Origin of the sequence: Paenibacillus sp. W2I17 (assembly GCF_030815985.1) — a bacterium.
Lineage (GTDB): Bacteria > Bacillota > Bacilli > Paenibacillales > Paenibacillaceae > Paenibacillus.
Genome location: NZ_JAUSXM010000001.1, coordinates 6,224,361 through 6,339,703 on the forward strand (window position 1 = coordinate 6,224,361; position 115,343 = coordinate 6,339,703).

General features: G+C 44.4%; 89 protein-coding genes and 2 pseudogenes (2 of these 91 cut by a window edge). 78 read left to right on the forward strand and 13 right to left on the reverse strand.

The window, feature by feature from the left end:
- From pulA to QF041_RS27825, 5 genes and pseudogenes are all read left to right on the forward strand, one after another.
- Positions 1–1,897, forward strand: a pseudogene (gene pulA / locus QF041_RS27805) (type I pullulanase) (it extends 981 nt beyond the left edge of the window).
- Between the two features lie 282 nt (positions 1,898–2,179).
- The gene (locus QF041_RS27810) at positions 2,180–2,809 is read left to right on the forward strand and encodes a 50S ribosomal protein L25 (RefSeq protein WP_076212356.1); all 630 of its coding nucleotides are present in this window, start codon (positions 2,180–2,182) and stop codon (positions 2,807–2,809) included.
- Between the two features lie 159 nt (positions 2,810–2,968).
- A complete protein-coding gene (locus QF041_RS27815) occupies positions 2,969–3,487 on the forward strand; it encodes a hypothetical protein (protein WP_307416412.1) in 519 nt (172 codons plus the stop codon).
- A 275-nt stretch (positions 3,488–3,762) separates the two neighbouring features.
- Positions 3,763–4,734 carry a helix-turn-helix transcriptional regulator gene (locus QF041_RS27820; protein ID WP_076212352.1) on the forward strand — a complete coding sequence of 324 codons (972 nt, stop codon included), beginning with the start codon at positions 3,763–3,765 and terminating at the stop codon, positions 4,732–4,734.
- A 42-nt stretch (positions 4,735–4,776) separates the two neighbouring features.
- Complete coding sequence (locus QF041_RS27825; RefSeq protein ID WP_237176987.1) at positions 4,777–5,139, forward strand: HIRAN domain-containing protein; 363 nt, start codon at positions 4,777–4,779, stop codon at positions 5,137–5,139.
- Between the two features lie 21 nt (positions 5,140–5,160).
- Here the strand turns inward: QF041_RS27825 and QF041_RS27830 are convergent, their stop codons facing one another.
- Positions 5,161–6,264, reverse strand: coding sequence for a glycosyltransferase family 4 protein (locus QF041_RS27830; protein ID WP_307416413.1), 1,104 nt, complete (start codon positions 6,262–6,264; stop codon positions 5,161–5,163).
- 215 nt (positions 6,265–6,479) lie between these two features.
- Here QF041_RS27830 and QF041_RS27835 point away from each other — a divergent pair, with 215 nt between their 5' ends.
- From QF041_RS27835 to msrA, 6 genes are all read left to right on the forward strand, one after another.
- Positions 6,480–6,779: a DUF3817 domain-containing protein gene (locus QF041_RS27835; RefSeq protein ID WP_307416414.1), complete on the forward strand. Its 300-nt coding sequence runs from the start codon at positions 6,480–6,482 to the stop codon at positions 6,777–6,779.
- A 284-nt stretch (positions 6,780–7,063) separates the two neighbouring features.
- Positions 7,064–7,882: a TerC family protein gene (locus QF041_RS27840; protein ID WP_076212577.1), complete on the forward strand. Its 819-nt coding sequence runs from the start codon at positions 7,064–7,066 to the stop codon at positions 7,880–7,882.
- Between the two features lie 498 nt (positions 7,883–8,380).
- The gene (locus QF041_RS27845) at positions 8,381–9,844 is read left to right on the forward strand and encodes an RtcB family protein (protein WP_307416415.1); all 1,464 of its coding nucleotides are present in this window, start codon (positions 8,381–8,383) and stop codon (positions 9,842–9,844) included.
- Positions 9,844–11,148, forward strand: a complete 1,305-nt coding sequence (locus QF041_RS27850; protein WP_307416416.1) for an AAA family ATPase — start codon at positions 9,844–9,846, stop codon at positions 11,146–11,148. The genes QF041_RS27845 and QF041_RS27850 overlap by 1 nt, the downstream gene beginning before the upstream one ends.
- Positions 11,149–11,457: 309 nt before the next feature.
- A complete protein-coding gene (locus QF041_RS27855; protein WP_017686880.1) occupies positions 11,458–11,715 on the forward strand; it encodes a GlsB/YeaQ/YmgE family stress response membrane protein in 258 nt (85 codons plus the stop codon).
- A gap of 375 nt (positions 11,716–12,090) precedes the next feature.
- Positions 12,091–12,606 (forward strand): peptide-methionine (S)-S-oxide reductase MsrA, encoded by a 516-nt coding sequence (msrA, locus tag QF041_RS27860; RefSeq protein WP_237176992.1) that lies wholly within the window; start codon positions 12,091–12,093, stop codon positions 12,604–12,606.
- Between the two features lie 89 nt (positions 12,607–12,695).
- Here the strand turns inward: msrA and QF041_RS27865 are convergent, their stop codons facing one another.
- Positions 12,696–13,577, reverse strand: coding sequence for a putative RNA methyltransferase (locus QF041_RS27865; RefSeq protein WP_373461368.1), 882 nt, complete (start codon positions 13,575–13,577; stop codon positions 12,696–12,698).
- 284 nt (positions 13,578–13,861) lie between these two features.
- Complete coding sequence (locus QF041_RS27870) at positions 13,862–15,130, reverse strand: hypothetical protein (RefSeq protein WP_307416418.1); 1,269 nt, start codon at positions 15,128–15,130, stop codon at positions 13,862–13,864.
- A 260-nt stretch (positions 15,131–15,390) separates the two neighbouring features.
- Here QF041_RS27870 and QF041_RS27875 point away from each other — a divergent pair, with 260 nt between their 5' ends.
- Positions 15,391–15,987, forward strand: coding sequence for a restriction endonuclease (locus QF041_RS27875; RefSeq protein ID WP_307416419.1), 597 nt, complete (start codon positions 15,391–15,393; stop codon positions 15,985–15,987).
- Between the two features lie 185 nt (positions 15,988–16,172).
- Here QF041_RS27875 and QF041_RS27880 read toward each other — a convergent pair whose 3' ends face one another.
- Complete coding sequence (locus tag QF041_RS27880; protein WP_307416420.1) at positions 16,173–16,607, reverse strand: MerR family transcriptional regulator; 435 nt, start codon at positions 16,605–16,607, stop codon at positions 16,173–16,175.
- A 225-nt stretch (positions 16,608–16,832) separates the two neighbouring features.
- On the opposite strand from QF041_RS27880, the gene QF041_RS27885 reads away from it, so the two are divergent.
- The 3 genes from QF041_RS27885 to QF041_RS27895 all read left to right on the forward strand — a co-directional run bounded on the left by QF041_RS27885 (position 16,833) and on the right by QF041_RS27895 (position 19,820).
- Positions 16,833–17,951: an NADH-dependent flavin oxidoreductase gene (locus QF041_RS27885; RefSeq protein WP_307416421.1), complete on the forward strand. Its 1,119-nt coding sequence runs from the start codon at positions 16,833–16,835 to the stop codon at positions 17,949–17,951.
- A gap of 272 nt (positions 17,952–18,223) precedes the next feature.
- Complete coding sequence (locus QF041_RS27890) at positions 18,224–18,451, forward strand: hypothetical protein (RefSeq protein ID WP_091027777.1); 228 nt, start codon at positions 18,224–18,226, stop codon at positions 18,449–18,451.
- Between the two features lie 121 nt (positions 18,452–18,572).
- The gene (locus QF041_RS27895) at positions 18,573–19,820 is read left to right on the forward strand and encodes a DNA glycosylase AlkZ-like family protein (RefSeq protein ID WP_307416422.1); all 1,248 of its coding nucleotides are present in this window, start codon (positions 18,573–18,575) and stop codon (positions 19,818–19,820) included.
- Positions 19,821–20,003: 183 nt separating this feature from the next.
- Here QF041_RS27895 and fabV read toward each other — a convergent pair whose 3' ends face one another.
- Entirely contained in the window at positions 20,004–21,197 is a 1,194-nt protein-coding gene (gene fabV / locus QF041_RS27900) for an enoyl-ACP reductase FabV (protein WP_145323875.1), read from the reverse strand.
- Between the two features lie 202 nt (positions 21,198–21,399).
- Between fabV and QF041_RS27905 the strand changes: the two genes are divergently transcribed.
- The 4 genes from QF041_RS27905 to QF041_RS27920 all read left to right on the forward strand — a co-directional run bounded on the left by QF041_RS27905 (position 21,400) and on the right by QF041_RS27920 (position 24,826).
- Positions 21,400–22,680, forward strand: a complete 1,281-nt coding sequence (locus QF041_RS27905; RefSeq protein ID WP_307416424.1) for an XRE family transcriptional regulator — start codon at positions 21,400–21,402, stop codon at positions 22,678–22,680.
- A gap of 99 nt (positions 22,681–22,779) precedes the next feature.
- Complete coding sequence (locus QF041_RS27910; RefSeq protein WP_076329132.1) at positions 22,780–23,013, forward strand: transcriptional regulator; 234 nt, start codon at positions 22,780–22,782, stop codon at positions 23,011–23,013.
- Positions 23,014–23,516: 503 nt separating this feature from the next.
- Positions 23,517–23,933 carry a hypothetical protein gene (locus QF041_RS27915; protein WP_307416426.1) on the forward strand — a complete coding sequence of 139 codons (417 nt, stop codon included), beginning with the start codon at positions 23,517–23,519 and terminating at the stop codon, positions 23,931–23,933.
- 98 nt (positions 23,934–24,031) lie between these two features.
- Entirely contained in the window at positions 24,032–24,826 is a 795-nt protein-coding gene (locus tag QF041_RS27920; RefSeq protein WP_307417064.1) for a hypothetical protein, read from the forward strand.
- Positions 24,827–24,924: 98 nt separating this feature from the next.
- Here QF041_RS27920 and QF041_RS27925 read toward each other — a convergent pair whose 3' ends face one another.
- Entirely contained in the window at positions 24,925–25,740 is an 816-nt protein-coding gene (locus tag QF041_RS27925; RefSeq protein WP_307416427.1) for a class I SAM-dependent methyltransferase, read from the reverse strand.
- Positions 25,741–25,813: 73 nt separating this feature from the next.
- Positions 25,814–26,755: a helix-turn-helix transcriptional regulator gene (locus tag QF041_RS27930; protein ID WP_307416428.1), complete on the reverse strand. Its 942-nt coding sequence runs from the start codon at positions 26,753–26,755 to the stop codon at positions 25,814–25,816.
- A gap of 88 nt (positions 26,756–26,843) precedes the next feature.
- Between QF041_RS27930 and QF041_RS27935 the strand changes: the two genes are divergently transcribed.
- Positions 26,844–28,277, forward strand: a complete 1,434-nt coding sequence (locus QF041_RS27935) for a glycoside hydrolase family 1 protein (protein ID WP_036617092.1) — start codon at positions 26,844–26,846, stop codon at positions 28,275–28,277.
- Positions 28,278–28,441: 164 nt separating this feature from the next.
- Here QF041_RS27935 and QF041_RS27940 read toward each other — a convergent pair whose 3' ends face one another.
- Positions 28,442–29,107: a phosphatase PAP2 family protein gene (locus QF041_RS27940; protein ID WP_074096154.1), complete on the reverse strand. Its 666-nt coding sequence runs from the start codon at positions 29,105–29,107 to the stop codon at positions 28,442–28,444.
- 171 nt (positions 29,108–29,278) lie between these two features.
- Here QF041_RS27940 and QF041_RS27945 point away from each other — a divergent pair, with 171 nt between their 5' ends.
- Complete coding sequence (locus QF041_RS27945; protein WP_307416429.1) at positions 29,279–29,857, forward strand: hypothetical protein; 579 nt, start codon at positions 29,279–29,281, stop codon at positions 29,855–29,857.
- 169 nt (positions 29,858–30,026) lie between these two features.
- Here QF041_RS27945 and QF041_RS27950 read toward each other — a convergent pair whose 3' ends face one another.
- A complete protein-coding gene (locus QF041_RS27950) occupies positions 30,027–30,803 on the reverse strand; it encodes an AraC family transcriptional regulator (RefSeq protein ID WP_307416430.1) in 777 nt (258 codons plus the stop codon).
- 20 nt (positions 30,804–30,823) lie between these two features.
- Positions 30,824–31,405 carry a LysE family translocator gene (locus QF041_RS27955; protein WP_307416431.1) on the reverse strand — a complete coding sequence of 194 codons (582 nt, stop codon included), beginning with the start codon at positions 31,403–31,405 and terminating at the stop codon, positions 30,824–30,826.
- Between the two features lie 206 nt (positions 31,406–31,611).
- Between QF041_RS27955 and QF041_RS27960 the strand changes: the two genes are divergently transcribed.
- The 6 genes from QF041_RS27960 (at position 31,612) to mmsB (ending at position 40,009) form a co-directional block, all read left to right on the forward strand.
- Positions 31,612–32,619, forward strand: a complete 1,008-nt coding sequence (locus tag QF041_RS27960) for a substrate-binding domain-containing protein (protein ID WP_307416432.1) — start codon at positions 31,612–31,614, stop codon at positions 32,617–32,619.
- Between the two features lie 91 nt (positions 32,620–32,710).
- Entirely contained in the window at positions 32,711–34,579 is a 1,869-nt protein-coding gene (locus QF041_RS27965; protein ID WP_307417065.1) for a cache domain-containing sensor histidine kinase, read from the forward strand.
- An 8-nt stretch (positions 34,580–34,587) separates the two neighbouring features.
- Complete coding sequence (locus tag QF041_RS27970; RefSeq protein WP_373461408.1) at positions 34,588–35,886, forward strand: response regulator; 1,299 nt, start codon at positions 34,588–34,590, stop codon at positions 35,884–35,886.
- 318 nt (positions 35,887–36,204) lie between these two features.
- Positions 36,205–37,290 carry a multiple monosaccharide ABC transporter substrate-binding protein gene (gene chvE, locus QF041_RS27975; protein WP_307416433.1) on the forward strand — a complete coding sequence of 362 codons (1,086 nt, stop codon included), beginning with the start codon at positions 36,205–36,207 and terminating at the stop codon, positions 37,288–37,290.
- A 21-nt stretch (positions 37,291–37,311) separates the two neighbouring features.
- Positions 37,312–38,877, forward strand: coding sequence for a multiple monosaccharide ABC transporter ATP-binding protein (gene mmsA, locus QF041_RS27980; RefSeq protein ID WP_307416434.1), 1,566 nt, complete (start codon positions 37,312–37,314; stop codon positions 38,875–38,877).
- Positions 38,846–40,009, forward strand: a complete 1,164-nt coding sequence (gene mmsB, locus QF041_RS27985; protein ID WP_036674453.1) for a multiple monosaccharide ABC transporter permease — start codon at positions 38,846–38,848, stop codon at positions 40,007–40,009. Before mmsA ends, mmsB begins: the two co-directional genes overlap by 32 nt.
- Positions 40,010–40,078: 69 nt before the next feature.
- Here the strand turns inward: mmsB and mgtE are convergent, their stop codons facing one another.
- Positions 40,079–41,449, reverse strand: a complete 1,371-nt coding sequence (gene mgtE / locus QF041_RS27990) for a magnesium transporter (protein ID WP_307416435.1) — start codon at positions 41,447–41,449, stop codon at positions 40,079–40,081.
- A 190-nt stretch (positions 41,450–41,639) separates the two neighbouring features.
- On the opposite strand from mgtE, the gene QF041_RS27995 reads away from it, so the two are divergent.
- The 20 genes and pseudogenes from QF041_RS27995 to QF041_RS28090 all read left to right on the forward strand — a co-directional run bounded on the left by QF041_RS27995 (position 41,640) and on the right by QF041_RS28090 (position 58,348).
- Positions 41,640–42,344 carry a DNA alkylation repair protein gene (locus QF041_RS27995; protein ID WP_307416436.1) on the forward strand — a complete coding sequence of 235 codons (705 nt, stop codon included), beginning with the start codon at positions 41,640–41,642 and terminating at the stop codon, positions 42,342–42,344.
- Positions 42,345–42,386: 42 nt separating this feature from the next.
- Positions 42,387–42,941 (forward strand): methylated-DNA--[protein]-cysteine S-methyltransferase, encoded by a 555-nt coding sequence (locus QF041_RS28000; RefSeq protein ID WP_307416437.1) that lies wholly within the window; start codon positions 42,387–42,389, stop codon positions 42,939–42,941.
- Positions 42,942–43,178: 237 nt separating this feature from the next.
- Positions 43,179–43,484 (forward strand): YfzA family protein, encoded by a 306-nt coding sequence (locus QF041_RS28005; RefSeq protein WP_307416439.1) that lies wholly within the window; start codon positions 43,179–43,181, stop codon positions 43,482–43,484.
- Between the two features lie 453 nt (positions 43,485–43,937).
- Complete coding sequence (gene yfmF, locus QF041_RS28010) at positions 43,938–45,212, forward strand: EF-P 5-aminopentanol modification-associated protein YfmF (protein WP_307416440.1); 1,275 nt, start codon at positions 43,938–43,940, stop codon at positions 45,210–45,212.
- The gene (yfmH, locus tag QF041_RS28015; protein WP_307416441.1) at positions 45,209–46,501 is read left to right on the forward strand and encodes an EF-P 5-aminopentanol modification-associated protein YfmH; all 1,293 of its coding nucleotides are present in this window, start codon (positions 45,209–45,211) and stop codon (positions 46,499–46,501) included. The genes yfmF and yfmH overlap by 4 nt, the downstream gene beginning before the upstream one ends.
- 26 nt (positions 46,502–46,527) lie before the next feature.
- Positions 46,528–47,380: pseudogene (locus QF041_RS28020) on the forward strand (ABC transporter ATP-binding protein).
- Entirely contained in the window at positions 47,381–48,022 is a 642-nt protein-coding gene (locus tag QF041_RS28025; RefSeq protein WP_307416442.1) for an ABC-2 transporter permease, read from the forward strand.
- A 124-nt stretch (positions 48,023–48,146) separates the two neighbouring features.
- On the forward strand, positions 48,147–49,586 hold the full coding sequence (locus QF041_RS28030) for a class III lanthionine synthetase LanKC N-terminal domain-containing protein (protein ID WP_307416443.1): 1,440 nt from the start codon (positions 48,147–48,149) through the stop codon (positions 49,584–49,586).
- Positions 49,546–50,760: a lanthionine synthetase C family protein gene (locus tag QF041_RS28035; RefSeq protein WP_307416444.1), complete on the forward strand. Its 1,215-nt coding sequence runs from the start codon at positions 49,546–49,548 to the stop codon at positions 50,758–50,760. Before QF041_RS28030 ends, QF041_RS28035 begins: the two co-directional genes overlap by 41 nt.
- A 65-nt stretch (positions 50,761–50,825) precedes the next feature.
- On the forward strand, positions 50,826–50,951 hold the full coding sequence (locus QF041_RS28040; RefSeq protein WP_218639197.1) for a class III lanthipeptide: 126 nt from the start codon (positions 50,826–50,828) through the stop codon (positions 50,949–50,951).
- Between the two features lie 36 nt (positions 50,952–50,987).
- Positions 50,988–51,116 carry a class III lanthipeptide gene (locus QF041_RS28045; RefSeq protein WP_218639195.1) on the forward strand — a complete coding sequence of 43 codons (129 nt, stop codon included), beginning with the start codon at positions 50,988–50,990 and terminating at the stop codon, positions 51,114–51,116.
- Positions 51,117–51,152: 36 nt separating this feature from the next.
- Positions 51,153–51,281, forward strand: a complete 129-nt coding sequence (locus QF041_RS28050; protein WP_218639195.1) for a class III lanthipeptide — start codon at positions 51,153–51,155, stop codon at positions 51,279–51,281.
- Positions 51,282–51,427: 146 nt separating this feature from the next.
- The gene (locus QF041_RS28055; protein WP_307416445.1) at positions 51,428–52,261 is read left to right on the forward strand and encodes a class I SAM-dependent methyltransferase; all 834 of its coding nucleotides are present in this window, start codon (positions 51,428–51,430) and stop codon (positions 52,259–52,261) included.
- 618 nt (positions 52,262–52,879) lie between these two features.
- On the forward strand, positions 52,880–54,106 hold the full coding sequence (locus QF041_RS28060) for an amidohydrolase (protein WP_307417067.1): 1,227 nt from the start codon (positions 52,880–52,882) through the stop codon (positions 54,104–54,106).
- Between the two features lie 128 nt (positions 54,107–54,234).
- Positions 54,235–54,639 carry a GNAT family N-acetyltransferase gene (locus QF041_RS28065; protein WP_307416446.1) on the forward strand — a complete coding sequence of 135 codons (405 nt, stop codon included), beginning with the start codon at positions 54,235–54,237 and terminating at the stop codon, positions 54,637–54,639.
- Positions 54,640–54,665: 26 nt separating this feature from the next.
- Positions 54,666–55,121 (forward strand): GNAT family N-acetyltransferase, encoded by a 456-nt coding sequence (locus QF041_RS28070; protein ID WP_307416447.1) that lies wholly within the window; start codon positions 54,666–54,668, stop codon positions 55,119–55,121.
- A gap of 163 nt (positions 55,122–55,284) precedes the next feature.
- The gene (locus QF041_RS28075; protein ID WP_307417068.1) at positions 55,285–55,566 is read left to right on the forward strand and encodes a GNAT family N-acetyltransferase; all 282 of its coding nucleotides are present in this window, start codon (positions 55,285–55,287) and stop codon (positions 55,564–55,566) included.
- A 41-nt stretch (positions 55,567–55,607) separates the two neighbouring features.
- Positions 55,608–56,345 carry a DUF1361 domain-containing protein gene (locus QF041_RS28080; RefSeq protein WP_307416448.1) on the forward strand — a complete coding sequence of 246 codons (738 nt, stop codon included), beginning with the start codon at positions 55,608–55,610 and terminating at the stop codon, positions 56,343–56,345.
- A 320-nt stretch (positions 56,346–56,665) separates the two neighbouring features.
- A complete protein-coding gene (locus QF041_RS28085; protein WP_307416449.1) occupies positions 56,666–57,595 on the forward strand; it encodes a GNAT family N-acetyltransferase in 930 nt (309 codons plus the stop codon).
- 12 nt (positions 57,596–57,607) lie between these two features.
- Entirely contained in the window at positions 57,608–58,348 is a 741-nt protein-coding gene (locus tag QF041_RS28090; protein ID WP_307416450.1) for a metallophosphoesterase family protein, read from the forward strand.
- 288 nt (positions 58,349–58,636) lie between these two features.
- Here QF041_RS28090 and QF041_RS28095 read toward each other — a convergent pair whose 3' ends face one another.
- Positions 58,637–59,539: an ArsR/SmtB family transcription factor gene (locus QF041_RS28095; protein ID WP_307416451.1), complete on the reverse strand. Its 903-nt coding sequence runs from the start codon at positions 59,537–59,539 to the stop codon at positions 58,637–58,639.
- A gap of 180 nt (positions 59,540–59,719) precedes the next feature.
- Between QF041_RS28095 and QF041_RS28100 the strand changes: the two genes are divergently transcribed.
- The 12 genes from QF041_RS28100 (at position 59,720) to QF041_RS28155 (ending at position 69,457) form a co-directional block, all read left to right on the forward strand.
- Positions 59,720–61,210, forward strand: coding sequence for a glycoside hydrolase family 43 protein (locus QF041_RS28100; protein WP_307416452.1), 1,491 nt, complete (start codon positions 59,720–59,722; stop codon positions 61,208–61,210).
- A 206-nt stretch (positions 61,211–61,416) separates the two neighbouring features.
- The gene (locus QF041_RS28105; protein ID WP_307416453.1) at positions 61,417–61,962 is read left to right on the forward strand and encodes a GrpB family protein; all 546 of its coding nucleotides are present in this window, start codon (positions 61,417–61,419) and stop codon (positions 61,960–61,962) included.
- A gap of 41 nt (positions 61,963–62,003) precedes the next feature.
- The gene (locus tag QF041_RS28110; protein WP_307416454.1) at positions 62,004–62,426 is read left to right on the forward strand and encodes a hypothetical protein; all 423 of its coding nucleotides are present in this window, start codon (positions 62,004–62,006) and stop codon (positions 62,424–62,426) included.
- Positions 62,427–62,456: 30 nt separating this feature from the next.
- Positions 62,457–62,978, forward strand: coding sequence for a cysteine hydrolase family protein (locus QF041_RS28115; RefSeq protein WP_307416455.1), 522 nt, complete (start codon positions 62,457–62,459; stop codon positions 62,976–62,978).
- The gene (locus QF041_RS28120; protein ID WP_307416457.1) at positions 62,978–63,460 is read left to right on the forward strand and encodes a hypothetical protein; all 483 of its coding nucleotides are present in this window, start codon (positions 62,978–62,980) and stop codon (positions 63,458–63,460) included. Before QF041_RS28115 ends, QF041_RS28120 begins: the two co-directional genes overlap by 1 nt.
- A 499-nt stretch (positions 63,461–63,959) precedes the next feature.
- The gene (locus QF041_RS28125) at positions 63,960–64,496 is read left to right on the forward strand and encodes a GNAT family N-acetyltransferase (RefSeq protein ID WP_307416458.1); all 537 of its coding nucleotides are present in this window, start codon (positions 63,960–63,962) and stop codon (positions 64,494–64,496) included.
- Positions 64,497–64,523: 27 nt separating this feature from the next.
- The gene (locus QF041_RS28130; protein WP_307416460.1) at positions 64,524–65,003 is read left to right on the forward strand and encodes a DinB family protein; all 480 of its coding nucleotides are present in this window, start codon (positions 64,524–64,526) and stop codon (positions 65,001–65,003) included.
- 42 nt (positions 65,004–65,045) lie between these two features.
- Positions 65,046–65,474: a GNAT family N-acetyltransferase gene (locus tag QF041_RS28135; protein ID WP_307416461.1), complete on the forward strand. Its 429-nt coding sequence runs from the start codon at positions 65,046–65,048 to the stop codon at positions 65,472–65,474.
- A gap of 33 nt (positions 65,475–65,507) precedes the next feature.
- Complete coding sequence (locus tag QF041_RS28140) at positions 65,508–66,380, forward strand: aminoglycoside phosphotransferase family protein (protein WP_307416462.1); 873 nt, start codon at positions 65,508–65,510, stop codon at positions 66,378–66,380.
- Positions 66,381–66,515: 135 nt separating this feature from the next.
- Positions 66,516–66,863, forward strand: a complete 348-nt coding sequence (locus QF041_RS28145) for a hypothetical protein (protein WP_083657139.1) — start codon at positions 66,516–66,518, stop codon at positions 66,861–66,863.
- 239 nt (positions 66,864–67,102) lie between these two features.
- Positions 67,103–68,104 (forward strand): endo-1,4-beta-xylanase, encoded by a 1,002-nt coding sequence (locus QF041_RS28150; protein ID WP_307416463.1) that lies wholly within the window; start codon positions 67,103–67,105, stop codon positions 68,102–68,104.
- A gap of 534 nt (positions 68,105–68,638) precedes the next feature.
- Positions 68,639–69,457, forward strand: a complete 819-nt coding sequence (locus QF041_RS28155; protein WP_307416464.1) for a purine-nucleoside phosphorylase — start codon at positions 68,639–68,641, stop codon at positions 69,455–69,457.
- A 117-nt stretch (positions 69,458–69,574) separates the two neighbouring features.
- Here the strand turns inward: QF041_RS28155 and QF041_RS28160 are convergent, their stop codons facing one another.
- Entirely contained in the window at positions 69,575–70,651 is a 1,077-nt protein-coding gene (locus QF041_RS28160; RefSeq protein ID WP_307416465.1) for a LacI family DNA-binding transcriptional regulator, read from the reverse strand.
- Positions 70,652–71,191: 540 nt separating this feature from the next.
- On the opposite strand from QF041_RS28160, the gene QF041_RS28165 reads away from it, so the two are divergent.
- The 19 genes from QF041_RS28165 to QF041_RS28255 form a co-directional block, all read left to right on the forward strand.
- Entirely contained in the window at positions 71,192–72,052 is an 861-nt protein-coding gene (locus QF041_RS28165) for an ABC transporter permease (RefSeq protein WP_223200008.1), read from the forward strand.
- A 16-nt stretch (positions 72,053–72,068) separates the two neighbouring features.
- Entirely contained in the window at positions 72,069–72,950 is an 882-nt protein-coding gene (locus QF041_RS28170; RefSeq protein WP_036617174.1) for a carbohydrate ABC transporter permease, read from the forward strand.
- Positions 72,951–73,005: 55 nt separating this feature from the next.
- Positions 73,006–74,613, forward strand: a complete 1,608-nt coding sequence (locus QF041_RS28175; RefSeq protein WP_307416466.1) for an ABC transporter substrate-binding protein — start codon at positions 73,006–73,008, stop codon at positions 74,611–74,613.
- Between the two features lie 25 nt (positions 74,614–74,638).
- Complete coding sequence (locus tag QF041_RS28180) at positions 74,639–76,111, forward strand: glycoside hydrolase family 32 protein (protein ID WP_307416467.1); 1,473 nt, start codon at positions 74,639–74,641, stop codon at positions 76,109–76,111.
- Positions 76,112–76,139: 28 nt separating this feature from the next.
- A complete protein-coding gene (locus QF041_RS28185) occupies positions 76,140–77,039 on the forward strand; it encodes an ROK family protein (protein WP_307416468.1) in 900 nt (299 codons plus the stop codon).
- Positions 77,040–77,291: 252 nt separating this feature from the next.
- A complete protein-coding gene (locus QF041_RS28190; RefSeq protein WP_307416470.1) occupies positions 77,292–77,729 on the forward strand; it encodes a GNAT family N-acetyltransferase in 438 nt (145 codons plus the stop codon).
- Between the two features lie 274 nt (positions 77,730–78,003).
- The gene (locus tag QF041_RS28195; RefSeq protein ID WP_076252870.1) at positions 78,004–78,285 is read left to right on the forward strand and encodes an acyl carrier protein; all 282 of its coding nucleotides are present in this window, start codon (positions 78,004–78,006) and stop codon (positions 78,283–78,285) included.
- Positions 78,286–78,377: 92 nt separating this feature from the next.
- Entirely contained in the window at positions 78,378–78,596 is a 219-nt protein-coding gene (locus tag QF041_RS28200) for an acyl-CoA dehydrogenase family protein (RefSeq protein WP_307416471.1), read from the forward strand.
- Positions 78,562–79,575, forward strand: a complete 1,014-nt coding sequence (locus QF041_RS28205) for an acyl-CoA dehydrogenase family protein (protein ID WP_307416472.1) — start codon at positions 78,562–78,564, stop codon at positions 79,573–79,575. The genes QF041_RS28200 and QF041_RS28205 overlap by 35 nt, the downstream gene beginning before the upstream one ends.
- A 144-nt stretch (positions 79,576–79,719) precedes the next feature.
- The gene (locus tag QF041_RS28210; protein ID WP_307416473.1) at positions 79,720–80,526 is read left to right on the forward strand and encodes a phosphotransferase family protein; all 807 of its coding nucleotides are present in this window, start codon (positions 79,720–79,722) and stop codon (positions 80,524–80,526) included.
- A gap of 74 nt (positions 80,527–80,600) precedes the next feature.
- On the forward strand, positions 80,601–81,407 hold the full coding sequence (locus tag QF041_RS28215) for a helix-turn-helix domain-containing protein (RefSeq protein ID WP_307416474.1): 807 nt from the start codon (positions 80,601–80,603) through the stop codon (positions 81,405–81,407).
- Positions 81,408–81,495: 88 nt separating this feature from the next.
- The gene (locus tag QF041_RS28220) at positions 81,496–82,203 is read left to right on the forward strand and encodes a thioesterase II family protein (protein ID WP_307416475.1); all 708 of its coding nucleotides are present in this window, start codon (positions 81,496–81,498) and stop codon (positions 82,201–82,203) included.
- 23 nt (positions 82,204–82,226) lie between these two features.
- Positions 82,227–84,791 (forward strand): non-ribosomal peptide synthetase, encoded by a 2,565-nt coding sequence (locus QF041_RS28225; protein WP_307416476.1) that lies wholly within the window; start codon positions 82,227–82,229, stop codon positions 84,789–84,791.
- 20 nt (positions 84,792–84,811) lie between these two features.
- Positions 84,812–88,087, forward strand: coding sequence for a type I polyketide synthase (locus QF041_RS28230; protein ID WP_307416477.1), 3,276 nt, complete (start codon positions 84,812–84,814; stop codon positions 88,085–88,087).
- Positions 88,066–88,680, forward strand: coding sequence for a phosphopantetheine-binding protein (locus tag QF041_RS28235; RefSeq protein ID WP_307416478.1), 615 nt, complete (start codon positions 88,066–88,068; stop codon positions 88,678–88,680). Before QF041_RS28230 ends, QF041_RS28235 begins: the two co-directional genes overlap by 22 nt.
- Before the next feature lie 3 nt (positions 88,681–88,683).
- Positions 88,684–96,072, forward strand: a complete 7,389-nt coding sequence (locus QF041_RS28240) for a non-ribosomal peptide synthetase (RefSeq protein WP_307416479.1) — start codon at positions 88,684–88,686, stop codon at positions 96,070–96,072.
- The gene (locus QF041_RS28245; protein ID WP_307417069.1) at positions 96,053–100,627 is read left to right on the forward strand and encodes an AMP-binding protein; all 4,575 of its coding nucleotides are present in this window, start codon (positions 96,053–96,055) and stop codon (positions 100,625–100,627) included. Before QF041_RS28240 ends, QF041_RS28245 begins: the two co-directional genes overlap by 20 nt.
- A 28-nt stretch (positions 100,628–100,655) precedes the next feature.
- A complete protein-coding gene (locus QF041_RS28250) occupies positions 100,656–108,401 on the forward strand; it encodes an SDR family NAD(P)-dependent oxidoreductase (protein ID WP_307416480.1) in 7,746 nt (2,581 codons plus the stop codon).
- A 4-nt stretch (positions 108,402–108,405) separates the two neighbouring features.
- Positions 108,406–115,343, forward strand: the 5' portion of a protein-coding gene (locus QF041_RS28255; RefSeq protein WP_307416481.1) for an SDR family NAD(P)-dependent oxidoreductase. The gene runs 2,029 nt beyond the window's last position; the window shows 6,938 of its 8,967 coding nt (coding positions 1–6,938); its start codon is at positions 108,406–108,408; its stop codon lies beyond the right edge, outside the window.

Below are 115,343 nucleotides of genomic sequence, written 5' to 3' on the forward strand. Positions count from 1 at the left end.
GAAGAATATCATGTGGACGGATTTCGATTTGACCTCATGGCCCTGATTGATACGGAAACGATGAATGAATTGACACGCGAATTGAAGGAACAGATCGATCCGGCGTTTCTGATCTATGGGGAACCCTGGATGGGTGGAGATTCACCTTTGGACCGCAAAACATTAAAAGGAACCCAGCGAGGTCAGGGGTTTGCAGTATTTAATGATCATTTTCGCAGTGCAATCAAGGGCGATAGTGATGGCAGTGGCAGAGGTTTTGTTACGGGTGCCGGAGGGCAGGAATATGAGCTTATTAGGGGATTAGCAGGAGCACTGGATGATTTCACATCTTCACCAGTGGAAGTTGTCAATTATGTGACTGCTCATGACAATCTCAATCTGTGGGATAAAATTGCAACAACAATGAACCTTAGACATGAATTAGGATTTCCCGTATGGAAGGACGGACAGCCCGTGGGTGGTGGGAGTGCTGAGTCCGCGGTAAAAGCAGCAGATCCATATCGGTATGTGGATGCAGATGATGTTTTGAATCATGAGATGGTTCGTCGCTCTTTTACTGTCTTCCGGCATTCTGCTTACTTCTCAGGGAATTCCGTTTCTGCATTCAGGGGATGAGATGCTCAGATCCAAAGCCGGTGATCATAACAGTTATCGGAGCGGGGATGCGGTGAACGCCATCACATGGGCCAACAAATCACGCTTCAGACTGGTGTTCGACTACTATCGTGGTCTTATTCATTTGCGGCGAACACATCCCGCTTTTCGTATGATTGATGCTGAACAGGTACGAAATCACCTTCGTGTTATTCGTGCGGATGGCAATGTAGTTGCCTTTATACTTCAGAATGGTGCGAATCAGGACACCTGGAATCAGATTATGGTCATCTATAACGGAACGGAACATGAGCAGCATGTCGACCTGGGGGAAGGGGACTGGCACGTTGTAGTCAATGATCATCAGGCAGGCACAGACGTGATCGAGACTGTTCGTGGTACTGTTCAGGTAGAACGATGGTCTTTGATGGTACTGTATGACACAGAGCATGCTGGAGGCGCTGAACCATCAACAGTGGAGATTAGTTTTCCTCGCCAGGTATATAGTCCGAAGGAGACCACTCAACTGCGAGCGATCGTACGGGACAGTATTGGCAATGTGGTAGAAAAAGCTCCAGTTACCTGGACTTCTTCTGATCCGGATATTATTCAGATCCAGCCTGATGGAACAATCCATGCACTGGAACGGGGGGAAGCTTCGATTACAGTCCACTGTGGGGACATAACGGCAAGCTGTATGTTACAAGTGGATTATCGTCATGCTGAACGAATCGAAATTGTGGGCGAACCTGTCATGTACATGACTCGAATCAGTCGCTTCCGTGCTTTGGTTCTGGATCAATTTGGTCAGCCGCTTCAGGATTCAAATATACGCTGGAGCTCTTCTCATCCAGAAATTGCAGCGGTGAGTGCAGCAGGGATCGTACGTGCGATGACACCTGGAATAACCCATATTATTGCTGAAGCTGGAGGAATCCGGGCAACGCTTGGTGTAACGATTCATAAACAGATTTCGCGAACCGTCACACTTCGATACGAACGGGAAGACCGGTATTATGAAGGTTGGGATGTCTGGGTATGGGGCACAGGTATGGAGGACGGAGCAGTACGGCTGGAACAAGTCGGAAATGCCGCAGAAGCCCGCTTCCGCGTTGCTCCGGGTCTGCATCACCTGGGATTGATCATTCGATTGAACGAATGGGAAGCTAAAGATACGTGCGGAGACCGTTACGTGGACATTGTACCTGAAGATGGGGATGTACACATTATTGTCCGTAGCGGATCAGACGAGATGCAGATCATTCGTGAAAGCGAAAAAACAGAGGATCGTAATAGTGCATAGTTTTCTTTATTTATAACGTCGAATGTAGTTCGTCAAAACCTTGTTAAACCAGCAGTTGGAAGAGATTCCTACTGCTTTTTTGGTCTGATTATAAGCCGCATAACTTGCCAAAAAATAATTAATTGTCCTGTTTCGTGTTTGAGATCCTCTATCATTGGGGTAAATATAGATATGGCCCACGATTCGGCCAAAGGAAAAAAGACCAATTATGGTCTATAAGCGAAGCTTTAGCGCTTTCCAACAAATATAATGTAGTGATCCCTTGAAGGAGGATGTTCAATCATGAAATCCAACGGAAAAATGGCTCAACTTACAGCAACGCCAAGAACGGAAAAGAAAGGTGCAGCACTGCGCCTGTTAAGACAAGGCGGACGAGTTCCCGCAGTCGTTTACGGCCCGGGACTTGAAGGTGCTTCAATACATGTAGATGAAAAAGAAATGCTGAAAGTGGCACGCACAGGCCGCTCCGAAATGTTTAACCTGAATGTGGAGGGCGGTAAAACGGTTCCGGTGCTGATCAAGGATCAGCAAGAGCGTAACGGACGTTTGCTGCACGTAGACTTTTTGCAAATTTCCAAGAACAAACCGATCAGCGTAAGTGTATCGATCGACTTCCAGGGTACAGCGGCCGGCTCGAAAGCTGGCGGTGTATTCCAGACACAGGAGACACAGCTGGAAGTAGAAGGATTGCCTGCGGATCTGCCAACGTCCATTGAGGTGGATGTCAGCGGATTGGATATTGGTGATCGCTTGACTGCTGCGGATATCAAGCTGGATAAAGGTTTGACACTCATAACATCACCTGAGTCCATCATCGCTTCCGTCATGCCGCCACAAGCCGCTGAGGAAGAGCCAACGGCTTCTGCTGAGGAAGCTGAACCGGCAGCTGAAGAAAAAGCTACAGAAGAATAAGCGAAGCTCAGGGATCTCATCAGATCGCATGCTTAGCGGGAAGCCCAGTCCTAGTGACTGGGCTTTTTATATTTCCAAGACAAGAGATTTCGATGTTCGCATGAAAAATGAGAATGTACTACAATACATGTTAAAGGGTAAGAAAGTAGGTTTAATTCAATGTTTGATCCAACGGTGTATGATAATCTGAAAGTCGGGTTTGAGAATTATCTCTATGATATGGATAACCTGGATGAACGTATTCAGATTACAGGGCGTAAAGATCGGCTGGAGATGGCAGTGATGTCCAGAGAGTTCACATTACAATTCTGTCTCAGGGATCGCCCGGAAGTAACAGGGGAAGTTGTATTAAGCAGTTCCCTTGAGGAGCTTGCAGCGGAGATCCTGGAGACGCCTGGTGCGAATCCGGGTTGCCGTTTGGAACTACGGTTTAGTATGGTTGTGAAGGAGCCTGAGAAGCAGTGCCCGGTTATTGGTCCGATATTACAGAAGAGCTGGCCTGAGCAGAGGGTGTGCCAGAACATCCGATATATCTTTGATGAACAGCCAATCATGTATAACGTCACGGCTCACGTTTATTTTGACCGCAGTGTGAATGAAGACCAGATGGGGGACATTCCTGAACTCTGTGAGCATATGGCAAATGTGATGGATCAATTATTACAGTTGCATAACTAGTAATTCCGAGAAAAGCCTTGTCTCTTTGTAGAGATCAGGGCTTTTTTTGTATTATTTTTAGAAAATTGTATAGGCTTTCAGGCTTAGGTTTAAGGTCTTTTGGGTTAATGTTTTACGCAAGCAAGTAAGAGAATGTATATTAAAAGGGGGTAAAAGTGCAATTGGACTATACAAAAATGGTGAAATTGCGAAAATAAAATTGGGACTAAAGATTTAGTCCTGTACTAAAGGAACTAGTTTTCCTTGCCGATAAAATATCGAAGGGGAGAAACTACATGACAGAGAAATTAATTCGTCTGCTGCGTATACTTCAGGCTATACAAGCAAATCCTGGAATTTCGGCCAAGGAATTGGCGCTGAAATGCGGTACGACTGTACGCACGATTTATCGTGATCTCCGGATTTTGGATAGGGTCGCCCCGATTATGAATGAAGGATACGGCAAAGGTTACCGATTTATTGGTGAGTTTGCGATGTATCCATTAGATTTTACTGAACAGGAAGCAATGGTCTTCTCCTTGCTGCCGTCCGTAGTTGACACCTCCAAGTTACCTGCTGAGTTCGATTCAGCTTTTGACAAGGTCATGTCGGCTCATACCAAACTAAAATCAAGAAACAGTGACATTGTAGAGAATATTGCGGGAATTATTCGGATGGGCACGCCTGCTTATCGTGAGGAAGGAAAAGACCCTAATTTGCTGATTCCCATTATCGAATCTATTCTAAGCCAGCAAACCATTCGTACTCAATATCATACGCTGACAAGAAATGAGATCACAGTCCGGGATATCGATCCCTATTATCTCATTCCACGTGATCAACGTTTTTATTTGATCGGATACTGCCATTTGCTGCAAAAAGTTCGATTGTTTCGAATTAGCCGTTTTTTGGATGTGACACGAACAAATGCCGGTTTCGACAAGGGTGATTTCAACATAACACAGTACATGAAGAACACATGGTCTATTGACCGTGGCGACGAAAATATCCATTTCAAGGTAAGATTCTCTGAGAAAGTGGCCCCCTACATAAAAGAAGAAGAGATGTTTGTTCGCCCGCGAATGACGAATATGTCGGATGGGGGATTGTTATTTGAAGTGACACTGAATAGCAGCAGAGAATTTTTGAAATGGTTGTATCAATTTGGGCCCGAGGCAGAGGTACTTGAACCTCGTGAGTTTCGTAGAGAGATACGCAGGCAACTTGTCGAGTGGTTGGAACATTATGAAACCGATGTATCTTTGTGAAAATTTTAATCATGGAGAAATACTGGAAAAGGAGCAGGTAATATGAGCACCAAATTATTCGCAGCTATGTATGGGATGGACCACTACCATGGAGTACAAGCTTTACATGTGGGGGATACGGTGTATCTCGTCAAAGATCCAGATAATCGTTTGGATCATCAAGCGATTAAGGTTGTTATTCCCCCGATTGGAGCCGTAGGTTATATCGTTAATGATCCACTTGTCGTACCTCATGGATGTTGGACCGGGACCGCATTCTACGATGTATTTCATCAACTAACGTGTGCCAAAGTACGATTCATGATGAGAGACATGGTGATTATGGAGTTAATTGAGATGAGTCACATTCCTGTTCCGCAGATGGATTCTTTGATTAAGGGATGGCAATTTCGTGAAAAAGCTTGATCATCCTAACAGAAGAAAGGCTCATTTACGGATGAGCCTGGTATAGGTCGCTTCCAGATGCATGGCTGTTCTTGCCCAACTGAAATGTGCCCTTGCGCTGTCTCGGCCAGCTTTCCCTAACATCTCGGCAAAAGTGGGATTGCTTGCAAGTTTGTACAGGTAAGAGGTGAAACGTTGGGGACGCTTATAAGCGGTGACAAGGTATCCATTGATACCTGATTCAATAATCTCACGAATACCTCCGTTATCCGAAGCAATGACGGGTAATCCTGAAGCCATCGCCTCAACATTAACCAGGCCAAACGCTTCATGTTCTTGAGACGGACAGACCAGACAATCGACTGCCCGATACAACTGATCGATATGCTCATGGTTTATCTGACCACGGAAGGAAACATGGACTTTTTGTTTTTGGGCAAGTTCGCGAAGTTTACGCATGTAATACGGAGGTCCTTTGCCTGCAACAACCAGTTGAACAGGCATCTGTTGCTGAAGGAGGGCAGTCGCACGAATTAATACGTCTACACCTTTTCCAGGGATCAGCCTGCCGACATACAGAATAGAGAATGGTTTAGTTACTCCAAATTGTGTACGCAGATGAATCTGTTCTTCGCTGGATTCAACAGGTCTGAAGCGGCTTAGATCTGCACCCAATGGAACAACACTCATCCGGTGTTTTACCAACGGAAATCTGCGGCCTAACCTTTTTCGCAGGGAATGACTGTTGACGGCAATCCAATCAGCTTTTTTCATTAATGTGAGTTTGGAAGGCCCGGGCTGAGCAAACGTTAACGAGTGAAGATAGAGTACAACGGGAGTACGTGGAAAAGCTCGTTTGATGGTAGCCATACTTCGTGGCCTGTTATCCACTTGAATGACATCGTAGGGTTGTTTGGATAACAGACGTATAACTGCTTTGGTGTACATGACAGGACTCGATGCAGGGACACGTTGGATGGTGATCCCGTCGATCTGTTCTGTGGCGGGTAGACCTTGCATTTGACGACTTATAATGGTCACCTGATGGCGATGGGCTAGTTCACGAGCGATGCCCAGGATACAGATTTCCACGGAACCATTACCGGGCAAAGGCAATTTCTCGGGTGCAACCATAGCTATTTTCATGATCAGGCTCCTCCTTGTCCGACATCTGTAACAATCTTCGTCATATATCTTATGAGAAGTTAAAGGATTTGGCTCCTGCGAAATGATAGGTGAACCACCCATATAAGCGTGCAGGAATAATCTGCTGCATGGCATTAAGCGAGATATTCAGCTTTTGTGATATACTGTACGGGAACAATTGAATTCGTTACATGTATAAAAGCAGGAGGAAAATAATGTTACATTCTACGCTGGGGCGCTTTCGGCTGATGTTGTGGTTGCAGGGCATTTCGTACGTGTTGCTACTGTTTGTTGCTTTTCCGTTGAGAGACGCCGGTGTTATGCCGCAGGCTGTCACATGGTTTGGGAATCTGTACGGTTTTTTGTTTTTAATGTATTTGTTATTTATGGTGACTATGTACACCTCACAGAAATGGCGTCTGCGCCGTCCAATTGCTCTGTTCTTTGTTTCTTTCATTCCACTGGGGAATATGATCTATGATGTTGTCGTATTCCGTAAGTTGTATCGTAAATAAAGCTTGACTTTATTTAACGTTATGAAATATGATGAGTACAGGTTAAACAACCCGTTCCAACTAAAACTACATATTCCTGTTAAAGGGGAGTAGCTTTTACAGTAAAGTCGTCAATTCGGGATTATATCCCCGGCTTTATTGGCAGCAATTTTGTTGTTAGCGAGACCTTTACCAAGTTTTCATGCTCGGTAAAGGTCTCTTTTTGTGGATATAAAAGGACCTTACCAGTGATGGTAAAGGTCCTTTTTTTTGTACATCATAAGAATATTAAGGAGGAGTCAATTTTGGATGTTTCATTATTATTAGAATATGGGTGGGTGCTTGCTGTCTTAGTGGTCCTTGAAGGATTACTCGCAGCAGATAATGCATTGGTACTCGCAATCATGGTTAAACACTTGCCTGAAGATAAGCGCAAAAAAGCGTTGTTCTATGGTTTGATGGGTGCATTTGTTTTCCGTTTAGGTTCGTTGTTCCTGATCTCTTTCCTCGTCGATGTATGGCAGGTACAAGCGATCGGTGCCCTGTATCTCCTGTATATTTCGATTAACCACATCGTTAAAAAGATACTGGGTAGTCGCAACAAGACAGATGAAGCAGCTGATTCAACACCTAAGAAACCGAAAAAACAATCCGGTTTCTGGATGACCGTTTTCAAGGTCGAAGTAGCGGATATCGCATTTGCAGTTGATTCCATTCTGGCTGCTGTTGCTTTGGCCGTGGCGTTGCCACCAAGTGGATTGCCTGCGATTGGCGGACTAGACGGTGGACAGTTTATCGTTATCTTCCTCGGTGGATTCATCGGGCTTGTGATCATGCGTTTTGCAGCCTCATACTTTGTAAAATTGCTTCATTCCCGTCCAGGACTTGAAGTTGCGGCCTTTGTCATCGTGGGTTGGGTAGGGGTTAAGCTGGCAGTTATTACACTCGCACACCCTTCATTGGGTGTTCTGGATGAGCATTTCCCGGAAAATAAAATTTGGAAATTCGGATTCTATATTGTACTGATCACCATTGCAGTATGTGGTTGGTTCCTGTCTTCCAAAGTTCCTGAAAAAGAAGACGAAAATCCGGTTGAAGAGTTGGAAAAACAAGCAGGACTGTAATAATCATGTTACGCTAACAACATCATTATTATTTGGAAAACAGGAGATTGTCCTAGGACAATCTCCTGTTTTTGTTTGCATATGAAAAATGTAACATGGTCCAATTTCCAAGAAAAGGGTTGACACATGAATTCTAGTCACCTTAATATAAGACTAACATTAACGAAGGGAGGCCGAGAGACATGATGCTTGGTTATGATTTGATTCAAACAGGGCGCAACGTAGACACAATAGCATATCCGGCTCATCGTTTCATTGGCACTCATACGGTCGACATAGGGGATAGGCATATCGTTTAGCGTTTTTATAATCGATATGCGTTCTTCGCTTATATTATAGCGATGGATGACAGACAGCATGTTTATGCTGCTCTGTTCTCCGTTATTGTCATTCAGTAGAAGTCATGGGCGATTAGCCTATGACTTTTTTTAGTTTTATTTTACAGAAGAATCAGCAAACCGAATTTGCTGAACGTACAGGAAGGAATAATACACTTTTATGAATACAGAATTTAATTTATTTACTAATCCAAATGAAATCGCAGGTGGCTACCGGCATGAAGTAAAATTGCCTGCAGGCGACCTAACCGTATATGCGGCGCAACAGCTCTTCTCCTCGCTCGATTACAAGGTATTCGAGATGGCAAACAATAATCTGCAGATTCCGGGAATCTCTTATATGAGTTACACTCCAGACGTACACGTCGGTGTAGGTACATGCATTGGAACGACAGCCGTGTGGGATGCGCAGAGCGGATACGTTTCTCCCTCCATCGTGGGCAGTGACATTGGCTGTGGCATGCGAGTGCATATGACAAACTTGCACAAGGACGAATTGAAAGACATCAAGCTCCGTCGCAAACTCGTTAAGGCCATTGAGAAAGTATTGCCGATGGAGGCGAACCAGCGAGGTCATTACTCGGATATAAGACTGGAGCATATTGTTCGTAAAGGACTGCATGGTTTACCCAAAAAGTATATTCCGGACAGCTATACACCGAAAAAATCAACCGCGTTGACACATGTGGAAAGCAGTAAGTTCAGTTACGATGAAGACGTGTTAAACCACGTTCCTGATATGACATGGCATCGTTCGCATCGTCAGCTCGGAACACTGGGTGGGGGAAATCATTTTGCCGAGATCCAGGCGATTGAGATCGCTGAAGAGAATCGTGAAATCGCTGAAGCTTGGGGATTGTATGATGGACAGGTCGTGGTCATGATTCATTCCGGCTCTCGTACATGGGGTGGTTATGTAAGTCAGACGAGTTCGTCAGCGATTGCCAAAGTTATGCAGCGGCTTAACCTGGGTACATCCGATCCCAGACTGGTATTTGCTCCACTTGAGCATGCGGAAGGTCGTCATTATGTGAATATGATGTATTCTGCGTTGAATTACGCTGTTGTCAATCGGCACCTGATTGCGTATGCTATTCGCGAAGCATTCCGGGATGTGTTTGGCTCCAAATGTGAATTTCGTACGTTATACGATCTGATGCACAACTATGCCTGGGAGGAATCTCACGCAGATCAAGGTTCCGTTTTTGTACATCGCAAAGGGGCGACACGTGCGTTGCCAGCAGGTCACCCGGACAATCCAAAGCCTTATCTGGCAACTGGACATCCGGCGCTTATTCCCGGTTCCATGGGAACTGCTTCATATATCATGGTAGGTCAGCCGCAGGGTGCTGATAATTATTATTCAATATGTCACGGTGCGGGTCGCATCCGTTCACGGACGGCAACAAAACGATTGATTAGCGTGGAAGATTTTGCTACGGCACTGGGTGTGGGTACAGAAGATGAGATTGTGGTAAATCAACGCTCACTTGAATCCATTATTGATGAATCACCTCAGGCTTATAAAAATGTAGATGAAATTATAGACAGTGTTACCGGCGCAGGCCTGGCTCAAGTTGTAGCCAAATGCAAACCGCTTGTAGCGGTAAAGGGAGCGAAATAATGACAATAAACGAAAAACAAACAGATCCAACCCAGGCGATCTATACCTATGACGAACAACATGATACCCGAATTCGAGTGGAAGGGTACGCCATCTATTCAAGGCTGATTCGTGGAATCAGTGAGGCGCTTCTTCAGCGCTATGGAGTTGAGTACAAGCTTTATGCCAGTTCTGACCCGAACAATGAATACTGGGAGTTACTCCGGGAAGACTTGCAAAATGGCAGTGACGAAGTGGAATTGGTAGCCCGTATATTCGAAGATCTGGAGCTTCAGACCTTGCATTACGACGATGATGGAGATATACCCACTTATGGTGTGCATTACTCCATTCGCAATAACGTATTCGCTTATCCGAAATGGGGCGTAGCACTTGTGAGGGTTCCATTTTTCCGAGATAACGGGATCTACAGTGAAGACTTTGTCTTTGCCATCGGTGATGAGGAGATGAAGCAATTTCTGGGAAGTGTCCGGGAACGGGAACGTCAGCAAAATATGAAAAAAGTAACGGTCTACACCGATGCCCGGAATGGCAGCGATCGTCATGTTGAATCCATCACTCGCTCCGTGGGAAGAGAGGATGTTGTTCTTTCGGCACAGATCAAGCAGGATATTTTCCGCTCGCTGGATCAGTTCTTCGAAGCAGATCGTTCCTTTTACAGAGATTATGATATCCCGTATAAACGGGGAATTCTATTGTATGGACACCCCGGAAACGGCAAGACCACATTGGTAAAATCCATTGCGGGAAGTATCCCGGGCCCGGCCGCGTATTGGCAGATTACGGAGTATACCAACAGTGAATCGGTGCGTGAAGTGTTCGAGGCTGCCAAGCGGTTGGCACCGATGGTACTGATCATTGAGGACATCGATTCGATGCCGGATGAAGTCCGTTCCTTTTTCCTGAATACACTGGATGGAGCTACGTCAAAAGAAGGCATTTTCCTGATCGGGACAACGAATTATCCGGAGAAAATAGATCCTGGCCTCATGAACCGTGCTGGACGGTTCGACCGGGCTTATGAAATCCCTTTGCCAGATGAAGAGCTTCGCCTGCAATATTTGCGGCAACGAGGCTTCACCATATTCGCGGGTGAAGAAGGCACGGTAGAGGCAGCTCGCCTGACTGACACCTTCTCTCTTGCGCAGCTGGGTGAGTTGTATGTCAGCGCTGCGCTGGAATGGCATCAGAATGGACAGACAGACATTGTGAAAGTCATTCAGTCGATGCGTGGCGAGCTGGACAAGAGCCATAAACATACTTGGCTGGCGCAGCCAGGTAAGGGCCGTGCAGGCTTTTATTGATCAGACCTAACCCATCCATTCTATAATATGACGCAATTTTATAAATAATCCTACCTCAATTGGTGATACTAACCTTGTCTGCTCTAACATACAATGACTTTCGGGAGGTACATAACGCAGCCCTGAGCTGGTGAGATGCCGGAAAGTAACGCGATCTGTTTCCATACCTGACTAAGGCTTGTTTTGCAGAGAAAGATGCATGGGGACAAAAGGTAATATGCAAAAATTTTTATGCCAATTGTTTAAATGCTTCTGTAGCGGTTAATAGTAGACAGACAACAACAAAAACTTTAATTAGAGGTGAATGATATGGGTTGGTTATGGTCATTAATTATCGGTGGTATCATTGGTTGGTTGGCAGGTTTGATCGTTGGTCGTGACATTCCAGGTGGTGTTATTGGTAACATCATTGCTGGTTTCATCGGTGGATGGTTAGGTGGAGTAATCTTGGGCGATATGGGTCCTGAGATGGGCGGATTCTACATTGTACCTGCATTGATCGGTGCGATCGTTCTTGTAGCCATCGTAAGCTTGATCTTCCGTTCGATGGGACGTAGTCGCGGGTAACTTAATCAAGATAATTTCTTGAATTAGTTGTCAGCTAAATGTTTTACCAATGAAGAGGTTGATTGAGAGCCATAACCATGGCTTTCAATCAACCTCTTGTTGTTTTAAAATATATAAAGATATGCGTAATAGCTATCTATATAAATTGGACTAAACATTTACACGAGAACGTAGAGGACAGAAATAACCTGAAGAAGCGGAGCTAAAAGCTTTCTGTAAGAAAGCTGCTTCGAAAGCATACACTCGCCTTTATCACCAGATTTTCTCCTTGTAAAGCCAAATATAAAAAATCTGGGGATAACAGCGATCAGAAGGTTGTTCTGTCATCGGAGTGGTAAGTGTAAAAGGTAGTTTAGATAAGAGGGGATGAACGGAATGGAAAAAGCTACATTCGCCGGCGGATGTTTCTGGTGTATGGTTACACCGTTTGAAGAACAACCGGGCATTCATGGCATTATATCGGGTTATGCCGGCGGTCACGTCGAGAATCCAACATATGAGCAGGTCAAAACCGGGGAGACCGGTCATGTCGAAGTGGTTGAAATTACATTTGATCCAGATGTATTTCCTTATGAACGACTGCTGGAGCTATACTGGCCACAGATTGATCCAACGGATGACGGAGGTCAGTTCCAGGATCGGGGGACACAGTACCGTACGGCAATCTTTGTGCATAATGAACGTCAACGTGAGCTTGCTGAACAGTCCAAACAGGAACTGGCAGCCAGCGGACGATTCACTCAACCGATTGTTACGGAAATTCGGGATGCAGCTATATTCTATCCGGCTGAAGACTATCATCAGGATTACCACAAGAAAAACGAGAAACATTATAAGGAAGACCGTGCGTTATCCGGACGGGACGAATTTATCGAGCAGAACTGGAAATAATGCATCAGATCACATGAAAAGCCGGGAAAGTTCCAGTTGGAACTTTCCCGGCTTTTTGGCTGTATGGCGGCTGAAATCAGCCCTAATGGTTATCTGATTGTTCCCACCAGTATTTCTACGTCAATGGTAATCTTCGACAAGGAAGCTTGAATGCTCACCAGGGATGATCCAGACCGATGCCAGGAAAGTGGTGTCATATGAACGAGTGAATTCAGCATGTTTTCGGTGACGGGCAGCGTGTAGGTCAGCGGAATGCTGGCGACGAGATGATGATGTTTGCGGAATCGGTCCAGCGTAAGTTCCCGGCTGTCTGCTCGATCAGGTCGATTCAGGAACAGCATTTCTCTCAGTTCAATTAAATATCGTTCACGGGGGATGACTTTGATGATCCATCCCCCCTCCTTCAGAATTCGTCCAAACTCTTCATAGTTGGAAGGAGAAAATATATTCAGGATGATGTCCAGCTGACCTTCTGCAAACGGACTGCATGCCAGATCGCCGACAAACCAAATTTGCTGGTTGTAGGCAGAGGAAGCCATGGCAATGCCTTCTTTGGCAATGTCGATGCCCCAGCCAACGGCTGGAGTATTCTGCGTAATCTGCTGTAGAAATGTTCCCTCTCCTGTGCCTGCATCCAGAATATGCACGGGATAGCTGATGTCAACGGAATAACGTGCGATCCAACTGCGTAGTACTTCGGTCAAAGGAGCATAAATACCGGTTTCCGATAAGATATTCCTTTTGGCTGTAAATAAACGTTTGTCATAGTTGCCCTTGAAAAAACGTGTCATGAAATTGATATAGCCTTGTCTTGCAAAATCAAAGCTATGCCTGGACACACATTGAATGCTCCCTGAGTTAATGGTTGCCATAGGGCTATGACAGATGGGACAGTTCAACATATGGATGTATGGATTAATAAGCGCAGCGCTACGTTCTCTGCGATGGACTGACATGGAATAACACCCCATTCATTCAGATTTGGATAACTGAAGAAAAGGGCATAACAAATAAACCTCTGCACGAAATTCAAAAAAAGAGGTTTATGGCTATGCCCCAAGTTATCTGTATCGAATGAACTGAATAATCATAGGAAGGTTAAGCTCCTTTTGCCTATCAAGATTAGGGTGAAGCAAGAGAACGTTACTAGTATAACAGGATGAGAAGAAATGACAAGTAAGGGGAGCCAGGCGAATTTGAAATAAAAGAGCGCCCTGTCAACCGTTTAGACGGTCATACAGAAGCGCTCCGTTCATTATTTTGCAGCAGCCTTTAATACATATTTGGACAATTTCTCATTATTCATGGAATAGATGACATCATCGACATAGGTTGAAACACCTTCTAATGAAGGAACCGAGGCACTGGTAGTGTAGATATGCACGTCTTCCAGCGTCTGTGGATCAAGAATGTATCCTGTTTTGGCAAAATCAAGCTGATACTGACCATCCTGTGTCTGGTCGACATGCATCAACGCAGGCTGTGCGTCCTTGAATGTACGCTCGGTCACTTTGCCTTTCATCGTGTACAGTTCCAGCTTCTGCCCTGTAAAGACTGTATAACCGTTGCCAGCCGTCTGAATGTAGGCATCACCAGCAATGGCACGTCCCCAAGCAAGCTTGCCATCGATGCCAAAGCCCATCAGTCGGTTACCGGTATTCTCAAAATTGGCACGCATAATGATGGAACCATCGTCGAGAATGGCCAGGGATTCACCGCCGCCATCTCCTAATGTATTTGCATTGGCAGGGAATTGGTAGAAGGACAGACGATTCAACGTACGATCATAGATCTCCACTTTGGGATTCGCGGCTTGCTGCCAGAAGTTGCCTACCTTAGTTTGTTTACTGGCATCCACCACAATTCGACCATGATCAGCCTTAAGCACGTTACCGTTAATGGTCTTTTCGGTAATCAGCTTGCCCTTTTTGTCATATAACGAGATGGCAGAGCGAACGGAACCGTTTGACTGCACACCCTGACTTGAAGCAACCATCAGCGTATCGTTATCCAATAGGGATATGCTTGCAGGTGAATTCACCGTTTTGATCCAGTTGGTTTTACCGGATGTATTGAATGAGTACAATTTTTTGGTTTTGTCCGAATATTCCATATACACATAAGCCGTACCGTTGCTAGCATATACTGAATCAGAGTAGGTGGTATAAGGACCACCTTTCTCATGGAATAGCGTATTCCACTTCAATTGTCCAGTTGTAACATCGAATGCTTGGAGAGAGTCCAGTTGCCAATCGAGTGTTGTTTTGCTGCTTGTTTTGGTCACGGGCTGCGAGGCGTGTACATATACAAGATTTTTGGATGGCACGGCATGGATTCCCTTGATCATGACATCTTTCTCTGTATTAGCCTCAGATAACATCAGTGAAGATGACGTCCACGCCGGTTTGGGCATGGATTCGGTTGAAGCAGCAGCGTAACCTGTTGTATTCATGGTGAAGAGGAGCATGCCGCTCAAAATGAGGGCAGCCCATGTTTTGGACTTGTGTTTGGTCAATGTATGCAAGTGATAAACCACCTTTCTTCTTCGGTTCAATAGAACCGATTGTTGAATTTTACCATTAAAGTCAAGCTGAATTCAACCGAACATACTGTAACCTTTTATCATTGGTTTGTCGAAATGACTATGTTTGGTGAAGTATAAGGGTTACAGGGAATTCATCTTCTTTCGATGAAGGTGGAAGTCTGATATATTTAGTGCGGTGACAAGCCATATCTGCGTAAGACGCTGGATAGAACATAGGAAATGACACAAGGAGAATAGCTATGAACTGGAGTGAAAATGTGACCCTATGGGTCATTGGATGTATCATCATATTGTTGCTGCTGGCCTGGATTATTCGGCGTGTTATCAGGCGCGGGCAGCGGATCCGAAGTGAAGCCAATCCTCGTAAGATCACAATAAAGGACATCGACAAGATGGAGGATGGTTCGGAATTTGAATTATATCTCTATCATTTATTCGAAGAGCTCGGGTACGATGAGGTACATAAGACAACGAGCAGCCGGGATTTTGGGGCAGATCTGGTGTTTGTTGATAGACTCGGCAGACGAAGTGTTATACAAGCGAAGCGATATGGTGCGAACCATCCTGTAGGATTGAGTGCAGTGCAGGAGATATATACATCCATGCGTTATTATGAAGCCGACCGATCAATTGTATTAACGTCCGCCCGTTACACTGAAGCCTGTCGGACGCTTGCAGCCGTTAATGGAGTGAAGCTGCTGGACCGGGAAGACCTGATGGAGTTAATTCTTTTATTTAAAGCGAGAAGAGTAGAAGAAGCATTGGAACTGATCGAAGAAGATGATCACGAACCAATCGAGACGTGGCAGTCCCGGCGAAAGCGGCAATCCCGCTAGGTTGCATTGTGTTACTGTGCTAGATTTTTTAAATATAATCGAAAGTAGTAATGTAGTCAGGATTAACGTTTTAAAAACAATTATAACCAATCGCTAGGTAAATATAGGCGACTGGTTATTTTTCTGGATAGATATTTAGAGCTCCGTTTGTTCATCTGTGTGTTGTAGCATTCCGAATATTTGATTCACCCCCCCCTGGTATCGACAATGTTCACCTCAAGACCGTGACATTTAAAATTGTGGTTAGGATTTTTCCTAACCTCATCTTTTTGAAGCTCATACATAGCTAATTTATAATTTATTTCTTCCATATGTTTCAGACTTTCTTCGATTTTCTTTTGTAATTCAATTTTATGTTTCTTTAACATTTCCTCTCTTTCTGAATAGGTGGAGTTCCCCATCTCATAAGATTCCTTGTAGTCTTTAATTTTAGAAAGTGGCATTCCTGTTTCTTTGAGACAAAGAATAAAAGAAATCCAATCGATTTGTTGTTCGGTATAAACTCTATTCCCTTTTTCGTCGCGCGAAATATTCGGTAATATCCCTTGCTCTTCATAAAATCGAAGTGTCTTTGCAGTTATATTATAATTCTCCACCACATATTTCATTGAAAAAAACATCTGATCGCCTCCATAGTTACAGTTACTGTAACTGTTATTTTATCACATAGAAGATTATTTAAAATTAAATCGTTTTAAATTACGTGTCAAATTCCTACTTTACTTCCCCTTAGGTTAAGCTGATATTCTTGAGTAGAACTTGTGGTTGGGATGAATGAGGTAGGGTTACCTTCACCTGTTCCATAAATAAACACTTAGAAATCAAAATATAAAGGAGAACGTACAATGAGTAAATTTAATAACTTGTTTGAACCCTTTACATTCAATAAAGGGGTTACCTTAAAGAATAGAGTGGTTATGTCTCCGATGACGACATGGTCAAGTAATGATGATTACACGATTTCCGATGAGGAAGTTGCATATTATAAAAAAAGAGTGAATGGTGTAGGTTTAGTTATCACGGGCTGTACTCATGTCCTACCCAATGGTATTGGATTTACACATGAATTCGCCGCATATAATGATTCATTTATCCCTAGTCTAAAAAAATTGGCAGATGCTGCTAAGAGTGGAGGAGCTCCAGCAATTCTTCAATTGTTCCATGCTGGAGATAAAGCGATTGCTGAATTAGTTCCTAATGGTGACGTGGTAAGTCCGAGCGGTGATGCTCTGACTGAAGCAGTATCCCCTAGAGAACTCACACATGAAGAAATTCTGGAAATTATACATGCGTTCGGTGAAGCTACAAGACGTGCAATTGAAGCTGGTTTTGACGGTGTTGAACTCCATGGAGCCCACGGTTTTTTACTTCAAAGCTTTTTATCTCCATTCTTTAACAAACGTCAAGACCAATGGGGGGGATCACTGGAAAAACGTCTGAGTTTTCCAATAGCTGTTATTCGAGAGGTGAAAAAAGCTATTGAGAGATATTCGACAAAACCATTTATTTTAGGTTACCGCATTTCCCCAGAGGAACATCAACAAGATGCCCTTAGAATGAAAGATACTTACGCACTGATTGATAAACTGATTGAAGAAAATGTTGATTATGTTCATGGTTCCTTGGTACAAGCCCTTACGTCCAAACCAAAATATAACCAAGATAACAAAAAAACGTATCTTGAGCTGATTGTTGAACATGCCAACAATCGGATTTTTGTAATTGCAGCGGGTTCCTTGGAAAGCCCAGAGGATGTCTCTGAAAGCATGGAGAAAGGACTCTCTTTAGCGGTAATTGGACGTGTATTAATCTCCGATCCAGAGTGGGTTGAAAAAGTTCAACAAGGAAGGCAGGCGGAAATCCAAAACGTGATTAAATCATCTAACGTTAGAGATCTTGTGTTGCCAGCGAAACTATGGGGTGTCATACAAAATGCAGGTCCATGGTTTAAAGTTGAACAATAAAGAAGATGAAAGATCAAAAAAGGACGCTAATAATAGCGGCCTTTTTTGATTTCAAGAACTTTTGTATTAATTTATATATTGCAACAGGTTTTGTTCACTCTTCTTGAGGAAAATGGGCAATTTACGTTGCAGTTTCCCTCTGCCATAGCTTAAATAATTATAATTTGGAAGATATATTTACTTATCCGCTTCAACAAAAAAGCTTCACCTTCACTTGCGTAGCTGCACATGATATATTGAGTGTATATCAACCAAAGGAGTGTGTGATCCATATGGCACGTACACAAACACAAAAAGCATTACGTAAAGCAGAGCGGTCAGGTCAATGGTGCTCGGAACAGAGCCGAAGAGTTAACGGGGATTATGGTGCGTTATCCCAGCATGTACGGCTCATGCCTACGAAGCAGGAAAAATTGCAAAAGGTCAAACACAAGAAGCAGATCATCCAGGATGGTGGTGCTTCTTTTTATTTTGTCTATGAGGCGCCGATTGCTGGATAAGTAAGACGATAGAATTCTTTCTTTGGTTGGAAAGTAATCATGTGGACTGTTAAAATCAATGTATCTTAATAAATTGGACTATAAATCCTTGTACACTAAATGAAGGGAAGAACCTATACATATGACAACAGCGCTGCACATGAATAAAAAAATCGTTCGGCGTTTTTTGCTGCAAACGCAAGCTTTACTGGGACGTTGGCCCGCAGTTTCCTTACCTTCGGGACCCAGCCAAGTTTTGAGTTTGATTCGCTCCCTTGGTTGCGTGCAGATTGATCCTGTGGCTGCTGTAACTGGAAACCAGCATTTGGTGCTGGGGGCCCGTGACCCTGGTTATACTGCTGACAGCTTAAATACGTTGCTGAGTGATCACAAGGTGTTTGAATATTTTGCAAATGCTGCCTGTGTCATTCCAATGGAAGACTATGCTCTCTTTGAACCTGTGCGTGCTCGATTAAGGGAGCGTCTGGCTCCGTCCTTGCAAGGTTTAGAGAAAACAGTGCAGCATGTGTTACAGCGTTTGAAGGAAGAAGGACCTTTACCTTCAAGAGCCTTTCGTTCTGTTGAGCGGGTAAGTGGTTATTGGGACAGTGCGGATGTGCCAAAGACCAAGGATACCACACTTGCTCTGAATCTACTGTTGGACTCCGCTGTGATTCGTGTGGTGGCGAGGCAGGGGAATGAACGTTATTTCCATATCACCGAATCCGGATTGCAGCAACAGGGACTTCCGATGAAAGAAGACATGGATTTGTTGGCCCAGAGACAGGCTCTGCTGGATAAATACATTTATGCGTATCGTGTCGTAGATGCCCGTGATCCCCGTCTGGGTTGGTTGAAATCTACAGCGGCTGAACGTCGCGCCGATATTGCTGCACGTGTGTCAGATGGGCGAATGATCCCGCTTAAGGTTGAGGACGTGGCCACGCCTTATTATATTCGTGCTGAAGATGAGGAATTGCTGCTGCACATGGAAAAGGAAGAGTCACACTATGATCCGTCTGGCCCGGTCCGTTTCCTGCCACCGCTGGACAACCTGTTATGGAGAAGAGAACGTATTGTGGATTTATTCGATTTTCATTATAAATGGGAGATTTATACGCCAGAGGTGAAAAGAACCTACGGTTATTATGCGATGCCTATTCTTCACGGTGATCGGTTGATTGGACGTATGGACCCACGACTTGATCGCAAAACTGGAGTACTTACCGTTCGTTTGTTATCTATGGAAGAGACTGCTCCACCTGTGGAGGAATGGATCACGGATTTTCGGGAGGGACTTCAATTCTTTGCGTCCATGCATGGAGCACGTTCCATTACTATCGAGAAGACGGTACCAAAAGAGCTGAAAAAACTGCTTAAATCGATTTGATTAGGGGATACATGAAAGAATGTATGGATACGGAAAATTGGAATTGTTGAGGGGATTTTAAAAAGGACAAAAAATGAGGAGCCAATTGGCTCCTCATTCATTGATTTTAAAATCATATCCTTAGCATGATATCCGCAGTTAGCTCTAACGAAAACCTAAGCTCACGTCCACGCAAAAACTTCTTTAGTTCACCAGATGAGGCACTTCAACGTTTGGATCAACGTCTGCTTCATAATCCACACCATCGGTCTCAAAACCAAACAGTTGGAAGAACTCGCGACGATAACCTTCCAGATCGGACAGATCGTAGATGTTCTCTGTGGTCAACTCATTCCAGAGCTTCGCCACTTCTTCCTGAACGTCAGCTCTCATCTCCCAATCGTCAATGCGAATGCGACCTTCGGCATCCGTTGGAACTTCTCCCCCCGCATACAGGCGATCAGCGAACAGACGTTGCAATTGCTCGATGCATCCTTCATGCAAGCCTTTTTCTTTCATGACTTTGTACAATGCTGAGATGTACAGCGGCACGACTGGAATCGCAGAACTGGATTGAGTCACCAGCGCTTTGGCTACAGTTACGTACGCACGTCCACCTTTGGCACTCAGACGATCATTCAGCTTATGTGCAGTCGCTTCCAAATGATTCTTGGCTTGACCGATGGAACCATCACGATAAATGGCATGCGTAAGTTCAGGACCGATGTAGGAGAAAGCGATTGTTGTTGCATCGTCAGCTAGCACGCCGCCTTGTTGCAGGGCATCCATCCATAGTTCCCAATCGTCTCCACCCATTACGGTTACCGTCTGACGAATTTCTTCTTCGTTTGCCGGTTCAAGGGTAACGGAGCTGATTTCGCCTGTGTGGAAGTTTACCGTTTTGTTCGTGTAGGATTGTCCGATTGGCTTCAGCACAGAGTTGAATACTTCACCCGTGTTCGGATCGGTACGGCGTGCCGAGGCTACGCTGTATACAACCAAATCCACTTGACCGAGTTCACTGCGAATCAGTTCAACGGCTTTGTCTCGTGTTTCGTTTGCAAATGCATCACCTGTAATGCTGTACGATTTCAGGCCTGCTTCTTCAGCGGCTTTTTCGAATGCAGCGGAGTTGTACCAGCCTGCAGAAGCTGTACGTTTCTCTGTGGAACTGCTTGGACGATAAATGCCGACTGTATTCGCTCCAGCTCCAAAAGCAGAAACAACGCGTGACGCCAGACCGTATCCGGTGGAAGCACCGATGACGAGCACATTACGAGGGCCTTTCAGCTCAGGCTGGGATTTCACATAATCAATCTGTTCCTGCACTTGCGCAGCGCAACCTACAGGATGGGAAGTGGTACAAATAAAACCACGTGTTCTTGGTTTAATAATCATTTATTTGCATCCTTTCATATTCAGCTCATGTTCAGCATTTCGATAAAATGCTCTTACACATACTTTCTTATTGTAAAACAATTACCTCGGAAACGGAAACCGTTTCGTTTGATTTCGCCGGAAGGGTGGCGTTATATCTCTAATTTTGCGATGATGTGAATAGAATGTACTCGCTTGTTAGGATAGAAAGGACAGGGATACCATGCTGAAGGAACGCATTGAACTGCTAAGCAAAAGAAAACAAATCTCCCGTAAAGACCTTGTGGAAGGTCTGGTCACGCAGGCCCACTTTGCCAATATCCTGGCGGATCGTTATCCGCTCCCTGAAGACTTGGCAGAAGCCATCGCCGGGCGTCTTGGGGTATCCCCTTCCTATATTCTAAAGGCTGCGGCTCAGGACAAGGAAACACTCGAACGGGCAGAGGTTGTTTTCGAACAAATGTCTGTTCCAGCGTCGGCGATATCCGAAGATACGGTGCATGCTCTGGCAGATCGGGATGACACGTTGACCGTTGAGCTGACAACGGCCTTGATGAAGGCGGTCTATTATCAGCAATTAAACGATGCAACGGCTCATGAGTATATACATACGTCCTACCTCAATTTTTACCTGGAGAAATACGGTCGTCCAGACGATATCGATTTGCCGCGTCCGTTAGTCAAAGCACTTTTATTCTATAAAATACAATATTATCGCTCCAAAATGGCTTTTGTGGATGTACTAACTCATGCAACCAGACTCAGTGAGCTGGCGCTTCCTGGCAGTGAATTCTGGTTGTCTGTGCAAAATATCAAGATGGAAGCCTACATTCAGGTCAAACAGTATGAAGAGGCAAAACAGGTATTCGAGCTTACAATGCGTCATGTCTATGATCAACGGATGTTCCATCGATTGTCTGGGTTATATGTGGCATATAGTGGTTATTGTTTCGCGATGGGGCTGGTTCAGGAGGCACTCTCGGCATTAACTATGGCGGAGGCAAACCTCGTGTATGCAAGCAATCAGGGAGATCTGGTGACGGCGATTGCCAACAATCGGATTGTCATGCTGACGATGACAGGTGAACTGGATCAGGCACAGGCAGAGATTGAACGATTTGAATCGTTATTGCAGCAGGAAACGGAAGAAACTCAGCTCGCGATGCAGCCGCTCGTCAGTGTGTATCGATGCGAAGTAGCTCTGGCAAGGAAGAACTGGGGCGTGCTCGCGCAGAGTGTAGATCAACTCTTGAAATGTGCAACAACACAGGACCAGCAGATGAGCGCAACCTTCTACCAGAGCCATCTGGCTCTTGCGCATGGAGATCGGGATGTTTTCATGGAGCGGGCGCTTGCCTGTCTGCCTTATTTTGAATCCGCGCAGCATGTCATGCGGCTTGAACCGTTATATGAAGGGATGGCAGTAGTGTCCGAGGATCAGCGAAAATACAAGGAAGCGGCGATGTATTATCGGAAGCTTGTCTATCTGTTACGCAAAAAATAGAGCGGAAATCAGCTTGGATTTACCCATAAGAGTATATTCATGCTGGCAATGGACCACGCTTAAGGTTAAATATTATCTTATGCGGGAGGTCATCGCTTCTTGAAATTTGAACTAGGACGTTGTTTACTGAGTGAACGATTGATGGAATCCGGAAAGTCAGCAGAATGGTTGGCAAAAGACTTACTTTTTAAACCGGAACGAGTTTACGACTTTATTGAAAACAAAAGAGTGATGCCACTCAAAATTGCCATATCGATCGCCGATTCCATCGGTTGTGATGTTCGTACCTTGTATGAATTAATACCGAACGACAATGAAATAAAAGGAGATTAATGGAGTAAGTGGCAGGTTGCATTAAGGCTATCACTAGTCCATCTGGAGGTTCGGGAAAGCTTAAAGTTATGTTTTTGGCATGATTTTGTGCATTGCCGATGGATTTGGCACAAAATATTTCTGCCAATCGTGAAATGAAGATCGTATTAGCAGATCTTTTTTTGCGGAATTAGCATCATTCTTTACCAAAGGAACGATTATCCCGTAATTCAATTGCCGGATTTTTCGTTTTTTTTGTATGCCGCCAGAAGGGTATTCAAGGACAAGTCACGGTGTTTATAATTTAACTATAAATACGTGTTCAAAAAGTCTGGTTTTCAGTACCGAGAAGATGGAATGAAGATAGAAATGGAGTAGCGGAGTGTAGGAGACCTACGTGAGCAACGGACATTTCGGCTGAATTTCATATTCGATGCTGATGATGCCGCTAGGCATGATTCGTAATCAAAAGTGGACTTTTTGAACAACTTCTAAAAACAAATAAAACAAATGAGGTGTTTGATATGGGATGGTTCGGTAAAAAGAACAAACAGGAAGATGTGATTGCCAAAGCGGATAAAATGATGAATAAAGGACTCACTGGCATGATGATGAAAGGTTTTGTAACAAAGGAACATCGGGAGGCGATCAACCAAAGTCTGGATTCGGCAAAGCAGGCACATTTGGCGGCGAGTGGTTCTCTGCCTTTAACAGCTACGGCTACGGTGGTGACGATCACTGATACGGGGAAACTGATCAACTTTGATCCGATTGTTGTGCTTGTATTAGATGTGACAGAAACGAATGGCAACCAGTATCAGCGTACATTGGAGACACTGGTGTCCAAAATGCAGATTCCACGAGTAGGCGATCGGGTGGGATTAGGTCAGAATCCAGCAAATCCGTCCGAGTTGATCTACATGGGGCTATTGTCCATCTAGAAGGTATTTGGTTATAAGACAGTGATAATCAATTCATTAATGCGTATAACAACGGTAAATAGACATATTAAGAGAAGGGTTAAGAGAGGGTGGATCATATGGTAGGTTTCCTGAGATTCATTGGCGTATTAACGGTGTTCGGAGTCGGTTTCTTCCCATTTCTTGCAGAGCAGCTGTGGAATGATCCGTTTATGATTATGCAGGCATGGTGGTACACTCCGGCGATCTTTGCCGGGTTTGCACTGATCTTTGTTCCTTCGATTTTGAGCAATATTTTTGGCGTAGGTCGAGTGAAGACAGGTTTACCCGCAGTTGGGGTCATTAAGACTATACAACAGACGGGGACGTATATTAATGAACAGCCTGAGATTCGACTGGGTCTGACGGTGTCGCGTAAGGGGCGCGAGAAATACGATACCGAGATGAAAGCCGTCATTCCGCTGACCTCCATGGCACAGTTTCAGCCGGGCAGTTTTATTCCGTTAGTTGTCTCTGTAAAGGATGAGCGCAAGGTAGGGCTCGATCTTAATGGGCAATTATCACAGGAGGATATGCAGCAATTGTTGGATGAAAAGATGGTACAGCAAGGGGTATCACCTGAAATGATGGACATTGCAAGAACAGGGGAAAAAGCGATGGCCAAGATCCTTGATGTCACTCCACTTGGGAGTGGAGGCAGCAATAAGATCAAGCTTCAGCTCAAACTCAGCATAACAAAGACGAACGGTGAAACCTTCAATGTGACAACGCAAAAAGAAATTTTGTCATCTGCGCTGCCGCAGGTGCAGCAAGGTCATATCATTAACGTCATTTATTCAAGACAAGACCCAACAAAATTGGTGTTGGCATTGAATGTACAGGAACGACAATTAAGTGACTTATTCTCCTCCTGAAGATGTAGACAAAAGGAGGTCCTACAGATCATGTTTATGACGTGCAGGACCTCCTTTTCCATTTGGTATGTACGAGAGGTGCAAGCAACGGACGGTTATCAAACAATACCAAGGCGCATGCGATAAGAAAAGAGTACTTTTCTGGATTCTCCGTCAAATACACGATTAGCCAGCGCTCTGAACTCGTCAGCAGCTGTTAATAGATCATCCGCTCCGAGCTTCAACGCCGTTTGCAGGCCGCCTTGGCTCAGGGCGAGATTGACATATCGATCGGCTGTGAATGTCTCGTGGTGATGAAATACGATTTCCCGAACATATCGGAACAGCCCAGACTGCTGAATCTGCTGCAAATGCCCATCCTTGCTCCATTTGTGTGCCTGACTATCTTGGGGAGCCAGACTGGCTGCTCGTTGATCTGCTTCCTTATTCAGCTGCAGATAAGCTTGTTCTAACTGCCAGGCTAACATTGGCGGCCAGTCGCAATCGTAGGCTGCAAATATGCCCCCTGTACGAAGTACACGTGCAAACTCGCGTAGTGTGGGTTGCGGCTCCATCCAGTGAAACGATTGCGAGCAGGTCAGCACATCCACACTGCCATCTGGTAGTCCGAGGTCGTGAGACAAGCCGGACACAAACCGCAGGTTATCCGGCTTCCCGGCAGATTCCCACTTGGATTCAGCTACAGACCTCATGTCATCGCTGGGTTCAAAGCCGATGATACGTTCAGCTTCATTAAGCCAGATCCACGAGGATAAGCCGGTGCCACAACCAATATCTGCGACCATACGCGGTGTGCTGCCAAGATATGTCGTTAGAATATCCACCACTTCAGTGGGAGCAGCTGGTCGATTCTGATCGTATAACGTACCAAAACCTTTGAAACGTTCCACATTGTTGCGTCTAATGTCTTGCATGGATAAACCTCCTTCGGTCAGATGGATGACGGAGAGTCAGCTGTGATCAAAAGTTGTATAGGCCTATATTATATCATTCATTGTTGGGAAGTTTGTTCATGACGTTCTGCAAATGTTCAACAGCTTTGATATGACGTCTGAGCAATTCCTGTCCAACATGAACAGGCTCGATTACGGTCAGCTCGGAACCAAACGACAGCAGGAAGGAGTAGAGCCATTCCCCTACATTCAGTTCGAGAGACACACGGAGCCTGCCATCAGGCTCTTTTTTTATGAGGGAAGGTTCGAAAAAATCATACACTCGGTATGCAATATTGCTGGAGAACGAGAGTGTAAGAGGAGTCAGGACAGGAGCTGCTTCTGATTCAGGGTCGTTTGATCCGGCAGTAACAGAGTGATCGTGTTTTCTCGCCAGAAAAGTCAACTGGGTGATCCGTTTCATCTTAAATGTCTCGAATTCTTTACGATCAGGATCATCATGAATGTACCCTTTGAAGTACCATGTACTGTTTTTGAATATAAGTTTCTGTGGCTCCACGGTTGGAATGCTCTTCTCACCATCCGAATTAACATAATGAAACGTAATCAGTTGATTCGTTAATATGGCTTGTTTCACCTGATTGAACAGTTCTCTCTCTTGCAGGGGGATGCTGCCCCATGGTGAGAAATTGAATTCGATCCAATCCAGCTTGTGATCAAACAGAGCGGTCAGCCGTTGCAGCATATGAGCACTATTAAGGTGTGGGATCGCACTGATGCTGTATAGCCCCATCAAAATTTCGTTCTGATCTTCTTCCGACAACAGGGACTTGTCCATGACATAGTTGTCCATCAGATGGATACCGCCATGCTTGCCGGTCGTGGTATAGACGGGGATACCCGCAGCGCTCAGCCGGTCGATATCGCGGTACACCGTGCGTACAGAAATCTCGAACATACGGGCGAGTTCTGGTGCGGTGGTTTTCTTTTTCTCCAATAACAAAAGCAACATTCGAAATAGTCGGTTATTTTCCATGCTCTGATTATACCATGACAATAGGTGTCAGGGTATGGATGGTACACTGGTTATATAGTCTTTTTGAGATATGAAGGAGGAACTGGTAATGACAATGAAAGAAGGATTTTACTGGGGTGGCGCTACGGCTGCCAATCAATTCGAGGGTGGATGGAACCAGGGTGGCAAGGGGCCAAGCACGTCTGACATGATGACAGGAGGAACACACACGATTCCACGCCGGATTACGCCAGTACTGGAAGAGGGCACGTATTATCCGAGCCATGAAGCGGTTGATTTTTACGGACATTACAAAGAAGATATTGCCATGATGGCAGAGATGGGCTTCAAAATGTTCCGCATGTCCATCAACTGGTCCCGGATCTATCCAAACGGTTATGATCTGGAGCCAAACGAAGAGGGATTGCAGTTCTACGATAATGTTTTTGCCGAGTTGAAAAAATACAATATTGAGCCGCTCGTAACGATCTCCCATTATGAAACGCCATTCGGTCTGACACAGAAGTATAACGGCTGGGCTTCCCGTGAAGTTATCGATTGTTATATCCGTTATTGTACAACCCTGTTCAACCGTTACAAGGATCAGGTCAAATACTGGCTGACGTTCAACGAAATCAACTGTCTGACGATGCCGATGGGTGCTTATATGGCTGCAGGTATTCTGTTTGAAGGTAAAGAGACACTGGTCGACGGAGTGGATGATCCTCAGACTCGTTTCCAGGCATTACATCACCAATTCGTTGCGAGTGCCAAAGCGGTGAAGCTGGGACATGAGATTAACCCTGATTTCCAGATCGGCTGTATGGTCGCTTTCATGACCACCTATCCAAACACATGTAACCCGGACGACATGTTGCTTGCACAGAAGAAAGACCAAATCTCCAATATGATCTGCGGTGATGTACAGGTTCGTGGAGCGTATCCTGGATTCGCCAAACGTTTCTTCGCCGAAGAAGGTATCCAGATCGAGATGCAACCGGGAGACGAGCAGACTTTGCGTGAAGGCTGCGTAGACTTCTATTCCTTCAGTTATTATATGTCTTTGGTTGAAAGTGCGGATGAGTCCCTCGAGAGAGCAGAAGGTAATCTGCTGGGCGGTATCAAAAATCCATATCTCGAAGCTTCCGACTGGGGTTGGCAGATCGATCCAAAAGGACTGCGTTACACGTTGAATCATCTGTATGATCGTTATCAGATTCCACTGATGGTGGTTGAGAACGGTCTGGGTGCTGTTGATGTGGTAGAGGAAGACGGCTCCATTCAAGATGACTATCGCATTGATTATCTGAAAGGTCACATTGAACAGATGAAAGAAGCGGTAGCTGACGGCGTAGATCTGATTGCCTACACCATGTGGGGATGTATCGACCTGGTTAGTGCATCCACTGGAGAGATGAAGAAGCGTTATGGCTTCATTCATGTCAATAAAGACAACGACGGTAACGGAGACTTGAGCAGAACACCCAAGAAGAGTTTCCACTGGTACAAAAAAGTCATTGAATCCAATGGTGAAGAGTTATAATTTGGTGTAAAAAAAATTAGATCGGTCTGTTCCCTTAAATGGGACAAGCGGTCCATGTGGTCCTGAACGAGTCAGGACTACTACATATGAATATAAAAAATACCCGGTTATCCTTCAGTTAAGGAAAGCCGGGTATTTTTTTGTGTAGTTCAATAGCGGGCCGCCTAGGCCAGCCTTCTGCTTTGCAGTTGGGACATGCGCTCCAAATGCCGCCGATAAAACCATATACATGTGGAGAGCCAGCAACCACTCAAGAAGTATCCGCCTACGATATCACTTGGATAATGCACCCCCAAGTAGATACGACTTATACCAATGGTCAGTATAAATACGGCGCTGGCAACAATCATCAGCACACGTCCTGTGACGGTGGGTACATGTTTCCAGATTAGAAAGGCCAGTCCACCGTACAGGCTAAATGCTGCCATAGAATGCCCACTGGGGAAGCTATAGCCGCTCACTTCAATGATCCGGTTAATGGTAGGTCTGGCACGCTGGAATACCAGCTTGAGCAATGCATTTAACAGGGTTGAACCTGCGAGCACACAAGCCAGGAAGAGCAGTTCGCGTTTGTGTCGCAGGAAAATGTATAACACAATCATGGCGATGATGGTAATGAAGACCACTGGCATTTCGCTGCCGATCCAGGTGAAAAGGTGCATGAATTGTGTCATACCAGGGGATTCCAACCCCTGAATCCATCCGATTAAGGTATCATCAAATCGATGAATTTGGTTGTCGCTGATGGACAGGGCGATGCTTATAAAGGCGATCATGCATAACGCTGCAACGAGCAGCGGGAAGGAGATATTCTTTTTCCAGTTGTGCATCAAATGTTGAGTTCCTCCGTGATGGTTGATTTCGTATGTTGTGTCCTTGTGTATCTCGGACATAACGATATTTGTATTGTGCTATAATTTTACAATAAATATAGCAGCAATAAAAATATGTAACCTTAACAACGCTTATTCAAGCAGAGAATGTAGGAGGGAGCGGTCGGAATGAAACGACGTTTGGTGATGTGCTTGTTAATCTTACTGTTGGTTACGTCTGGGTTAGCTCTATTTCCCGGAGAGAAAGTGTATGCTTGCAGTTGTGTCGAGAGTGATGCTCAAGAGAGATTGAAGGCAAACACAACTGTATTTACAGGAGAAGTGGTGAAGAAGGGACGTTCTCAACAGTCGAAGCATGATGGCTTATTAAGAGAGTATACCTTTGATGTAGATACTGCATGGAAGGGGGTTAATGCCAAAAAGATGAAAATTCTCGCGAGTGACGGTGGTTCTGAGTCCTGTGGCATTCAATTTGAAAAGAATCAGTCCTACCTGATCTATGCTTATCAATATGAAGTGGATCATAAGCTTCATACGAATCTGTGCAGTCGCAATGTTCCAATTGAACAAGCCGGAGACGATCTGAAATTGCTGGGTGCGGGAAAGCTTGTAAGTAAAGAAGATTTTGGAGAAACCAATGATGGTGGTGGGCGAAGTGGGCCTTTCTATCTCATATTATATGGTGGAGTCATTTTATTGGCAGCGTTGGCAATCGTGTGGATATGGAAACGAAAGAAAAGAATCTGATCAGGTCTAATGTAAATTGAAAGTTGGATTGTATAACATAAGGTTTGTATGATGGAAAAAACTAATCCCCGTACAGAACGTTAAGAAACTTTGACGTTCTATACGGGGATTTTCAGGAGTGGCGTCAAAATTGTATCCAATTGGAGCTGGGACTATCGATCCGATGGAACTAGTTCAGCTGCAACATGTATTCATAAGCTGTGACACCAAATACCCGTTTGAAATGACGATTCAGATGGGTCAGATCAACAAATCCGCAATCGGCAACAGCAGTATAGACGTCCTTCTGCTTTTCGATGGATTGACGGGCACGCTCCACCTTGCAGTTTAAGAAAAACTGGTAGGGGGATATACCTGCATGTGCCTTGAATTCACGGATAAATTGAAACTTGGACATGCCAAATTCGGAACTCAGGTTGTCCAGCTTGAGCACATCTTCAGTGCTGCAAAACATGATTTCCTTGGCTTTGCGGACCATATTGTCCTGAGGCAACCAGAGCTTGGTGTCCATTTCCTTCTGAGCCAGAAGGTGAACCAGATCGAAGACCCGTTCGCTGCACTCGGCTTCGTCCTGTCTGAGTTGAACGGCATCGTTCAGCATCAGGATCTTACGTGCAAGCTCGGGATCATAGACGATGGGACTTCCAAAACGCAATTCCTTTTTGCCTATAATCTCCTCAACCAAATCCGGCTTCAAATACAGCATCACATAATCAATGCCAGCCTTATCGTAGGAGCTTCCATCATGGGACTGTTCACGGTTAAACAACATGACACCATTTTGGTGAGACGCCTGATATTGTCCGTCCAGGTTGTATTGTTGAATGCCACGCAAGGTTACGCCGACCGCATACTCTTCATGGCAATGTTTTTTGTATGCAAAATCAGTAAAGCTGGCGGATAGTGCCAGCACGTCTTGCGACTTTTTATAGTTAAACCGTTCCATGCAGCACACCTCCCCAAGCTTTAGATTAATCCGGATACTATAATGGCTGAGTATAACAAAAAAAGTGCCATGAGAATACTCAGTAATTTTTGGTGCCGATTCAGCAACGTTTTGAAAACCGTGCCAAAAACAACCCAACTGGAATAGGCCAGAAAACCAATGAATGTAATGAGCAGCACGAACAGGAACGATGAGAATGAACTTTTATAAAAGGGCAATACATAACTTGGAATGACAGTGAAAGTAAACAAGACCACCTTTGGATTCACAAATTGCATGATGAAACCGTTCCAAAATCCGGTAACTTGTTTCGGTGCATCCTCGGTCGTACCCATCTTGTAGATCTGGTACGCCAGATACACCATGTACAGGCCGCCGACAATCTGCATCACCTTCAGAATTCCAGGCAACACTCCCGCAAGAAGATGATTAAGAAAAGCTGAAGCGGTAAGCAGCAGACCAAATGCCAACGTAGCTCCCCAGACATAGCGCATTGTTTTTCGTGCGCCAACTATCTGTGTAGAAGAAAGAATTACGATATTGCTGGGGCCAGGGGTGAATGTAACGACGATGCAGTAGATTAAAAAAGATGCAAGATTCATAATGATGATGCTCTCCTCTGGTTGTAGTTTAGTTCCATGATCATACGTCTAGCGGGAGAAACCATATAGTACATTATTGCAGCAGGTACACCGTTAGCAACAGGAGCTTCCTTTTAAAAGATAAGGGGGAGTTTTCTTTTTGAATGATTGCGTTTACAATTTAAACGAAGTATAAGGTGATCAGACGACTTGAGGAAGTGAACGGAATGAAAAAAATGCTGCTTGTTTACATTTTGCTAATCTCAGCCTTTGCGTTGTATGTATTGAGATTCGAATACACCAGTCAGGTAAACAGTTCATGGGAGGACCGTGGGCTGCGCGGTGATATCGGAGAGACGTATATCATGATTACATTCCAGTCCGGGCTAGAGTATTGGAAGAGCCCGCTCAAAGGATTCGAGGATGCCGCGGATGCACTTGGTGTGACCGTAGAATATCGCGGAGCTACCCGGTATGATGCGAAGGAGCAGACCATGGTGATTGAGCAGGCTATCGCTCGTAAGCCCGCAGGCATTGCCATATCTGCAATCGATCCACAATCGTTAGTTCCAGCGATTAACAAGGCAATCGACGCAGATATCCCTGTTGTATTATTTGACGCGGATGCACCTGATAGCCAGGCCTATTCTTTTCTTGGGACAGATAATTACAAGTCGGGTGTAATGGCTGCCGATAAAATGGCTGAACTGCTGGGTCGTGAGGGAGAGGTCGCGGTATTAAACTTGCCCGGACAACAAAATCATGAAGAGCGGACGAAGGGCTTCCGCGATACGATCAAGGAGAGATACCCTTCCATGCAGATCGTTGAAGTTGCAGACGGACACGGTGATGCGATGGTATCCAGAGACGAAACACAGAGAATGATGAAGGAACATCCCGAGCTGGCGGGGATTTTTGTGACTGAAGCCACCGGAGGAGCAGGAGCGGGGGAAGCCGTTCAAACTGCCGGGGACAGACATCCGTTGCAGATTATTTCGTTTGATACAAATAAGGCTACATTGGATATGATCAAGAACGGTACAATCTCAGCTACGATTGCACAGGGAACCTGGAATATGGGATATTGGTCACTCCAATATTTGTTCCATCTGCATCACCAGTTAACGGTTCCTGCCCCATCCTCATCCGGTGAAAATGCACCGCTTCCCGTGATGGTGGACACAGGGATCTCTGTGGTGACACGCTCGGATGTGGATGATTACTATGCCAAATAACAAGGAGGATTTCAAGAGTCCAGGGCATTGGAGCAGGAGAGCGATTCTCTCCACTTTCAGGAACGGGATTCGGCGTTTACGCTTGCGTAATATGCCCCTTCGCTACCAGCTGATGCTGCTTTTTCTGTTATTCGCCATTGTACCTTCCGTAGGACTTGGGTTGCTTGTGAACTGGACGGTGGAGCGGGTTGTTGAACGACAGGTTGAAGGGCATACCATGCAACTGATTGGCAAAGTGAATGAAGCTCTTAACAGCAAAATGGAGAATTTGCAAAACATGACCTATCTGATTGCATTTGACCCGGATATTGATGCTTTTATGAACGACAAAATGCCACAGAATGATGATGCAGGCATCGAACCGATGAACATGGACACCAATGCCGAAACGGAGCAAAATCGGTTATATGGCATCAAACAAACCTTGCAGGGGTTCACAACGTTGTATCCTGAAATCGCCGGGATTGTTCTCGTCAATGCAAATGGTGACTATATTAGCAACGAGATGTATCCCCGAGCGGAACAGAGCCTGATCCAGGAAAATTGGTACCAAAAAGCTTCGGCCAATCCGGGCATCTTCATGGTATTGGGTCAGCCGAAAGAGCGTAATCTCACGACACATGTACGTTACAAGGATGATGAGATTGTATCAGTTGCACGTTCCATAACGGATGAAGCGTCAGGGCGAGTGCGAGGCGTTATTATGATTGATCTTAAACTAAGGTCCGTCTCTCAGGCTGCCCGTAATGTAACCTTGGGGAAATCCGGTTATGTGATGGTGACGGATGAAGAAGGTCAAAGTGTATACAAGCCGGAGCACCCGCTAATAGAACACATTCCCACAGACTGGTTCCCCTCTGGTGAGAGTGGAACATTTACCGCCGATACAGAAGGTGGACGGTTATTATTCATGTATCAGTCGTCTACCTTTACGGGTTGGAGAACGGTAGGGGTATTTCCTACAAGAGACTCGATATCCGAAGTACGCCAAATCCAGTTTTACGTGGTTAGCTTTGTATTTGTGGTGTGTTTGTTTGGCCTGAGCGCCTCTTTATGGTTCTCCCGTTCCATTGCTCAGCCCATTTTCCGGCTCATGTCCTACATGCGCAGGGCGGAGACTGGCAATCTCAGACCAGGCCGCTGGAGTAATCGCGCTGACGAGATTGGCATGCTTGGCAACAGTTATAACCGAATGCTGGCACAGATTCGACAACTGATATCACTAAATGAATTGCGGGAGCGGCAGAAACGCGACGCTGAAATGCGAAGTTTGCAGGAGCATATCAAACCACACTTTTTGTACAATACCTTGGATACGATTCATTGGATGGCACGCAAAGAGGGTGCAGAAGATGTATCCGGCATGGTTGGCGCGTTATCTCGATTATTTCGCATAGGGCTTAGTAAAGGACAGGATTACATTCCACTGCACTCCGAGATTGAGCATATGACCAGCTATATGCAAATTCAGCAGACACGATACCGCGATCGTCTTCAGTATACATTGAATATTCCAGAGGAACTGCGGGATCTTTTTGTGTTAAAGCTGCTGCTTCAGCCCCTGATAGAGAATGCAATCTATCATGGAATTAAGGGCAGGCGTGGGCCGGGACACATTCGGGTGGAGGCCAGATTGGAACATAACAGACTGCTGCTGACCGTTCAGGATAATGGAGCAGGCATGTCCAACGAACGGCTTGCCGAGATGCAGCAGCTGCTCGAAGCTCCTTTGGCAAGTTTGGAAGCGTCTTCGCCTGGGATGACAGGCAAAAGTTATGGAATGTTGAATGTGCAGGCCCGTCTCCGGCTGTCCTTTGGCGATGAATACGGTATTGTGCTGGAGAGCCAGGAAGGTGAAGGAACTAGTGTGACCATCATTCATCCGTTGATGCGGGAGGTCCCACCAACCAAGCAAATCAATAACGAAGAGAGGCAGGAGAGTGAATGGGAAAATTCATGAAGTCGACCGTGACAACTTCCACTGAAACAGATGAGACATCCGCATTGACTACAGTAATGGAGATTACGCCGGATAGCCATGTGGCGAAGAAATACCGCGTGCTCATCGCTGATGATGAACCGATCATTCGTGAGGGGATTCGGGATGCCATTGACTGGACAACTCTCGGGATGGAGGTTGTAGGTGAAGCGGAAGATGGCGAGGAAGCGCTGGAACGGGCGGCTGATTTGGGTGTGGATATTGTTCTCGTTGATATGAATATGCCATTCCTGAACGGAATCGAACTAATCCGTGCCCTTCAGCAGAAGTGCCCGGGCTGTCGTTACCTGATCATCTCGGGACATGATGAATTTGCATATGCGCAGGAGGCGGTTCGTCTTGGCGTAGAGGATTACATCTTAAAACCTGTGCAAGCAGAACAATTATATGCTGCACTTGAGCGATTACATCAGCGACTTACTGAAGAGCACCAGAGGACGGCATATGTACAACAGGCAGCTCATCAGATTGAACGTAATATCCCGTTGCTTCGCCAGCGATTTATGCTGGAGTGGCTGGAGGGGCAGGCTGAAGGGAGGGATCTGACGGAGCAGCTTGTGTTTTTGCGGTTACCCGCCGTCTCACCTGTGCAGATTGGGGTCGTACGCTGGCCTGCCGCTGAAGCGCGTCAGACGATACTGAGAGAGAATGATCGTCAGTTGTTTCTGTATGCAGTGGAAAATATAATTAGTGAACTGCTGGGGGACCTGCCGCATGTCCTGTTTCGGGACGTAAGCGGCTTGATCGGCATGTGTCTGTGGCAGGAAGCCCCCGAAGAAATAGAGTCTCTTCTGGAACAGCAGATCAGTTCTTGCCTGAATATTGCCATTCATGCTCATGTGGAGACACATGCAGGTACACTGGAAGAAACGCCGGATACGTACCGTCATTGCCGTGAACGGGTATACGGGGAAGTGCAGTTGTCCCCTCTGGTTCGCCGGGCAAGACAACTTATTCACGAAGAATATGCCGAGCGGGAACTGACCCTGGAATCGCTCGCTTCCCGTCTACAAGTATCTGCCGTATATCTTAGTCGTGTGCTGAAGAAAGAGCTGAATGATTCCTTTGTCACGCTTGTCACGCATGCTCGCATTCGCAAGGCTATACAGTTATTAGACTCAACAACATTGCCGATCCACACCATAGCTGAGCGTGTAGGTTATGATACCCAGCATTATTTCAGCACTGCATTTAAAAAAACAATGGGCATTTCGCCAGTGCAGTATCGAAAGAACGGGGGGACGGCTTATCATCCTTCCGCGAATTAAATATCGTATTACAGTTGTTCATTCAGACGTGTGATAAATGAGTTGGATATGTTCTACTTCGTGTGAAGCGAAGTGGAGCATGTCCTTTTTTTTGACTCTGGTATGGTATCTCATGGATCACACTTGTACTTTAAGCGTTCCCATCAAAAGTTAAATTTTTATAAAAAAGGTTCAAAACGTGCAAAGACCTTACGGCTGCTCCAATGCTACCATTGGTCTCAGACAGGAACACCAAGCAACAGAATGTACCACATGCATTGTAAGCGTTATCTTATAACTCATTCAGAACCGTATGACGTGAGGAAAGGGGAACTTCATATGAAAAAAGGAGCAATGCTCATCTGGCTTCTGGTGATGACCTTGATGCTCTCGGCCTGCAATCTGGCAGAGAGTGGCCCAGGCAGCAAAGAAAAGGGATATGTCGGTATATCGATGCCAACCAAATCATCAGAACGATGGGTGGGAGACGGGGAGAACATGGTCCGTCTGTTTCAGGAGCAGGGGTACAAAACCGATCTTCAGTATGCTGAGGACGTGGTTGAAAATCAGATTTCACAGATTGAAAACATGATCACCAAAGGTGTGGATGTGATGGTCATCGCGTCCGTGGATGGCAACACATTAACGGATGTAATCAAGAAAGCGCATGACGAAGGGATACAAGTGATCTCGTATGATCGGCTCATTCGCAATACACCATATTTAACCTATTACGCCACGTTCGACAATTTTAAGGTGGGTGTGCTTCAAGCCTCCTACATCGAACAAAAACTTGGGCTCAAGGATGGAAAAGGACCGTATAACATTGAGCTGTTTGGTGGCTCTCCTGATGATAATAACGCCTATTTCTTCTTCGACGGTGCGATGTCTGTGCTGAAGCCGTACATCGATTCCGGAAAACTGGTGGTACGTAGCACGCAGATGACGATGGCTCAGATTGCGACCTTGCGCTGGGACGGTGCACTGGCCCAGTCACGGATGGATAACCTGCTGAGTGCGTATTACTCGAGTGATAATCTGGATGCAGTATTATCTCCTTATGATGGAATCAGTATTGGTATCATCTCATCCTTGAAAGGGATTGGTTACGGTACTTCGAACAAACCGCTGCCCGTTATTACAGGACAGGATGCCGAACTTGCCTCGATCAAGTCAATTGTGGCCGGGGAACAGACGCAGACGGTGTTCAAGGATACACGGAAGCTAGCCGAGAAGACGGTAGAGATGGCCAATAGTATTTTGCAAGGAAAACAGGCGGAAGTTAATGATACAACATCATATAACAACGGAATTGAGGTTGTTCCGGCGTATCTCTTGGATCCCATCTCGGTGGATCGTACAAATGTGGAGCAGGATATCGTTGGTACACAGTATTACACGAAGGAAGAAATCGGACTGAAATAATAAATGAAAGGAGCACATCCCATGGCCGGAATCATTCTGGAAATGAAAAACATCACCAAAACCTTTCCTGGCGTCAAAGCGCTGGAAAATGTCAATCTGAAAGTCCGTGAAGGCGAAATTCATTCCATATGCGGTGAAAATGGCGCAGGTAAATCTACGTTGATGAAGGTACTGAGTGGTGTATATCCACATGGCACGTATGAAGGCGACATTTTATTTCAGGGCAAAAATTGTGAGTTCAAGGATATTAAGCAGAGCGAGGATCTGGGAATCGTCATTATTCATCAGGAGTTGGCCCTGATCCCCTACCTTTCAATCGCGGAAAATATATATCTGGGCAATGAGCGTGCCAGCAAAGGAATTGTCAACTGGAAGGAAACTTTTGTGGGTACACGGGAGCTGCTCTCGAAGGTGGGACTGAGCGAAAATCCAAACACGCTGGTATCCAGCATCGGGGTAGGCAAGCAGCAACTGGTCGAAATTGCGAAAGCGCTCTCCAAAAAGGTGCGACTGCTAATTTTGGATGAGCCGACCGCTGCATTGAACGAGGACGACAGTGAAAATCTGCTGCAATTGATGCTGGAATTCAAGAAACAGGGCATCGCCTGTATCCTGATCTCACACAAGCTGAATGAGGTATCCAAGGTATCCGATTCCGTGACCATTTTACGGGACGGTAAGACAATTGAGACGTTGGATATGAAGAACGAAAAAGTGACGGAGGACCGGATTATTAGCGGAATGGTAGGACGTGATCTCACTAGCCGTTATCCGGAGCGTCATGCCACCATTGGTGAAGTTATCCTTGAGGTAAAGGACTGGACGGTATATCACGAACATCATGCCGAGCGGAAAGTACTGGATCAGATCGATATGAATATCAGACGTGGTGAAATTGTAGGGATTGCCGGGCTGATGGGCGCTGGGCGTACTGAGCTTGCCATGAGTATCTTTGGCAAATCCTATGGCCGGAATATTTCGGGACAGCTCATCAAGAATGGTAAACCGATCCACAACAATACTGTCACGGAGGCTATTCAGAACGGGTTTGCTTATGTGACAGAAGACCGCAAGGAATACGGACTCATTCTGATGGATGACATCAAGCGCAATATTTCTTTAACGGGTCTGAGCAAGCTGACGCGAAACGCAGTAGTGAACGAGCGTGAAGAAGTACTGGTGGCGGAAAAGATGAAGAAAAGCATGAACATCAAAGCACCAAGCATTTTGCAGAAGACCGGTAATCTGAGTGGAGGCAACCAGCAAAAAGTGGTGCTCAGCAAATGGATTTTTGCCGGACCAGATATTCTTATACTGGATGAACCTACCCGCGGTATTGATGTGGGAGCGAAATTCGAAATCTATACGATCATTCATCGGCTTGCTGCTGAAGGCAAGGGCGTACTGGTAATCTCATCCGAGCTTCCGGAGGTTCTTGGCCTGTGTGACCGGATCTATGTGATGAATGCCGGGCGAATCACCGGTGAAGTCAGCCGGGAGCAAGCATCCCAGGAAACATTGATGAGATATATGACCAAGTCTGGAGGCGGCAAGCATGGAAATGATAACAAAACTGTTCAAAAATAATATCCGTCAATACGGCATGATTATTGCCTTGGTAGTGATTATGCTCTTGTTCGAGGTACTTACAGGCGGGCTGTTACTCAAGCCGATTAATATTACAAATTTGATTTTGCAGAACAGCTACATTTTGGTGCTGGCGATCGGAATGGTGCTGGTCATCATTACCGGGCATATTGACCTGTCTGTTGGTTCCATTGCAGCCTTTGTTGGTGCCGTTGCCGCGATTATGATGGTTGATTGGCAGCTTCCGGCTTGGCTTGCAGTCATCGCTTCTTTGCTGGTTGGCGCTTTGATCGGTGCATGGCAGGGCTTCTGGATCGCCTATGTGCGGATTCCGGCATTTATCGTGACGCTGGCAGGCATGCTGCTATTCCGCGGCTTAACGATGATTGTGCTGGAGGGGCAATCGATCTCTCCTTTTCCGGGTGGTTTCCAGAAAATAAGCTCTGGCTTCCTGGCGGACATTCAATTCTCAGGTTTCGGTCTGGTATCCATCATAGTGGGTCTTGTGCTCACCGTCTGGTACATTGTCAATGAACTGCGGGAACGCCGTTCCCAGCGAAAATATGGATTTGAGGTCGTGTCACAGGGACTGTTCTTGCTCAAGTTGATTGTGGTGGCTGTTGTGACAAATCTGTTTACGTTTGTACTCGCAAGTTATGCAGGTATTCCGAATATCCTGGTCCTGCTGTTTGTCTTGATCGTTGTGTACTCCTTCGTTATGAATCGTACTGTCATGGGACGGCATGTGTATGCGCTTGGAGGTAATGAGAAGGCCGCAGGTCTGTCCGGAGTCAAAACAAAAAAGGTAACCTTCTGGGTTTTCGTGAACATGGGTACACTTGCCGCGGTATCCGGGTTGATCTTCGCCGCACGTCTGAATGCAGCTACGCCAAGAGCGGGTACCAACTTCGAGCTGGATGCCATTGCGGCCTGCTTCATCGGTGGTGCTTCCGCTTCAGGGGGCATAGGTACGGTATTTGGTGCCATCATCGGTGGTTTGGTTATGGGTGTGCTGAATAACGGGATGTCCCTGATTGGTCTCGGTATTGACTGGCAACAGGGGATTAAGGGATTGGTACTGCTGCTCGCTGTAGCGTTTGATATCTATAATAAAAATAAAAGATCAGCGTAACACTTGATAAAATGAAAAAACAGACCTTGATCTCAGGATCAGGTCTGTTTTGCTGTATGCACAACTTATTTACATCAAGGCATCGAGGAAACGTGTGGCGATCCCAAAATAGATAAACAGGGACAAGATATCATTCAATGTGGTGATTAACGGGCCAGAGGCAACAGCCGGGTCAACTTTGAAACGACTAAGTAGAAGCGGGATGCATGTACCGGTCAGTGTACCAATGACAAGAGTGAGGAACAGAGATACCCCAATAATGGCGCCCAGCAGCCAGTCCCCTTGCCAGAAATAAGCGATGACAGTAATCAGCAATCCACATACCAAGCCAATCATTATGCCTACCTTGATCTCCCGACCAATCAGTGCGAGTACGGTGGCTTTGTCGAGTTTGCGTCCGATCAGTCCGCGTACCACAACAGCCAGAGACTGCGTTCCTGTGTTACCGGTCATACCTGCGATCATCGGCATGAAGAATGCCAGTGCTACAACTTGATTCAATGTATCCTCGAAGAAATCCACAATACTTCCCGAGATTAGACCAATCAGCAGCAATAGAATGAGCCAGGGAAGCCTGCGTCTGACGGCAACGAGTGGTTTGGTATCAAAGTCGATATCTTTACCGCCGCCCCCCATCTTGGCCAAATCTTCACTGGCTTCATCCATAATAATATCGATGACATCATCCATCTGAATGATACCGCATAACCTGTGATTTTCATCCACCACCGGAAGTGCAATAAACTCATAACGCTGTAGAAGCTGTGCTGCTTCTTCCTGGTCCATATCTACCGTTGCATGGATCACCCGCTGGGTCATCAGTTCTTCAACCTGGGTCTTATCGTCAGCCAAGGCAAGGGATCGATAACTCACGACACCGACCAGTTTGCCTTCATTATCGGTTACATAGAGATAACTGGAGGCTGAGATATGCATGGTACCTTGCGATTGTCGTAAGGCTTCCTTGGCTGTCTCATGAGCGAGCAAGGTCCGATATTGATCTGTCATGATGCGTCCTGCCGTCTCCGGCGGGTAATTAAGCACGGATCGGATAATGGCAGAGTGATCCAGGTTCATATTGGTCAGCAATTCTTCTCTGCGTTTGGAGGGTAAATCGTGCATGAACCGAATCAGATCACTTTTGTCCATCTGCTGCATGACTTCAAGTGTTCGTTCCGGCCCAAGTCGTTCAAACAGTTGAATCTGTTCGTGCAGCTTCAAGGTCTCGGCGAGATCCGCCAGAGCATCGGGTTTGAACAGGAGCAAAAACCGATTAGTTTCTTCTTCAGGGAACTTTTTATATACAAGTGAGAGGTCGTAGGGATGCAGTTCTTTCACCAATTTATAGAAATCGGGAAGGTTCCGGGATTGTACATGTTGCACGAGTTGTTCGGTGATCTCCTCCACGGAGAAATCTTTTTTGGTATGAGGTCCGTTCATATCGACACTCCTTTCTAAACGGTCAGCTTCATATTTTTAAACGAAATGGGTTGGCGGTTAAACAAAATCGAGAAAAAGAGAATATCCAAAATGATATTGTAATCTTGCTCAAACATTCGATATGGGCTTACAAACAGCCGCTGCAAGGATATACTTGTTGTACAGCAACAGACGAGGAGGACATGCGCTAGTGGAAGTAGATATCAGAACACAATTGCTCAGCATGGTTGAGCCGGAGTATCAGAAATTCTCGGCTGCACTTATTCCCAACATCACGAATGTACTAGGTGTCAGGTTGCCAACCTTACGAAAAATTGCCAAGCAACTTGCCGCCGGGGACTGGCGCACGTATCTGGAAACGGCAGAGGATGAATATTTTGAAGAAGTGATGTTGCAAGCGATGGTCATTGGACATGTACAGGCTGATCTGGACGAACTGTTAAAGGCTATTGAAACATTTGTACCCAAGATTGACAACTGGTCGGTGTGTGACAGCTTCTGTGCGGGACTGAAATATACGAAGGTTCATTCGGAGCCCATGTGGGCGTTCTTGCAGCCCTATCTGAGATCAGATCAGGAATATGAAATCCGGTTTGGTGTGGTAATGCTGTTGAATTTTTATCTGAATGAGCGATATATCGATCAGGTTCTATCCGCATTGGATCAGATTAGGCACGAGGCGTATTATGTGAAAATGGCAGTTGCTTGGGCCATCTCAATGGCTTATGTGAAACAACCTGAGGTGACTATGTGTTATCTGAACCATAATACCCTGGACGATTTTACGTATAATAAGGCACTTCAGAAAATCACGGAATCTTATCGCGTGGATCAGGAGAGCAAGCAAATCATCCGCAATATGAAACGTAAGGTGAAGAAGCAGGTTACCTCCTAGTTCTAGCATTAAGCATTCCACCAGGGAGAGGGCGGTAAACGAATGAGAAAAAAGTTGATGTACACCACGATGCAGTTGGACGGTCGTCCATGGGTACTGCTCGCTACGGAACAGGGATTGTGCCGAGTGGTCATGCCAAACGAAACATTGGAAGATTGGAACGGCTGGATACAGAAAGTTGCACCTGGCGTGGAACTGGAAGAGAACGAGCATGCTCTGAAACAAACAGGTATGATGGACTGGCTACAGTCCTATTTTGCAGGAGAATCCATGGCTTATACAGATGCGATCCCACTGGACTTGATCGGAACGAACTTCCAACAGGAGGTATGGAGAGAGCTAGGGCATGTGCCTTACGGTGAAATTCGGACCTATGGTGATATAGCTGCTGCAATTGGAAGACCTTCGGCTGTGCGAGCAGTTGGGGCTGCCAATGGGGCCAATCCAATTCCGGTTCTGCTACCATGCCACCGCATTATCGGGGCTAATCGCAAGCTGACCGGGTTCCGTGGAGGCCTGGAGATGAAGCGCAGACTGCTGGATATCGAACAGATTGAAGGTGTGACCGATGGAGGGCATGCGCGGTTTCATTTTTAAGCCTGATAATAGTTAGAAAGTGAAAGTCCAATATGAATTAAAGCATATTTATTATTTAGAGAGCATCATAAACAATTTTGATTATCCTTGTTTTTCTTTATTTGGAATAAAATAAGTGATTTGTAATATGAAAGTGGTATATAATCTATGTGTGGTATATATATATCTTAAATACAACTACTAGGAATATGCATATTCAATGAGGATTCAAATTTAATTCAGAAAGGAGGAACTACGATGTCGTATGCTCCTCAAAAGCGTCATTCTAATCGAGCAAAGCGCTGGATCATTACGATTGGAATATTCATAGTTGTTCAAATAATTTTTATCGCCATTGATGGCACTTTCTTGGAACCCAGTATAAACGATAGTGACAACGTATTGGCCAAAACGGTAAGAGGGATTTTGGAATCAAAATTACTCACCGAACGGATTGCCCCGTATTCTTTTCCATTTTTTAATTTGTTTTTGATAGTTCACGTTGTTGCAATATTGATTCAAGCATTGGGAGATAGTATATCAGCTATATTTGCAAAAAGATAAGCAAACAAATGGCATGATACTAAAAGATTTATAGAAATCCAATTTGCAAGCTGGTTATGGTAAACACCAGGAGCCAGCTTGTTATTTTTTCTGATGACGTTCTCTTAAGATCACCTTATCTATAATTCCTCTTTTTCAGCTTTCTCTCCACATCAGTCACTTCTAAATATCAAATGTGCAGTTTCAGAACATTTTAATAATTCAAACGCATAAACAAGAGTGAGTTCTCAAAGAGTCGATGTTACGTGAGGAACGTCCGTTTGCAGCAAAGTGGAATTTTGAATTATTTTGGCAATTATGGTAGAACTATATGATAGGTTATGATACAATAGTGGAAAAAATATGTAAATGTAGATTATTTAGTTTACTATCTTGGTGATCATCAATTAATATATTTATGGATTTGGACATAAAAAGAATTCTTACATAGATATATGAGGGGGGAAATCACAGTTGGAAGATATACATATAAGTTCCGAGGAGTTAAACGGCGTACATCTTCACCTGTACAACACGAATAAATTTAAGACAGTAAGCATTATGTTAACGATGAAGTCGCCTCTCCAAGAGAGTTTGATCACTGCAAGAGCACTCATTCCCCATATCCTGAACGGAGGGTCAATACATTACCCGAATCGTAAGTTGATACAACAAAAACTTGATAAATTGTACGGAGCAACTCTCCTTCTAGATGTACAAAAAAAAGGTGAAGATCATAGCATTGTTTTTAGGATGGAGATACCTGCGGACAAATTTCTTGATGATTCTGCTTCATTACTGAAGTCGTCTCTTGAGTTATTGCATGAGATCGTTTACAATCCCTTAATTGAAAATGGAGGGTTTCATTCTATAATTGTTGAACAAGAGAAACGTTCCTTAAAACAACGGATTGATTCAATACATAATGAAAAAATGCTATACGCGAATGTTCGCTTGCTAGAAGAGATGTATAAAGGTGAGCCTTACCAAATTCCAGCATTCGGAAGAAAAGAAGATATTAATTCACTGGATGCAATATCAATTTATCAAGCCTACGAAAATATGCTTCAAACGGATCGTTTTGACTTATTTATTGTGGGTGCGTTTAACGAAGATCAGGTCAAATTAATGGTGCAGAACATCTTTTGTGAACAACATAACAATGAATTTATGAAAGGGTTTTCTTCTGCAGGTGTAACTGTAAATGATATTAAAGTTATTGAAGATAAAATGGACGTAAAGCAAGGTATCCTTCTGTTAGGGTACAGAATTTCTTCGACAATACAAGATGAGGATTACGAGGCTGCAAGAGTGGCGAATGCTATTTTTGGCAGGTTCCCATCTTCCAAGATATTTCGTAATATACGTGAAAAGGAAAGTCTTGCTTACTTCTCTCATTCCCAAATGGAAAGCAATAAAGGATTATTGATCGCTATGGCAGGGATTGATTTCATTCATTATGAACGTGTAGTTGAAATGATTAGAGAACAAGAGCGTGCCATGAAACAAGGAGAATTTACAGATGCGGAAGTTGAACAAGGTAAAGGAATGTTGATTAATCTATTACTGGAAGCGCATGATTCTCCTGTAGGAATTATGGACATATTCATTCAATCTGTGGATAGTGGATTATCTATTGATATACATGATCAAATTCAAAGAATTAGTAAAATATCAAAAGCTGATGTTATTTGCGCCGCTAAAAAGTGGGAACTGGATACGATCTACTTCTTGAATAGAGAGGAGTGAATGAATTGCACACCATTATTTACGAGGGATTAGAAGAAACCATATATTATGAAAAGCTCGCCAATGGCCTTGAAGTGTACATACATCCCAAGAAAGACTTCCATAAAACAGTTGCTACATTCACAACTAAGTACGGTTCGGTAGATAACAAATTTTCACCTGAAGGAAAAGATTATTTTGTTCAATTCCCGGATGGAATAGCCCATTTTTTAGAACATAAGATGTTTGAATGTGAAAAATGGGATGCATTTCATAAATTTGCAGAGCAAGGAGCCTTTGTTAATGCATTCACCGGTTTCACTCGTACGGCATATACATTATCGGCTACATCTCGCATAAAAGAGAATCTCACAACTCTTCTTGATTTTGTTCAGGAACCCTATTTTACAGATGAAACGGTAGAAAAGGAAAAAGGTATCATTGAACAGGAAATAAAAATGTATGACGATAATCCAGATTGGCGTGCACGATTTGGTGTTCTGGATAATCTGTATAAGAGTCATCCAGTTAAAATCGATCTTGCAGGAACAATTCCTTCTATTCAACAAATTACAAAAGAGGATTTGTACACTTGCTATAATACATTTTATCACCCGAGCAACATGTTGCTTTTCGTTATTGGACCTGTAGTTCCTGAAGAAATTTTAAGGCTTGTTCGAAGCAACCAGGAGCAAAAAGAATTTCCGGAAACTAAAAAGATTCGCCGTTTTTTTCCTGAAGAAGGTGCTGCAGTGAACAAAAGCTCAAGTGTTATAAAATTGCCAGTTCCGATTCCTAAAGTTTTTATTGGATACAAAGAATCATTTCCGATAAAACAAGGACAAGAGATACTTAAATATGAGTTGTCATTAAATGTTTTGCTTGAGTTGATGTTCGGAAGCGGTTCAGAAACTTATGAGAAAATGTATGAGAATGGTTATGTGGACAAATCATTTAATTTCGAATATACACATGAAAAGAATTTTGGGTTTTCGATCATAGGTGGAAACAGTCATTCGCCTGAAGACGTAATTAAAATTATAAGTGAAACCATCGAGAAATTTAAAAAGGACTCCATCAATCAAGACGATGCAGAACGTGTTATTAACAAAGAGATTGGTGCATTTTTAAGTGCCATTAACTCGCCTCAATTTATCGCTAATCAATTTACACGTTATCGTTTTAATGACTTGGACTTATTTGACGTATTGTCAACACTTGAGAGCTTAACAGCATCTGATCTTGAAGATGTACTGCATGTACACTTTTCGGATGATTCAAGAACAACATTAATTGTAAAGGACAAATAGAAGACAGAAAATCAGGAGGTGAGAGAATGTCAAATCTTTTAGAAATTAAAAATGTTAGAAAATCCTATGGAAACAAGGTTGTCTTAAAGGGGATTTCATTTAATGTCCCATCCGGATCAATTGTTGGTTTTATTGGCGATAACGGTGCGGGGAAATCAACAACATTCAAAATTGTATTAGGGTTAATTTCCAATGACGATGGCATGGTGAACATATTTGGAGAAGAAAATATAAATAAAAACCCTAAAATCAAAGAGAAGATTGGCGTCGTATTTGATGCAGCTAATCTGCCGGCTCATCTTACAATAAAGCAACTGAATAAAGTTTTTGGCAAATTGTTTGATTCTTGGGATCAGGATAACTTTCATCGTTTAGTTAGTTCTTTTTCTCTTCCTGTAGATAAAAAGGTAAATGAATTTTCACGTGGGATGTCAATGAAACTGTCAGTTGCTGTTGCATTATCGCATAATGCACAATTATTGCTTCTTGACGAAGCGACGGGAGGGCTTGACTCCTCATCAAGAGAAGAGATGTTAAATGAGTTAAAAAGTTTTTGCCAGCAAAGAAAACGGAGGTATATTACTTTCCTCTCATATAATGAGTGATATTGAGAAAATAGCTACTCATCTTGTCATTATAAAGGAAGGTGAAATTTTGCTGAATGCAGAGAAAGATGAAGTTTTTGAAAACTATACAATTGTAGATATGGACATGGAAAAACTTAATTCACTTAACCAAGATATCGTGGTTGCCAAAAGAAACCTTGATACGTATTACAGTGTACTTGTATCCGATAAAAAGCAATTACCGCATGATCTGGTGACAAAGCCCATCTCAATGGATGACATCAGCTTATTATTAACAAGGAGTAATGAATAAATGAACGGTTTATTATTGACAAGTTATTATTTAGTTTATCGGAGTTCCTTTTTATATACGGGACTGGCCATACTGTTATCGGTCATCATTTTAACATTTGCAGATGCCTCTATGCACCGGTTAGTTGCACTGTTAAATATCTTGCTTATGGTGATGTCTGCCCTTGACGTAATCAAATTCGAGGGTAAGTCGGGTTATGATAAATATGTTCTTACTCTACCTGTCAGTAGAAGTACTATTGTACAAAGTCACTACCTCTTCTATTTTTTGGTGGTAATTTACGGAGTTATACTATCGTATAGCATCTTTTATATATATGATCTGGTGTCAGGCAAGCCGATCAATGAGATGTCCAATTCTATCTTTTTTGGGATTTTCGCAGTTCTTCTCACTGGTGCAATAAATTTTCCACTGTACTACATCTTTGGTCCAGAAAAATCGGATTCCATTACATTGGGGAGTGTAGGTGGGGCGATATTGATTACGATTGTTTCACAAAGCTTGGTTGGTTATGTGGCATCATTCTTTAACCCGAACAATCCAGATCTACTTGCCCCGTTTATTTACTTAATATTTGGTGTTATTGTCTATATTGTATCTTTATGGTCTGCTATTCTAATATACCGAAGGAAAGAATTTTAAGAATGACAAGTTTATAAAACAGGCTCAAAAATTTTTTTGAAGGCTGTTTTAATATGTAATTCGTCTAACAACGTTAATTATTTCGATAATAGAGTACGTTAAAGCTAAATCGGAGGGGTTATGTATGGAAGGAAATATGCTATACAATCTATATTTAAAACCAAACTCGGAATATTACGGTAAATTGGAGAATGATGCAAAAAAGCAGAATAGGTATGAACTTGGTGACATTCCTGATACATATGCGGTTATCTCAGATCGTGAATCGGTTTGGAAGCACTATCATGTTAAAGGTTCACGACTTCCTGATCAGGGATGGAAAATTCATGTTACAGCGTTATTCGAAGAATCACAGAACCTGTTAGATCGGGTTTCTAAATTATGTATAGATGAGCGGATTGAGTTCAAGCACCTCAAGGATAGACAAAGTTTTATCAAAACGAATTCGAAGAATGCCAATCGTGCTTCTTCGGGGAAGTTTATAACAATATACCCTGTGAATAACAATGTCTTTGTAAAATTGTTAGACATGTTATGTCTGGCAACCCAAGGGTTTAAGAAAGGCGCGTATATACTTAGTGATAAGAGATGGAAAAATAGTAATGTATTTTACAGATATGGTGGATTCAGGAGTATATATAATGAATATGGAGAACATTGTATTAAGGATGGACAAGGTAATCTAGTTAAAGATGAGAGAACGCCTTTTTATCAGGTTCCTGATTTTGTGAAAGATTTTGATGATTATCTGAATTCACTAAATTATTCTGATGATCTGGAAACTAAAGGGGATGGCAATTTAGAGCGATATGAGATTGAAAGTGCACTTAGCTATAGTAATGCGGGTGGGGTATACCGTGCGACTCGAAAGAAAGATAACCTGAATGTGATTATCAAGGAAGCCAGGCCAAATGCTGGTTTGGACGGTTCAGCTCATGACTCCTTATCGAGACAGATAAAGGAATATGATGCTTTAGCGAAGCTTAAAGATGTAACGGGCGTTGTAAGTTTAATAGAGTATTTTCAAGAATGGGAGCACTACTTTTTGGTGGAGGAATTCATTGAAGGGGGAGACTTAAGGCAGTGGCTCGCTCAACACTTTCCATTCTTTAGAGACGATGAGCGTATGCGTAATCATGCCGCAAATGTTAAAAAGGTATTGTTGCAACTTTTTACACTGATAGATCAGATGCATAAGAAAGGAATAGCCATGGGTGATTTTCAGCCAGCGAATATAATGGTGGCTGATGACTTAACCGTGAGGCTAATTGATTTTGAAACAGCTATGCATGTAACCTCCAAAGACAAACCCACTATGATGACCATCGGATTCGCATCCCAGGAAATGAAGATCAGTGGAGCGAGAGATTGGTTTGGATTAAAGAAATTAACAAAGTATCTGGCTCTTCCAGTGTTATCTTCGGAAGTTTTAGATGAGTACCTACAATACAATCATTTCAGATGGATAAAAGAGATTTATGAAGACTCATTTTACCAATTTATTGTAGATTTACAGGAGAAATGTGACCGAAAAAATAAGAAATTACCAAGAGTATTTTCCTAAAGAAATGGTCCTTTCTGATAAAACAAGTGACTTTAACATCTCCTCAATCACGAAGAAATTAATAGAGGGCATGCAGGATAATTTAACAAATGATGAAAGATTTGTTCATGGAGATATCCGCCAGTTTGAGATGAATGGGGGTAAATTCAACTTTTTAACTGGTGGGACTGGTGCTGCTTTTACACTTATCAAAAATAATACGAACTCTCTAGAAGTCGATAAGTGGATCCAAGACTTTTTGTTAGGAAATTTAAATACTATTGAAGCCAATGGTATGTTTGATGGGAAAACAGGGATATTGGCTTTATTGTATGAAACAGGTTATGAGGCAGTTGTCTTAAATGAATTGAAGAACATAAGAGCTAATATGAACGAATCCAATATTTCTTTGCGCTCAGGTCTTTCAGGAATAGGACTGTTCGTCATCAGTTTATATATCGAGACAGAAAACGATGAATATTTACAGTTTGCGAAGGAAATTGAAGAGTCAATTGAAAGAAATCGAAATAACGATGCGCGGTTTAGCACGAATGATTGGATGGCAGTAGGGATAGGAGTAATTGATGGGTTATCAGGTGTCTCTCTCTTTTATTCCGCCATGTATTCCATCACGGATGATAAACAGTATTTGGAGAGAGCTAGACAATTAATAAAGGAGGATCTAGAAAAAACAATATTTGATGAGGTAACCGGCTCCCTACAAACATTGGATAATCGAAATCGTCAATTGCCCTATCTTTCAGGAGGGTCGATTGGAATTGGAATTGCAATATGGTTTCTAAATCATGTAAGTGGAGAAGAGGCTTATCAAGAAGAAATCAATGCGATTACAAAGTTGTCACAGATCTGTTCCACTATTAGTGGTGGGTTGTTCGATGGGGCAGGAAGCTTCCTTTTAATTCCTTCTTTGATGAAAAATAACGGGGATCGTGAAGTAATTATTAAAGAGGTATTGAGCCTGCTTAATTTATTCTTAATTGATAAAAATGGATATTATGTATACCCGGGTCAATTCTCATATAGGCTAGCGGATGATGTGTATACAGGTAGCTCGGGAATAATACTGGCATTGATGGGGATCGTCAAAGATAACCCGCTCTATTGGTTGCCACTAGTCAATTCAGATGAATTTCTGACAAGAACTAAAGCTCACGATGTTTCAGTAACGAGTTAATAAAAATTAGTTGAGAAATATATGGGTATATTGTTGAACATAAATTTTAGGAGGAGGTGAAAACAATGAATGCAGTGTTGGAATTGCAGAAATTATCCAATAACAAAGAGGGCAAAGGTCATGCCGTGGAAGCAACAGTAACAACAATTACAGTAACCATTTTTCTTTCAACATTAAGTAATCATTGCTAAAAAGTGAGTATCATTCCGGAAAAGGAGGTGAAAACAATGAATGCAGTATTGGAATTGCAAAAATTAGCAAAAGACAAAGAAGGTAAAGGCCAAGCTGTGGATGGAACAATTACAACCACATGGACTGTAACTACGTTCCTTTCAACAATCAGTAACAGCTGTTAAAAGTATGATTTCCACTTAGAAAAGGAGGTGAAAGCAATGAATGCAGTATTGGAATTGCAAAAATTAGCAAAAGACAAAGAAGGTAAAGGCCAAGCCGTGGATGGAACAATTACAACCACATGGACTGTAACTACGTTCCTTTCAACAATCAGTAACAGCTGTTAAAAAATCTATGAAATAGAACTGCAAAAAACGCGCCATTTTACTAACTTCAATAACTGGTTGCTTAGCTGATTTTAGCTGATCTTCAGCTAAGCAACGCATTATTTTAGATACAAACCAACCAATAAAAATTCAATAGAGGTGAAAAAATGGAGAAATTACTGGATATAGCTAAAATTCCCGAGCCATTTGAGGAAGGATCAGTACAAATCTGGCTTGACTCAAACCGTGCTGACTTTGTTTTGAAAGCTCATTTTGATGAAAATATTCCTGGTGGAAGCAAGGGGAACGATTTTATTGATGAAACTGTTAATTTTATTAGCGAAATTGCACCGTTGACGAAGTATAAAAAGATCATTGATTTAGGTTGTGGCCCAGGCCTGTATTCCCAAAGTTTAGCTGCTAGGGGATATGAGGTTGTTGGTGTGGATTTTAATGAAAAATCAATTGAATACGCAGTTCACGAAGCCCAAAAAAAGGGTTTAATAATAGATTACAGAATCGAAGATATGACTAACATTGAGATTGAACAGGAGTTTGATCTTGCTCTACTAATCTATGAAATCTATAGTGTCTTTAATCCGGAAAACAGAAGAAAAATACTTAGCAATATCCATCGTGGTTTAAAGTCCGGAGGATTAGTTCTATTAGATGTGTTATCGGAGAATAGTTACGAAAAATTTGAGCAAAATTTTATGTGGGGTTTAACTAGAAAAGATAATCCATTTTCGGATAAAAAACATTTATCTTTATTTGCTTCAATAAAATACCCTGATCATGTGACTTTGTCAAAAAATGTTCTCGTTTTTGGAGATGGTGAGCTAGTTAATTATCATTACTGGAATCAACATTTTACGATTGAAAGTCTGGAAAAAGAAGTGAATGATGCCGGATTTACTCTCGAAAAAATATACGCAGATGTGAATGGCGGAGAGTATCAAGCGGAGGGTGAGTCTTTCGCGGCGGTTTTAAAGAAGAAATAAGGATTATGACCCGCCACCGACAGTTTTCACATTAAATGCTTTGTCTCGAACGTCCTCTCTCTCCAGTCATGCATGGAATTACCCCGGTTCTTTACTTTTCGGTTCATGCTGCGGATCCTCTGCTTACTCTCTCGATCAACGCGAGAGGATTCCGTTATTTTCTGGAGAGACTTATGATGTGAAAAATCATTCGGAGCAGTATACTTCAGATTATCCATATCACTTCATGTTTATCATCATAAAGCCTGGAGATAGTCCAAGCAAGCGTCATATTTACATAATAAATTTTGTATGCTATTAGAGCGTTTACTTAAGCGACCAGCACATTGAAGGCATGACGGATGAAAGGCATGCGCGGTTTGGTTTTTAATGAGATTGGATGAATGTATAGACAGATGGATGGAAAATAAATCTCTGATAGGAGATTGAACGCGTAGGACAGGCACTGGATTGTGTCTGTTTTTTGGCATTCTTTGATCCGTAGCGAGCCAAACGTTCCGCATATGGAACACCAACCTTTTACGTATTTTTGCCCGGTGAAACCGTATGGTACCATGGATCATAGATCAATCGGTATCCGGGGGGCGTAATGCCGGGTAAGAAAAGAGGGATGACATGATGAAACAGGCTTATTGGTTAACAAACGTGACTGTGGAGCGGGGTTATGTTCGGGAGGGGGAACAGGTGACGGGGACACGGACAAGCCCCGCTCATCTGCGGATTAAAGATGGAGTGATCGCGGAGATTGTGGAAGGAAACAACCCGCTGTCTAGCGATCTACCACAAGTAGATAGCAAGGGACTTCTGCTGTTACCTTCGTTCGAGGAGGCACATATTCATCTGGATAAAACCTACTACGATGGGCCGTGGACAGCCGTTAAACGTATCTCCAGTATTTTCGAACGTATTGAAGAAGAGAAGGTTCTGTTGCCCAAGCTGCTACCAGATGCCAAGCGTCAAGCGGAGAGTATTCTGACCTTGATTCAGGGGTACGGCTCCACTCATGTACGTAGTCATTGCAATATTGAACCCGTCAGTGGCTTGAAAAGACTGGAAGCGACGCGGCAGGCTCTGGAATCATTTTCGGGCAAAATCTCTTCGGAGATCGTGGCTTTCCCGCAGCATGGACTGCTTCGCTCCCATTCAGTGGAGCTTATGGGCCAAGCGATGAAGGAAGGTGCAACGCATGTGGGCGGACTTGATCCTCATACGGTGGACGAACAGATTGAGAAATCACTGAACGCCATGGTTGAACTGGCTGTTCAGCACCAGGCGGGCATCGATATTCATCTGCATGATGGCGGGCAGGCCGGCAAACAAACGCTGCTGGAACTCGCAAATCTGACCGAAGCAGCAGGGCTTCAGGGTAAAGTTACGGTAAGTCATGCGTTCTGGTTCGCCCGCGCAGAGCACCAGGAAGCAGAAGACATGGCGCAGCGAATGGCCTCGCTTGGGATGAGCATTGCTTCCACGGTGCCTATTGGCAGAACTATGATGCCTCTTCCCATGCTCCACCGTATGGGTGTGAACGTGAAGCTGGCCACAGACAGCCTGACGGATCATTGGTCTCCTTTTGGCAATGGGGATCTGCTTGAGAAAGCGGGGCGCTTTGCAGAACTGTATGGATACAGTGACGAACTGTCCTTGTCTCAATCTTTGGCATGGGTAACAGGCGGTATTACACCGCTGGATTCACAAGGGGAACAAGTCTGGCCGAAGGTAGGCGACACCGCGAGTTTTGTATTGGTGCATGCGAGTTGTTCGGCGGAAGCCGTTGCGCGGCGATCTGCGCGGCAGGCCGTATGGTACAAGGGGCAATTGGTCAGCGGATCAACAGCGGATTGAGGAAAATAGAGCGGGTGCAGCCACGGGAAACCGTGGTTTTTTGGCATGGGAGAAAAAGAGGAAAGAACTGTTCGCATATACCACATTTTGGGTTATGATGGACGTAGTTAATGAAGGGAGTAATTCAAATGAAGATTGAGTATGCAACGGAAGCTGACTATGACTATATCATTGAAAGAGATCGGCATATCCATCAGCCACTTGTGAAAACGAAGATTAGTGAGAAAGAAATATTCATCCTATGGGACGAGGGAACAAGAGTTGGATGGATGAGGTACGGGTACTTTTGGGACAACCTTCCCTTCATGAATATGATCTGGATTGATGAACCCTATCGAAACGGCGGACATGGCAAAAAAGTGGTGCATCACTGGGAAAATCTAATGAAGCAACAAGGCTTTGATACGGTGATGACTTCAACGCAATCAGACGAACATGCCCAACATTTCTATCGAAAGCTGGGGTATGTTGATGCAGGGGCTCTGTTGCTGGATACACAACCTTTGGAGATTATATTGATCAAGAAAATTTAGTGAGTTAGCTGCAAGGAGAGATGATTGTGGATATAGAGCAAGTGACGTTACAACCCATAACCAAAGAAAATGAACTCGAGTGCATCCACCTTAAACCACGGGAAGATCAGATAGATCTGGTCGCAAGCAATGCGGATTCATTGATTCATGCAACGAAGGAGATTACGTCCAAGCCATACGGTATTTTGGCAGATGATCAAATGGTCGGTTTTATTTTATTTGATAACGAGATCTACAATGATGGGTATTACTGGATTCTGCGCTTCATGATTGATGAGAAGTACCAGGGGAAGGGTTACGGCAAACTTGCTATTCAAGAAGTGGTTCGTATGTTGCAAGAGAGAAGTGACTGCCAGCAAATCAGGGTATCCCATGTTCCACATAACATTGCGGCAAATGTGCTGTACAAGCGTTGCGGGTTTCAAGAAACGGGAGAGTTTGAAGACAATGGTGATATCATTTTAAGTTATCAAGTGAGGTAACAGGGAGGGGGAGCTTGATGATAAGAGAGGCAGAAGCTAGAGATGCAGCGGTTATCGAAAGGTTATATAAAGAATTATTGCCGAACAACTTAAACACGAAGGTACTGGCAGAACGGATTGAAGAGGTTCGGAATAACCCAACAGTTTCTTGTTTGTGTATGAAATGTGTGATCAGGTGATCGGCACGGCTCATTTACATATTTGTCTGGATGCTTTGGTGGAAAATAGACCATTCGGCGTAGTTGAGCGGGTTATCATTACGGAACATGTGCAGAGCAAGGGATATGGATCTGAATTGATGAAACATTTAGAGCATGTATGTGAGCAGAAAAATTGTGTGAAGGTGTTTCTTACGAGCGGATCATCCAGAAACGAAGCACATCACTTTTATACGAAATTGGGGTACAACGGAGAATCCAGCAAGGCATTTAAAAAGTATTTATAACTTATAACATTTATCAAGGAAAAGGAAGTAGAAGCAAAGAAATGAAAGATAACAAACATCCGGTTCAAGATGTCCGACTCATCGTTACCTTGCTCGTGGCTACTTTATGTTGTCTAGGTGTTGTGATGTATTTACGTGCTCAAACAGATACGAATATGTATCGATTTTTAAGTTGGGACATGTTCCTGGCATGGGTACCATTCATCATCTCATCCTGCATTAGATACATATTCAATAAGAAATTAACCACAACGAGCATGATATGTATGGGGCTGATGTGTGGAGTATGGCTCTTTTTTCTGCCCAATGCGGCCTACCTTTTTACGGAGATTCTGCATTCATTCAGATATTTTGATGCTCAAGGGGAGGTTAGATTTTGGGTTAATATTGATTTTTGGTATGGACTCACCCTGACGTTTGCCGTAGCGATCATCGGATTGCTGCTCTCGACTTGTTCGATCATTCATATCCATGGAATGTTAAACAAATTAATAAATAGGTACATTAGTATGATGGTTGTCGGTGTTATTTTGCTATTGAGCAGTGTAGGAGTCTACATTGGTAGATTTAATCGGTGGAATTCGTGGGATATATTAACCCGACCTGGGAAGATTTTCGTGGATCTAATGAATGATTTTAATGCAGCGAACAGCATAATGGTTGAGTTTGTCGCCATTGTATTTACGGTTCAACTTTTTGGATACGTTATTTTATCTTTGCTAACAGCAGGGTCTAGCAGTTCATCTTCATTGGAAAGGGCAAAGGATCTGAAATTATGAAGGCGATAACGCAGAAAATTACGGAAGAATTGTTGGCTGTGATGTATGTTCAAGAATACAGAAACAGGGCAGACATTAGAGGTTTTCCTTGGTCATCCAGCGGATGTGGGCAACATGGATCCCTACTTTTTTTACAATTTTATAAAAACAACGCCAGAGCTTGCATACCTGACTTCGTATTTCGAGAATCCGTTTAAGGATATGTTGGATTTCTTCGAACGTATGGAGGAACAGCATGTGTTAATTCATGTTTACGGGGTGGCGTATAGAAAAATGATTTGATTGCTTTCCATTTAATTAGAATTGAGGAGGAATTACGTATGAGTTTAACTAAGTGGTCTACAGATATTCTTCAATATGATCTGTCGGATGAATATTCGATTCGCAAAGCTGATTTTGCCGAATGGGGATTATATTGCACGGTTTATTATGATATGCGTTATGTCGGATTTTTCAGGGAAGAAGAGTTCAGTTCTCCCAAGATCAGTGCGTACTGGATTTACAAGGGGGAAAGCAAAATAGGTGGCGTGAGAATGGAGCCTAATCAGATGTATCATTTGTTTTTTGTCCCGCCATTCCAGCAGTGTTTTGAGGTATTGAAACTTCTGAAGCATAAATTATTACAGTGGTCGGATCGCACCAAACGTATTCTGACCTTTGAGATTCTTCCAGACCAAGTCGATCTATATGCAAGAGCTGGATTCTGGCCAGTGGAGTTCAGATGTCGCTGGATGCAGCGGCCTACGGATCATTTTGAAATCGAATGGGACAGCAGGGTAACCGTGAAGAGTCCAGAGATTATTGAAAGTGAAACCGGCAATAGAAAATATGTGAATGAAGATGAAATTGCTCAATGTGACCTGGAGAGTTTTGCAGGAAGTCTTGAAGCTACACGAAGAAATAAAACCTCCCTTGCAGATTTTATACCAAGCGATGATCCTAATTATACCAATGAAATTCTGACTCAAGCCTCCACGCTTGTATATGACAAGGAAACGGGACAGCTTATTGCAAATTGTCGCTTGTGCTTGCAAGATAATCAGGCTGCTGTGTATAGCATAGGTGTTCGTCCGGCCTATAGAGGAAGAGGGCTTGCTACACTGATGTTACAGAGAGCATTAAATGAACTTAAAGGTAAGTATCCCGTGCTGCGATTGTATGTGATGCAAGGAAATGATGCGGAGTCCGTGTATCTGAATCTGGGCTTTAATTCCGGGTGTGCAGGAGATTCAGACGATGTATATTCCTGAGGATGAATCACAATGAAGGTTGCCATCTTAACCGATATTCATGGGAATGTTCCTGCGCTTCAAGCGGTATTGGTTGATATCGATTCCAGAGGAGACATTGAGCATACATTTTGTTTGGGAGATATGATCGGTATTGGCCCGTACTCCAATGAAGTGATCGAGATGTTGTACAGCCGTGAAAATATGATAGCGATTTCGGGGAATCACGAAGAGGCCGTATTGAGTTTGCTTCAAAATAAGGGTCCATTAAAAGGGCACAAAGGCATGGCGGAGCATCACGAATGGATTGGTCGGCATTTGAGTGCAGAATCGATCAAGAAAATTCAAGCTCTACCGAAATTCGTTGAAAAAGAGGTAGAAGGACATCGGTTCCTTTTGACTCACTATCATATGAACAACGACAAGTTGGATGTCATTGATAAAGAACCATCCGGGACCAAATTGGATGCAAGATATCAGGGGACGGCCCATGATTTGGTTTGTTTTGGTCATTACCATATTCTTCATTATTATAAGACAGATCAAAGAGTATATATGAATCCGGGCGCTCTAGGCTGTAACGATCTTGCCATAGCTAGATATGGCATCGTGGATCTCCAAGAGGGCAAAGTGGACGTGAAATTCATTGGCGTTCCATATGACAACATGGAGTATCTGAAATCGTATGAACGGTTGAACGTTCCGGATCGGGCTTTTATTTTGAAGGCATTCCATGGGAATCAGTTGGAGAGAGAGGATAGTGAACGTTCGTAGCAATGTGCTGCTACTTTGGAAAGGAGAGATGTACTTGGGAATGATCATTATGTTGGTGGTGTATCTGTTCCTCGGTATTTATGTTGTGAAAGTTGGAATAGATAACTCAAAAAATAGCCAGCACACCAAAGAGATATTATCAGAGTTAAGGGAAATTAAGGACCTGTTGAAAGAGCAAAGGTAAAGATTGATTAGGCTTGTGCTTCAAAATTAGCTGAGGAGCAGCATTTTCCGATGACTCCCTCTCCTGTAGGTCAGGAAAGGGAGATTCTTGTGCAGCTAGCCACTTTAACCCAATACACGAATAACAATATCCTGATCATGGTTACCAAAACCGGCACCATAGATCGTTAATCCTCCTACGTTGGGGCTTTCCTCGTCAACTGTGAAGCGAAGCGTCCAGAACGGTTCGCTAAGCTTAATATCCGCGAGAGTAACGTCTGACATCCGCTCACCATCCATATAGGTACCGTAGGCATCAATACGAATAGTCTTCAACAATCCATACTGATTCACATTGCGATGCCACCATTCTGGCGTATATTTGCCGCGTGCTGCTCTGCCAAAGTCGGCAGGGCTTGTCCACGTTCCAAGTGAAATGCCATTGAAGGTGAAACGAATATCCGAAGGCCAATGATCTCGCAATCCCGGAGCTTCAGACGCCAGTTCCATCGAAATTTCAATAGCATCGGTTGTCTGATCCGGTAGTACAAAGTTAGGTGTTTTATATTCAACATAGCCCTTCCCAAACCACAGGATAGCGGCGTGTACCCGCTCGGGATCAAGGAAGTAACGTGGATCATCCCATACGCCGATTTCTTTCTCAAGTGTTCCTAGCCCACAGGTAGGGTGGATATCAAAAGCAGTGTAGTGTCCAACGGCTATCGTCTGTTCTCTGGTTCGTGAAGTTTGGCTTGCGGATGGCAGCTCGATCTCAATCTGATTTTGCTTGAGGTAACATAATTTGTGCGTCCCTCCGTTGATCCGAACTCGTCTGCTCCCAATTAGACCCGCATCCTCCAGTTTGCGAATATGCATCGTGACAATAGAGGGGCTAAGCTCTAAGGCTGCGGCAATATCCTTCACATTCATTTCGCGATCTGCAATCATATCCATGATTCTCCATCTGACTTCGCTTGCAAGCGCCTCATATAAAGGAAGGAACTGGGGCTCTCCATTTGCTTTGATCATCTGTACAACTCCCTACCCTCAATCTTCTAAAATCACATATATATTAATTTAATAAAATTAGCTCCAAGATGCAATCCATATTCATTGCATGTTTATGCCCGATGGTGTTTAATTTTTGTAGTTGTTACGAAATTGAATTCTTATATATATGAATTTTATAATAAGAGATGGAGTGGAGTAATGAAATACAATAACCCTGTTGTAAAAGGTTTTTATCCAGACCCTAGTGTGATTAAGGTGCACGATACCTACTATATGGTGTGTAGTTCTTTTCAATATTTTCCGTGCGTACCGCTCTTTGAAAGCAAGGATCTGCTGAATTGGAAGCAGATTGGTCACTGCCTGACTCGTAAAAGCCAGATTCAGCTCGAGACGGTGAACAGCTCCGGGGGTGTATTTGCCCCAACCATCAGGCATAATGACGGGCGTTTTTATATGGTCACAACGAATGATACGACGCATCAAAATTTCTATGTCTGGACGGATAATATCTACGGAGAATGGTCTGAGCCTATCTATGTGGATCAAGGCGGAATTGATCCCGATTTGTATTTTGAAGATGGAAAGACCTTGTTTATGAGTAACGGGGTGGATGATAATGGCGTTGGTGGAATTGTCCAGTGCGAGCTTGAAATTGAAACTGGCCGCAAACTGACCCCAAGTTGTTCGATATGGAACGGAACAGGTGGACGATATCTGGAAAGTCCGCATCTCTATAAAATGAACGGTTATTATTACCTGCTTGCAGCTGAAGGCGGCACCGAATATGGTCATATGGTTACGTATGCTCGGGGCACTTCTACTTGGGGACCGTTCGAAGCCTATGCGCACAATCCAGTTCTGACCAACCGCAATCTGGGAGGTTATGAGTTGCAGGGAGTAGGGCATGGTGATCTGGTTCAGGATGATCGGGGGAACTGGTGGCTCTTTCACCTGGGATTCCGACAGATTGGCAGATGGGCTACGTACCATCATTTGGGCCGAGAAGTATTTCTGACTCCAATTACGTTTGGTGAAGATGGATGGTTTACAGCTGGGCATGAAGGCACAACACTGACGAGTTTTGAGACCAATCGTATCCCGGATACGGTGGTCCAGCAGGATAAGAAGAATTATACGTTTGAAAATACAGACTGGAACCTCGACTGGTGTTACCTTCGTCATCCAAATAAAGAGCATTATCAGCTTGAATCAGATAAGCTTACGCTAACAGGAACCGATGTAACGCTGGACGTTCCGGCATCCCCAACGTTCATCGGGTTACGTCAAAAAGACTTTAATGCAACAATTACAGTTGATGTCAGTGTAACGAATGGAGAAGCCGGTATCACGATCTACATGGATGAGAATCATCATTATGAATTGGCTATTGGTGGACAGCAGGACGGTTATAAGGTGATCGAGCGTCTAAATATCGGTGATATCAAATCAATAGAACATGAAGTGGATCTGGGAAATAAACAGCATGCAACGCTGTTGATCCGCTCAAGCCAAGAACGCTACAGTTTCCTGTTTCAAGCAGATGGTGAAGAGATTCTGCTGGGCACGGCACAGACGAGATACCTATCCTCGGAGGTGGCAGGAGGTTTTACAGGCGTACTTATTGGGTTATACGCGAGCGGGCAAGATACTTCAGCTGAGTTCACAAATTTCAAGTGTGAATATCAATGAGAAGTTAAGGGGAGGGCCTAAGGGTCCTTCTCTTTTTTTAAATTTGTGTCAAAATATAGATATATTAATAGAGGCCAGTAGAGATTTAACTTGGAAAAAGCTCCTGTTATCTATATGGCATCACTAAATAATCTACATGTAACAAAAGGGTAAAAGAACGTGTTATTTAATTATATAGCTTGATTGGATAACCAAGGAGGAGTTGTATGGAGGATCAATGGAGTATTGCAAAGTATGATCCGAAATGGCGTGATTTGTTTCTCGAAACGGGTTCGAAATTAAGAGAAGCGTTAGGAGAAAAGGCCGTACGGATTGATCATGTTGGGTCCACTTCAATTGTGGGAATAGACGCCAAACCCATCATAGATATACAAATATCAGTTTCTAATCATGAGAATCTGTTGGACTACAAACGTGAGATCGAAACAGTCGGATTTGTATTCAGAGCAGAAAATCCGGATAAGACTAAACGTTACTTTCGTGAAGAACCCGGAAGCAGAAGGATACATATACACGTTAGACAGGCAGGCAGTTTCTCCGAACAGATGACCTTGCTGTTCAGAGACTATTTAAGGGAGCACCCAGAAGATTGTTTGAACTATGCGGAAGAAAAGCACAGACTCATGTCATTGTATAAAGATCAGCGTCCCAAATATGTTGAAGGAAAAGGACCAATGGTGTGGAGCATATTACAGAGAGCACATCGTTGGTCTCAAGAAATCGGATGGCAGCCGGCAAAATCTGACGCATGAGCACATCCAATGAATAGAGATAACTGTATTGGAGTGATGAGATGAACATGGGAAGAAAGCTGATGACAACCGTTCTAACCATCATTTGTTTTACTTTGGCTGCAAGTCTCATATCGATGAATGAAACCTACAGTTTTGATTTTTACATTCTTATTTATCCGATATACGCGACTCCCTTGATCCTGTTGATCGGGCTACCTTTATCGATATTGCTAGACTATCTGCTCAGCCGAATACAATTCCCTAATCATGTGTTGTATCTAAGTACGAGGATATTAGGCTATGCATGTGCTGGAGTTTTGGGCATGTACATCTATTATCTGGTCATGGGCGCAGGAGAAGCAATCTTGAATTTCAAAGAGACGTTAGTTCTGACCTTATTTGGCGTTCTTGCCGCTATCCTATTTGTACTGATCGATATGGGATTGGAAGTTTTGTTAAAGGTACGAAGAAGAAAGAGTTGAATTAAATTGATTTGTTAGGAGGAAAGCAAGATGACAACGCATTGTGCACTTCTAATTATTGACGTACAGGTAGCGATGTTTGATGAAGCAGATCCCGTATATCAAGGGGAACGATTGCTTCAAAAGATCCAGGTGTTAATTGCCAGGGCCCGTGAAGCAGAGCATTCCATCATATATATCCAACACTGCGAAGGGCCAGGCAGTCCACTGGAACGAGGAACACTGGGGTGGGCCATTCATCCGTCCATCACACCGATTGCTGGTGACCTCGTTATCGAAAAAGAGACACCGGATTCGTTTCACAAAACCAATCTGCATCTGAAATTGCAAGAAGATGGCGTGACGGAGTTGATTCTCGCGGGTATGCAGACTGAGGTATGTGTAGACACGACTTGCCGCAGAGCGTTCAGTCTGGGATACACGGTCAATCTGGTCCAAGATGCGCACAGCACATGGAATTCAAAGACACTTAAAGCGGAGCAGATTATTGCACATCATAATACGGTACTGAGATTGTTTGCCAACGTGGTGGATACGGAGAATGCGCTGTAATGCTAGGAAAACGTAGGCGATTCTGGTTTTTCATAGGTGCGGCAATCATGTTTTTGTATTTTCTAATCACGAGTAACTCAGATCCAAATAAGCCGATTTCAAGAAATCAAGTGATAAGCACAGAGATGAGCATAGTCGTGTACACCAGGACAGGCGACGGTGGAGCACACGTTAGCATTGACAATGTTACGTTAAGTAAAGAAGACATTAGCCGTATAGTCGGCTGGCTGAATGCAGCCCCGGAATCAGCCAAAATACCAGTAGATGATGTCACAGGAAGCATTAGTGCAGGAATTGCTTTGAGATTAAAGCATAACGCTGAAATTACAATTCAATACAATCGGAAACAGATTATTGTATCCAGAAAAAGCAGATTTAATAGAGATTCGAAATATATACTTGATCAAAAGGACTTAAGAGACTTTATGGATCAAAAGTTGGAAGGGACATATTTTGGTGAAGATACCGTTAGTGTTGAATAAGGGGGAAATGTATTGACAATTAACAAAAGAATAATGAATCTATCAGCCTGGCTTGCTGTATTAGCCATCCTATGTATTCCTGGAACTTTACATACTGAAGATGGACCGCTCCGAACAGAGTATGGTTTCCCGCTCCGATTTTTTACGGATTATCATTATGCTAATTCTGAGGGAACTATCTGGTTTATATCTGGTATCTATTTAAATGTACTTCTATATTTGTTCAATGTCCTGTTTATTTATGCAGGAATTCATGTAATCTTCTATATAAAAAAGAAATTAACTAAATAAATTGAACTGAATATTTACACGAAACGGAGAGGACAGAAAAAACCTGAAGAAGCGAAGTGTTCGCCTTTATCCCCGGAGTTTCCCATTATAAAATGAATCAAAAAAATCTGGGGATAACAGCGATCGGAAGGTTGTTCTGTCATCGGAGTGGTAAGTGTAAATATTCAATAGTTTAATTTATTTAGAATATAAAGATGGAGTGATTACGATGAAACAACTTCCAGTAGAATGGAAGTCAGACCGACTTATTGTCTCGAATGTGGAAGAATCCGATATTCCTGAACTCGAGTCCATATATGAGACCAGTCGGTACTTGCATCAATGGGATGGACAAGAGCATGATCGGAACTATGTGAAAGAATGTTTTGAAGAAGGCCACCTTCCGCCGGGAGGCAGGCTGGAGAATTATCGAATTCAATCCATTCGCACGAATGAAGATGACCGCTATATTGGTTTGTTAAGTGTATACCATGGGTATCCCTCCGAGGATTCGATCTATCTCGAATTCCTATATATCCAGAGCGAGATCCAGAAGCAGGGATATGGACAAGAATTAATTCAGGCACTGACTCTTCACTTTTCTGAGCTTGGTTACAAGGGAATTCGAATTAACGTGGCACTCAAAAATTGGCCTGCTTTACGCTTCTGGATCAAATCCGGATTCAATCAGATTAGCGGAATTTATGGTGATCTTGAACATTCGGAGGATACCTTTGCCAATACAGAATTGATCAAATCTCTATGAAAAACATCGATAAAGGGGAATATACCAATGGAAACATTCTTTCGTTATAACTGGATGGTGCGTGAGCAATGGTATGTATGGTGTGAAGATGTACCGCTTGAAGAATTGCTTCGGCCTCGCACGGGCGGAGTAGGCAACATATTACAAACATTATTTCATATCATTGATGTAGAGTGGAGCTGGCTTCAGTTGCTTCAGGGCAAACCGGATGATGCGGAAGATTTTGCAAACTACCAGAATCTTGAAGCGGTGAGGCGACTCGATCGCAAGTTACGACCTGATGTGGAGGCATTTGTTACAGCATGGGACTCGAGTATGGAAAAAAGAGCTTTTATTGATCATCGCTCAGCTGGCAAGGCCAGTACAGATTCATGGGGAGAAGTTATGCGACATATGATCGCCCATGAGATTCACCATATGGGACAGCTGTCGGTATGGGCCAGAGAATTGGGCAAACAGCCAGTATCCGCCAATGTCATTGGCAAAGGCCTGATTATACCTGACTAACAGGGAGAGAGCGGCATGACATGAATGAACGGAGGAGAAGTGATGATTCATTGCAGGAGAGCTACGATTCAGGATGGCGAAGTGATGAGCCAATTATCCCATCAACTGGGTTATGTCAGCACAACTGAAGAAATCAAGGAGAGACTAACTCGCCTCTCTTCCTTACCAGACCATTATGTATGTGTGGCTGAGATTGATTCGAGGGTCGTAGGCTGGGGCCATGTACAGGGAAGACATGTCATTGAGAGTCCATCTTTTGCCGAGATTGGTGGACTAGTTGTGGATGGGAATCATCAAGGGATGGGGATTGGTAAGATAATCATGAGCGAATGCGAGGAATGGGCTCGGGTTAACGGCTTTGATAACATTCGGGTACGTTGTAACGGAAAAAGGGAATCTGCACATCGGTTTTATATAGCTATCGGATATGAAGAGAAGAAATGGCAGAAGGTATTTGATAAACGATTATAATCTAATCTTGTGTATCATGGAAGGAGGAGAACGATGACGATTCAACTTAGCCAGATGAATTGGATAGAACTGGATGAACGTATCCAGCAGGTGATTGAACAGGAGTATCAGATCATTCCCTTGCCACCTGGACTGGAAGCAAGTGTGATGAGAATCGAAATGGATGATCAGCGGTATGTATTGAAAGTTTGGGACAAGGATTCTAAACCGGATATCGCCAAACAATATCGACTATTGTCCAAGCTTTATCAAAGTGGAATTCGTGTTTCCAAACCCTACGGTTGGGGATTAGACGAGCAAGAGAATCAAGTGCTGTTAACGAGCTATGATGGAGAGCGGATTACCCAATTAACACAAACCAAACTGACACATTTGGCTGAGCGATTAATGGAGGTCCATCGTTATCCGGTGAATGAAGTGGGTACTGGAGAAGATGAAGAATACATATTCAGGTACGATTTTGTTCAATACTTTTTTCCTCAAATTGAGTTGCATGACGATATAAATGATCTTCTGGCAAACTTGATCCAGCAGGTCCAGATCAGACAGGATCGCTTGATTCATGGCGATTATAATCTGGGAAACATTCTTGAAATGGACGACCATTACACCATGATCGATTGGACTAATGGGCAATATGGTGATCCAAGGTACGATATGGCATGGTCTGTGTTTCTGATCACCATCTATAATGGGGAAAGTTACGGTGAGATGTATCACGCTCAATTTGCACGTTCTGCAAGTTATACGTACACGCTGGAAGAGGAGCAGGTTTTTGAAGCTGTAGCTTGTCTTCGCTGGATTCTGTTAAAGCGCGTTGGGGATGTACCCATGGGGCCAGATGTAATGGAAAGGGTTCACAGCATGGCTGTCCATAATCCGTATTTGAATGAACACCTGCTGTAATCGTAATACGGGGATACACAATGACGACAGTATACAATTGAGTAATAGAAAGACCACTTTTTTCAAATAAAATAAACAGCCAGTCCTAAACTAGCGATCCTCGCATACCTATGATAGTAGAGGAGCGTGATCGATATGGAGCAGAAAGTGCAAACCTACTTTGACCTGAAGCAGCAGCAAAAAGATATTGAGCAGCAGTTGTCTGTACTACGAGATGAGATTGTCGCGTATTGTGCGGAACAAGGGGTGTATGAGACGCAGGTTGGTGGTTACACCGTGAAAACAGTGCTTCAGAACCGTAAGGAATACGATGATCAGAAGCTGTATGCTTCTCTTCCAGACCCGGACATCTGGCGATTGTTGTCCAAGGTAGACAGCCATAAGCTGAAAAGCCTCATCAAGCTGAACATTCTGTCCGAGGAGCAAATTAACCCGGCATGCACAGTGAAACAGGTGACCTTGTTACAGGTGGACAAGCTGTAACGCTTCATACCCTCTTTGTATATGAGTTGAATTTAATTGAACATCCCGATCACAAAACACCTTCCGAGAAATGTTCTGTTGCGATGAGCAGTGGAACAAACATGGAGGTGTTTTTGTTGCGCGAGCAGGGCCGAGGATCATAAATAGTTAAATATGAGGGGGAAGAAGTATAATTTGTTCATTGTAAGCGTATTCAACAAACGATATGATGGATAGAAAATGGCAGGGAGGAATTGTAAATGTCAACCGAAATTCCATCACTACATGCTGCGTACACTAATACGTTTAAAATAGGTGCTGCTGTACATACCAGAATGTTGCAGTCCGAAGGGGATTTCATCGCCAAACACTTCAATAGCATCACGGCTGAAAATCAGATGAAATTTGAAGAAATTCACCCGGAAGAGGATCGTTATACATTTGAGGCGGCCGATAAAATTGTTGATTTTGCTGTTGCCCAAGGTATTGGGGTTCGCGGACATACTTTGGTCTGGCATAATCAAACATCGAAATGGGTCTTTGAGGATACCTCAGGTGCTCCCGCTTCCAGAGAGCTGTTATTATCTCGCTTGAAGCAACATATTGATACGGTAGTAGGTCGGTATAAGGGGCAAATATATGCGTGGGATGTCGTCAATGAAGCTGTTGAAGATAAGACTGACCTGTTCATGCGGGACACGAAGTGGTTAGAGCTGGTGGGGGAAGATTATTTGCTGCAAGCGTTCAGAATGGCTCATGAAGCTGATCCAAATGCCCTTCTTTTCTATAATGACTACAATGAGACGGATCCGGTCAAACGGGAGAAGATCTACAATCTGGTTCGTTCTTTGCTGGACAAGGGAGCGCCTGTACACGGGATTGGGTTGCAGGGGCATTGGAATATTCATGGTCCTTCGATTGAGGAGATCCGAATGGCTATCGAGCGTTATGCTTCACTGGATGTACAGTTGCATGTTACGGAGCTGGATATGTCCGTGTTTCGTTATGAGGATCGTCGAACGGACCTCACCGCGCCAACTTCGGAGATGGCTGAGTTACAGGAGCGTCGATATGAAGAAATCTTTAATTTGTTCCGTGAGTATAAATCATCCATTACCTCTGTGACGTTCTGGGGAGTAGCGGACAATTACACCTGGCTGGACCATTTCCCGGTTCGTGGGCGCAAAAATTGGCCTTTTGTTTTTGATCAGCAGTTGCAGCCTAAGGAATCATTTTGGCGTATCATTAACCCTATGTCCTAAACATCAGGGAAGTGGAGAGAATCGGTCACGATGTGGCCGGTTTTTTGTTGTAGTCAATATAGATTATACAGTGCGGCTATCTCGTTCGTGATAGAGGTGTTGATTTGTGTGGATAATAAAAATATGGTATTAAATGGGATTTTGTGATAAGGTTGAAGAAATGGTGAACCAAATTCTTTCCTGAAATGAGATGAGAAGATGGATTACATCCGAAACTATATAATTACTTTTGCCGGAAATTTTACATTTAGTTATTATATCTTTGAAGAAGGTACTTTTGCCAAACCGCTGGTGTTTGCTACATTCATGCTGTTGCTGATTATGACTATCGATTACATGAAAAGTAGAAACAAATATACATTGGATTAGGGTATGTCCATGTTTTTAAACGATTCTGGAGCATAGGGTCGTTTTTTTATTGTATATAGAACAGCTTCCATTTACATCAAGACCATTGTTCATTACACTTGATGAGTAGTACCTCATTAACTCAGTTTTTGTTAACTCAATTCAGATCATCAGGAGGATATCATTATGCATCAATCCGCACATATTCAGGAAGCAAGAGATTACATATTAAACCGAATCCATACCAAACCAGCCGTAGGCATGATTCTGGGTTCGGGACTGGGAGCGCTCGCGGACGAAATTGAAGATGCGACCGTTATCCCGTATACAGATATTCCGTATTTCGCTCAATCGGAGGCTATCGGTCATGCCAATGAATTGGTTATTGGTGAACTGATGGGCAAAACGGTTGTAGCGATGAAAGGCCGCCTTCATTATTATGAAGGTTTTACATTGGACGAAGTGACTTTCCCCGTTCGGATCATGAAGGCGCTGGGTGTCGAGCAATTGCTTATCACCAATGCCTGCGGAGCCATCAACACAAGCTTTGAGCCGGGTCAACTGATGCTCATTACAGATCATATTAACCTGGTAGGCAATAACCCTTTGATGGGGCCTAATAATGCTGAATTGGGTGTGCGCTTCCCAGACGTATCACAGGTATACAATCGCGAACTGCGCAGCATCGCCCTTAAGGTTGCAGAAGAGCAGAATGTTGGCCTGCAGCAAGGTGTCTATGCATGGTGGAGTGGCCCGGCATATGAGACACCAGCGGAGATTCGCATGATTCGTACGATGGGTGCGGATGCAGTGGGGATGTCGACGGTACCTGAAGCTATTGTTGCCATTCATGGCGGTATGAAGGTACTAGGCATTTCCTGTCTGACCAACATGGCCTGTGGTATTCTGGATCAGCCGTTAAGTCATGATGAAGTTATTGAAGTGGCTGCGCAAGTGAAAACAACCTTTATCGGACTTGTAAAAGGCATCCTGAAAGAAATCTAATCGCGAGATGATTTTTATCTAGGCCGCGATGGATAGGATAGAGTTTTCATCCAACCCAATCAAAACCACAAAAAAACGTATGCTTCACGAGCTGTTACTCGTGAAACATACGTTTTTTTATTTTGCAGAACTATGAACCATCTGAGAATGATCGGCCATAATTGCTGGTGTGGACTCCCTGATGATGGGTTTGGTCACAATGTGTGAGACCTGATACGGCTGTGTCGGGCTATTAATCCGGGATAACAGCATCTCCGCAGTCTTAATGCCCATCTCATTACTATAAATATGAACCGTCGTTAATGCAGGCTCAATAATTCGAGATTGGGGTGCATTATCGAATCCACATATCGCAATATCCTGTGGCACAGCGACATTTCTGTCTTTTAACGCCCTGATCAGATCAACTGCAATGAAGTCATTCGCGCATACGTAAGCGGAAGGTAGGGATGCCAGCTCTGCCACTCGCTGGTTCAACCATCCTGGCTTGGAGAAACACAGGCGATCATTATCTAGGATGCAATGGGACAGGTCGACCTGCAACCCCGCTTCCAGCATAGCACGGTGATATCCAACCCATCGTTCATTAAAGCTCTTGCAGTGATTGTAATCTCCGACGAATCCGATACTTGTGTAGCCGCTCTCAATTAATTTTGTGGTTAGCTGGTAGATGCTATGTTCATTCTCCATGAGTAGCAAATCTGCTTGGAATTCGGGATAACATATGTTGGAAGCGCAATCGATAAAGATGGTGGGAATGCCCAAATCGATAATCAGTTTTGTATATTCCAGATCAAATAATTCAATGCAAATAATGCCGTCTACTTTGGCTATATCAAAATTGTTGGGAAGTGTAAGTGTATCTTGATCGTCTTCACGCACGATATGAATCGAGAGATTGTATCCCTCCGCACTGATTCTTTTCTCCAAACCGCTGATTAACAATGAACCAAAGTGAGATGTATTAGGCAAGTTTTCAGTTAACAGGGCGATATTGCCCGGAGGCTTGGTTAGAACATGCTCATTGTCCATATAGGCAAACTGTTTATATTTAAGTTCAATTGCTTTTTTAATTACACGATTTCGGGTCTCATCCGGGATGTTTCCGCTATCATTTAATGCTTTGGAAGCCGTATTCCTGGAGATCCCCAAAGCATCAGCGATGTCTTGTATCGTGACTTTTTCCTTTGCCATCTAATGCTTCACCTCTAATCATAAATAGTCATCCATATTCTTCTCTAAGTCAAATGTATAATAGAACGGGACAAATAGCAATCTCTGTTTTACAAATGCACAATTACATTTACATTTAGATAGGCGAATTCTAGTTTCATAATTTTTCCAGAAGTTTCGTTAACTAGTGTAACAATGATGATCTATTACAGTCATGATATAGAAATATCTAGGCTGGCATTAACGATTCAGTGCTGTATATATGCAAATTTAATCCTCTTTAGTTACATTAATGCAAAGATAAAATGATCAAATGCACAAATAATTTTTTACAAAACGTATTGACTAAATCTGTTGAAACCTGATAAATTGTAAATTATCAAATAGGCAATTGTAAATATTGAAAGCCCTTACTGAAAACAATTGTCAACTTCTAGAATGAACGGGGGTATCGTGTTGGATAACATAGCCGACAGCAAAAAGGGCGAAGGAAGGTTACTGAAAGTGAGGACGACAAGCAGTCATAGGTTGCAGCAGCTCAAAAAAAATTACTTTTTATATATGTTGCTTGCACCAGCCTTAATTTTGACTCTTATCTTCAAGTACATTCCGATGTACGGAGCCATCATTGCGTTTAAGGATTTCAGTCCGATCAAAGGCATCATGGGAAGTGATTGGGTAGGACTGAAGCATTTCGAGAAATTTATAGCTTCACCCAATTTCGATATCATATTAATGAATACGCTTAAACTCAGCTTTTTGGGATTGATATTCAGTTTCCCGGTGCCCATTTTACTGGCACTCATGCTGAATCAGGTACGCAAAGCTGGCATCAAGAAAAATATTCAATTGTTTCTGTACGCACCCAATTTCATCTCGGTTGTTGTTGTTGTGGGTATGCTGTTCATCTTCCTCTCACCGACAGGCCCGATTAATCAATTAGCCACATGGATTACAGGTCAGCCAATCATGTTCATGTCTGAACCGGAATATTTCCGCTGGATCTACATTTTGTCCGATATCTGGACCGGAGCGGGCTGGGCTTCCATCATATACGTCGCGGCTTTGGCCAATGTTGATCCGGAGCTTCACAATGCGGCTAATCTGGATGGAGCCAATCTCCTTCAGCGTATTCGCCACATTGACCTTCCAACGATTCGTCCGATTATGGCTATCGTCTTTATCCTTGCAGCTGGCGGGATTATGTCCATTGGATTTGAGAAGGCCTATCTGATGCAGACGTCCATGAACCTGCCTTCCTCCGAGATTATTGCCACGTATGTCTACAAGGTGGGGTTACAGTCTGGAGATTACGCTTATTCTGCGGCAGTTGGATTGTTCAACTCGGTTATCAATGTGATTTTGCTGGTGACGGTGAATCTGATTGTGAAGAAATTGAATGAAGGCGAAGGCCTCTATTAGGAAAGGAGTATTATCCATGGTTGTTAAACACACGGGAATGGATCGATTGATCCTCACACTCAATGCCATCTTTCTCACCTGTGCTGTACTGGTTGTGGTTGTTCCCCTGATTTATATTGTTATCGCCTCATTCATGGACCCCACGGTGCTACTGAATCGTGGACTGTCCTTTAATGTATCGGACTGGAGTCTGGACGGATATCAGATGATTTTGTCCAATCCAGCCATGATCCGGGGGTTTGCAAATGCGGTATTGTACTCGGTTTCCTTTGCACTGATCACCGTGACCGTATCCATATTTGCAGGTTATGCATTGTCGGATGATAGGCTCGCGGGACGTGGATTTTTCATGATTATCTTTATCATTACAATGTTCTTCGGCGGGGGATTAATCCCTACTTATCTACTCATACGTAATCTCGGCATGCTTGATACGGTGTGGGCGATCATCATCCCTGGAGCCGTTAACGTCTGGAACATCATTCTCTCCAGAACCTTTTTCAAAGGAGTCCCTCGAGAACTGAAAGAAGCTGCAAACGTGGATGGCGCCTCTGAGATGAAGATTTTCTTCCAGATCGTCATTCCGTTGTCGAAACCGATCATTTTTGTACTCGCACTTTATGCGTTCGTTGGGCAATGGAATTCCTATTTTGATGCAATGATCTATCTTGATAATCCGAACCTGCATCCGTTACAGCTCGTTCTGCGTTCCATTCTGATTCAGAATCAGGCTGCACCGGGCATGATCAGTGATCAGCTCGCGATGGCAGAACTGAAACGGCTCTCCGAGATGATTAAATACTCAGCGATTGTCATTTCGAGTCTGCCACTCATCATCATGTACCCGTTCTTCCAGAAGTATTTCGAAAAAGGTGTCATGGTCGGTTCCCTCAAATAGTGAACAGCCTGCGATACAGTAAGTTGATCCAATCCAACTCATGGAGGTCATTATTATGAAAAAAGTGAACAAGTCCAGAAAAGCCGTTACAACGGCGTCCATTTCCATGTTATCTGCAATGCTCTTTCTAACCGCCTGTGGCGGGGGTGGAGGCGGCGCGGCAAGTGAGGCGCAATCCCCTGATGGCAAGGTGACATTGAATTTTATAACACAGAGCTCTCCGCTGGCTCCAGCTGATCCAAACGACAAGCTGATTAACAAGCGACTCGAAGAGAAAACCAATGTGCATATCAACTGGAAGAACTATACGAGTGATGTGTTTGCAGAAAAAAGAAATCTGGCGGTTGCCAGCGGTGATTTGCCGGATGCCATTTTTGATGCAGGTTACGGGGATTATGATCTCCTGAAACTGGCGAAGGACGGGGCGATCATTCCACTTGAGGACATGATTGAACAACACATGCCCAATCTGAAAAAGGTGCTGGAGGAAGCTCCCGAATACAAGAGCATGATCACGGCCCCAGACGGACATATCTATTCATTCCCATGGATTGAAGAACTCGGAAGTGGCAAACAACGGATTCAGTCAGTGGATAACTTGCCCTGGATTAATGTGGAATGGTTGAACAAACTTGGACTGAAGATGCCAACGACAACCGAAGAACTGAAAGAAGTATTGATCGCGTTCAAAACTCAAGATCCAAACGGCAACGGTAAAGCCGACGAAATTCCGTTATCTTTCATTAACAAACCGGGCGGAGAAGACCTGACATTTCTCTTTGCGGCATTTGGACTCGGAGAGAACTGGGATCATACCGTAGTAACCAATGATGGGAAAGTGGTCTTCACGGCAGCTGATGAAGGCTACAAGGAAGCGGTTAAATACATTCATGAGTTGGTTCAGGAAGGTCTCGTGGATGTCGAATCGTACCAGCAGGATTGGAACACGTACCTGGCGAAAGGCAAGGATAATAAGTACGGCATGTACTTCACATGGGATAAGGCTAACATTACAGGCATGAATGATACGTATGATGTTCTGCCTCCGGTTGCCGGGCCTAACGGAGAGGTCAATGTCACAAGAACAAACGGAATAGGACTTGATCGTGGTCGCATGGTCATTACCAGCAGCAATAAAAACCTGGAATCCACAGCGAAGTGGGTAGACCAACTGTACGATCCGCTCCAATCTGTGCAGAACAACTGGGGTACCTATGGAGATGAGAGTCAGCAAAATATTTTTGAATTCGATGAAGCCAAAGGGATGCTGAAGCATCTTCCACTGGAAGGATCTGCACCTGTGGAACTCAGACAAAAAACCAGTATCGCAGGACCATTGGCCATTCTCGACAGTTATTATGACAAATACACAACCAAACCGGAAGATGCGGCTTGGCGGATGGAACTTCTCGACAAGGTTATGGTTCCGCATATGAAAGCGGAGAACGTATATCCAAGTGTGTTCTTCTCCATTGATGAACTGGATCGATTGTCCACGATTGAGACCGATCTCTTCGCCTACGTGTTACGTCTGCGTACAGAATGGTATCAGAACGGGAAAATAGATCAGGAATGGGATGCTTACTTGAAAGAGCTGGATCGCCTTGGATTGCAAGAATGGCTACAGATTAAACAAGCGGGATATGACCGTAATAACAAATAAAGAGAAGTACGGAGGAGAAACCATAATGTCGACAATTCTTAAACAAGATTACAGAAATCAATACCATTTTTCACCGAAAGAGAAGTGGATGAACGACCCAAACGGCATGGTGTTTTTCAATGGGGAGTATCACTTGTTCTATCAGCATCACCCACATGGAACTACATGGGGCCCCATGCATTGGGGCCATGCAGTGAGCAGGGACCTGATCTCCTGGGAGGAACTTCCGATAGCCTTACTCCCCGATGAGAATGGCACTATATTCTCGGGAAGCGCCGTAGTGGATTGGAATAATACGAGCGGATTCTTTGAGGGTGAGCCAGGATTGGTTGCTATTTTCACCCATCATCTTGAAGTTAAAAACCAAGATGCCATACAAACCCAGAGTCTGGCGTATAGCAAAGACAGCGGCAGAACCTGGACTAAGTACGAGGGTAATCCGGTATTGAAGCATGAGTCCTTTGTTGATTTCCGTGATCCCAAAGTGTTCTGGCATGAGCAATCCGAAGAGTGGATTATGATTATCGCTTGTGGTCAAACGGTATGTCTGTATCGTTCTCCCAATCTGAAGGATTGGACCCTAGGAAGTGAATTTGGCGCCGGGATTGGTTCACACGATGGCGTGTGGGAATGCCCCGACCTGTTCCCGCTCGCAGTGGATGGAGATTCAGGGCAGGAGAAATGGGTGATGCTCGTTAGCATCGGTGCAGATCCTGCTTTTATTGAAGGCTCCAGAACACAATATTTTACCGGAGATTTTGATGGAACTACATTTGTCCCAGACGAGGCATCCCATACGGTTCGCTGGATTGATTATGGTCGGGATAACTACGCAGGAGTTAGTTGGTCTGACGTTCCTGAGGAAGATGGAAGACGCCTCATTATCGGCTGGATGAGCAACTGGATGTATGCCAACCAGACGCCAACCAATGATTACCGTGGAGCAATGACGATTGCCCGGGAGTTGACACTGGAGACAAGAGCGGGAGAAGTTATATTGATTCAACGTCCTGCACGTGAACTTGAGCAAGCCCGTACGCCAGTACTGTCCCTACAGGATGTTTCGATTCAGCAAGTGAGTGAGCAGTTGAACACTTTGCAACTCGTGAACTATGAGATCCATGCAGAGTGGACTCAGGATCAGTCGTTACATTTTGCACTAAGAAGCGGCGCAGATCACGAGACGGTCGTTGGTGTAGACTCGATCCGAAGTGAAGTGTACGTTGATCGTAGTCGATCGGGCATCGGCAATTTTCATGAACTTTTCCTGAGCCGTCATACAGCTGAGTTAAAAGAAGTAACCGGAAATCAAAGTTTGCGTATCTTTGTAGATCATTCATCTGTGGAGGTATTTGCAAAAGATGGTCAGGCGGTTATTACGGATCTGATCTATCCGGATGCGGATTGCCAAGGCATCTCTGCTCATGCAGAAAATACAGATCTGGTCTTCTCTTCACTTCATATCTATGAGATATCACCGACCAAGGCTAAGGGTTAATTGTAATGAAGGAAAGGAGCCCAGAACGATGCGTATTGGAGCCATAGAAGCGGGCGGAACAAAGTTTGTATGTGGTGTAGGGAATGAGCATGGACAGATTGAAGATCGGATCAGCTTTCCAACAGAACATCCGGAGACCACTCTTGCCAAGGTGATCGACTATTTCAAGGATAAAGACGTGGAAGCAATCGGGATAGGCTCTTTTGGTCCGATTGATCTGCAACCGGATAGTCCCACCTATGGTTATATTACGACCACACCTAAGCCTGGGTGGGGGAACTGTAATGTGATTGGAACCTTGAAGCAGGAATTTCCGGTTCCTTTTGGATGGGATACGGATGTGAATGCTGCCGCGCTCGGTGAAGTGACGTGGGGAGCGGCTCAAGGACTGGACAACTGTGTATATTACACGATTGGTACAGGCGTTGGTGTCGGACTTGTGGCAGGGGGCAAACGAGTACACGGATTGTTACATCCCGAGGGTGGACATATTCGGACAAGACGCCATCCGGACGATCACTTTGCCGGATTATGCCCGTATCATGGCGATTGCCTGGAGGGAATGGCAGCGGGTCCAGCCATTGAAGCTCGCTGGCAGATCCCTGGCAGTGAACTGCCGGCAGAACATCCGGCGTGGGAGATCGAATCCTTTTACATTGCGGAGTCGATTACTACGGCCATCTTGCTTCATTCGCCGCAGAAGATCATCCTGGGCGGTGGTGTGATGCAGCAAGATCATCTGTTTCCTATGATTCGGGAGCAGGTAGTGCGGAATCTCAATGGTTATGTAAATGCAGCCCCAATCACGCAACATATCGACCAATATATTGTGCAGCCCGGATTGGGCCAGCATGCAGGCCTATGTGGTGCGCTAGCATTGGGTCTGGAAGCATTCCAACATGCAGCACAAGCTTCACATGTTTCATAGTTTTCTATAATAATCTACAATCTACATCCCAGAAAGGGATGGCTGCGGGTTCGCTTATTGGTATAAGCAAGACTGCACCGTCCTTTTTGGGCTTTTTTATTTTTTTGAGGAGTTCAATATGTTTGAAAAAAATGGTGCGTTCTAAAATCCGATGTTGCTCAAGTGAGCTGCCAAAGGTATGATTTTTAGTGTTCTATAGTGCGATAAGACATTCAAAAATTAAAGTGTCTCCACTGGAAAGGAATTCAACAAATGAACCCAATAACAATGCGTCAAGCTGTACAAGAAGATCAAGAGCAACTCGCTGATTTGCGAGCCTTGGTATTATACGATGATCTAACCAGGCTGGTAAGGTACGATGATGTGAAGGTGCGTGAACGTTTCCGGAATACATTCGACCCTGCCCAGACACAGATCATTGAACTTGAAGGATCAATGGTGGGTTGTGTAGCATTGAAGCCCAAGTCTGAGGCATATCTATTGGAACATTTCTACATACATCCCGATTATCAAGGCCAGAGAATAGGAACTCAGGTACTGAACATGCTGCTGGAACAGGATGAAGTTCAGGGGAAACGGGTTATTTTAAATGTTTTGCAGGGAAGCCCTGCTCGGCGATTGTATGAACGATTTGGATTTATATTGGACAGTGAAGATGAGGTCGATGTATTTATGTCAAAGCACCTTTGAGAGAATGAATCCTTATCGCAAGATAGGGATATCATCGTGAAGGTGGAAACCTATTAAATATTTGTGAATACATGGCAATAGTGATTGCTTGACTCAGGAAGATTATGATAGTATCGAAGTCAGAGAATATATGGAATATTTACAAAATGTAGGACTTTTTTGTTCCGATTCCTATACTCTTAGGCAAACGTTCGAACAGATTCTGATCACAGAAATGGTGTCACAAAAATGGATTTTCAAAGATTACATGTCTCACATGGAGGAGGAATCTTTTTTGCAAGAATATCCTGTGGCTTATGATCAGTTTGATATTCACTTCTATCAGGTCGTGGAAATGTTTTCTGAACAAAAGCTGGATGTAAGTGCGTTGGATGAGGATTTAAGAGTTCTTGGATTAAACTCCATTTCATTTATCAAACTGATCATTGCCTTGGAGAACGAATTCAATATTGAGATGGACGATGAGTATCTTGAATTGGAGAACTTCACAACATTGCAACATCTGAAAGACAGTTTGCGTAAGTGCATCAATTATGAGATTCCCAATGAGTCATAAAGGGAAAATGACGAAACAAGCTCATATCAGACAATCACAGCATCGAGTTCCATTTATTGGACTTATAACCTCAAAATCAGGAGTGATATGTGATGAAAGTTGAACTGAATGCGGAGCAATTGATGTGGCAGGAACAATTCAAGGATTTTGTAGACAGTGAGATTATTCCATATGCTAGTGTAAATGACAGCGAAGAACGAATTCACCCGGAACTCCTTGCGAAAATAACTGAGGCTGGTTATCTGGGCTCCATGTTGCCAAAAGAATATGGGTGGGATGGAACTGGACAATATCACTATCGGGATTCTTAACGAAGAGGTTGGACGTGGCTGCTCCTCTGTTAGAAGTTTGTTAACCGTTCAGGGGATGGTGGGTTTAGCGATCTTGCGTTGGGGAACGGAGCAACAAAGACAGTACTGGTTACCTGCATTAGCTACGGGAACAACTTTGGGTTCATTCGGATTGACAGAACCGAGTGTTGGAAGCGATGCCAAAAGCATTGAAACAACGGCCGTATTAGACGGAGACGAATACATACTTAACGGTCATAAAAAATGGATAACCATGGGACAGCTTGCAGACGTATTTTTGATTCTTGCCCAATGTGAAAACAAGCCGACAGCGTTTATCGTGGAGAGAGATTCCATTGGGTTCAGCGTTGAACCTATGAGCGGGTTGCTTGGAGCGAGAGCATCGATGATTGCTGAACTTAAAATGGATTCTTGTCGAATTCCGAAGGAAAACCTCCTGGGTCAAGTCGGTACAGGGTTATCACATGTTGCTTTACCTTGTCTGGATTATGGAAGATACACGATCGCTTGTGGCTGTGTCGGTTTAGCCAAGGCATGTCTGGATGCATCGGTACATTATGCTAATTCCAGAATCCAATTCGGAAGAGCTATACGCGAGAATCAAATGATACAAAAAATGATCACTGAAATGTCAGTGAATATGAAAGCGGCACGGATGCTGTGTTACAGAGCAGGATATTTAAGAGATGTGGGTGATCCAGAGAGCATTATGGAAACTTGGACTGCCAAATACTTTGCTTCAACCATGGTGAATAAAGTTGCCAGTGATGCTGTTCAGATTCATGGTGCCAATGGTTGCCATCGAGACTATCCCGTAGAGAGATATTATCGGGATGCCCGGATCAATGAAATTATCGAAGGCACGACTCAAATGCATGAGATTTTAATCGCAACACAGGAGGTTGTAACACACCGCCGAGAAATGAGACGTTCAAATAAAGCAGAAAAAGTTAAGGATGGCGCGAATCGAAACGTTTAGATTTTGCATTGCAGGACCTAAGGAAGAGCCCTTTTTTTTGCATTAGGCAGGATCATTCATTATGCTATGAAAAAAGGGCTTGATCATTAGGTTCTTTGATGTTTTACCATAATTGATTTAGGAAAGATACGGAGTTGATTAGGATTGAAACGGATTGGGCAGGGACAGACAGCGGAAATATTCAGACATGGTGAAACTTCAATTTTGAAACTCTTCAGAGAAGATTTCTCTGAGGAAGCGATTCAGCATGAGTTTGATAATACTCGAATCGTTTTGGAACTTGGAGTTAAATGCCCACAAACAATTGATATGGTGACGATCAATAATCGTAAAGGTATCATATTTGAGTTGGCCAGTGGAAGGACACTTTTGGAAGAGATGATTATTAAACCATGGTCCATTGAGCGCAGAGCAAGGCAGATGGCAGCACTTCATCATCAAATACACCAGCAATCAGGTGAACAGATTCAACAAAAGCATAAGACTGTATTAGAGAAGAATATATCAAACGCAAGCGATCTATCGGACATGGAGAAGCAACAGATTATGGACTATGTACATAGTTTGCCGGAAGGCAGATCTCTATGTCATGGGGATTTCCATCCCAATAATGTGATTACAGGCAAAGAATCCTGGATCATAGACTGGATGACAGGCGCATCGGGCTGTCCAGCAGCAGATGTGGCAAGGACGCTGGTATTATTAAAATACGGAAATTTGCCAAAAGGCACTCCAATGATGATGAAAGTTCTGCTGAAGATAATCAAAAGCAGGATGAGTAAAGCGTATATCGAGTATTACTTGTCCCTCTCGGGCATGGACATTCGCGAGATACATCGATGGGTTCTTCCCATTGCTGCAGCCAGACTAACGGAGTGGATACCACCTGAGGAAAAAAAAGATTTATTGGATTACATTCGTAATCAGCTTAAAAAATTCAACACAACTTAGATCAAGATTTGGAATGAATGTATAGCACCGTACTTGTCAAAACCGTCCGAAAAACAATCAGGAGGTTAACGATAATGGATTTCCAACTACGTTCTGTTGTTTCTTATGATATGGTCGTCCGTGAAAAAAAACATCTATTTGACTTGTCTCTCAGAAGACAGATTGCCATATTTGAGGTTATGGATGCATTGGAAATCAGTGTGTTTAGCAAAACGGTGCAGGTTAAGGCAGGGGCTGTGCTGCTGGCAAATAAAATAAGACTGCAAAACTATGATAAACCTGTTCTGAAAATGAGAGGTATTATTTTTGGATCGGATCTGCTTGAGCGACTGCCAAGCTGTCACATATTAAGTGAGAATGGTAGCAAACACTATGATCTTGCTTTAAGTCTGTTGAACCGAACGGTAGAGAGTAGAGAAGACATCGAAATAGCTGAAAGAGATTTTCTTGAAGTATACTCCAGTTACTATCAAACGAATCTGGCTAATTTGATGCGACCGGAAACGGATCGGGAGGACTCGGTCAAACGGAACTTGATCATGATATGCAAGTATATCCAAAACAATTATGAGCAGCCAATTACTCTGCAATTTCTGGCGGATATGGTTGGTTATAATCCAGTGTATCTGTGTAATCTGTTTTCTAAGGTTTTCAATGTTTCGCCACTGAAGTACCTACAGCAGATTCGGGTGGATAAGGCACAGGAGTACGTAACCAAGACGGATCTTCCAATCTCTGAAATTACAACGAAGTTAGGGTACAGTTCTAGTACACAATTTAGTGCAATGTACAAGAAAAAAGTGGGCAAAACTCCGACCGAACATCGCAATCAATTCAGAAGCAACAAGGGAAATTTGCCCCTATCTATTCAATCTACATAATGTATTCAATAACACAGAAAATATTGTATTTTTTTACGTAAAATGATAAATTACGATAAAAATAAGAATACGAGGAATGATAGGGCTAATGAAGAAAATTCAACTTTTTTGTTTGCCTCATGCAGGTGGGTCAGCCATGATTTTTCATCGCTGGAAATCATCTTTAAGCCCTTTTATTGACGTAATACCGATCGAATTAAAAGGAAGAGGCGCTCGGGTGGGGGAACCATTCTATGAAAGCTTTGAAGAAGCGATTGAAGATATCTACCCCACGGTTTCCTCACTAATTCATGGGCCTTATGCTATTTTCGGACATAGCATGGGAAGCTGGATGGCGCTCGAACTATATTACCGACTTGCACAGTCAACGAAACAATTGCCTGAACATATGATGCTTTCAGGCAATCGTGCACCACATATTTTCAAGGATGAGAATATTCACGCATTGCCAGACGAAGAGTTCAGAGAGACGATTCAGAACATGGGTGGAACGTCGGATGAGGTCTTTACCAATAAAGAGCTCTTTTCGTTATTTGCACCTGTACTTAGAGCCGATTTCAGGATTGTCGAACTCTATCGTTTTCAGCCTAAGCCTTTCAAGGTTCAGAGTGATATTACCGTGTTAACTGGCAGAAGCGATACCCGAGTGAAATCTAGTGATCTGATCGGATGGAAAAAGTACGCTGGTTCACAATGTGACATTGTCAAATTGGATGGAGGACACTTCTATATCCAGGAAAATATTCAGGAAACAACGAGAATTATAAATGAAAAGCTGCAACCTTATGTAATCTAGTTGACAAGGAGTGTGTTCCAGTTATGAGCATGGATAACTTGGCTCAATTATTTAACTCCCTTGGTTCAGTCACAGACAGAGGTATTACTTTTCTGAATGGCAGCAAAGAAGAAAAGGTTGTATCGTACCAGTCCCTTGTGCAATCAGCCAAAATCCGATTAGGAGAGCTTCAAGCATTCGGGATGCAGCCGGGTAATGAATTGATCTTCCAACTGAACTCTGAAGAAGAGTTTATTGTCACCTTTTGGGCGTGCACGCTTGGAAAAATCATACCGGTTCCGATAACCGTAGGTGGAAATCAGGAGCAAAGAATGAAGCTTTACAATGTGTGGAAAACGTTGAACCATCCGTTTATTGCTGCTGATCAGGATCTCACGGAAAGTTTGGACAAGTTTGCCCGGAAGAATGGACTGGAAGAGGTTGTCCGCGAAATGCATGCCCGAATCTTTATAGTAGAGGACATCTCGAACTTGCGAGAAGAACCTATTGTTGAGGGAATTGAAGCTAGCATCCAGCCGGATGACATAGCCTTTATCCAATTTTCTTCAGGTTCTACAGGACAAACCAAGGGTGTAGTAATTAGACACCGCAATGTCATGATAAATATACAAGCTATGAATATAGCAACCCAAATCTCCTCTAATGACCGTTCTTTGAGTTGGTTACCCCTGACCCATGATATGGGTCTGATTGCGTTTCATCTTACAAGTACCTTCCAAGGTCTGCAACAGTTTATTATGCCGACTTCCTTATTCATCCGTCACCCTACATTATGGTTAACCAAAACTTCTGAACACCGTGTCACCCAACTATATGCTCCAAATTTTGCTTATAAATATTTCCTGGATTCATATAATCCACTAACCTTTGCATCAACCGATTTGTCTTCGGTACGTTTTATTATGAACGGTGCTGAGCCGATATCTCCGGCACTTTGTTTCAATTTTTTGGAGGCGATGAGTCCTTATGGACTGGCTTCCAATACAATGCTGACGGCGTACGGCTTGGCCGAAGCAACCGTTGGTGTTTCCTTTGGTAACGTCGGTGATTTGACTTGTTATGTACTGGACAGAAGATATTTGGAGAACGGGAAACCATTCATAGAAGCTGAACCGGGCTCAGAACATGCTGTTTCTTTTGTAGAAGTAGGCAAGCCGGTTCAAAATTGTGATGTACGAATATGTGATGATTATGATAAGCCGGTCGAGGAATTGGTGCTAGGCAGTATTCAAATTAAAGGATTGAGTGTAACAAGCGGTTATTACAACAATGCGGCAGCTACGGAAAAAGCTAGTACAGCCGATGGATGGATTCGTACTGGAGATATTGGATTTATGAATGATGGCGCAATAGTCATTACGGGCAGAACCAAGGACATTATATTCATCAATGGTCAAAACGTATATCCGCATGATATTGAACGTGTAACGGAGGAACTGGAGCAATTTGATCTGGGGAAAGTCGCTGTATGTGGTGTCTCCAATCCACTTACAGGTTCGGAAAGCGTTGTAATGTTTGTACTGTATAAAAAGGACTTGCCATCTTTTATTCCAAGAGTTGGAGAAGCCAAAGCACATATTCAGCAGCGGATGGGAATTGAAATCAAGTCCGTACTACCCATTAAGCAAATTCCTAAAACGACGAGTGGAAAATTTCAACGTTACAGGCTTCAGGAGCGGTACGAAACAGGAGAATTTAGTGAAATCGAACAATCCATTCAGAGCATGTTAAGCCATATGCAGGAGATCAAAGAAGTACAACCAGCTCGTGATCATATTGAACAAAAGCTGATTGAGATTGTTGAGTCCGTAGCGGGACTTAGGAATGTCGGAGTAACGGACAATCTGGCTGAAGCTGGATTCGATTCGCTAAAAGTAACGCAGATTCATCAGGCAATCGATGATGCATTTCCAGCCAAAATGGCAATTTCCAGCTTGTATTCACATACCTCTATTGTCTCATGGGCGAATCTGATCAGACAAGACAGAGTGGAACTGGAGCCTGTACGGATGGATCGGAGCTTTTTCCATACGGATCGAGGTTACGAAGCCTTGTCGTATCAATTCACTCTCCCAGCTTCATTGGTACAGGATATGCGACTGATTGCACAATCCGAAGCGATCAGTATTCATGTATTGGCATCAGCTATGTATGCTTACTTGTTACACACTTTGTCAGAACAACCCTCTATTGATATGCACGTATCCTATGGTACAGCGAGAATGATTACACCTGTACGATTGAATTTCGATCAATACAAGACAATGAAAGAGCTCTTTCAAAATGTTCATCAACAGATCATAACCATGCCTTCGGATCGAGCGTTTACCGTCGAGCAGATGAGCCAGATCAGAACAAGCAGCACGGAGTGGGCAGTTATTCCTTTATATGGTGAACAGCATCTGTTCAAGGCATCGGACGATGTACTGAACTATTACGATCTGATTATCCTAGTGTCGGACGAAGGTGATACTCTGCAGTGCAATTGTCGTTTTAATGGACGCAAATTAAAACAGAGCCGTGTGAAGCGTCTTATTGCCAATTATGTGAGAGGACTTCAACTATTGGTACAACCGGAATTGAAATGAAATTTCATAGGGGGACGGCCATGCTTGATCAATTGTTCGACAGAGAGCAATGGGAAGAAGAAGATGACCAGGACACTTCTATTGAACTGGATATAACAACGGATAATAGACATGATATAGCTGTTATAGGTATCGGTGCGAAGTTGCCGACCGGAGAGTCGCTGGATGAATTTTGGAAGATGCTTGATTATGGAATTGATTGCATACGTGAATTGCCCAATCGTCGAAAGGGCCAGTTGGATCAATACTTGCTTCATAAGCAAGGTTCATTGGAGCATGTACGTTATTTGAACGGAGCTTATCTGGACGAAATCGATGAATTTGATTATTCCTTCTTCCGTATGAGTGCACAGGAAGCCAAGCTGATGAGTCCGGTTCAACGATTGTTTTTGCAAACGGTATGGCGTGCGGTTGAGGATGCAGGTTATGGTGGTGACCGTTTGGCCGGAAGTTCAACAGGGGTGTACGTGGGTGTAATCGGAGATCAAGAAGGTTACAAGTACAAACAGATGGTCGAGGAGTTAAGTCCGGACATGTTACCAATTGCCACCGTAGGTAATCTTTCGTCCATCATTCCTGCAAGAATTGCTTATCTACTTAATCTGACGGGGCCGGCTATGGTTGTAGACACAGCATGTTCCTCTTCGCTGGTTGCTCTGGATATGGCAGTACGTGCGTTACGTGAAGGAAGTTGTGATATGGCTATCGCTGGAGGGATCAGGCTGAATATGATTCCACTGGATAAAGAGTATTACAAAATCGGTATTGAATCCAGTGATGGAACAACAAGAACCTTTGATGAAGATGCGGATGGATCAGGAACGGGTGAGGGTGTAGTAAGTGTTGTACTTAAACCTGTGGAACAGGCATTGCGGGATCATGATCATGTGTATGCAGTCATAAAAGGCACAGCTGTGAATCAGAATGGGTATTCGGCAGGGATCACAACTCCCAATGCGGTAGCTCATGAAAAAGTACTGACGCATGCTTGGCGTGATGCTGGAATTCATCCTGAGAGTCTTTCCTATCTGGAAGCACATGGAACAGGTACGCTCATTGGGGACCCGATTGAACTGGAAGGAATCCAATCGGCTTTTCGCAGATTTACGGACAAAAAACAATTCTGTGCGATAGGATCGGTTAAGTCCAATGTTGGCCATTTGTACGACAGTGCAGGATTAGCGGGTCTGCTGAAGGCGATAATGGCACTCAGATCCAAACGTATTCCCTCTACACTTCATTTTAATAAGCCCAACCCAAAATTTGAATTTGATAAATCACCAGTCTATGTCAATGTCATTTCAAGAGAGTGGGAAGGAGCGGCCACTCCTCGAAGATGTGGAGTCAGTTCATTTGGGTTAAGCGGCACCAATTGCCATGTCGTACTGGAAGAAGCTCCGAACATATCAGTGGAATTGGGGCGCGATGACCATTATCCCTTTTTGATCTCCAGCGTATCATCCGGAAATCTCTCCCGTCAGGTGCAATCATATGTGAAGTGGATCAATGAGAACCCGAAGGCCGATGTGAGGGATGTATGCTGCACAGCAGCTACTGGAAGACAGCATCATGCACACCGAGCGGTGTGGGTGGTCAGTTCGTTGGATCAATTGCTGCAGCATTTAAACGACTTTCTTGCTGAACCCAAGACCGGTAAATATGAACAAGATACATTCAGGAAAAGTAATCAGTTATTCACTACAGAAGAACTTATCTCGAACTGGCATATCGAAGGATACGATAGATCAACCGTGCTAGAGGAGTTGTGCACACATTATCAAGGCGGTGCTCAGATCAATTGGTCAAGAATCTATCCAGATGTGACCTATAACAAGTTGAGCTTGCCCACATATTCATTTGAGGAGAGTAAGTGCTGGATTGATACTAACCCCGATAATTCGGTACAGACTGAGGAAGAAGCGATGTATTATTCATTGTCATGGAAGCCTTGGAGCGAGATCGGCAAGACTAACTCATCCAGCATCCATAATGTTGAACGTGTTTTATTAATGCGAGATGATACACAGCTACATGCAAGCCAGTTGGTGAACCAAATTCGTGAAGCTGGAGTAGCAGTTATCGAAGTGATATTGGGAACATCCTACCTTCAACAGGATGCACAGACATATGTAATTCGAAATAACGAGAGTGATTACATCAAACTTTTGCAGGAAGTGTCCTTTGGAGGGCCCTATCGGATCGTGCATATAGCATCACTTGACCATACAGAAATTAAGGAGAACAGGCTGGACAAAGGTCTTATGTCTGTATGGAGACTTACCAAGGCATGCTCACACGTCATTGCAGAGCCGGTTGAGATGATTTTGGTGACAAGCTTTGCTAATGATGTGACGGGTGACGAGAAAGTTCTGTATCCGGAGAATTCGGCGATGCTGGCTTTCGGACAGACGGTACAGCGTGAGATTCAGAATCTCGAATGCTTCTGTTTAGATGTTGACCAAGATTGGGATACCTCTCAGTATATGCGTTACATTTTGGGGCCGTTGGAGAAGAAGTTTTTGGCGATTAGAAAAGGACAAGCATATCAAGCTGAATTTGCACCTGCTGATATCTGTTCCATGCCTGATGCTGAGATGAACTGGAAAGAAGACGGCGTATACATTATTACAGGTGGACTTGGTGGTCTGGGGATGGAGATTGCTGAACGCTTACTGTCATTAGGACGTATGAATCTGGCTTTGATTGCAAGAACGCCACTGCCCAAACGTCACAATTGGGACATCATTCTAAATGCAAAAAATACTTCACCAGTTCTAAAAAGCAAGCTTCTCCGGTTGCTTGATTTGGAGAAACGGGCCGGACAGATGACGTATCTTGGAGCTGATGTTGCCGATGCGGATCAGTTAAGTCATGCCATTGAACAATTGAGAAATCGATTTGGTTGTATACGTGGCATCATCCATGCAGCAGGCGTTGGGAGTACACAACATGCTGACCAGATGACCGAGGAAGAATTTACAGCAATGCTGGCTCCGAAAGTGAAGGGGACTCATCTACTGGATCAGCTAACAGCCGAAGATCAGCCAGATTTTCTAGTCATGTTCTCGTCCGTCGCTACGTTATTTGGATCTACTGGACAGGCTGCTTATGCCGCCGCAAATGCATATCAGGATGCCTATGCCCCGATGCGGAACCGCAAAGGGATGCGTACGATAACGCTGAATTGGACTACCTGGAAAGAGGTAGGCATGGCTTCCAGAGCCGGATTTGATTTTGACACCTTATTCAAAGCGATGCCCAAAGAGAGTGGGCATTGGATCGATTGTTCGAAATAATGGGAAAACAGACCGACCGTCTGCTGGTGGGGGAAATGAACTGGAATTCACCCTATTTAAACATTTTGAATAACTACCACTTTCATCTTGCTGCCAACATCGGACAAAGGTTACAAACATTGATGAAAATACCGGAGAGGTCAAAGCAAATATCAATGAAGAAGGAATCCGCTTCTACTGTTCAGATCCCAACGGAAGAGTATGAACTTGAATTGGAATCTTCCGTGGAGATGGACCGGACTATTGCGAATATAGTTGGACCATATTTAGGCATTAAAGAGATGAATGTGCATGACAGCTTTTTCGAACTTGGTGCAGACTCCATTGTGATTAAGCAGATTTTCTTGAAATTGGACAAAACTTACCCTGGAAAACTCATACTGACCGATCTGTTTGAATATCCAAGTATTTCCCGACTGACTACTTATATGAGCACCACAGAAAAGCAGAAGCCTCACCAGTCTCCTCAAAAAAGGAAACTTTCGAAGAGAAAAGGGATACAGATCTTGAGAATCTGTTCGATGAGATCGAACGTGGAGCAATGGATCTGGATGAAGCAATCATCAACCTTCAAAAGATGTAGGGGGACGTGAAGCGTGGAGAAAATTCTGAAGCTCCTGGTAGAGAGTGTCAAGGACCAGAAGATGAACAAAACAACGGCGGCTCAGATCGTGAAAATGCTAAAAGAAGGGGAAAAGAAACCCGTCAAGGATATCGCCATCATCGGTATTTCAGCCAAGTTGCCCAATATGGAAACACTGGATGACTACTGGGATAATATCCAGAGCGGTGTAGATTGCATACGTCCCATTCCCAAGACACGAAAATCGGATATGGACGCTATTCTCTCTTATATGGATATACCTGAGGGAGATATTCAATATTACGAGGCGGCGTACCTGGACAATATCGACCAATTCGATCATGAATTCTTTCGTTTGCCTCCCAAAGAAGCCAGCTTAACGGATGTTAATCAGCGTTTGTTTATGGAGACGGCATGGGATGCCATGGAGGATGCAGGATACGGTAACGATAAATTATCGGGCACCAATACAGGTGTCTATGTAGGCTTTTCCAACAATATCAAAGATATGTATATGCGATATATTACCGAAACGATGCAGACAAGCGCACTGTCCATTGTTGGAAATTTGGCTTCCATATTATCCAATCGAATCTCGTATCTTCTGAATCTGAAGGGACCCAGTATTGTTGTTGATACAGCGTGTTCCTCTTCACTCGTAGCTGTCGCCATGGCATGTCAGGCCATTCGGAACAAGGAATGTGAAATGGCAATTGCGGGCGGTGTGAAACTTCATCTCATGACACGCGAGAATCAGAATGAGAAAATCGGGATGGAATCTCCAGACTACCGGACCAAAACATTTGATGATTCTGCAAATGGGGCTGGAATGGGCGAAGGAGTCACGGCTTTATTGCTGAAACCACTAGACGCTGCAATGCGTGATGGGGATCAGATCTATGCGGTAATTAAAGGTTTGGCCGTCAATCAGGATGGAAGTTCTGGCGGATTGACTGTACCAAACCCATCCACTCAGGCTGAGTTGATTGTAAAAGCGTGGGAGGACGGTAACATTGATCCCGAAACGATCTCGTACTTCGAACCGCACGGTACGGGGACGGAATTAGGCGATCCCATTGAGATTAAGGGAATTCAGAACGCGTTTAAGAAATATACTTCCAAGAAACAATTTTGTGCGATCGGTTCGGTTAAAACCAATATCGGTCATCTGTACGAAGCGGCTGGAACTGCTGGCTTAATTAAAGCAATTCTGGCACTGAAAAATAAAAAACTCCCTCCAACCTTGAACTTTGAAAAGCCAAATAGAGCCATTGACTTCAGTGGATCGCCGGTTTACGTGAATACTACACTGCGAGAGTGGACCACGGATGGAACAACTCCAAGACGGTGCGGTATCAGCTCTTTTGGTATTGGGGGAACCAACTGTCATCTAGTGCTTGAGGAAGCACCTGATCGGGCAACTGCCGGGCATAAAGCGAACACTTCTGTAACAGGTCCATCCATTCTGACGTTGTCCGCCAAGTCTGAGGAATCGCTACGTCAGATGATCAGTAAGTATATCTATTTTCTTGAAAAAAATGAACTGCCGACATTACAAGATATATGTTATACCGCGAACACGGGAAGAGGGAAATTTCCATATCGGGTAGCAATCATAATGAACAGCAACATCGATTTGCATCAGAAACTTACCCAGTTGGAGCGTTCAAAACAGCTATTTGGTACTTCACATGGTTCGCACATCTATACCGGTTTTCACAAGCTGGTTCAAGATGAGGAGGCAGCGGATCAGGAATTCAGAATGTCGCTCTCATCCAGGCATGAGCTGAGCGTATCGCTGGGACAAGCTCTTGGAGAATTCATGAACAGTGGGCAGCAAGACATCAATGCGTTACATCAGGCTGCTTCATTCTATGTCTCTGGGGGCGATGCTGACTGGGAAGCGCTTTATGCGAACCAGAGTGTATTCAAGGTCAGTTTGCCATCCTACGCATTTCAGACGCACAGATGTTGGATCGACATTCCAAAACGTAACAGAAGATCGGAAAAGGTACAGGCAGAGGGCATGTTTTATCAAGCTGTATGGCAACGATACACGCCCGTATCTCGAGATTCTGTCGTCTCAAAAATGAAAGGCACCGTACTTCTCTTCCGCGGAAACGATCAAGTCAGTGCTGCCTTGACGGTCCGATTGGAGCGTGAGCCCGAAGCACGAGTCATTCAGGTAGCCTGGGGGGATCGTTACGAGAAGTATGATGATGCGCACTATGTGATTCGTGGTGATGAAAGTGACTACATTCAGTTATTGGATGATATCAAGGGTCAGGGGCTAACCCGTATTATTCACGGGTTTACTCTGGCAGAGAATGATTCAGATGATTATTTACAAAGCGAGGAACAATTAAAGTTAAGCCAGGACCGTGGAATTCAGAGTGCATTCTACTTGACCCGTGCGATTCTACATCATCATATGACAGAGGGACTTCAGCTTCAATTCATATCCTCTCTAGCGAATGCAGTTACGGGTTATGAAAGTCAGGTAAGACCGGAAAATGCAACGCTTAACGGATTCGCAAAAGTCATTGAACAGGAGTATCCGGAGATATCCTGCCGATTCATTGATGTGGATTCAGATACCGATGCGGATACGATCTATGCAGAATTGAATGGCTCCCATGACCGTTTCCAAGTGGCGTATCGACATAATCAGTCATACGTTGAAGAATTGGATATTGCCAACATTCTGGAAGCCAGTCATGAGGAAGTGACTATTCGTGAGAACGGTTTATATCTTATTGCTGGTGGAACAGGCGGAATTGGTTTGCAATTCGCGAAGCATCTGGCTGATGAACGCTGCATTCGTCTGGCGCTAATCAGTCGTACGGCGATGCCTGATCGCACTGTGTGGGACAAGCTTATTCAAGAAGAAGATCCAAAGATAATATCCATTGAAATGATTGAACGAATGAAAACCATTATGGAGCTTGAAGCCGGAGGATCAAGTGTTGAATTAATCAGTGCAGACATCTCCGATCTGGAGCAGATGACTCAGGTTGTGCAGAGGTTGAGAACAAAATATGGACAAATCCATGGGGTAATTAATAGCGCTGGTGTTGCCAATGATGGCTTGATTATCCGTAAGGAAGAGGCTGCATTCCAAGAGGTTCTGAGACCGAAGGTTCAGGGAACCTGGGTTCTGAATCAAGTAACAGCGCAGGAACCACTGGATTTCTTCGTTATGTTTTCTTCTGGCATATCCATGTTAGGCGAACCGGGACAGAGCGATTATGTTGCTGCAAACTGTTTTCTGGATAGCTTTGCGTCTTACCGTGCAAATGGGTCGGGCCGAACGCTAACCATTAACTGGCCTGCCTGGAAGGAAACCGGGATGGCTGCCAGATTTGGTCTGAATGTGGATACAGCATTCAAGACATTAGCAACTCATCAAGCGATCAGTGCTTTTGACATGGTATTGAGCCGTCGTATACGCCGAGTGTTGATCGGTGAGCCCAATTATGCGAGTGAACTCCTACCGTTGTTAGAGTCGTCAAGGGTTATCCGATTCTCGGAAGCCATGACAGTTCGAATTCAACAGGAACGTAATCATTTGAATTATCATAACAACCAGCTGACGATAACTGAATATGAACAAAAGGTTGAACTGCACGGACGAGATAACGGTATATATACAACTACGGAGAAGGAACTTGCCCAACTGGTTGGACACGTTCTCGGGTTTACCGGGTTAGATGTATACGACAACTTGTTTGAACTCGGCGTTGATTCAATATCAATGATGCGCATTATTACTGAAATACGGGTACGCTACCATGTTCACCTAAACTACCACACGTTCTTTGAAGGTATGAATCTGGCGAAGCTTGCCATTCATCTGATTGGTGCACTCAAGGAAACTGGAGCGATATCCGAGTATCCCCAGCAAGAGCCGGAACCGGCGACCCTGTATGAGGACTTCCCTTTGACAGAAGTACAGATGGCTTATCTGTTAGGTCGAGACGAGCGGTTTGAAATGGGGGGAACATCCACTCACTATTATCTGGAATTGGAAACCAAATTGAACATGACGCATTTCCAGACTGCATTGCAAAAAGTGATTCAGCGCCATCCAATGCTGCGAGCGGTCATATTGCCTGAGGGCATGCAACGAATATTGCCACAGGTACCAGAATATCAACTGGAAATCGTTGACGTGTGCCATCTGAATGAGCAGGAAAAGTGGAAACACATTGAGGTGGAACGGGATCGAATGTCCCATCATGTGTTTGAGCCGAGCCAATGGCCGCTGTTTGAATTCAAAGCTTTTAAAATAGATGATACACGGCATTACCTGTTATTCGGCTATGATCTGCTGATTTGTGATAGTGCGAGTATCCAGATCCTTGGAGAGGACCTGGTGCATTATTGCCGTGAGCCAGAAACGGAACTTCCTGCACTGAAGTTTTCGTTCAAGGATTATATGATGGCATACGGAGAACTGAAAAATGGTGAGATGTACGCACGTGACAGGAAGTACTGGATGGATCAGTTGGACACATTCCCTTCCGCTCCAGCACTTCCGCTGAAGCAGGAACCTAGACATATCAAGAAACCACAATTTTCAAGGCTAAGCTGGATATTGGAACAAGATCCGTGGGAGCAATTAAAGCATAAGGCGCAGCAAAAAAATGTAACACCTTCCGCGCTTCTGTGTACTGCCTTTGCTCGAGTTTTGGCCCGTTGGAGCAATCAGGATCGACTTGCCATCAATCTGGCGGCATTCAACCGCTTTCCATTTCATGAAGAAACCAATCAAATTATCGGTGATTTTACATCCATCATGTTGCTCGAAATTAACGAACAAAAAAACAAACCTTTTTGGGAACAAGCAAGAGACGTGCAGAGTGGCATGCTCAATATGTTGGAACATCGACATTATGACGGCGTGGAGTTCATTCGAGAACTGGCCCGTCATCGAGAAGCGGGTACTTCCGCCATTATGCCGATTGTATATACCAGCACATTATTTGTGGATGCCATTGGAAGCTGGCAGCATATCGGAGATCTGAAAATGGGTATCAGTCAGACCTCCCAAGTCTACCTTGATAATCAGGTAATGGAGACTGACGGGAGACTGACCATTAACTGGGACTATATTCAGGATCTTTTTCATTACGATACACTTTCCGCCATGTTCGATGATTATACAGCGATAATTACTCATCTGTGTGAGCAAGAGAATATCGAGTTTTTACCAGATTTGCCTGAACAGGATAAGGCCATCTGGAATGCATTTAATGCAACAGCACAATCATTTCCAATATCTACACTGCATGGGTCTTTTATGGAGCAGGCGACCAAGACTCCTTATCAGACAGCATTGATTTACGGTAATCAGCAAATGACTTACCAACAGCTGGATGAACGTTCCAATCAGCTCGCTCATTTTTTGACGCAACAAGGAATAACACGGGGAGACCGGGTGGGGTTGTTAGCCAAACGTGGTATGGAGACAATTGTGAATACCATCGGCATTCTCAAAGCAGGAGCGGTATACGTGCCTGTTGATCCCGATTATCCTGAAGATCGTCAGCAATACATTTTACAAAATAGTAACTGCAAAATGCTGTTATTACCCGAACTTTATACGTTTGAGGGACTGGCTGAATTGCCGGTAGAGCCACTGGAAAATAACGCAGCACCTGACGATCTTGCCTACATTATTTATACGTCTGGCAGCACGGGAACTCCAAAAGGGGTAGCTACTGCCCATGGCCCGGCAATGAATACCATTCGGGATATCAATATGAAGTTTGAAGTGACGGATCAAGATCGGATGCTTGGTATCTCTTCAATGTGCTTTGATCTGTCAGTCTATGATATTTTCGGTGCACTTGCGACGGGTGCAGCACTTGTGATCATTGCTGACCAGCGTGATATTCATGACATGTACGACGCAATACAACAGCATAAAGTAACCATCTGGAATTCAGTTCCAGCCATTATGCAACTGATGGCAGATTACGTAACCGATCAAACCAATGAACAATTAAGACTCATCTTGCTCAGTGGGGACTGGATACCAAAGAAATTGCCAGAGCAAGTACATGGGCGTTTTCCTTCGGCACAGGTTATCAGCTTGGGAGGTGCGACAGAGGCATCCATTTGGTCTATCTATTATCCCATTGATACTGTCAAGTCTGATTGGAAGAGCATTCCTTATGGAAGACCACTTGCGAATCAGACATTCTATACGCTTGATTACACGGGGTGCCTGAGCCCAGTCGATGTCATTGGTGAGCTCTGCATCGGTGGAGCAGGATTGGCTCAAGGGTACTTTAATGATCCGGTGAGGACCGACAATGCATTTTTTAATCATCCGGAATTGGGACGCTTATACCGCACAGGCGATTTTGGAGTCTTGCGAAGAGAAGGGTACATTGAATTCCTTGGCAGACGGGATTCCCAAGTGAAAATCAGGGGTTACCGGGTTGAACTTGGAGAAATTGAAAGCCGATTATCTACAGTTCCTAGCGTGAAGCAGGCTGTCGTTATAGATAAAGTGGACATGCAAGGAACAAAGGTACTGGTAGCCTATTACTCAGCGGAGCGCAGCTATGACGAATTGGAGATGAAGCGTCTTTTGGCAAAAGCACTTCCGGATTACATGGTTCCTCAGCATTTAATCCAGTTGCCTGAATTTCCACTTACACCCAATGGAAAGATTGATCGGAAAGCGTTACCGGAACCAACCTTTGGACAACAGTCCAGTGCACTTGCAGGAACAGAAAGCCAAACGGAGCAAAAGCTGATTGAACTCTGTGAATCCGTATTCGGTATGAATGGAATAGGAACTCACGACAGCTTTTTCCAGATGGGGATCAATTCAATTCTAATGGTGCAGCTGGTGAATCGGATTGGGCAGGAATTCAATCAACGTCTCAGCTTCAAGGAATTTATGGCCCTGAGAGATATTTATGAACTGGCGGCTCTGCTTGAGAGCTCTGTGGAAAATGAAGATTCAGTGGGAACAATTCATTATCCGCAGCATGATCCATGCCCTGATCCTGAAGGCCGGCCATTCCCGCTGACCGAGGTACAGATGGCTTATGTCGCAGGAAGAAGTCAGGCTTTTGAAATGGGGGGCACTTCGACACACGGGTACCTCGAATTCGAAACACAACTGGAGATGACGCGCTTTAATGAAGCACTAATCAAGCTGATTGAACATCATCCTATGCTGCGGGCAATTATCCTGCCTACCGGAGAGCAACGAATCCTGCCACATGTACCAGTATACCGGATGGATATTGAAGATATCAGTGGTTTGAGTCCTGACGAGATGGAACGGGTGATCATAGCCGAAAGAGAACGCATGTCTCATCATATTTTTGAATTGGAGCAATGGCCATTATTTGAAATACGTGCGAAAAAAAATATCTAAGGATACACATCTGCTGTTGTTTGGATATGATCTGCTTATTGCTGATGGGGCAAGCATACAGATCTTCAATAATGATCTACTGAAATTCTATCATCATCCCGAGATTGATCCGGAGCCTAATCCATTTACATTCCGCGATTATATTCTTGCTTACAATGAATTCCGTAAATCGAATACGTACCTGGCTGACAAACAATACTGGCTTACCCGAGTAGAGGAGTTCCCAGCAGCACCTGCACTCCCATTGAAGACAGATCCTGCACAGATCAGCGAGCCAAAATTCAAGCGACTTAATGAAGTGTTTGAACCACAGCGTTGGGAGATATTGAAAAAGATTGCTAATGGACACGGGCTAACACCTTCAGCGCTTCTCTGTGCAGCCTATGCCCAGATCTTATCGTACTGGAGCAATCAACAGAAGATTGCACTGAACCTGACAGTCTTCAATCGTTATCCATTCCACCCAAGCATACAGGATATCATTGGGGACTTTACTTCCATGATTTTAATTGATGTGGATATGGCTTCGGGGAATGATTTTATGGGTCATGTGCGTCATGTTCAGGACAGTATACTGGAGGCGCTGGAGCACAGGCATTATGAAGGTATCGAATTCATACGTGATCTCTCCAAGCATCATCAAATGGGGAACAAGACCGTAATGCCAATTGTCTTCACAAGTATGATCTTTAATGAACGTGAGACAACTGAAGCAACTCAGGGACTGATTGGAAAGGTTCGAACTGGGGTCAGTCAAACATCGCAGGTATATCTGGATCATCAGGCTTCGGATGCGGGAGGTCAGCTAACGCTCACCTGGGATTACGTGGATGACTTGTTTGACCAACAGGTGGTCGAAACGATGTTTGCGCAATATATTGCGCTGTTGGATGGCCTAATTGTGGGAGAAACGATTACGGGGCCTGACATTCCTTCAGTCGATCGCAGCATTTTGGAAAGGTATAACCAATCAGAAGAAAATATCATGCCAACAACATTGCAACATTTGTTTGATCGTATGGCTAAACATTATCCAGATCAGGATGCATTGTTGTTTGAGGATGAGCGGATGACCTATTCGGAGCTGGACCGAAGATCCGGTCAACTGGCAGGATATTTACTTGAACAGGAGATCGGGCGAGGGGATCGAGTTGGCGTTGTAGCAAGGCGCCGCATGGAGACCATTGTAAATGTAATGGCTATACTTCGCACTGGTGCGGCATATGTACCACTTGATCCGGATTATCCTGAAGATCGGCAAGCTTACATGCTTAAGAATAGTGATTGCCGAATTGTATTGGACGTGGATGCCTATGATCAGGTCTCGGCTTCAGGTTATCCTCTACTCGAAGGTGAGCCATCTGGAACACCTGATGACATTGCATATGTAATCTATACCTCGGGAAGTACGGGTAGACCGAAGGGCGTTGCCATTACTCATGGGGCTGTAACGAATACGATTCAGGATATGAACAGAAAGTTCGGTGTTCATGAGAAGGATCGCATGCTTGGCGTATCTTCCATGTGTTTCGATTTATCCGTATATGACGTGTTCGGTGCACTTTCCTCGGGTGCAGCTCTCGTAATTGTATCCGACCAAAGAGATATCCGAATGATGAAAGAGGCCGTTGATCGCCATCAGGTTACAATCTGGAATTCGGTTCCAGCGATTATGGATATGTTCATGGATCGCCTGGAATCCGATGCTGGACGAAGCTACCGTTGGGCAAGTGATGAAGAGATTCAGGCGTCAACCCAACTGGCTGTGGAGAAAGAGTCAGTTGAATCGGTGTACCACTGGTCGTTCTCCACGCTGTGGCGAATGGATGGAAAGCATATCTACGTGGATGAGTTCAAATGCCCTGAATATGCAACAGGTATGTTCCCTGAACTGTATTTCTTGGCACAAAAGGGGATTCGGCAATCCGAGATTGCTTCTTTCTTCCCGAATGTACCTGCTAGTGAAGTGAATTCGCTCATGGAACTGCTCATTCGCAAACGTGCTTTGGTCAGCGGACTTATGGAGCCAGCGGAAATTTTCAAGAAGCAGACGCAGTTATTCCGCAATCCGTATGACGAAAAGGTAGCATACGATGCACAGGCATACGAGGAATTCAAAAAAATACAGTTGCATCGTAATTTCGGTGAGAACACCACACTTGAGGTCTCACTGGAGCGTGGTGTTGAATATCCTGATTTCATCTCCAAGCGACGTTCTCATCGTTCCTTTAAGGAGGATCAGCCTGTCACCATGAAACAGTTCTCCGATCTGATGGGAATACTGGGTCAGTATGATCAAGGACAGGAAATTCGGTATTACTATCCTTCTGCGGGAGGACTATACCCGATAGATGTGTTTGTGTATGTGAAGGAAGGAAGAGTTGCGGGAATGGAGGCGGGCTTGTACTACTTTAGTCCAGTGGATCACACGGTACGCCTTATTCATGGGAATCAGTCATTCACTGATGAAATGCACTATTACACAAACAGGTCCATTTATCAGTCTTCAGCGTTTACTGTTTTCTTCATTTACAACGCGGAAGCAACCATGCCGAAATATGGCGCGCAAGGTTACTTATACTCCCTTATTGATACCGGAATTATGGTATCCACACTAAATAGTGTTGGAGAGATGTTGGGCATTGGGATGTGTTCGATCGGAGATATGCCTTTTGAGAAAATAAAACCGTTATTCAATTTAAATGAAAATCAGATCTGGCTTCACACGGTGGAAGCAGGATTGAAGCCAGACGATGAAATGGCTTCTACGGAAGAATGGAGCAGCAGAAATTATATCAGACAAAATCCAAGCGTATCGGTATCCTATGGCGAAAACCCAATGGCTGCTGACCCAACCCTATTATCGGAACGTTCCGTAGCAGTCCTGGGTGCACAGACCGCTCCGCTGGCTAATTTAAATATCCAAAGTTCTGATATAGAAAGAGCAGTAAACATCACCAACGAGGGTAACCATCCAAGCAGTCTTCGTCTTATACTACTCAGCGGTGACTGGATACCTCTATCGTTACCGGGTAAAGTCAGAAATCTGTGTCCTGATGCAAGCATTGTGAGTCTCGGTGGTGCAACAGAGGCTAGTATTTGGTCCATTTATTATCCTATTAATTCAATATCTGATGCGTGGAACAGTATCCCTTACGGGTATCCGTTGGCGAATCAAACATTCCATGTGCTCGATTATAAACTGCGTCCATGTCCGGTTGATGTTCCAGGTGAGATGTTTATCGGCGGAGTAGGTCTTGCACATCAATATGTGAATGACTTGGATAAAACGGAGAAAGCATTTATTCAGCATCCGCTTCTTGGTCGATTGTATAGAACGGGAGACCATGGCGTCATGCGCAAAGAGGGATACATTGAATTTTTGGGCAGAAAGGACAACCAGATCAAAATCAGGGGGCATCGCGTGGAACTTGGTGAAATTGAAGCGATATTCATTCAGCACCACGCCTTGAAGCGTGTGTATGTAATGGACAGGCAGAACGAGCAAAAGAAAAAATATCTGTGTGCCTATTATGTCTCTGATCAAGAAGTTTCCATTGCTGAATTGCGAGAGTTTCTGATATCCAGATTGCCGGAGTACATGGTGCCTTCATTCTTTATCCGGTTGGAAGCTATCCCTCTAACAGCGAATGGAAAAATCAATCGTAATGCATTACCTGAACCAACAGCTCTACACACCGCTCAGGTCCAGTACAAGGCTCCCGCCAATGATATTGAGAAACAATTGGTACAGATATGGAGCGAAGTACTTGGCAATGCTCACATTGGTGTGAATCAGCATTTCTTTGAGATCGGCGGCGATTCTGTTCTGATGATCAAGGCACATGCCAGACTTGATGACCAATATCCGGGAATTGTGAAAATAACCGACATGTTTAATTTGCCAACTATTTCGGATATTACCGCATTTATCGAGAATCAGTTGGAAGAGATGGATGTAATCCATGTATCCCGCTCCCGCATTCCCTTGTCCATGGATTATTTCGTGGAAGGAGATTCAACATCAAACGAAACAGAAGAGTTGCAGTTTGCCATATCAGCAGAACTCTATGATCGTGTGGTGAATGCTGCCAGCAGGTGGGACGTCGAGGTGGATGATATTTTATTTGCCGGCTTTGCGTACCTTCTCGCACAGACCTCCAACAGTGATCGGATGAGTATGCATGCAGCCATTGGGCAGTCCGATTATATTCAAGTATTTGATCTGGACTTTGGCTCGTTGGAACAATTTAATGAATTATTCCAGCTTATCCATCAATCCAAGGATCAAGATGGCAGGGAGACATTCCACACCAAGCATGTTAGTACCCTTTTACAGGAACCCGGTACTGGAACATTACCTTTGTTCTATAACGCTGGTGCAGTTGCTTCGGGAGTGCCGGTGTCTGAACTGTACGACTTAACGTTACAAGTGGTTCATCAGGAGGACAGCCTGCACTTTGTATGTGGATTCCGTTCAATGAAATGGCGGAAGAGCAAGGTCGAGTCACTCTTGCAACTCTACTTTAAACTACTGAACCCGATACTCGAATGATCTCAAGCCGACTGTAAAGGAGAGCAAAATGAGAAAAGGATTAATGGGAAGTATTAAACTGGATGATCTCCTGGAATCCGGGGCAGAATCGGTCGATATCGAAAGTGTTTCGACTAAGGACATTGCCATTATTGGAATGTCCGGCAGATTCCCGGGTGCAGAGGAACTCGAGGCATATTGGAGCAATCTGGTTAACGGTGTGGACAGTATCAGCGATTTTCCCGCAGAACGACAATCTTTCACAGATTATTATATGAAGACACGGGGAGAGTCGGTCGCGTATACCAAAGCAGGTTTTTTGAAACATATTGACCGATTCGATTATCGTTTCTTCAACCTGTCTCCCCGTGAAGCTTCTCTCATGGACCCCAATCAGCGGTTGTTTCTTGAAACGGCTTGGCACGCCATTGAGAATTCGGGATATGGAGGCGGGAAACTTAAAGGAAGCAACACAGGTGTGTACGTTGGGTTTCGTAACGATGAAGTATATGACTACAAAAGATTAATCACTGACTTGGAACCGCAGGCAGATCCCAGTGCAGTTCCAGGTAATCTGGCCTCCATTCTGGCTAGCCGGATTTCTTACTTGCTGGATCTGAAGGGGCCGAGCCTTTGTCTTGATACAGCATGTTCATCTTCTCTCGTAGCCATCCATCTCGCGTCCCAGGCCATTCGAAACGGGGATTGTGATCTGGCTGTCGCTGGTGGCGTCAAGATACGTTTGTTTCCCCTGGATGAAGGGAACAAGCTTGGTGTGGAAGCGCCAGATGGCAAAGTGAAGGCGTTCGATGCAGATTCGGATGGGACGGTGTGGGGTGAAGGCGCTGCCGCTATTATCCTCAAACCTTTGAACAAAGCACTCAGGGATCGAGACCATATTTACGCAGTCATCAAAGGAAGTGCTGTGAATCAGGATGGAACTTCCGTAGGCATCACAGCGCCCAATACCGCTTCACAGACAGATTTGCTGGTGAAAGCATGGAAAAATGCGGGGATTAACCCGGAGACGCTAAATTATATTGAAACACATGGTACAGGAACAGATATGGGAGATCCCATTGAGTTTGAGGCCATTCGCAGAGCGTTCCAAAAGTTTACAAACAAGAAACAATTCTGTGCTATTGGTTCAGTGAAGACAAATGTGGGCCACTTGGATTGTGTAGCTGGCATGGCTTCGCTTTTCAAGGTCATTATGGGGATGCGTGAAGGCATGATGCCACCCACACTTCATTTTCAGCGTCAAAACTCAAAAATCAACTTTGAAGATTCTCCAGTCTATCTCAACACACGCCCTAGAATATGGCATGCCGAAGGAGCTCCACGCAGATGTGGTGTCAGCGCGTTTGGTCTAAGTGGAACCAATAGTCACATTGTAGTTGAAGAGCCGCCACGTTATCACAGGGCAGATACCGCAACGATCCCGGACATGCAGATTTTGACGATCTCTGCCAAAAGTGCTGCCAGCTTAACAAAGCTGGTGCAAGCGTATCAGGCCTTGCTCGTTTCAGATCCTGAACTTTCGCTGGCAGATCTGTCATTTTCGGCTAATACAGGAAGAGGGCACTATACTCAAAGGCTTGCGATCACTTACAGTGATCGCAAGGATTTGGAAAGAAAATTGAAGCTTGTATCAGACGCAAATTGTGGTCCTGATCTCGAGATAAACGGAGTACACACAGGCATACATCGGATAATAACAGCCGGTGCAGGGGAGTCCACGCGAAGTACAGGTGAAATCACGGAGCAGGAGGTCAGACTACTTGGACAGAAGGCCCAAGCATGGCTTTCTGAACCTCATGTTCATCCGAGACAAGTGCTGTTGGATGCCATTTGTGATTTGTACGTTCAGGGAGCCGATGTAAGTTGGGAAGATCTGTACAGAGAAAAGTCTGTGCGCAGGATTCCACTTCCGTCATACCAGTTTGAACCGAACATATGCTGGCTGGACTGGAAATCGGACATGGATCAACGCCAGACAGATGACATGTATCGGAGCATGTATAGAACACGCTGGGTCGCGGATTCTTTGGAACCGTCCAAACCCGATGAGGCGCAGCAGCCAATTGATGATGGGATAACTCTGATATTGCGAAAAGATAAAGACCCTGAAGGCGAAAGGCTTGAAACCACCTTGCGTAATCTGGGACGAAAGCTGGTATCCGTGACATTTGACGGAGATGTTGCCGTAATGGAAGGGCTCGCGGGTCTAGTGCAACTTTCTTCAGAAGATGTGTATGATCACCTGCTTGGTGCACTGCCTTTCAATGATATAACCCGTGTTATTCATCTACTGAGTTCAACGTCCAGAATGCAGGTGCATAATCTGGCGGATCTTTCTCAGGCCGAAATAGAGGGTCCTCTGAGTCTGTTCAGACTGGTCAAATCCCTTGTGCAGAGAGCGGTGTCTGGCCCTGTAGACATATCAATTGCTACGACAACTGCTTATCAAGTGACGGGGGACGAAGTGGAACTGTATCCTGAGCACGCTGCCTTGATCGGCTGGGCTAAGGTTATAGGAAAGGAATATCCGCATATCCGGTGTCAGTGCATTGACAGAGATGAACATAGTTCACTTGAATCTATTCCGGAGTTGGTTAGTGGCACAGGCATCTCCAACGAGAATTTTGCCTATCGGAATGGGATTCGTTATGTTGAACAGCTGGATGATTGGAACACAGAGACTCAGGAAAATAGGGACTGGCAACTGGTTGAAGATGGAGTATACATCATAACGGGTGGAGCAGGGGGGATAGGTTCAGAGATTGGGAGATGGATGTCTGGTCAGGCAAAGGTACGAATTGTCCTACTGGGACGGACAGAATTACCCAACAGAGAGCAATGGCCATTGCTTCGTAAGAATGGGAAAGACCAAACGGCTGTTCAGCAGATTATTCGTGAAATAGATGCCATGGAAAGTCTCGGAGCAATGGTAACTTATTTTAGCGTAGATGTATCCGATGAAATGCGTCTTACCCATACGTTGGATGTTATCAGACAAACGTTTGGTTCTATACGTGGAATTGTGCATTGTGCAGGAACGGGCAGTGATCTGTCTACCGATCAGAAGAGTGAAGATGACGTCAAGCGCACGTTGGCTCCCAAGATCAGGGGGACATGGTTGCTTGATCAACTTACCCGACAAGATCAGCCTGATTTTATGCTGTTATGTTCTTCTATCGCTACAACATTCAGCACGTTGACTATGGGAGATTATGTTGCAGCCAATGCCTACCTGGATACGTTCGCTGCACAACGAACCAAGCAGGGACTTCACACACTCGCCATTAACTGGGTGACCTGGAGGGAGCGGGGAATGGCAGCACGTTCGGGTTTTACGGCGGATACTATATTTAAGGCCATTTTGCCTGAACAGGCGATCCATACTCTCGCAGACGTTGTTACTCAAAAAGTAGAACGCGTTATTATCGGGGAATTAAACATAGATGGTGGGGGCATTCCGTTACTTGAACGTTCAGGGATTCGGGTTGCTCCACATTTGCTCGAACGATTGAAGAGAATGAAGTCTACGACCAGGTCTATAGCAGATATGGTTTCTACCCGATCACTTTCACAACATGGCACAGGACAGGTGATCCTCACGGGAAAAGAAAAAGAGGATTACACCGAAGCAGAACGACGTGTCGCTGATGTTTGCAGACAGGTATTGGGTTTCGAGGAAATTAACATCCATGAAAATTTCTTTGAACTGGGAGCCGATTCCCTCTTGTTAAAAACGATGCATGCCAGATTGGAACTGCTTGATCCAGGTTCACTTATGATCACGGATTTGTTTGAGCACGCAACAGTTTATAAGCTGGCCCGTTTTCTGGTAGATAAACGCCAGGGAAGCAACAACATGACACATCATGCAACGATGAAAGGAAAGGAACAGGACATAGCCATTATTGGCATTTCCGTCAAACTGCCTAACGCCAACAACACTGATGAATTCTGGGACAATATTCGTAACGGGTTGGATTGCAGGACCGCATTGTCTGCAGAACGAAAGGATGCCATTGATCGCTATATTCGATATAAACAGTTTCCTGAAGGCAGCGTTGCTCTTGTGGAAGGGTCCTATATTGATGAGATTGATAAGTTCGATAGTACCTTTTTCCGTTTGTCTCCCAAGGAAGCAAGCCTGATGGACCCGCATCAGCGTCTCTTCCTGCAGGCATGTTGGGAAGCAGTTGAGGATGCCGGTTGTGTAGAAAACATTAGTGGAAGTCATACCGGGGTGTTTGTTGGATACTCGCCGAATATTCGCGATATGTATTCACGACTCATTTATGAAACCAATCCAACTCTGCTATCCAGCGCTATGGTGGGCAACACAGCAGCAGTTACCTCTGGAAGAGTATCTTATATGCTGGACTTGAAAGGGCCATCGATGGTCGTAGACACAGCCTGTTCATCTTCCCTCGTTGCTGTAGATGCAGCATGTCAATCGATTCGTAGCGGCAAATGTGAAATGGCCATAGCTGGTGGGATTAAAATCCATACTATGCCGATTCATCACACGAATACACGCATGGGAATAGGCATGGAATCCATGGATGGAATCACGCGTGCATTTGATGAGGAATCGGAAGGAACGGGATTTGGCGAAGGCATTGGTGTAATCATGCTCAAACCACTTGAAAAAGCTAAACAGGATGGCGACCAAATCTATGCGGTCATTAAGGGATCAGCATCCAATCAGGATGGTAGTTCTGCCGGGATGACAGCACCAAATCCGGCAGCTCAAGAAGACGTGATTCGCAAGGCATGGGATGATGCTGGCATTGATCCTGCGACCATTGGTTATGTGGAAGCCCACGGGACGGGTACACCTTTAGGGGATCCGATTGAAGTAAACAGTTTGACGAATGCATTCCGTATGTTCACCGACAAACGAAATTTCTGTGCGATTGGATCTGTCAAAGCCAATATGGGTCATCTGCTTGAAGCAGCGGGAATCGTGGGGTTGATCAAAACTGCGTTGGCACTTAAAAACAAAGAATTGCCTGCAACGATTCACTTTAATCGACCCAATGAAAATATCCCGTTTTACGATTCTGCCATATACGTTAATACCGTCACTCGTAAGTGGGAGGTTGAAGGCCATCCGCGGCGAGCTGGCGTCAGTGCGTTTGGCATGAGCGGAACCAATGCCCATATTGTGCTGGAAGAGCCACCGGCAGACTATATCCATAAAGAACTGCCTGACCATGTTCCTCACGTTGGGCCACAGTTGTTCATGCTTTCGGCCAAATCACGTGAGAGCTTGCAGCAACTTGTTACGAGGTACGTTGCATATGGTCCGCAATTATTACCAATGGATCTGCAGGATATTTGTTACACGGTCCAGGCTGGTCGCAGTCATTATCCGCATCGATTAATTTTTGCAGTGAATACAACAATGGAACTTGTTTCCCGTTTGAATGAATTGAACCGGCTCTACTTTTGGGAGTCTGAACTGGGCGAAACCCGCAAGGTTTTCTATCGTTATGGAGAACACCGATTGGTATCAGGTACGGATGGGATTAGACGTCCGGATGATCTTACTTTGGCTCAGAAGGAAAGTTTGAATGCCGAAATTCAAGAAGTCGCATTAGCGTGGAAGAACGGCCTCTACAGGGACGAATCCATGCAGGTCAAAATTAGTGAGTTGTATTCGGCGGGCGCAGATTTGCCACCATTATTATGGAATGACGGACAGGCACCTCGTAAAGTGAGGCTCCCGGTGTATGCTTTCGAGCGTAAGACACACTGGCTGGACATACCTGACGTCGCCCCGGTAAAAGTGGAACGTATGGAACAACCATTTCATGTTATTCGTTGGGTTAACACGCCATCCAACGATGGGACATCATGGATGTCCTCCGAATCTGGAGATGTATTATTGTTCACAGGAAAAACCGCTCTTTCGGCATCAATCTATGAGAGATTACTAGCTGCGGGTCGGAAGGTTGTGAGAGTAGAGATTGGACTTCAAATGGATTCTACTCCTGGCGATGGATGGTATGGCGTTGATTCAAATAAACAGGCGTATGAGGATTTGTTAACAGATCTTCAATCTGAGTATCAATTCACACATATTATCCATATGTCAACGACTGAGCAAGCAGTATTTCCCGAGAGTATCGAACAATTAGAGGTGACCCAGCAACGTGGGGCTCGCAGCCTGATGTATCTTACACAGGCACTGGCACATGTGGGTTATGAACGCGGACTGAGCCTTACGCTGATATCTGATTATGTGAACGAAGTGACAGGCAATGAACGCGTCCTTCAGCCACACCAAGCTCCTTTTATGGGAATGGGACGAGTTGTAGGGCATGAATTGATGGGCATATCTTGCAAATTTCTGGACGTGGATGATGTTGTCTCTGCTGAAGATGTGTTACAAGAGATCGGCCGAAAGTCTGATTTGTATCTTGTTGCTTACCGGGAAGGTACCCGTTATGAGGAACAGTTCGAGACTTTGGACGATACGACGGTGATCGGCCATGCGCCAGCAATTCAAAATGACGGTGTATACGTGATTACTGGCGGCACGAAAGGCATTGGACTGGAAGTCGCCCAGTACTTGGCTGACAAGGGAGCAGGACATGTCGCTTTACTTGCCCGTTCACCTTTTCCGCCGCGTGACCAGTGGACTGAATGGCTTGATCAGAACAGAGACAGGGAAGTGTGCGAGACGATAAACCGGGTGATGGATCTGGAGAAGAAGGGAACGTCATGTTCATTTTATCAAGTGGATATCGGGCATCTGGATAGGCTATGTGAGGTATTTGATGAACTTCGACATACCTGTGGTCCCATTCGTGGCGTAGTCCACAGTGCCGGTGTACCTGGTGAAGGCATGCTGATGCGCAAGACGGAGGAACAGTTCTCAGCGGTGATAGGTCCCAAAGTCCATGGAACATGGGCGCTTGATCAGGTCACGCTTGAGGATAATCTTGACTTCTTCCTGCTCTTCTCCACGATCTCTTCGGTGTTTGCTGCTCCGGGCCAGGGGGACTATGCTGCTGCCAATGCATACCTGGATGCGTTTGCTGCATATCGAAGCAAGCTCGGGAAACGAACACTAACTATGAATTGGAACACATGGCGAGATACGGGGATGGGCGTTCGTTACGGCATCAATGTGGATGGCGTATTCTCTGCCATTCCTACGGAGCAGGGCATTGCATGGCTGGATCGTGCGATGGGAATGACCTTGAATCGGGTAATCGTCGGCAAGATCAATCGTGAAAGCAAATTGCTTGGCATGATGTCAAGTGTTGCTGTGAGACTATCGGATGACCTGAGATCCCTGGCTACTGATGAGAAAACTGTGTTTACTGAAACTCAGAACCAGACCGGTTATGCAGAAGTTACTCTGGATGGCAGGACAGGAGAAGGAGCATATAGCGATGCTGAGGATCTGATTGCCAAAATCTTCGGTTCGGTACTAGGGTTCAGTGAAATCAATATTTATGACAGTTTCTTCGAATTAGGGGGAGATTCGATCATGTTGGGCCAGATGCATGAGTTATTGGATCGGCATTTCCCCAATAAGATCAAACTGGTAGATCTGTTCGAATATACAACCGTAGACAAACTCAGCAATTACATTGCAGGCAATGAGCAACATATCCTGCAAGCTGCACCGATAACATCCGCATCAGAAGAGCAGGACGGAGATTGGAATGACTCATTAAGCCATATGCTGGACAAGTTGCAGGACGGGGAAGTATCTGTCGAAGATATTCTTCATCGTTTGGATGAAATACGGCCAGGGGAGTGAGCTTGTGGAGAAAGTCTACAAACATGTTGTTGAAAACATAGCCTCCGGCAAAATTGACAAAGTGACGGGGATTCAGGTCATCAATCTGCTGAAGCAGGAAGAAGCAAATCATCAAGAGGATATAGCAGTCATAGGCATGAGCCTTAAATTTCCCCATGCGAATCGTCCGGAGGAATACTGGCACATTGTTGAGCAGGGGATTGATTGCATAGGTGATTATCCATCTGATCGAAAATCTGTAACGGATGAGTACCTCAGACTAAGCGGATATTCAGACGAATTCCTTCAATATCTGGATGGAGCTTTTCTGGATGAAGTGGATCAATTCGATTATAAGTTCTTCCGTCTCTCGCCAAAAGAGGCCAGTCTGATGGACCCTTGTCATCGTTTATTTTTGCAAACGGCATGGCATGCCATCGAAGATGCCGGTTACGGCGGGCAAAGGCTTGCAGGAAGTAATACCGGCGTCTTTACCGGATTTGCCAATAGCAACAACTATAAGGAAATGATCAAGGATACCAATCCGGAAGAGTTGTCTATTGCGATGACTGGAAATATCGCGTCAATGCTTCCTACCCGCATCTCGTATCTGCTTAATCTAAAAGGACCGACCATGGTAGTGGATACTGCTTGTTCGTCCTCGTTAGTATCCGTTTATCTGGCTTGTAAATCGCTGATGAACGGGGATTGCAACATGGCGATTGCCGGAGGCGTTAAGCTGGATATTTTGCCAGTGGATAATGATTTTCTGAAGATTGGGATTGAATCCACCGACTACCGGACAAGAGCTTTTGATAAAGAAGCAGATGGGTCCGGTATGGGTGAAGGTGTGGCTGCAGTAATTTTGAAGCCGCTTCGTCAGGCTCAGAAGGATGGAGACCACATCTATGGTGTAATTAAAGGCATCGCCTTGAATCAGGATGGAACGTCCATGGGCATCACGGCCCCCAATCCGGTTGCTCAATCCGAAGTAATCGAGGAAGCGTGGAAGCGAGCAGGCATCCACCCGGAATCCTTGGCCTATATTGAAACCCATGGAACAGGAACGAATCTGGGTGACCCTATCGAGATTCAGGGGCTGGAACGTGCCTTTCGAAAATATACGAATAAAAAGCAATTTTGTGCAATTGGTTCGGTCAAAACCAATGTCGGTCATCTGTATGAAACAGCAGGTATGGCCAGTCTGATTAAAGGACTTTTATCATTGTATCATCGGAAACTCCCGCCTTCCCTTCATTTTAATTATCCAAACCTGAATATTGATTTCGGGAATTCACCCGTCTATGTCAATACAAGGTTGAGAGAGTGGGAGCGAGGTGCTGATCCGCGTAGATGCGGGATAAGTACATTTGGTTTGAGCGGAACGAATTGTCATATGGTGCTGGAAGAAGCTCCTGTACAGGCCACTTTGACCGTTACGCATGATGGGCATACGGGTGTTCATCCATTCACGTTGTCTGCGGGATCAGATAATGGAATTCAAGTTCTGATGAAACAGTATCTGGACGGAGTATCTGCCTTCCCCGACAGGTATTCATTACTGGATGTGTGTCGAACAGCCAATGCATGTCGCGGACATTATGCTCACCGAGTGATCATTTTGGCTGAACATTTGGAGGATTTGCGCATTAAGCTGACCCAGGTTATATCTGGAGACATTCATACGTTCACAGCACCTTGGTTTCATTATGGGGAACACCGACTAATCAGTGACAATCGGGAAGTTTCAGGGGTACATGATATTACTCAGAAAAACGTTCGTGCGTTAAGCGAAGAGGTCCGGCAAGAATTGAACCAGATGAATGAGGCTACATTCGACTGGGGGCGCCTGTGTACTCTTTACGTGCAAGGAGCATCCGTGGACTGGTGGCGTCTGTATGAGGGCAAGTCTACGAAGACCGTACCTCTGGGGGGTTATCCCTTTGATTCGCAGAAGTGCTGGATTGACATGGGAAGCAGACCAGCAAAAGAGAGTGTCCACCATGACAACGGATTGTTTTCTCTCACGTGGCATGAGCTTGAGGGAGAGTACGAGGATAACGAAGTTCATTCAAGCGAGAGAGTTGTACTCTTTACAGCTGATGACAAAGGTGGGGCTGACCTTGCATTGTTATTGCAACAATCGGGTAAGGACGTCATTATGGTTTGCCCGGGAGATTACTTTGAACAGAGGAACGATACTGATTTTCGAATTGGTTCGAAAGAGGTCGATTTTGATTCTTTAGTTAATGCTTTGGATTCAAAATCATGGTCACAGGTCATCTACGCACCTACCTTTGCTTTGGACACTTCTGTTCAGAATCTGGAGGAGTTGAATGAATCACAGGAACGCGGCGTTTACAGCCTGCTGTATCTGGTTCGTTCATTGACCAGACATGGTATTGATTATGATATGGATATGGTGATTTTGACCCAATGTGTCCATCATGTCACAGGCAAAGAACAGGTTCTTAGACCCGAGCTCGCACCCCTAGAAGGTCTTGCCAAGGTCATACGCAAGGAGCATCTGAACATACAATGTCGAGTTATCGACGTGGAAGATATGCTATGGAGTAAGGGGAGTGCAGAGTCTCTTTTCAGAAAAACAGATCACTTCCTTACCGCCATTCGAGACGGAAAACGGTATATTCAGTCATTCGGTACACTCCAGCCTGTTGCAGAGTCGGACAGTAACAATGGACAATTTCCGGCTCTTCATTCAGAAGGGATATATCTTGTGTCTGGTGGAGCCGGAGGGATCGGGATTGAAGTATCCAAATATTTGGCCGGCAGGGACAAGGTACATCTGGCCTGGATTAATCGTACTGCCTTTCCACCCCGGAGAACATGGGAAGCGATTTTGGAAGCACAGCAGGATCAGTCGTTATGCCGAAAGATTCAGGGAGTTCTTGATATTGAAAATATGGGAGCTACCGTTGAAATATACAGCGCGGACATTTCCAAAAAAGAAGAGGTAGTTCCAATTGTAGAAGAGCTGCGTCAACGTCATGGGAAGATCAGGGGGGTTATCCATGGCGCGGGAATTGGAAGATCCGACTTATTGATGAATCGTACGGATGACCAGTTTAAAAGCATTTTCAACCCGAAGGTAATGGGTACACGTATTTTGGATGAAGTTACCCATTCGGATGATCTGGACTTCTTTATTCTGTTTTCTTCGGTAGCAACGATGTTTAGCGGAGCCGTTCAAGGAGATTATACTGCAGCCAATGCTTATCTGGATGCCTACGGGGAATATCGGAACAAGCTCGGAAGAAGGACACATGTGGTGAACTGGACGACCTGGAAAGAGACCGGTATGGCCCTTGAAGGTGGTTTCACAATCGATACCATTTTTAAGACGTTGCCAACCGGTAAGGCTCTTGAAGGGTTTGAGCAGGTGTTATCCCATAATGTACCGAGAGCACTTGTAGGTTATCTCAATTATGAGAACGGTGGAGTCTTCCTGCTCGAAAAATCAGGGGTGTTGCTCTCTCCTGTGCTGACTGCGCAAATTGAACTATTTAAGGAAAAAAAGAAGCAGGAAAAAGCGAGCAAAGCAAAGAGTGTAACAACAAATCCAGCAGGAGAAGTAAGTTTGACAGGAAGTCTCAACGAAGAGTTTAGTGATACGGAAAAACGTGTAGCCGAATGTTGCAGAAAAATATTGGGTTTTGATCAAATCGATATTCACGACAACTTCTTTGAACTAGGTGCGGACTCTATTCTGCTGATGAAAATTCAGAGTGAGATTGAGCGAATTTTTCCAGGAGCCATTAATGTTACGGACCTGTTCGAATACTCGAATGTACATCATCTCGCAAAATTTATCGGTGGAAAAAACAAGAAGGAGGAACAGCGTCCTTCTCCAGCGATGCATCTCAAGAAGCGTACTGCGGTGGAACGAGATGGAGATATTGCGATTATCGGCATGGCTGTGAATGTGCCGCTTGCTTCCACACCCGAGGAGTTATGGGAACATCTCGTCAACGGCACGGATCTGGTTCGGTCGTTTCCGGAATCGAGAAAAGTGGATATTGACAAGCATTTTGCGTTCACAGGTCATGACCAGGCACAGATGAAATACAACGAGAACGCGTATCTGGAAGACATAGACAAGTTTGATGCAGGTTTCTTTCGGTTATCGCCCAAGGAAGCAAGTCTAATGGATCCTAATCAGCGATTATTTCTTGAAGCTGCGTGGACTGCAATTGAGGATGCAGGGTATGGCGGCACCAGATTGAGCGGTAGTAAAACGGGCGTATATCTTGGATATGCAGCAACCTTGCGAGATCTGTATGCACGTCTCTTATATGAAGTTGATCCTGGGAGCGGTTCAAGCTCCATGGTGGGTAATCTGACAGCAATGATGTCTGCCCGGATCTCATATTTATTGGATCTAAAAGGCCCAAGTATGGTTATTGATACGGCCTGTTCATCTTCATTGGTGTCTGTAGACATGGCTTGCAAAGCTATTCGTAGCGGACAATGTGATTATGCACTGGCTGGCGGAATCAAGATTAACCTGTGCCCAGTGGATGATGAAAATATGAAACTTGGCATCGAGTCTACAGATCATCGCTCCAAAGCTTTTGATGATGAAGCAGATGGAGCAGGTATTGGAGAAGGGGTTGCAGTGGTACTGCTGAAATCACTTCAGCAGGCATTGGATGACCATGATTCCATTTATGCTGTAATTAAAGGCGGGGCTGTGAATCAGGATGGCAGTTCAATAGGCATCACGGCACCTAATCCGGCATCTCAAACAGAGGTAATCATATCAGCTTTGGAGGATGCAGGAGTCGAACCGGAGACAATCACCTACATTGAAACACATGGCACGGGCACAACATTGGGAGATCCGATTGAAATTAAGGGCATATCCGATGCACTGTCGAGCTGCACAGATCGCAAGCAATTCTGTGCGGTGAGTTCCATCAAGACCAACTTGGGGCATTCTTCGGAGGCTGCTGGAGTGATTAGTTTGGTGAAGGCGGTCATGGCGCTGCGTGAGAAAAAGCTTCCTCCGACACTGTACTTTAATCGACCTAATCGAATGATTGAATTTTCCAATTCACCGGTCTTTGTGAATACCCGTCTTCGTAATTGGCATTCCGAGGAAGGACCGCGACGTTGTGGGATCAGCGCGTTTGGGATTAGTGGAACCAATTGTCACGTTATCCTGGAAGAGGCCCCAGTACAGACATTTGTCCAAGCAGAGGAACGCAGACCTTATATTTTGCCTCTTTCCGCCAAAAGTAAAGACTCTCTATCCAGATTGATCGCAGCTTATCATGATTATCTCGATAGTTACGATGAACTGGATTTGTTAAGCCTGTGCGGAACAGCTGCTCAGGGAAGAGGACACTACAAGTTGCGTATCGCCATTGCTTTTAAAGACAAAGAAGAGCTGGTAGCCCGATTGGACAAGCTGCGTGGATGCCCGTTTAGCGAGATTAAACCGCCCCTTGCTTATGCATCTGAACATCGAATGGTTCCTGAGACGAAGGAGCCGGGTGTTGGCGAATTGACGGAACATAAACTTCGTGAATTAAACGAGCAGTCAGACAGGGTACTGAAGCTCATTAACGAGCACGGATGGGAAGATCAGCACTTGGAGGAAATATCGATTCTTTATACACAGGGAGCCGATATTGACTGGTCAAGATTGTACGCAGAAGAGGAAACCTTCCGGCTCCATCTTCCAACGTATCCTTATGAGCGCAATCGTTGCTGGATTGATATTCCCGAACGAGTTGCGGTTCAACCATCCGTTGTGCAGAAGGAAGAACCAACGATGCATTACACCATTGGCTGGGTGGAAGCGACTAATCCTGAGAGGCTCATTCCGAATCCGCAAACCGTCTTGCTTTTGAAGGGGACAATTCCGTTATGTGACAGTCTCTCCCGGGAACTTACTGAACGTGGAGCACATGTAATTGAAGTTACGCTTGGTGCAACATATGCGAAGATCTCTCCGGTTCATTATCAGATCGATGGTTCGGAGGATCAGTATCTGCAATTATTGAAAGCTACGAAGAACCACAGAATAGATCAGATTATTCACACCTTTACCATAAATGGTCATACAGCACCCGAGAGTCCGAAGGAACTGGAAGATGCCTTATGCCGAGGTGTGCATAGCTTGTTTTACCTCACAAAAGCCATTGCAGGTGCAGGATTGCGAAATCGAATGCGCATTGTTCTGTTATCCCAGTACGTTCACGAAGTTAGCGGCCACGAATCACATCTCGCTCCTGAATATGCAACGATGTTTGGCCTGGGCAAAGCGATTGGACAAGAGCATCCTCAGCTGGAATGCAAGGTCATGGATATAGATGATGACACCGCTATTCCTATTTTGCTTAATGCAATGAATGCAGATGATGTTTTCTACTCCACTGCCTATCGGAATGGTCAACGATATGTGGAAGAGTTTAGGAAGACAGACCTGTTGGGAGCTGAGCTCTCCGATGTAACCATTAAGGAGCAGGGGATCTATCTCATCACCGGTGGAATGGGCGGCATTGGCCGAGCATTCGCAGAACATTTTGCCAACAGTCACAACGTTACCTTGATTCTTGCAGGCAGATCGGATTTCCCTGATCGGGAAACATGGCCAGCCATTTTGGAGGATAACAAGGATCTGGAGCAATGCAAGAAAATTAAATGGATACATTCGATTGAGAACAAAGGTTCCACAGTAGGTCTCTACAGCGTGGATACAGGTGATCTTCAACAAGTATCAAGACTCATGGAGAACATCAGAGAGCAGTACGGCAAAGTGGATGGCATTGTTCATGGAGCAGGGGTAGCAGGTGAAGGATTCCTTGCATCCAAGGATGCGGAGACCTTTAACCGTGTGTTGCTTCCGAAAGTCCAGGGAACCTGGAATATGGATCAGGCAACAGCCCAAGACTCTCTGGATTTTCTTGTTCTGTTCTCAACCACTTCAACATTATT

Excerpts from the sequence above, each read along its gene's own strand:
- QF041_RS27875 (WP_307416419.1), top strand. The coding sequence starts at position 15,391 with ATGAACTGGAGTGAAAATGTGACCCTATGGGTCATTGGATGTATCATC.
- QF041_RS27905 (WP_307416424.1), top strand. The coding sequence starts at position 21,400 with ATGCTGAAGGAACGCATTGAACTGCTAAGCAAAAGAAAACAAATCTCC.
- QF041_RS28165 (WP_223200008.1), top strand. The coding sequence starts at position 71,192 with ATGTTGCTTGCACCAGCCTTAATTTTGACTCTTATCTTCAAGTACATT.
- QF041_RS28040 (WP_218639197.1), top strand. The coding sequence starts at position 50,826 with ATGAATGCAGTGTTGGAATTGCAGAAATTATCCAATAACAAAGAGGGC.
- QF041_RS28030 (WP_307416443.1), top strand. The coding sequence starts at position 48,147 with ATGGAAGGAAATATGCTATACAATCTATATTTAAAACCAAACTCGGAA.
- QF041_RS28205 (WP_307416472.1), top strand. The coding sequence starts at position 78,562 with ATGGAACTGGACAATATCACTATCGGGATTCTTAACGAAGAGGTTGGA.
- msrA (WP_237176992.1), top strand. The coding sequence starts at position 12,091 with ATGGAAAAAGCTACATTCGCCGGCGGATGTTTCTGGTGTATGGTTACA.
- QF041_RS28075 (WP_307417068.1), top strand. The coding sequence starts at position 55,285 with ATGTGTGATCAGGTGATCGGCACGGCTCATTTACATATTTGTCTGGAT.
- QF041_RS28060 (WP_307417067.1), top strand. The coding sequence starts at position 52,880 with ATGAAACAGGCTTATTGGTTAACAAACGTGACTGTGGAGCGGGGTTAT.
- QF041_RS27935 (WP_036617092.1), top strand. The coding sequence starts at position 26,844 with ATGACAATGAAAGAAGGATTTTACTGGGGTGGCGCTACGGCTGCCAAT.
- QF041_RS28025 (WP_307416442.1), top strand. The coding sequence starts at position 47,381 with ATGAACGGTTTATTATTGACAAGTTATTATTTAGTTTATCGGAGTTCC.
- QF041_RS27835 (WP_307416414.1), top strand. The coding sequence starts at position 6,480 with ATGTTACATTCTACGCTGGGGCGCTTTCGGCTGATGTTGTGGTTGCAG.
- QF041_RS28110 (WP_307416454.1), top strand. The coding sequence starts at position 62,004 with ATGAACATGGGAAGAAAGCTGATGACAACCGTTCTAACCATCATTTGT.
- QF041_RS28180 (WP_307416467.1), top strand. The coding sequence starts at position 74,639 with ATGTCGACAATTCTTAAACAAGATTACAGAAATCAATACCATTTTTCA.
- QF041_RS28155 (WP_307416464.1), top strand. The coding sequence starts at position 68,639 with ATGCATCAATCCGCACATATTCAGGAAGCAAGAGATTACATATTAAAC.
- QF041_RS28005 (WP_307416439.1), top strand. The coding sequence starts at position 43,179 with ATGTCGTATGCTCCTCAAAAGCGTCATTCTAATCGAGCAAAGCGCTGG.
- QF041_RS27810 (WP_076212356.1), top strand. The coding sequence starts at position 2,180 with ATGAAATCCAACGGAAAAATGGCTCAACTTACAGCAACGCCAAGAACG.
- QF041_RS28170 (WP_036617174.1), top strand. The coding sequence starts at position 72,069 with ATGGTTGTTAAACACACGGGAATGGATCGATTGATCCTCACACTCAAT.
- QF041_RS27845 (WP_307416415.1), top strand. The coding sequence starts at position 8,381 with ATGAATACAGAATTTAATTTATTTACTAATCCAAATGAAATCGCAGGT.
- QF041_RS27895 (WP_307416422.1), top strand. The coding sequence starts at position 18,573 with ATGACAACAGCGCTGCACATGAATAAAAAAATCGTTCGGCGTTTTTTG.
- QF041_RS28220 (WP_307416475.1), top strand. The coding sequence starts at position 81,496 with ATGAAGAAAATTCAACTTTTTTGTTTGCCTCATGCAGGTGGGTCAGCC.
- QF041_RS28215 (WP_307416474.1), top strand. The coding sequence starts at position 80,601 with ATGGATTTCCAACTACGTTCTGTTGTTTCTTATGATATGGTCGTCCGT.
- mmsB (WP_036674453.1), top strand. The coding sequence starts at position 38,846 with ATGGAAATGATAACAAAACTGTTCAAAAATAATATCCGTCAATACGGC.
- QF041_RS27955 (WP_307416431.1), bottom strand. The coding sequence starts at position 31,405 with ATGAATCTTGCATCTTTTTTAATCTACTGCATCGTCGTTACATTCACC.
- QF041_RS28045 (WP_218639195.1), top strand. The coding sequence starts at position 50,988 with ATGAATGCAGTATTGGAATTGCAAAAATTAGCAAAAGACAAAGAAGGT.
- fabV (WP_145323875.1), bottom strand. The coding sequence starts at position 21,197 with ATGATTATTAAACCAAGAACACGTGGTTTTATTTGTACCACTTCCCAT.
- QF041_RS28120 (WP_307416457.1), top strand. The coding sequence starts at position 62,978 with ATGCTAGGAAAACGTAGGCGATTCTGGTTTTTCATAGGTGCGGCAATC.
- QF041_RS27865 (WP_373461368.1), bottom strand. The coding sequence starts at position 13,577 with ATGGGGTGTTATTCCATGTCAGTCCATCGCAGAGAACGTAGCGCTGCG.
- QF041_RS27940 (WP_074096154.1), bottom strand. The coding sequence starts at position 29,107 with ATGCACAACTGGAAAAAGAATATCTCCTTCCCGCTGCTCGTTGCAGCG.
- QF041_RS27880 (WP_307416420.1), bottom strand. The coding sequence starts at position 16,607 with ATGTTTTTTTCAATGAAATATGTGGTGGAGAATTATAATATAACTGCA.
- QF041_RS28200 (WP_307416471.1), top strand. The coding sequence starts at position 78,378 with ATGAAAGTTGAACTGAATGCGGAGCAATTGATGTGGCAGGAACAATTC.
- QF041_RS28125 (WP_307416458.1), top strand. The coding sequence starts at position 63,960 with ATGAAACAACTTCCAGTAGAATGGAAGTCAGACCGACTTATTGTCTCG.
- QF041_RS28115 (WP_307416455.1), top strand. The coding sequence starts at position 62,457 with ATGACAACGCATTGTGCACTTCTAATTATTGACGTACAGGTAGCGATG.
- mmsA (WP_307416434.1), top strand. The coding sequence starts at position 37,312 with ATGGCCGGAATCATTCTGGAAATGAAAAACATCACCAAAACCTTTCCT.
- QF041_RS28055 (WP_307416445.1), top strand. The coding sequence starts at position 51,428 with ATGGAGAAATTACTGGATATAGCTAAAATTCCCGAGCCATTTGAGGAA.
- QF041_RS28250 (WP_307416480.1), top strand. The coding sequence starts at position 100,656 with ATGAGAAAAGGATTAATGGGAAGTATTAAACTGGATGATCTCCTGGAA.
- QF041_RS28150 (WP_307416463.1), top strand. The coding sequence starts at position 67,103 with ATGTCAACCGAAATTCCATCACTACATGCTGCGTACACTAATACGTTT.
- QF041_RS28085 (WP_307416449.1), top strand. The coding sequence starts at position 56,666 with ATGAGTTTAACTAAGTGGTCTACAGATATTCTTCAATATGATCTGTCG.
- QF041_RS28080 (WP_307416448.1), top strand. The coding sequence starts at position 55,608 with ATGAAAGATAACAAACATCCGGTTCAAGATGTCCGACTCATCGTTACC.
- QF041_RS28105 (WP_307416453.1), top strand. The coding sequence starts at position 61,417 with ATGGAGGATCAATGGAGTATTGCAAAGTATGATCCGAAATGGCGTGAT.
- QF041_RS28135 (WP_307416461.1), top strand. The coding sequence starts at position 65,046 with ATGATTCATTGCAGGAGAGCTACGATTCAGGATGGCGAAGTGATGAGC.
- QF041_RS28100 (WP_307416452.1), top strand. The coding sequence starts at position 59,720 with ATGAAATACAATAACCCTGTTGTAAAAGGTTTTTATCCAGACCCTAGT.
- QF041_RS27945 (WP_307416429.1), top strand. The coding sequence starts at position 29,279 with ATGAAACGACGTTTGGTGATGTGCTTGTTAATCTTACTGTTGGTTACG.
- QF041_RS27885 (WP_307416421.1), top strand. The coding sequence starts at position 16,833 with ATGAGTAAATTTAATAACTTGTTTGAACCCTTTACATTCAATAAAGGG.
- QF041_RS27920 (WP_307417064.1), top strand. The coding sequence starts at position 24,032 with ATGGTAGGTTTCCTGAGATTCATTGGCGTATTAACGGTGTTCGGAGTC.
- QF041_RS28090 (WP_307416450.1), top strand. The coding sequence starts at position 57,608 with ATGAAGGTTGCCATCTTAACCGATATTCATGGGAATGTTCCTGCGCTT.
- QF041_RS27855 (WP_017686880.1), top strand. The coding sequence starts at position 11,458 with ATGGGTTGGTTATGGTCATTAATTATCGGTGGTATCATTGGTTGGTTG.
- QF041_RS28230 (WP_307416477.1), top strand. The coding sequence starts at position 84,812 with ATGCTTGATCAATTGTTCGACAGAGAGCAATGGGAAGAAGAAGATGAC.
- QF041_RS28140 (WP_307416462.1), top strand. The coding sequence starts at position 65,508 with ATGACGATTCAACTTAGCCAGATGAATTGGATAGAACTGGATGAACGT.
- QF041_RS28160 (WP_307416465.1), bottom strand. The coding sequence starts at position 70,651 with ATGGCAAAGGAAAAAGTCACGATACAAGACATCGCTGATGCTTTGGGG.
- QF041_RS27850 (WP_307416416.1), top strand. The coding sequence starts at position 9,844 with ATGACAATAAACGAAAAACAAACAGATCCAACCCAGGCGATCTATACC.
- QF041_RS27965 (WP_307417065.1), top strand. The coding sequence starts at position 32,711 with ATGCCCCTTCGCTACCAGCTGATGCTGCTTTTTCTGTTATTCGCCATT.
- mgtE (WP_307416435.1), bottom strand. The coding sequence starts at position 41,449 with ATGAACGGACCTCATACCAAAAAAGATTTCTCCGTGGAGGAGATCACC.
- QF041_RS27820 (WP_076212352.1), top strand. The coding sequence starts at position 3,763 with ATGACAGAGAAATTAATTCGTCTGCTGCGTATACTTCAGGCTATACAA.
- QF041_RS27825 (WP_237176987.1), top strand. The coding sequence starts at position 4,777 with ATGAGCACCAAATTATTCGCAGCTATGTATGGGATGGACCACTACCAT.
- QF041_RS28000 (WP_307416437.1), top strand. The coding sequence starts at position 42,387 with ATGAGAAAAAAGTTGATGTACACCACGATGCAGTTGGACGGTCGTCCA.
- QF041_RS27830 (WP_307416413.1), bottom strand. The coding sequence starts at position 6,264 with ATGAAAATAGCTATGGTTGCACCCGAGAAATTGCCTTTGCCCGGTAAT.
- QF041_RS27915 (WP_307416426.1), top strand. The coding sequence starts at position 23,517 with ATGGGATGGTTCGGTAAAAAGAACAAACAGGAAGATGTGATTGCCAAA.
- QF041_RS27890 (WP_091027777.1), top strand. The coding sequence starts at position 18,224 with ATGGCACGTACACAAACACAAAAAGCATTACGTAAAGCAGAGCGGTCA.
- QF041_RS28225 (WP_307416476.1), top strand. The coding sequence starts at position 82,227 with ATGAGCATGGATAACTTGGCTCAATTATTTAACTCCCTTGGTTCAGTC.
- QF041_RS27950 (WP_307416430.1), bottom strand. The coding sequence starts at position 30,803 with ATGGAACGGTTTAACTATAAAAAGTCGCAAGACGTGCTGGCACTATCC.
- QF041_RS28175 (WP_307416466.1), top strand. The coding sequence starts at position 73,006 with ATGAAAAAAGTGAACAAGTCCAGAAAAGCCGTTACAACGGCGTCCATT.
- QF041_RS27925 (WP_307416427.1), bottom strand. The coding sequence starts at position 25,740 with ATGCAAGACATTAGACGCAACAATGTGGAACGTTTCAAAGGTTTTGGT.
- chvE (WP_307416433.1), top strand. The coding sequence starts at position 36,205 with ATGAAAAAAGGAGCAATGCTCATCTGGCTTCTGGTGATGACCTTGATG.
- QF041_RS28050 (WP_218639195.1), top strand. The coding sequence starts at position 51,153 with ATGAATGCAGTATTGGAATTGCAAAAATTAGCAAAAGACAAAGAAGGT.
- QF041_RS28065 (WP_307416446.1), top strand. The coding sequence starts at position 54,235 with ATGAAGATTGAGTATGCAACGGAAGCTGACTATGACTATATCATTGAA.
- QF041_RS28190 (WP_307416470.1), top strand. The coding sequence starts at position 77,292 with ATGAACCCAATAACAATGCGTCAAGCTGTACAAGAAGATCAAGAGCAA.
- QF041_RS28185 (WP_307416468.1), top strand. The coding sequence starts at position 76,140 with ATGCGTATTGGAGCCATAGAAGCGGGCGGAACAAAGTTTGTATGTGGT.
- QF041_RS28130 (WP_307416460.1), top strand. The coding sequence starts at position 64,524 with ATGGAAACATTCTTTCGTTATAACTGGATGGTGCGTGAGCAATGGTAT.
- QF041_RS28095 (WP_307416451.1), bottom strand. The coding sequence starts at position 59,539 with ATGATCAAAGCAAATGGAGAGCCCCAGTTCCTTCCTTTATATGAGGCG.
- QF041_RS28145 (WP_083657139.1), top strand. The coding sequence starts at position 66,516 with ATGGAGCAGAAAGTGCAAACCTACTTTGACCTGAAGCAGCAGCAAAAA.
- QF041_RS27930 (WP_307416428.1), bottom strand. The coding sequence starts at position 26,755 with ATGGAAAATAACCGACTATTTCGAATGTTGCTTTTGTTATTGGAGAAA.
- QF041_RS27960 (WP_307416432.1), top strand. The coding sequence starts at position 31,612 with ATGAAAAAAATGCTGCTTGTTTACATTTTGCTAATCTCAGCCTTTGCG.
- QF041_RS27815 (WP_307416412.1), top strand. The coding sequence starts at position 2,969 with ATGTTTGATCCAACGGTGTATGATAATCTGAAAGTCGGGTTTGAGAAT.